117 protein-coding genes (1 of these 117 only partly in view) are annotated in these 110,592 nt (G+C 68.7%); 17 read left to right on the forward strand and 100 right to left on the reverse strand.

Annotated elements, in window-relative coordinates; translation table 11 throughout:
- Positions 1-349, forward strand: the 3' portion of a protein-coding gene (locus ACZ6ZD_RS03620; protein ID WP_465667999.1) for a hypothetical protein. The gene continues 14 nt to the left of window position 1, outside the view; only the last 349 of its 363 coding nucleotides appear in the window; the start codon falls outside the window, past its left edge; the stop codon is at positions 347-349.
- On the opposite strand, the gene ACZ6ZD_RS03625 is transcribed toward ACZ6ZD_RS03620, so the two are convergent.
- The 3 genes from ACZ6ZD_RS03625 to groES form a co-directional block, all read right to left on the reverse strand.
- A complete protein-coding gene (locus tag ACZ6ZD_RS03625; RefSeq protein ID WP_465668001.1) occupies positions 317-778 on the reverse strand; it encodes a GNAT family N-acetyltransferase in 462 nt (153 codons plus the stop codon). The genes ACZ6ZD_RS03620 and ACZ6ZD_RS03625 overlap by 33 nt on opposite strands.
- Before the next feature lie 71 nt (positions 779-849).
- Positions 850-2,469, reverse strand: coding sequence for a chaperonin GroEL (groL, locus tag ACZ6ZD_RS03630; protein WP_465668003.1), 1,620 nt, complete (start codon positions 2,467-2,469; stop codon positions 850-852).
- Positions 2,470-2,588: 119 nt separating this feature from the next.
- The gene (groES, locus tag ACZ6ZD_RS03635) at positions 2,589-2,885 is read right to left on the reverse strand and encodes a co-chaperone GroES (RefSeq protein ID WP_130384566.1); all 297 of its coding nucleotides are present in this window, start codon (positions 2,883-2,885) and stop codon (positions 2,589-2,591) included.
- Between the two features lie 241 nt (positions 2,886-3,126).
- On the opposite strand from groES, the gene ACZ6ZD_RS03640 reads away from it, so the two are divergent.
- The 3 genes from ACZ6ZD_RS03640 to ACZ6ZD_RS03650 all read left to right on the forward strand — a co-directional run bounded on the left by ACZ6ZD_RS03640 (position 3,127) and on the right by ACZ6ZD_RS03650 (position 5,446).
- On the forward strand, positions 3,127-3,597 hold the full coding sequence (locus ACZ6ZD_RS03640; protein ID WP_465668006.1) for a peptidoglycan-binding domain-containing protein: 471 nt from the start codon (positions 3,127-3,129) through the stop codon (positions 3,595-3,597).
- Between the two features lie 100 nt (positions 3,598-3,697).
- Positions 3,698-4,288, forward strand: coding sequence for a peptidoglycan-binding domain-containing protein (locus ACZ6ZD_RS03645; RefSeq protein WP_465668008.1), 591 nt, complete (start codon positions 3,698-3,700; stop codon positions 4,286-4,288).
- Between the two features lie 9 nt (positions 4,289-4,297).
- The gene (locus ACZ6ZD_RS03650) at positions 4,298-5,446 is read left to right on the forward strand and encodes a class I SAM-dependent methyltransferase (protein WP_465668010.1); all 1,149 of its coding nucleotides are present in this window, start codon (positions 4,298-4,300) and stop codon (positions 5,444-5,446) included.
- A 232-nt stretch (positions 5,447-5,678) separates the two neighbouring features.
- On the opposite strand, the gene ACZ6ZD_RS03655 is transcribed toward ACZ6ZD_RS03650, so the two are convergent.
- Genes ACZ6ZD_RS03655 through ACZ6ZD_RS03700 form a run of 10 tightly spaced genes read right to left on the reverse strand, consistent with a single transcriptional unit; the run spans position 5,679 to position 14,151 of the window.
- Positions 5,679-6,389 (reverse strand): alpha/beta hydrolase, encoded by a 711-nt coding sequence (locus ACZ6ZD_RS03655; RefSeq protein ID WP_465668012.1) that lies wholly within the window; start codon positions 6,387-6,389, stop codon positions 5,679-5,681.
- 11 nt (positions 6,390-6,400) lie between these two features.
- Positions 6,401-6,841 (reverse strand): GNAT family N-acetyltransferase, encoded by a 441-nt coding sequence (locus ACZ6ZD_RS03660; protein ID WP_465668014.1) that lies wholly within the window; start codon positions 6,839-6,841, stop codon positions 6,401-6,403.
- Positions 6,838-7,893 (reverse strand): tRNA (adenosine(37)-N6)-threonylcarbamoyltransferase complex transferase subunit TsaD, encoded by a 1,056-nt coding sequence (tsaD, locus tag ACZ6ZD_RS03665; RefSeq protein WP_465668016.1) that lies wholly within the window; start codon positions 7,891-7,893, stop codon positions 6,838-6,840. Before tsaD ends, ACZ6ZD_RS03660 begins: the two co-directional genes overlap by 4 nt.
- A complete protein-coding gene (locus tag ACZ6ZD_RS03670; RefSeq protein ID WP_465668018.1) occupies positions 7,890-8,333 on the reverse strand; it encodes a GNAT family N-acetyltransferase in 444 nt (147 codons plus the stop codon). The genes tsaD and ACZ6ZD_RS03670 overlap by 4 nt, the downstream gene beginning before the upstream one ends.
- Positions 8,330-8,992: a tRNA (adenosine(37)-N6)-threonylcarbamoyltransferase complex dimerization subunit type 1 TsaB gene (gene tsaB, locus ACZ6ZD_RS03675; protein WP_465668020.1), complete on the reverse strand. Its 663-nt coding sequence runs from the start codon at positions 8,990-8,992 to the stop codon at positions 8,330-8,332. The genes ACZ6ZD_RS03670 and tsaB overlap by 4 nt, the downstream gene beginning before the upstream one ends.
- A 1-nt stretch (position 8,993) precedes the next feature.
- Positions 8,994-9,920: a tRNA (adenosine(37)-N6)-threonylcarbamoyltransferase complex ATPase subunit type 1 TsaE gene (gene tsaE / locus ACZ6ZD_RS03680; RefSeq protein ID WP_465668022.1), complete on the reverse strand. Its 927-nt coding sequence runs from the start codon at positions 9,918-9,920 to the stop codon at positions 8,994-8,996.
- 7 nt (positions 9,921-9,927) lie between these two features.
- Positions 9,928-11,046 carry an alpha/beta fold hydrolase gene (locus ACZ6ZD_RS03685; RefSeq protein ID WP_465668024.1) on the reverse strand — a complete coding sequence of 373 codons (1,119 nt, stop codon included), beginning with the start codon at positions 11,044-11,046 and terminating at the stop codon, positions 9,928-9,930.
- A 3-nt stretch (positions 11,047-11,049) separates the two neighbouring features.
- Positions 11,050-12,240: an alanine racemase gene (gene alr, locus ACZ6ZD_RS03690; RefSeq protein ID WP_465668026.1), complete on the reverse strand. Its 1,191-nt coding sequence runs from the start codon at positions 12,238-12,240 to the stop codon at positions 11,050-11,052.
- Positions 12,241-12,255: 15 nt separating this feature from the next.
- Entirely contained in the window at positions 12,256-12,897 is a 642-nt protein-coding gene (locus ACZ6ZD_RS03695) for an HAD family hydrolase (protein WP_465668028.1), read from the reverse strand.
- Between the two features lie 39 nt (positions 12,898-12,936).
- Positions 12,937-14,151 carry a GH12 family glycosyl hydrolase domain-containing protein gene (locus tag ACZ6ZD_RS03700; protein WP_465668030.1) on the reverse strand — a complete coding sequence of 405 codons (1,215 nt, stop codon included), beginning with the start codon at positions 14,149-14,151 and terminating at the stop codon, positions 12,937-12,939.
- Positions 14,152-14,428: 277 nt separating this feature from the next.
- Here ACZ6ZD_RS03700 and ACZ6ZD_RS03705 point away from each other — a divergent pair, with 277 nt between their 5' ends.
- Entirely contained in the window at positions 14,429-15,211 is a 783-nt protein-coding gene (locus tag ACZ6ZD_RS03705; RefSeq protein WP_465668032.1) for an META domain-containing protein, read from the forward strand.
- On the opposite strand, the gene ACZ6ZD_RS03710 is transcribed toward ACZ6ZD_RS03705, so the two are convergent.
- From ACZ6ZD_RS03710 to ACZ6ZD_RS03720, 3 genes are all read right to left on the reverse strand, one after another.
- Positions 15,201-16,601 carry an NAD(P)H-hydrate dehydratase gene (locus ACZ6ZD_RS03710; RefSeq protein ID WP_465668034.1) on the reverse strand — a complete coding sequence of 467 codons (1,401 nt, stop codon included), beginning with the start codon at positions 16,599-16,601 and terminating at the stop codon, positions 15,201-15,203. The genes ACZ6ZD_RS03705 and ACZ6ZD_RS03710 overlap by 11 nt on opposite strands.
- Position 16,602: 1 nt before the next feature.
- Entirely contained in the window at positions 16,603-16,953 is a 351-nt protein-coding gene (locus ACZ6ZD_RS03715; protein WP_465668036.1) for a holo-ACP synthase, read from the reverse strand.
- Positions 16,954-17,429: 476 nt separating this feature from the next.
- Positions 17,430-18,434: a LacI family DNA-binding transcriptional regulator gene (locus ACZ6ZD_RS03720; RefSeq protein ID WP_465668038.1), complete on the reverse strand. Its 1,005-nt coding sequence runs from the start codon at positions 18,432-18,434 to the stop codon at positions 17,430-17,432.
- 116 nt (positions 18,435-18,550) lie between these two features.
- On the opposite strand from ACZ6ZD_RS03720, the gene coaA reads away from it, so the two are divergent.
- Positions 18,551-19,504, forward strand: coding sequence for a type I pantothenate kinase (gene coaA, locus ACZ6ZD_RS03725; protein WP_465668040.1), 954 nt, complete (start codon positions 18,551-18,553; stop codon positions 19,502-19,504).
- Here coaA and ACZ6ZD_RS03730 read toward each other — a convergent pair.
- Genes ACZ6ZD_RS03730 through ACZ6ZD_RS03740 form a run of 3 tightly spaced genes read right to left on the reverse strand, consistent with a single transcriptional unit; the run spans position 19,485 to position 22,854 of the window.
- The gene (locus ACZ6ZD_RS03730) at positions 19,485-20,147 is read right to left on the reverse strand and encodes an SGNH/GDSL hydrolase family protein (protein WP_465668042.1); all 663 of its coding nucleotides are present in this window, start codon (positions 20,145-20,147) and stop codon (positions 19,485-19,487) included. The genes coaA and ACZ6ZD_RS03730 overlap by 20 nt on opposite strands.
- Positions 20,144-21,334, reverse strand: a complete 1,191-nt coding sequence (locus ACZ6ZD_RS03735; protein ID WP_465672608.1) for an MFS transporter — start codon at positions 21,332-21,334, stop codon at positions 20,144-20,146. The genes ACZ6ZD_RS03730 and ACZ6ZD_RS03735 overlap by 4 nt, the downstream gene beginning before the upstream one ends.
- Positions 21,335-21,339: 5 nt before the next feature.
- Entirely contained in the window at positions 21,340-22,854 is a 1,515-nt protein-coding gene (locus ACZ6ZD_RS03740; protein WP_465668044.1) for a class I adenylate-forming enzyme family protein, read from the reverse strand.
- A 293-nt stretch (positions 22,855-23,147) separates the two neighbouring features.
- Between ACZ6ZD_RS03740 and ACZ6ZD_RS03745 the strand changes: the two genes are divergently transcribed.
- From ACZ6ZD_RS03745 to ACZ6ZD_RS03760, 4 genes are read left to right on the forward strand one after another with little or no spacing between them, the layout of a single operon-like run.
- Positions 23,148-24,434: an SGNH/GDSL hydrolase family protein gene (locus tag ACZ6ZD_RS03745; RefSeq protein WP_465668046.1), complete on the forward strand. Its 1,287-nt coding sequence runs from the start codon at positions 23,148-23,150 to the stop codon at positions 24,432-24,434.
- Positions 24,435-24,437: 3 nt separating this feature from the next.
- Positions 24,438-25,364, forward strand: coding sequence for an alpha/beta hydrolase (locus ACZ6ZD_RS03750; RefSeq protein WP_465668048.1), 927 nt, complete (start codon positions 24,438-24,440; stop codon positions 25,362-25,364).
- Positions 25,357-26,415: an alpha-hydroxy acid oxidase gene (locus ACZ6ZD_RS03755; protein WP_465668050.1), complete on the forward strand. Its 1,059-nt coding sequence runs from the start codon at positions 25,357-25,359 to the stop codon at positions 26,413-26,415. The genes ACZ6ZD_RS03750 and ACZ6ZD_RS03755 overlap by 8 nt, the downstream gene beginning before the upstream one ends.
- Positions 26,415-27,674, forward strand: a complete 1,260-nt coding sequence (locus ACZ6ZD_RS03760; protein WP_465668052.1) for an aminotransferase-like domain-containing protein — start codon at positions 26,415-26,417, stop codon at positions 27,672-27,674. The genes ACZ6ZD_RS03755 and ACZ6ZD_RS03760 overlap by 1 nt, the downstream gene beginning before the upstream one ends.
- Here the strand turns inward: ACZ6ZD_RS03760 and ACZ6ZD_RS03765 are convergent.
- The 11 genes from ACZ6ZD_RS03765 to ACZ6ZD_RS03815 all read right to left on the reverse strand — a co-directional run bounded on the left by ACZ6ZD_RS03765 (position 27,640) and on the right by ACZ6ZD_RS03815 (position 38,504).
- Positions 27,640-28,968, reverse strand: coding sequence for a hypothetical protein (locus ACZ6ZD_RS03765; RefSeq protein WP_465668054.1), 1,329 nt, complete (start codon positions 28,966-28,968; stop codon positions 27,640-27,642). The genes ACZ6ZD_RS03760 and ACZ6ZD_RS03765 overlap by 35 nt on opposite strands.
- The gene (locus ACZ6ZD_RS03770) at positions 28,965-30,881 is read right to left on the reverse strand and encodes an alpha-ketoacid dehydrogenase subunit alpha/beta (protein ID WP_465668056.1); all 1,917 of its coding nucleotides are present in this window, start codon (positions 30,879-30,881) and stop codon (positions 28,965-28,967) included. The genes ACZ6ZD_RS03765 and ACZ6ZD_RS03770 overlap by 4 nt, the downstream gene beginning before the upstream one ends.
- A 6-nt stretch (positions 30,882-30,887) precedes the next feature.
- On the reverse strand, positions 30,888-31,688 hold the full coding sequence (locus tag ACZ6ZD_RS03775) for a DUF3050 domain-containing protein (protein ID WP_465668058.1): 801 nt from the start codon (positions 31,686-31,688) through the stop codon (positions 30,888-30,890).
- Positions 31,689-31,703: 15 nt separating this feature from the next.
- Complete coding sequence (locus ACZ6ZD_RS03780) at positions 31,704-32,591, reverse strand: phytanoyl-CoA dioxygenase family protein (protein WP_465668060.1); 888 nt, start codon at positions 32,589-32,591, stop codon at positions 31,704-31,706.
- A gap of 79 nt (positions 32,592-32,670) precedes the next feature.
- Complete coding sequence (gene hppD / locus ACZ6ZD_RS03785) at positions 32,671-33,738, reverse strand: 4-hydroxyphenylpyruvate dioxygenase (RefSeq protein ID WP_465668062.1); 1,068 nt, start codon at positions 33,736-33,738, stop codon at positions 32,671-32,673.
- Positions 33,738-34,991 (reverse strand): beta-ketoacyl-[acyl-carrier-protein] synthase family protein, encoded by a 1,254-nt coding sequence (locus ACZ6ZD_RS03790; protein ID WP_465668064.1) that lies wholly within the window; start codon positions 34,989-34,991, stop codon positions 33,738-33,740. The genes hppD and ACZ6ZD_RS03790 overlap by 1 nt, the downstream gene beginning before the upstream one ends.
- Positions 34,988-36,574 (reverse strand): class I adenylate-forming enzyme family protein, encoded by a 1,587-nt coding sequence (locus tag ACZ6ZD_RS03795; protein ID WP_465668066.1) that lies wholly within the window; start codon positions 36,572-36,574, stop codon positions 34,988-34,990. The genes ACZ6ZD_RS03790 and ACZ6ZD_RS03795 overlap by 4 nt, the downstream gene beginning before the upstream one ends.
- Complete coding sequence (locus ACZ6ZD_RS03800) at positions 36,571-37,032, reverse strand: beta-ketoacyl synthase chain length factor (RefSeq protein WP_465668068.1); 462 nt, start codon at positions 37,030-37,032, stop codon at positions 36,571-36,573. Before ACZ6ZD_RS03800 ends, ACZ6ZD_RS03795 begins: the two co-directional genes overlap by 4 nt.
- The gene (locus tag ACZ6ZD_RS03805) at positions 37,029-38,030 is read right to left on the reverse strand and encodes a beta-ketoacyl-[acyl-carrier-protein] synthase family protein (protein ID WP_465668070.1); all 1,002 of its coding nucleotides are present in this window, start codon (positions 38,028-38,030) and stop codon (positions 37,029-37,031) included. The genes ACZ6ZD_RS03800 and ACZ6ZD_RS03805 overlap by 4 nt, the downstream gene beginning before the upstream one ends.
- Entirely contained in the window at positions 38,023-38,250 is a 228-nt protein-coding gene (locus ACZ6ZD_RS03810; RefSeq protein WP_465668072.1) for an acyl carrier protein, read from the reverse strand. The genes ACZ6ZD_RS03805 and ACZ6ZD_RS03810 overlap by 8 nt, the downstream gene beginning before the upstream one ends.
- On the reverse strand, positions 38,250-38,504 hold the full coding sequence (locus ACZ6ZD_RS03815; protein WP_465668074.1) for an acyl carrier protein: 255 nt from the start codon (positions 38,502-38,504) through the stop codon (positions 38,250-38,252). The genes ACZ6ZD_RS03810 and ACZ6ZD_RS03815 overlap by 1 nt, the downstream gene beginning before the upstream one ends.
- 17 nt (positions 38,505-38,521) lie before the next feature.
- Between ACZ6ZD_RS03815 and ACZ6ZD_RS03820 the strand changes: the two genes are divergently transcribed.
- Positions 38,522-39,121, forward strand: coding sequence for a 4'-phosphopantetheinyl transferase family protein (locus ACZ6ZD_RS03820; RefSeq protein WP_465668076.1), 600 nt, complete (start codon positions 38,522-38,524; stop codon positions 39,119-39,121).
- On the opposite strand, the gene ACZ6ZD_RS03825 is transcribed toward ACZ6ZD_RS03820, so the two are convergent.
- The 8 genes from ACZ6ZD_RS03825 to ACZ6ZD_RS03860 form a co-directional block, all read right to left on the reverse strand.
- Positions 39,052-40,452, reverse strand: coding sequence for a class I adenylate-forming enzyme family protein (locus tag ACZ6ZD_RS03825; protein ID WP_465668078.1), 1,401 nt, complete (start codon positions 40,450-40,452; stop codon positions 39,052-39,054). The two genes, ACZ6ZD_RS03820 and ACZ6ZD_RS03825, sit on opposite strands and share 70 nt — an antisense overlap.
- A gap of 959 nt (positions 40,453-41,411) precedes the next feature.
- Positions 41,412-42,305 carry an N-acetylmuramic acid 6-phosphate etherase gene (gene murQ, locus ACZ6ZD_RS03830; protein ID WP_465668080.1) on the reverse strand — a complete coding sequence of 298 codons (894 nt, stop codon included), beginning with the start codon at positions 42,303-42,305 and terminating at the stop codon, positions 41,412-41,414.
- Between the two features lie 91 nt (positions 42,306-42,396).
- Positions 42,397-43,284, reverse strand: coding sequence for a MurR/RpiR family transcriptional regulator (locus ACZ6ZD_RS03835; protein ID WP_465668082.1), 888 nt, complete (start codon positions 43,282-43,284; stop codon positions 42,397-42,399).
- A 36-nt stretch (positions 43,285-43,320) separates the two neighbouring features.
- Positions 43,321-45,006, reverse strand: coding sequence for a serine hydrolase domain-containing protein (locus ACZ6ZD_RS03840; protein WP_465668084.1), 1,686 nt, complete (start codon positions 45,004-45,006; stop codon positions 43,321-43,323).
- 35 nt (positions 45,007-45,041) lie between these two features.
- Positions 45,042-46,331: an exo-beta-N-acetylmuramidase NamZ family protein gene (locus ACZ6ZD_RS03845; protein WP_465668086.1), complete on the reverse strand. Its 1,290-nt coding sequence runs from the start codon at positions 46,329-46,331 to the stop codon at positions 45,042-45,044.
- Positions 46,332-46,333: 2 nt separating this feature from the next.
- The gene (locus ACZ6ZD_RS03850; RefSeq protein ID WP_465668088.1) at positions 46,334-48,124 is read right to left on the reverse strand and encodes a glycoside hydrolase family 3 protein; all 1,791 of its coding nucleotides are present in this window, start codon (positions 48,122-48,124) and stop codon (positions 46,334-46,336) included.
- A gap of 143 nt (positions 48,125-48,267) precedes the next feature.
- A complete protein-coding gene (locus ACZ6ZD_RS03855) occupies positions 48,268-49,425 on the reverse strand; it encodes a low temperature requirement protein A (RefSeq protein ID WP_465668090.1) in 1,158 nt (385 codons plus the stop codon).
- Entirely contained in the window at positions 49,422-50,492 is a 1,071-nt protein-coding gene (locus ACZ6ZD_RS03860) for a Gfo/Idh/MocA family protein (RefSeq protein ID WP_465668092.1), read from the reverse strand. The genes ACZ6ZD_RS03855 and ACZ6ZD_RS03860 overlap by 4 nt, the downstream gene beginning before the upstream one ends.
- Positions 50,493-50,592: 100 nt before the next feature.
- On the opposite strand from ACZ6ZD_RS03860, the gene ACZ6ZD_RS03865 reads away from it, so the two are divergent.
- Positions 50,593-51,510 carry a LacI family DNA-binding transcriptional regulator gene (locus tag ACZ6ZD_RS03865; RefSeq protein ID WP_465672610.1) on the forward strand — a complete coding sequence of 306 codons (918 nt, stop codon included), beginning with the start codon at positions 50,593-50,595 and terminating at the stop codon, positions 51,508-51,510.
- 14 nt (positions 51,511-51,524) lie between these two features.
- Here ACZ6ZD_RS03865 and ACZ6ZD_RS03870 read toward each other — a convergent pair whose 3' ends face one another.
- On the reverse strand, positions 51,525-52,352 hold the full coding sequence (locus ACZ6ZD_RS03870) for a LysR substrate-binding domain-containing protein (protein ID WP_465668094.1): 828 nt from the start codon (positions 52,350-52,352) through the stop codon (positions 51,525-51,527).
- 74 nt (positions 52,353-52,426) lie between these two features.
- Between ACZ6ZD_RS03870 and ACZ6ZD_RS03875 the strand changes: the two genes are divergently transcribed.
- Positions 52,427-53,881: a ketol-acid reductoisomerase gene (locus tag ACZ6ZD_RS03875; protein WP_465668096.1), complete on the forward strand. Its 1,455-nt coding sequence runs from the start codon at positions 52,427-52,429 to the stop codon at positions 53,879-53,881.
- Between the two features lie 44 nt (positions 53,882-53,925).
- Here the strand turns inward: ACZ6ZD_RS03875 and glmM are convergent, their stop codons facing one another.
- Genes glmM through rplM form a run of 3 tightly spaced genes read right to left on the reverse strand, consistent with a single transcriptional unit; the run spans position 53,926 to position 56,280 of the window.
- Positions 53,926-55,272, reverse strand: coding sequence for a phosphoglucosamine mutase (glmM, locus tag ACZ6ZD_RS03880; protein ID WP_465668098.1), 1,347 nt, complete (start codon positions 55,270-55,272; stop codon positions 53,926-53,928).
- Positions 55,273-55,279: 7 nt separating this feature from the next.
- Positions 55,280-55,801, reverse strand: a complete 522-nt coding sequence (rpsI, locus tag ACZ6ZD_RS03885; RefSeq protein ID WP_420371468.1) for a 30S ribosomal protein S9 — start codon at positions 55,799-55,801, stop codon at positions 55,280-55,282.
- Between the two features lie 35 nt (positions 55,802-55,836).
- Positions 55,837-56,280 (reverse strand): 50S ribosomal protein L13, encoded by a 444-nt coding sequence (gene rplM, locus ACZ6ZD_RS03890; RefSeq protein ID WP_171674825.1) that lies wholly within the window; start codon positions 56,278-56,280, stop codon positions 55,837-55,839.
- A 275-nt stretch (positions 56,281-56,555) separates the two neighbouring features.
- Here rplM and ACZ6ZD_RS03895 point away from each other — a divergent pair, with 275 nt between their 5' ends.
- The 3 genes from ACZ6ZD_RS03895 (at position 56,556) to ACZ6ZD_RS03905 (ending at position 59,551) form a co-directional block, all read left to right on the forward strand.
- Complete coding sequence (locus ACZ6ZD_RS03895; protein ID WP_337796712.1) at positions 56,556-57,842, forward strand: citrate synthase; 1,287 nt, start codon at positions 56,556-56,558, stop codon at positions 57,840-57,842.
- A 204-nt stretch (positions 57,843-58,046) separates the two neighbouring features.
- Positions 58,047-58,595 carry a TetR/AcrR family transcriptional regulator gene (locus ACZ6ZD_RS03900; RefSeq protein ID WP_465668101.1) on the forward strand — a complete coding sequence of 183 codons (549 nt, stop codon included), beginning with the start codon at positions 58,047-58,049 and terminating at the stop codon, positions 58,593-58,595.
- Complete coding sequence (locus ACZ6ZD_RS03905) at positions 58,592-59,551, forward strand: glycoside hydrolase family 18 protein (RefSeq protein WP_465668103.1); 960 nt, start codon at positions 58,592-58,594, stop codon at positions 59,549-59,551. The genes ACZ6ZD_RS03900 and ACZ6ZD_RS03905 overlap by 4 nt, the downstream gene beginning before the upstream one ends.
- On the opposite strand, the gene ACZ6ZD_RS03910 is transcribed toward ACZ6ZD_RS03905, so the two are convergent.
- From ACZ6ZD_RS03910 to infA, 13 genes are all read right to left on the reverse strand, one after another.
- A complete protein-coding gene (locus ACZ6ZD_RS03910) occupies positions 59,548-61,293 on the reverse strand; it encodes a hypothetical protein (RefSeq protein ID WP_465668105.1) in 1,746 nt (581 codons plus the stop codon). The genes ACZ6ZD_RS03905 and ACZ6ZD_RS03910 overlap by 4 nt on opposite strands.
- Positions 61,294-61,332: 39 nt before the next feature.
- Positions 61,333-63,015: an ABC-F family ATP-binding cassette domain-containing protein gene (locus ACZ6ZD_RS03915; protein WP_465668107.1), complete on the reverse strand. Its 1,683-nt coding sequence runs from the start codon at positions 63,013-63,015 to the stop codon at positions 61,333-61,335.
- 48 nt (positions 63,016-63,063) lie between these two features.
- Positions 63,064-63,813 (reverse strand): hypothetical protein, encoded by a 750-nt coding sequence (locus ACZ6ZD_RS03920; protein ID WP_465668109.1) that lies wholly within the window; start codon positions 63,811-63,813, stop codon positions 63,064-63,066.
- Complete coding sequence (locus ACZ6ZD_RS03925; protein ID WP_465668111.1) at positions 63,806-64,327, reverse strand: SigE family RNA polymerase sigma factor; 522 nt, start codon at positions 64,325-64,327, stop codon at positions 63,806-63,808. Before ACZ6ZD_RS03925 ends, ACZ6ZD_RS03920 begins: the two co-directional genes overlap by 8 nt.
- A gap of 16 nt (positions 64,328-64,343) precedes the next feature.
- Positions 64,344-64,955: a class I SAM-dependent methyltransferase gene (locus ACZ6ZD_RS03930; RefSeq protein WP_465668112.1), complete on the reverse strand. Its 612-nt coding sequence runs from the start codon at positions 64,953-64,955 to the stop codon at positions 64,344-64,346.
- Positions 64,948-65,760, reverse strand: coding sequence for a tRNA pseudouridine(38-40) synthase TruA (gene truA, locus ACZ6ZD_RS03935; protein WP_465668114.1), 813 nt, complete (start codon positions 65,758-65,760; stop codon positions 64,948-64,950). Before truA ends, ACZ6ZD_RS03930 begins: the two co-directional genes overlap by 8 nt.
- Before the next feature lie 65 nt (positions 65,761-65,825).
- Positions 65,826-66,494, reverse strand: a complete 669-nt coding sequence (gene rplQ / locus ACZ6ZD_RS03940) for a 50S ribosomal protein L17, sunset domain variant (protein ID WP_465668116.1) — start codon at positions 66,492-66,494, stop codon at positions 65,826-65,828.
- Positions 66,495-66,537: 43 nt separating this feature from the next.
- On the reverse strand, positions 66,538-67,563 hold the full coding sequence (locus tag ACZ6ZD_RS03945) for a DNA-directed RNA polymerase subunit alpha (RefSeq protein ID WP_171674836.1): 1,026 nt from the start codon (positions 67,561-67,563) through the stop codon (positions 66,538-66,540).
- 103 nt (positions 67,564-67,666) lie between these two features.
- On the reverse strand, positions 67,667-68,275 hold the full coding sequence (gene rpsD, locus ACZ6ZD_RS03950) for a 30S ribosomal protein S4 (RefSeq protein ID WP_171674837.1): 609 nt from the start codon (positions 68,273-68,275) through the stop codon (positions 67,667-67,669).
- A gap of 22 nt (positions 68,276-68,297) precedes the next feature.
- Positions 68,298-68,705, reverse strand: coding sequence for a 30S ribosomal protein S11 (gene rpsK / locus ACZ6ZD_RS03955; RefSeq protein ID WP_012923659.1), 408 nt, complete (start codon positions 68,703-68,705; stop codon positions 68,298-68,300).
- Positions 68,706-68,743: 38 nt separating this feature from the next.
- Positions 68,744-69,115, reverse strand: coding sequence for a 30S ribosomal protein S13 (gene rpsM, locus ACZ6ZD_RS03960; RefSeq protein WP_012923660.1), 372 nt, complete (start codon positions 69,113-69,115; stop codon positions 68,744-68,746).
- Between the two features lie 181 nt (positions 69,116-69,296).
- The gene (rpmJ, locus tag ACZ6ZD_RS03965; RefSeq protein ID WP_008361054.1) at positions 69,297-69,410 is read right to left on the reverse strand and encodes a 50S ribosomal protein L36; all 114 of its coding nucleotides are present in this window, start codon (positions 69,408-69,410) and stop codon (positions 69,297-69,299) included.
- A 35-nt stretch (positions 69,411-69,445) separates the two neighbouring features.
- Complete coding sequence (gene infA / locus ACZ6ZD_RS03970; RefSeq protein ID WP_012923661.1) at positions 69,446-69,667, reverse strand: translation initiation factor IF-1; 222 nt, start codon at positions 69,665-69,667, stop codon at positions 69,446-69,448.
- A 177-nt stretch (positions 69,668-69,844) separates the two neighbouring features.
- Here infA and ACZ6ZD_RS03975 point away from each other — a divergent pair, with 177 nt between their 5' ends.
- Entirely contained in the window at positions 69,845-70,702 is an 858-nt protein-coding gene (locus tag ACZ6ZD_RS03975) for an NAD(P)-dependent oxidoreductase (protein WP_465668119.1), read from the forward strand.
- On the opposite strand, the gene ACZ6ZD_RS03980 is transcribed toward ACZ6ZD_RS03975, so the two are convergent.
- The 45 genes from ACZ6ZD_RS03980 to ACZ6ZD_RS04200 form a co-directional block, all read right to left on the reverse strand.
- Positions 70,686-71,456 carry a hypothetical protein gene (locus ACZ6ZD_RS03980; protein WP_465668121.1) on the reverse strand — a complete coding sequence of 257 codons (771 nt, stop codon included), beginning with the start codon at positions 71,454-71,456 and terminating at the stop codon, positions 70,686-70,688. The two genes, ACZ6ZD_RS03975 and ACZ6ZD_RS03980, sit on opposite strands and share 17 nt — an antisense overlap.
- Positions 71,453-71,905, reverse strand: a complete 453-nt coding sequence (locus tag ACZ6ZD_RS03985) for a DUF1707 SHOCT-like domain-containing protein (protein WP_465668122.1) — start codon at positions 71,903-71,905, stop codon at positions 71,453-71,455. The genes ACZ6ZD_RS03980 and ACZ6ZD_RS03985 overlap by 4 nt, the downstream gene beginning before the upstream one ends.
- Positions 71,906-71,972: 67 nt before the next feature.
- Positions 71,973-72,794 (reverse strand): type I methionyl aminopeptidase, encoded by an 822-nt coding sequence (gene map / locus ACZ6ZD_RS03990; RefSeq protein WP_465668123.1) that lies wholly within the window; start codon positions 72,792-72,794, stop codon positions 71,973-71,975.
- Between the two features lie 8 nt (positions 72,795-72,802).
- The gene (locus ACZ6ZD_RS03995) at positions 72,803-73,375 is read right to left on the reverse strand and encodes an adenylate kinase (RefSeq protein ID WP_465668124.1); all 573 of its coding nucleotides are present in this window, start codon (positions 73,373-73,375) and stop codon (positions 72,803-72,805) included.
- The gene (gene secY, locus ACZ6ZD_RS04000; protein WP_465668125.1) at positions 73,375-74,676 is read right to left on the reverse strand and encodes a preprotein translocase subunit SecY; all 1,302 of its coding nucleotides are present in this window, start codon (positions 74,674-74,676) and stop codon (positions 73,375-73,377) included. The genes ACZ6ZD_RS03995 and secY overlap by 1 nt, the downstream gene beginning before the upstream one ends.
- A 135-nt stretch (positions 74,677-74,811) precedes the next feature.
- On the reverse strand, positions 74,812-75,252 hold the full coding sequence (gene rplO / locus ACZ6ZD_RS04005; RefSeq protein ID WP_465668126.1) for a 50S ribosomal protein L15: 441 nt from the start codon (positions 75,250-75,252) through the stop codon (positions 74,812-74,814).
- A 1-nt stretch (position 75,253) separates the two neighbouring features.
- On the reverse strand, positions 75,254-75,436 hold the full coding sequence (gene rpmD, locus ACZ6ZD_RS04010) for a 50S ribosomal protein L30 (RefSeq protein ID WP_171674844.1): 183 nt from the start codon (positions 75,434-75,436) through the stop codon (positions 75,254-75,256).
- Positions 75,436-76,035 (reverse strand): 30S ribosomal protein S5, encoded by a 600-nt coding sequence (gene rpsE, locus ACZ6ZD_RS04015; RefSeq protein WP_132147632.1) that lies wholly within the window; start codon positions 76,033-76,035, stop codon positions 75,436-75,438. Before rpsE ends, rpmD begins: the two co-directional genes overlap by 1 nt.
- 34 nt (positions 76,036-76,069) lie before the next feature.
- Positions 76,070-76,453 (reverse strand): 50S ribosomal protein L18, encoded by a 384-nt coding sequence (gene rplR / locus ACZ6ZD_RS04020; RefSeq protein ID WP_465668128.1) that lies wholly within the window; start codon positions 76,451-76,453, stop codon positions 76,070-76,072.
- A gap of 2 nt (positions 76,454-76,455) precedes the next feature.
- Positions 76,456-76,998 (reverse strand): 50S ribosomal protein L6, encoded by a 543-nt coding sequence (gene rplF / locus ACZ6ZD_RS04025; RefSeq protein ID WP_465668131.1) that lies wholly within the window; start codon positions 76,996-76,998, stop codon positions 76,456-76,458.
- Between the two features lie 27 nt (positions 76,999-77,025).
- A complete protein-coding gene (gene rpsH, locus ACZ6ZD_RS04030) occupies positions 77,026-77,433 on the reverse strand; it encodes a 30S ribosomal protein S8 (protein ID WP_131360997.1) in 408 nt (135 codons plus the stop codon).
- 91 nt (positions 77,434-77,524) lie between these two features.
- Positions 77,525-77,710 (reverse strand): type Z 30S ribosomal protein S14, encoded by a 186-nt coding sequence (locus tag ACZ6ZD_RS04035; protein ID WP_171674847.1) that lies wholly within the window; start codon positions 77,708-77,710, stop codon positions 77,525-77,527.
- A 1-nt stretch (position 77,711) separates the two neighbouring features.
- A complete protein-coding gene (rplE, locus tag ACZ6ZD_RS04040) occupies positions 77,712-78,284 on the reverse strand; it encodes a 50S ribosomal protein L5 (protein ID WP_171674848.1) in 573 nt (190 codons plus the stop codon).
- On the reverse strand, positions 78,284-78,673 hold the full coding sequence (rplX, locus tag ACZ6ZD_RS04045) for a 50S ribosomal protein L24 (RefSeq protein ID WP_465668134.1): 390 nt from the start codon (positions 78,671-78,673) through the stop codon (positions 78,284-78,286). Before rplX ends, rplE begins: the two co-directional genes overlap by 1 nt.
- A gap of 1 nt (position 78,674) precedes the next feature.
- Positions 78,675-79,043, reverse strand: a complete 369-nt coding sequence (rplN, locus tag ACZ6ZD_RS04050; RefSeq protein WP_012923677.1) for a 50S ribosomal protein L14 — start codon at positions 79,041-79,043, stop codon at positions 78,675-78,677.
- 95 nt (positions 79,044-79,138) lie between these two features.
- On the reverse strand, positions 79,139-79,432 hold the full coding sequence (gene rpsQ / locus ACZ6ZD_RS04055) for a 30S ribosomal protein S17 (RefSeq protein WP_171674850.1): 294 nt from the start codon (positions 79,430-79,432) through the stop codon (positions 79,139-79,141).
- Positions 79,429-79,713: a 50S ribosomal protein L29 gene (rpmC, locus tag ACZ6ZD_RS04060; RefSeq protein ID WP_465668137.1), complete on the reverse strand. Its 285-nt coding sequence runs from the start codon at positions 79,711-79,713 to the stop codon at positions 79,429-79,431. Before rpmC ends, rpsQ begins: the two co-directional genes overlap by 4 nt.
- Positions 79,713-80,132 (reverse strand): 50S ribosomal protein L16, encoded by a 420-nt coding sequence (gene rplP, locus ACZ6ZD_RS04065; protein WP_171674852.1) that lies wholly within the window; start codon positions 80,130-80,132, stop codon positions 79,713-79,715. The genes rpmC and rplP overlap by 1 nt, the downstream gene beginning before the upstream one ends.
- A 3-nt stretch (positions 80,133-80,135) precedes the next feature.
- Complete coding sequence (gene rpsC, locus ACZ6ZD_RS04070) at positions 80,136-80,978, reverse strand: 30S ribosomal protein S3 (protein ID WP_465668139.1); 843 nt, start codon at positions 80,976-80,978, stop codon at positions 80,136-80,138.
- A gap of 1 nt (position 80,979) precedes the next feature.
- Complete coding sequence (gene rplV, locus ACZ6ZD_RS04075) at positions 80,980-81,600, reverse strand: 50S ribosomal protein L22 (protein ID WP_465668141.1); 621 nt, start codon at positions 81,598-81,600, stop codon at positions 80,980-80,982.
- A gap of 52 nt (positions 81,601-81,652) precedes the next feature.
- Complete coding sequence (rpsS, locus tag ACZ6ZD_RS04080) at positions 81,653-81,934, reverse strand: 30S ribosomal protein S19 (protein ID WP_171674855.1); 282 nt, start codon at positions 81,932-81,934, stop codon at positions 81,653-81,655.
- Positions 81,935-81,949: 15 nt separating this feature from the next.
- On the reverse strand, positions 81,950-82,783 hold the full coding sequence (rplB, locus tag ACZ6ZD_RS04085; protein ID WP_465668143.1) for a 50S ribosomal protein L2: 834 nt from the start codon (positions 82,781-82,783) through the stop codon (positions 81,950-81,952).
- Positions 82,783-83,088, reverse strand: a complete 306-nt coding sequence (gene rplW / locus ACZ6ZD_RS04090; protein WP_171674857.1) for a 50S ribosomal protein L23 — start codon at positions 83,086-83,088, stop codon at positions 82,783-82,785. The genes rplB and rplW overlap by 1 nt, the downstream gene beginning before the upstream one ends.
- The gene (rplD, locus tag ACZ6ZD_RS04095; protein ID WP_465668145.1) at positions 83,085-83,780 is read right to left on the reverse strand and encodes a 50S ribosomal protein L4; all 696 of its coding nucleotides are present in this window, start codon (positions 83,778-83,780) and stop codon (positions 83,085-83,087) included. The genes rplW and rplD overlap by 4 nt, the downstream gene beginning before the upstream one ends.
- Complete coding sequence (gene rplC, locus ACZ6ZD_RS04100) at positions 83,777-84,430, reverse strand: 50S ribosomal protein L3 (protein ID WP_171674859.1); 654 nt, start codon at positions 84,428-84,430, stop codon at positions 83,777-83,779. Before rplC ends, rplD begins: the two co-directional genes overlap by 4 nt.
- A gap of 16 nt (positions 84,431-84,446) precedes the next feature.
- Complete coding sequence (gene rpsJ / locus ACZ6ZD_RS04105; protein WP_012923688.1) at positions 84,447-84,755, reverse strand: 30S ribosomal protein S10; 309 nt, start codon at positions 84,753-84,755, stop codon at positions 84,447-84,449.
- Between the two features lie 356 nt (positions 84,756-85,111).
- The gene (tuf, locus tag ACZ6ZD_RS04110) at positions 85,112-86,305 is read right to left on the reverse strand and encodes an elongation factor Tu (RefSeq protein ID WP_465668148.1); all 1,194 of its coding nucleotides are present in this window, start codon (positions 86,303-86,305) and stop codon (positions 85,112-85,114) included.
- Between the two features lie 72 nt (positions 86,306-86,377).
- Positions 86,378-88,438 carry an elongation factor G gene (gene fusA, locus ACZ6ZD_RS04115; RefSeq protein WP_465672612.1) on the reverse strand — a complete coding sequence of 687 codons (2,061 nt, stop codon included), beginning with the start codon at positions 88,436-88,438 and terminating at the stop codon, positions 86,378-86,380.
- A 124-nt stretch (positions 88,439-88,562) separates the two neighbouring features.
- Positions 88,563-89,033: a 30S ribosomal protein S7 gene (gene rpsG, locus ACZ6ZD_RS04120; RefSeq protein ID WP_344144583.1), complete on the reverse strand. Its 471-nt coding sequence runs from the start codon at positions 89,031-89,033 to the stop codon at positions 88,563-88,565.
- Entirely contained in the window at positions 89,033-89,407 is a 375-nt protein-coding gene (gene rpsL, locus ACZ6ZD_RS04125; protein WP_012923692.1) for a 30S ribosomal protein S12, read from the reverse strand. The genes rpsG and rpsL overlap by 1 nt, the downstream gene beginning before the upstream one ends.
- 281 nt (positions 89,408-89,688) lie before the next feature.
- A complete protein-coding gene (locus tag ACZ6ZD_RS04130) occupies positions 89,689-90,441 on the reverse strand; it encodes a maleylpyruvate isomerase N-terminal domain-containing protein (protein WP_465668150.1) in 753 nt (250 codons plus the stop codon).
- 4 nt (positions 90,442-90,445) lie between these two features.
- On the reverse strand, positions 90,446-91,774 hold the full coding sequence (locus ACZ6ZD_RS04135; RefSeq protein WP_465668152.1) for a nuclear transport factor 2 family protein: 1,329 nt from the start codon (positions 91,772-91,774) through the stop codon (positions 90,446-90,448).
- A 159-nt stretch (positions 91,775-91,933) separates the two neighbouring features.
- Positions 91,934-95,794 carry a DNA-directed RNA polymerase subunit beta' gene (locus tag ACZ6ZD_RS04140; RefSeq protein ID WP_465668154.1) on the reverse strand — a complete coding sequence of 1,287 codons (3,861 nt, stop codon included), beginning with the start codon at positions 95,792-95,794 and terminating at the stop codon, positions 91,934-91,936.
- Positions 95,795-95,861: 67 nt separating this feature from the next.
- Complete coding sequence (rpoB, locus tag ACZ6ZD_RS04145) at positions 95,862-99,347, reverse strand: DNA-directed RNA polymerase subunit beta (RefSeq protein ID WP_465668156.1); 3,486 nt, start codon at positions 99,345-99,347, stop codon at positions 95,862-95,864.
- 257 nt (positions 99,348-99,604) lie between these two features.
- Entirely contained in the window at positions 99,605-100,279 is a 675-nt protein-coding gene (locus ACZ6ZD_RS04150) for a hypothetical protein (RefSeq protein WP_465668158.1), read from the reverse strand.
- Positions 100,279-100,779, reverse strand: a complete 501-nt coding sequence (locus tag ACZ6ZD_RS04155; protein ID WP_465668160.1) for a hypothetical protein — start codon at positions 100,777-100,779, stop codon at positions 100,279-100,281. Before ACZ6ZD_RS04155 ends, ACZ6ZD_RS04150 begins: the two co-directional genes overlap by 1 nt.
- A complete protein-coding gene (locus ACZ6ZD_RS04160; RefSeq protein ID WP_465668161.1) occupies positions 100,776-102,068 on the reverse strand; it encodes an MCE family protein in 1,293 nt (430 codons plus the stop codon). The genes ACZ6ZD_RS04155 and ACZ6ZD_RS04160 overlap by 4 nt, the downstream gene beginning before the upstream one ends.
- Positions 102,065-103,285 carry an MCE family protein gene (locus tag ACZ6ZD_RS04165; protein WP_465668163.1) on the reverse strand — a complete coding sequence of 407 codons (1,221 nt, stop codon included), beginning with the start codon at positions 103,283-103,285 and terminating at the stop codon, positions 102,065-102,067. Before ACZ6ZD_RS04165 ends, ACZ6ZD_RS04160 begins: the two co-directional genes overlap by 4 nt.
- Positions 103,282-104,472 carry an MCE family protein gene (locus ACZ6ZD_RS04170; RefSeq protein ID WP_465668165.1) on the reverse strand — a complete coding sequence of 397 codons (1,191 nt, stop codon included), beginning with the start codon at positions 104,470-104,472 and terminating at the stop codon, positions 103,282-103,284. Before ACZ6ZD_RS04170 ends, ACZ6ZD_RS04165 begins: the two co-directional genes overlap by 4 nt.
- The gene (locus ACZ6ZD_RS04175) at positions 104,472-105,479 is read right to left on the reverse strand and encodes an MCE family protein (RefSeq protein ID WP_465668167.1); all 1,008 of its coding nucleotides are present in this window, start codon (positions 105,477-105,479) and stop codon (positions 104,472-104,474) included. Before ACZ6ZD_RS04175 ends, ACZ6ZD_RS04170 begins: the two co-directional genes overlap by 1 nt.
- Positions 105,476-106,510 carry an MCE family protein gene (locus ACZ6ZD_RS04180; RefSeq protein ID WP_465668168.1) on the reverse strand — a complete coding sequence of 345 codons (1,035 nt, stop codon included), beginning with the start codon at positions 106,508-106,510 and terminating at the stop codon, positions 105,476-105,478. The genes ACZ6ZD_RS04175 and ACZ6ZD_RS04180 overlap by 4 nt, the downstream gene beginning before the upstream one ends.
- On the reverse strand, positions 106,507-107,838 hold the full coding sequence (locus tag ACZ6ZD_RS04185) for an MCE family protein (protein WP_465668170.1): 1,332 nt from the start codon (positions 107,836-107,838) through the stop codon (positions 106,507-106,509). Before ACZ6ZD_RS04185 ends, ACZ6ZD_RS04180 begins: the two co-directional genes overlap by 4 nt.
- On the reverse strand, positions 107,835-108,665 hold the full coding sequence (locus ACZ6ZD_RS04190; protein WP_171674873.1) for an MlaE family ABC transporter permease: 831 nt from the start codon (positions 108,663-108,665) through the stop codon (positions 107,835-107,837). The genes ACZ6ZD_RS04185 and ACZ6ZD_RS04190 overlap by 4 nt, the downstream gene beginning before the upstream one ends.
- A gap of 1 nt (position 108,666) precedes the next feature.
- On the reverse strand, positions 108,667-109,440 hold the full coding sequence (locus tag ACZ6ZD_RS04195; protein WP_465668173.1) for an MlaE family ABC transporter permease: 774 nt from the start codon (positions 109,438-109,440) through the stop codon (positions 108,667-108,669).
- A complete protein-coding gene (locus ACZ6ZD_RS04200; protein ID WP_171674875.1) occupies positions 109,437-110,384 on the reverse strand; it encodes an ATP-binding cassette domain-containing protein in 948 nt (315 codons plus the stop codon). Before ACZ6ZD_RS04200 ends, ACZ6ZD_RS04195 begins: the two co-directional genes overlap by 4 nt.
- Between the last annotated feature and the right edge of the window lie 208 nt (positions 110,385-110,592).

The following is a 110,592-nucleotide window of genomic DNA, read 5'->3' on the forward strand; positions in this document are numbered from 1 at the left end:
CAGCACCCCCGTCAGCGCCGTCCCGACGCCCGTTCGCGGCCCGTCCCGCGGCATCGTGATCGCCGCCTGGATCTTCCCGGTGATGGTCGCCACCGGCTGGGCGTTCCTCGGCGGCATCCCGGTCCTGATCGTGCTGATCAAGGCGATCCGGCAGCGCGCGGTCCGGCTGTGGGCCGCGCTGCTGACGACCGCGTACGCCGTCCCGGTCGCCGTCTGGCAGCTCGGGCCGAGCGACGCGCCCAGCCTGACCAAGTTCATGAGCCCGCTGCTGACCTACAGCCTGGTCGCAGCCGGCCTCATCGTCGCGATCGCCGTCTCAGTCCAGCGGCGGCGGCGTGAAGTGAAGTAGGTGACTGGCCTCGGCGCCACCCCAGTCGATCGGCGTCCGGCCCGCTTCCTGCCAGCCGGCGCGGCGATAGAGCGCGACCGCCGCCGAGCCCGGCTTGTCCACTACTTCCAGCACGAGCTTTCGCCCCAGCGCGGCGGCCGTCGTCACACAGTGCTCGAGCAGCGCCCGCCCAACACCCGCCCGGGTAGCCTTCGGGTCCACGAACAGGCGCTCGACCGAAGCGCCCGCCGAGCCATCGGCCGTCAGGACGACGTGGCCCACAACTCGGCCGTCGAGATCGGCCACCCAGGCGCCGAGCCGATCCGCCGGTGTCAGCCAGGCGCGCGGATCCGCCGGCCAGTTCACCGGGTAAGCGGCGACGTCGTGAACCTCGCGCAGCAACGGCACACAGACGTCCAGGTCCGCGTCGGACCGCTCCCGAATCTCCACGAGCGCTACCAAAGCACAACCGCCCCGGCACACGAGGTGCCGGGGCGGTGCGAACTGCTTACGACCTGAGGTCAGTGACCGTGGCCGTGACCGTGACCGGCCGCGGCGGGCTCCTCGTCCTCGGGCTTGTCGACGACCAGGGTCTCGGTCGTCAGCAGCAGGGCGGCGATGGAGCCGGCGTTGGCGAGCGCGGAACGCGTCACCTTGACCGGGTCCAGGACGCCCTGGCCGAGCAGGTCGCCGTACTCGCCGGTGGCGGCGTTGAAGCCGCTGCCGACCTCGAGCTCCGCGACCTTGGAGGTGACGACGTAGCCCTCGTAGCCGCCGTTCTCGGCGATCCAGCGCAGCGGCTCGACGACGGACTTGCGGACGATCCGGACGCCGGCGAGCTCGTCACCGGTGAGGTCGAGACCGTTGTCCAGCACCGTGGCGGCGTGCACCAGGGCGGAACCGCCGCCGGCGACGATGCCCTCTTCGATCGCGGCACGCGTCGCGGAGACGGCGTCCTCGATCCGGTGCTTCTTCTCCTTGAGCTCGACCTCGGTGGCCGCGCCGACCTTGATCACGCAGACGCCGCCGGCGAGTTTCGCCAGCCGCTCCTGCAGCTTCTCGCGGTCCCAGTCGGAGTCGGTGCGCTCGATCTCGGCCTTGATCTGGTTGACCCGGCCCTCGATGTCGTCGGCCTTGCCGGCGCCCTCGACAACGGTGGTGTTGTCCTTGGTGACGACGATCCGGCGCGACGTACCGAGCACCTCGAGGCCGACCTGGTCGAGCTTCAGCCCGACCTCCGGCGCGATGACCTGGGCGCCGGTCAGGGCGGCGAGGTCCTCGAGCATGGCCTTGCGGCGGTCACCGAAGCCCGGCGCCTTGACGGCGACGGAGGTGAAGTTGCCGCGGATCTTGTTCACCACGAGGGTGGACAGCGCCTCGGCCTCGACGTCCTCGGCGATGATCAGCAGCGTCTTGCCGGACTGCACGACCTTCTCCAGCAGCGGCAGCAGGTCCGCGATCGCGGAGATCTTGCCCTGGTGGATGAGGATGTACGGGTCCTCCAGCACCGCTTCGCCGGCCTCGGCGTCGGTGATGAAGTACGGCGAGATGTAGCCCTTGTCGAACTGCATGCCCTCGGTGAACTCGAGCTCGGTCCCGAAGGTGTTCGACTCCTCGACGGTGATCACACCGTCCTTGCCGACCTTGTCGAACGCGTCCGCGATCAGGGCGCCGATCTCGGCGTCCCGGGCGGAGATGGTGGCGACGTGGGCCATGTCGCCCTTGTCGTCCACCGGCCGGGCGGTCTCGACGAGCCGCGCGGAGACGGCCTCGACAGCCGCCTCGATCCCGCGCTTGAGGCCCATCGGGTTGACCCCGGCGGCGACGGCCCGCAGGCCCTCGTGCACCAGCGCCTGCGCCAGCACCGTCGCGGTGGTGGTGCCGTCACCGGCGATGTCGTTGGTCTTGGTGGCGACCTCCTTGGCGAGCTGCGCGCCAAGGTTCTCGAACGGGTCGTCCAGCTCGACCTCACGCGCGACGGTGACACCGTCGTTGGTGATGGTCGGGGCGCCCCACTTCTTGTCCAGGACGACGTAGCGGCCCTTCGGCCCCAGCGTCACCTTCACCGTGTTCGCGAGCTTGTCGACGCCGCGCTCCAGCGCGCGCCGCGCGTTCTCGTCGAACTCGAGGATCTTCGGCATGAAGAAAACCAGTCCTTTTCTGAATATCCGGGGTACGGCGGGTCCCGCTGTCCTGACCCACTCCGCCCCGGTGCCATCAGGCAGCCGGGGCGGTGTCAGTCAGGAACAGCGGGCGGTCGTCACTTGCTGACGACTGCGAGGATGTCGCGGGCGCCCAGGATCAGGTAGTCCTGGCCGTCGTACTTGACCTCGGTGCCGCCGTACTTGGAGTAGATGACCTTGTCGCCGACGGCGACGTCCAGCGGGACGCGGTTGCCGTTGTCGTCGATCCGGCCGGGGCCGACGGCGAGGATCTCGCCCTCCTGCGGCTTCTCCTTGGCGGTGTCCGGGATCACCAGGCCGGACTTCGTGGTCTGCTCGGCTTCGAGCGGCGCGACGAGGACGCGGTCCTCGAGCGGCTTGATCGTGACCGACACTTGCTGACCTCCACGGTCGATTCGCTTGTCTGTTCAAGGTGGTCGCGCTCCCCTGCCGTCGCGGGGGTCAGGAGGCCGGACCGTTTGGCACACTCGAGGCGAGAGTGCCAACACCGAATCTAGGCCGCGATTAGCACTCGGTCAACTCGAGTGCCAAATCCCCAACCAATCCCGGGCCGTGGGTGTCCAACCGCACACAGGATCCGATCGAACGGATCCCGTCCACTCTGGGGAGAACAGCATGATCCGTCGTCTGCCGGCCGTCGCGCTCGCCGCGGTCGCCCTTGTCGCCACCCCGCTCGTCGCCGCCTCCTCGGCGTCCGCCGCGCCGCTCAGCCAGTGCGACGCCGCGACGTTCAAGAACGTCGGCGGCGGCTGGGAGGTGTTCGTCCCGAGCGTCTGGGAGTCCACCAGCACGACCTGCAACCTCAAGTACGGCGATCTGCCGCACCGCGACCCGAACACGCCGTTCGGCGACCCGACCCGGGCGATCCAGGCGCTGCAGAGCAACCTGAACTACTGCTACGGCGCGAAGCTGGCCAAGGACGGCCGCTACGGCGCGCAGACGCAGGACGCCGTCAAGGCGGCCCAGAAGAAGCTCAAGCTGACCGCGGACGGCATCTACGGCCCGTCGACCCGATCGACGATGAAGTGGCGGATGTACAACCCGACCACGAAGACATGGAGCCAGGCTTGCTACGACAAGCTCTGAGCTGTAAGCACCCGAGTACGGATCGTGGTCCCGCGCTGGCCTATTGCAGGCCGGCGTGGGACCGTTTTGTTCGACCGGTTCGTCCGTCCGAGGAGTGCCCATGGCTTTCAGCCTGCCGAAGCTGCCGAAGTTCTCCGGCCGCACGATCGCGGTTCTGGCCGCAGCCGGCGCTCTGACGGTCGGTGCGGTCGCAGCCGGCGCCACCAAGGACGAAGCGGCACCCCAGAAGCCCGCCAGCGGCGGCGAGGCGGCTCCGCCGGTCGCTGACCCGCTGACCACCTCTGCCGAGGCCGCTGCAGCCGCTGAGGCCAAACTGGGGCAGTGCCGCGACGCCCGGCTCGTCCCGGTCAACAAGACCTGGGGCATCCCGTTGCCGTCCGTTCTGGGTAGCACGAGCACCAACTGCAACCTCAAGTACGGCGACAACCCGCACCGCGGCTCGGACCGCTCCGGCAAACCGGACACCGCCATCCAGGTCCTGCAGCGCAACCTGAACTCCTGCTACGGCAGCAGACTCACCGTCGACGGCATCTACGGCAAGAACACCCGCGCGGTGGTCAAGATGGTCCAGCGCAAGCACAAGATCATCGCCGACGGCATCTACGGACCCAAGACCCGCTCCGCGATCAACTGGCGCCTCTACTCGTCGTCCACCCGCACGTGGAGCAAGACCTGTTCCAGCCCGCTCTAAAGTGTGCGGGTGACTGTTGCGGCGCTTCTGGACGATGTCGGTGCCGAGGTGCTGGCGGCGGCCTGTGCTGAGTACGCCGTGGGTCGGGAGCTGCAGGTCGTCGAGAAGCTGCGGAAGCGGTACGACGGCGCTCTGGTGAGTGCTGCGGTGACGCAGGCGGCTCTGCGCGTCAGGGCGGTGGCCAAGTTCGGTGCGGACGCGGAGCGGATGTTCTTCACGCCGGACGGCTACGAGCAGGCGACTCGGACGACGGTCGGCGTCCACCGGGCCGCTCGGATCGCTGCGGCCCTCCCAGGGGCCAGCGTGGTCGACCTGGGATGTGGAATCGGTGGCGACCTGATCAGCGCCGCCCGCGCCGGGCTGCGCGTCACCGGCATCGAGCGGGACGCCGAAACCGCAGCCGCGGCTCGCGCCAACCTGGCCGCGTTGGGGCTGCCCGGTGAGGTGATCGTCGGCGACGCTGAGTCGACCGAGCTGACGACGTACGACGTGGTGTTCGCGGACCCGGCGCGGCGGGCGGACGGACGGCGCGTATTCGACCACAACGCCTACTCACCGCCGTGGAGCTTCGTGACCGCGCTTCTGGAGCGCACTGCGTGCGTGAAGGTCGCACCGGGCATTCCGCACGACGCAGTGCCCGAGGACGTCGAGGCCGAGTGGATCAGCGACGCCGGAGAGGTCAAGGAGGCAGCGCTCTGGTCTGGCGCCTTGTACGCCGGTGTCGCGCGTCGGGCGACCCTGCTACCTGGCGGCGCGACTGTGACGACCGCACCGGAGGCTGTGGTCGGCCCGGTGGGCAAATACCTCTACGAACCGGACGGCGCGGTCATTCGGGCCGGTCTGGTGACGGCAGTGGCCGCTGCGGTCGACGGGCGGCTGCTGGATCCGCGGATCGCGTACGTCACTTCTGATGCTCTTGAGCCAACTGCGCTCGCCTCGGCGTACGAGGTGGTCGAGGAGCTGCCGTACAAGGAGAAGTCGCTGCGGGCCTGGGTCCGGACGAACGGGATCGGGACGCTGGAGATCAAGAAGCGCGGCGTCGACCTCGACCCCGCCGTCCTGCGCAAGAAGCTCGCGCCGAAGGGGACCGCTACCGCCACGCTGCTGATCACCCGGATCGGCCGGGACGCGGTCGCGTACTCCTGCCGGCGAATTTAGGACTTGCGTTCGAACTGTATTCGAACATATGATCGATCTGCGAGCGGGTCTCCGGGAGACTGGCCGGCGGGCGAGGTGCTGCGTCCAGCTGATGCCCTCCCCCGGAGGCCCGCCACTAACCTTTCGTTCCACAACACGAGCCGTTCACCTCACTCGGCCACGCTGATCCCAGAACCGGTCCGCCGCTGACCGTTTACCTGGGGCACCAGCGGCCAACTCGCCCCAGGTCTCTTCACCCCCGAATCCGCCCCCGTACCGGCATCCGCAACCGCGCCCAAGCAATCTGCGCCACCGCACCCAGCAGGTGCCCAGCCGGCGCCCGCACCGGCCAGACCCGATCCTTCTCTTCGCCGACCGCTCCGGTGAGTGCTTCCTGGGCGAAGGTGGTGACGATGGCGTTCCAGTCGTCGGCGCGCTGGAGCATCGCGTGGGTCTCGCCGTCCAGCAGGTGCACGGTGACCGGCGTCCCCGCCGCCCGCAACCGGTTCGCGTACGCGACCGTCCCCTTCGGCGAGGTCACCCGATCATCGTTGCCATGAGCAAACGTCACCGGCGGCCGCAGCGCGCTCAGCGGCTCGTCGACCGGTAACCACGGCGCCAGCCCCAGCACCCCGACCACCCGCGGATGCTCGCCCGCCGCAACCACCGCGCGCCCACCCATCGAATGCCCCACCAGCAGCACCCGCTCGTACCGCGCCGGCAACGCCGCCAGCACCGCGCGAAGGTCCACCGCGGCGTCCCCGGCTTCGTTCCAGCCGCGGTGGCGGTAGCGGAGCAGGCCGATGGCGGCGGTGGGGGTGGTGGATTTGAGGGCGGCAGCGAAGGGCCACGTGCGGAGGATGGGCGGGCGCCAGCGGCCGGGGGTTTTGGTGGAGTGTTCGTAGCCGCCGTGCGCCAGCAGGATGAGGTCGGTGGCGCCGGGCGGGTTGTGGAGGAGGTCCACGCCGGGGCGGCTCACCGGTAGAGGTCGGTGGGTTTGTGGCGCAGGGCCATGACGTTGCCGGGGTCGACCTCGGTGAAGCCGTGGCGGCGGTAGAGCTCGTGGGCGTCGTTGGTGGCCAGCATCATGGCGCGCAGCCCCTGCAGCTCGGGGTGCTCCAGGAGTGACGCGACGACGAACTTGCCGAGGCCGTGACCCTGGTGCGACGGGAGGACGAAGACGTCGGCGATCCAGGCGAACGTCGTCCGGTCGGTGACGGCGCGGGCGAAGGCGACCAGGGCGCCGTCCGCGGCGTAGACGCCGACGTTCAGCGAGCCCGCCAATGCCTGCGCGACCAGCTCCCGCGGGATGCCGGTCGCCCAGTACGACGTACTCAGGAAGTCGTGGACGACGTCGACGTCGATCCGCGCGAGGTCGTCGTCCGCCTCGAAACCGCCCGGGTGCGCCCACTTCACTTGTTCAGCACCTCCGTGATCGGCATCGAGGAGTCGGCCGGCAGACCGAGCGGGGACGGCGCCTTCCCGGCGCGAACCAGCTCGGAGCCCAGCGCCGCGACCATCGCGCCGTTGTCGGTACACAACCCCGGCCGCGGCACCCGAACCGCGATCCCGGCCGCGGTGCAGCGCTCCTCGGCCATCTGCCGCAGCCGCGAGTTCGCCGCGACGCCGCCGCCGATCAGCAGATGCTCGAACCCGCGGTCCTTGCAGGCGTCGATCGCCTTCCGGGTCAGCACATCGCAGACCGCCTCCTGGAAGGCCGCGGCGACATGGTTGATCGGCACGTCCTCGCCGTCCCGCCGCTTCGCCTCGACCCAGCGCGCGACCGCCGTCTTCAACCCGGAGAAGGAGAAGTCGAACCGGTGCCGCTCGAGATCGCGCTGCGAGGTCAGCCCGCGCGGGAACCGCACGTACGCCCGGTCGCCGCCGTCCCGCGCGGCCTTGTCGACGTACGGACCGCCGGGGAACGGCAGCCCGAGCACGCGCGCGACCTTGTCGAACGCCTCCCCCGCCGCGTCGTCGATCGTGCTGCCCATCGGCGTGACGCCCTCGGTGATGTCCTCGACCGCGAGCAGCGACGAGTGCCCACCGGAGACGAGCATCGCGACGCAACCCTTCGGCAGGTCGCCGTGCTCCAGGGTGTCGACCGCGACATGCGCGGCCAGGTGGTTCACGCCGTACAGCGGCTTGTCGAGCGACAGCGCCAGGCCCTTCGCCGCGGCGACGCCGACCAGCAGCGCACCGGCCAGACCGGGCCCGCTGGTGACCGCGACGGCGTCCACGTCGGTCGGCTTGATCCCGGCCGTCTCGCAGGCGCGCCGGATGGTCGGCACCATCGCCTCGAGATGCGCCCGGCTGGCCACCTCCGGGACGACGCCGCCGAACCGCGCATGCTCCTCGACACTGGACGCGATCGCGTCGGCGAGCAGCGTCTGCCCGCGCACGATGCCGACCCCGGTCTCGTCACACGACGTCTCGATCCCGAGGATCAGAGGCTCTTCCTTGCTCACGCTGTCTCCCGCCACCGCATGATCACCGCATCTTCGCCGCCGGCGTAGTACCCACGCCGCCGGCTGATCTGTCCGAATCCGTACCCGCCGTACAGCGCGATCGCCGACTCGTTGCCCGCGGCAACCTCCAGCAGGACCGTCCGCCCGGCGCACCGCTCCAGCGCTGCCGTCATCAACTGCCGCCCGATCCCGGTCCGCCGGTCCGCCGGGCGGACCGCGATCCGCAGCAACTCGACCACGTCGACCTCGACCGGCGGCACCAGCAGCACCACATACCCGACGACGTCACCTTCGTCCGCCACGAGGATCACCCGGTCCGCCCGCGCGAACTCCGACGACCAGCTGACGGTACTCCAGGCCTCCGGCCCGAAGCACACCTCATCGAGCTCGCTCACCGCGTCGAGGTCCGCGGCGACCGCAGGCCGGATCGCAGGCCTCACAGCACGCTCTTGGGCCCGGCCGACATGGTGACGTCCGGACGCCGCAGGTACAGCGGGGTCGGCGGCACGACCTCGAGCGTGCCGGTCGCAACCCCAAACGCCAGCACTTCGGCCGACGGGTACTCGACCACGCCTTCGGCCGGTACGCCGAGCGTCTCGCCGTACAGCACCGCGCCCCGCCCGATCACCGGCAACCCGGACAGCACATGCGCGACGTCGGCCGGCTTGTCGACGGCGGGACCCTCCAGCCGACGGCGGCTGCCGTCTGGGGCCGGGCCGTCGTACAGGGCCCAGTAGACCTCCTTGCGCCGCGCGTCCGTCGCGACGGCGACCGGCAGCGCCAACGCGGACTGGCGGGCGAGAATGTCGAGGCTGCAGACGCCGGCGACCTCGATCCCGAGGACGTCGGCCATCGTGCGCGCGGTGACCAGGCCGACGCGGAGGCCGGTGAACGGGCCGGGGCCGACGCCGACGGCGATCCGGGTCAGGTCGCGGGCTGTGCAGCCCGCGGTCTCGAGGGCGGCGGCGATCGCGGGCGCGAGCAGCTCGCCGTGCCGCAGCGCGTCGACCGTGGTCGAGGAGGCGGCGATCGCGCCGCTGACCGGGTCGGCGACCGCGACGGTCACGGCGGCGCTCGACGTGTCGAAAGCAAGCAACATGTCAGTTCTTCTCCAGTACGGACACGCGAACGCCGGACGCCGCCCAGCGCGGACCCACCGGGGTGATCCGCAGCTGCCGGGTCTCATCGGTGTCGTCGGCACCCCGGGTCACCACGACGTCGAGCCGGTCCGGCGCGAGTGCCTCGGCCAGGCCGTGACCCCATTCGACCACGGTGACCGCGTCGTCCAGGCTCGCGTCCAGATCGAGGTCGTCCAGCTCGGCGAACCCGCCGAGCCGGTAGGCGTCCACGTGGACCAGCGCGGGCCCGCCGACCAGTGACGGGTGCACCCGGGAGATCACGAACGTCGGCGAGGTGATGTCGCCGCGCACCTTCAGCCCGGCGCCCAGCCCCTGCGTGAATGTCGTCTTCCCGGCGCCGAGATCACCCGACAACACCAAGACGTCGCCCGCCCGCAGCTGCCCGGCGAGCTCCTCCGCGATTGCCCGCATCTCCTCGGCTGTCGGAACCGTCCGCTCGATCGGCATCGCCTTGGCGTAGATCAGGTTGTGGTCCTGCTGCTCGACGACGGAGTACCCGCGCCGCCGCCAGAACTCGACCGTGTCGGGCAGCTCGACCCGCGCCACCAGCCGGACCCGCGCCAGCCCGCGCCGGACGGCGACCTCCTCGGCGCAGCCGACCATCGCGGACGCGACCCCGCGGGCCTGGTGCCGGGGGTCGACCGAGACGCGGCGCAGGTTCAGCACCTCACCCTCGACCTCGAACAGGACGGCGCCGGCCGGGACGCCGTCGATCAGCACCAGCAGCCCGCCGTGCTTCTCGAGCGCCGCGCCGACGGTGGCCGCGTTCTCGGACAGGGCCGTCGACGGCGGGTCCAGCACCCGGCGGGCGGCAAACGCATGATGGATCACCGCGACGATGTCGTCCACGTGCTCGGACGTCGCGTCGACGACGTGCAAATCGGTCATTCCACCCTCAAGAGTTTCCCAGCAATGAGACTTCTGCTCGCTCGATCATGCCAAGGAGCGCCGCGGTGAACTCACGGTGGTGCTCGATCAGGCCCAGATGGCCGCAGTTGCGCACCTCGACGAGCTCGGCCCCGGGCACCCGGCGGACGATCTCCTCCGCGTGCGCGAACGGCGTCAGCGCGTCCTTGTCACCACCGACAACGACGCACTCGACCTTCTGCAACGGCTCCAGCGACTCGTACTTGTCGTGCAGCGCGAAGATCGGGTAGAAATCCGCGATCACCGAGATCGGCGTCGCCGCGATCATCTCGTTGACGAACTCGGTGAACGCCGGCGGCACCTCGGAGCCGAACGAGTACTTCCGGGTCAGCAGGTAGCTGATGTCGGTGCCGGCCTTCCGGCTGCGCTCGACGACGTCCGGGACGCGCGCCAGCGCCGAGACCGTCGGCGTCGCGAGCTGCCGCAGCCACCGGCCCGGCAGCCCGGGCAGGATGATCGGCACCTCGTCCAGCCGGCCGGCGCTCGTCGAGCACAGCCCGACGCCGATCACCCGGTCGCCGAAGATCTCCGGATGCTGATCGGCCAGCGCCATGATCGACATACCGCCCATCGAGTGCCCGATCAGGATCACCGGGCCGGTCGGCGCGAACCGCTCGAGGATGCCGCCGAGGTCGCGACCGAGCTGGTCGATGCTGATGTTCTCCTTCGGCGACCGCCCGGACCGGCCGTGCGAGCGCTGGTCGTAGAAGACCATCGTCCCGATCCCGGCCAGGTCGCGGCGCTCGAAGTGCCAGGCGTCCATGTTCAGCCCGTAGCCGTGCGCGAAGATCACCGTCAGATCCTCCGGCGGCAACGGCAACTTGCGCGCGAAGCGTTTCTTCGGCGGCGCCGGACGACGGGACCGCTTCAGCTCGTCGACCTCGACGTACAGCTCGACGCCGTCGTCCGCGGTGAAGACATGCGGCGTCCCGCGCAGGGAACCGAACGGCTCGGCCTCCAGCTGCGCGCGCTGCCCCGACCGCCGGCCGATCACCGTCCGCTCGACGGCCACCCCGGCCGCCGCACCGGCCGCCAGCACTCCGACCGCGGCGCCGATCAGGCCTGCGGTCCGCCCTGCCTTGGACATCGTCTACCTCTCGCCAGGGCCGGTCATCGGGGCGGTGTCGACGTAGCGCCGGGGGATGCGCGGCCCGAGCCGCGTGACGATCTCGTAGTTGATCGTGCGGGCGGCGTCCGCCCAGTCGTCGACGCTCGGCTCACCGGCCGCGCCGGGGCCGAACAGGACGACCTCGTCCCCCGGGGCGACGTCGTCGTCCTCGAGGTTGACGACGCACTGGTCCATACAGATGCGACCGACGATGCTGCGCCGCGCGTCGTGGAACTGCACGGGCGCGCCGTTCGACGCGTGCCGCGGCAGGCCGTCGCCGTACCCGAGCGGGATCAGGCCGAGGTTCGACGGGCGCGGCGCCGTCCAGGTCAGGCCGTAGGAGACGCCGACGCCGGCCGGCACCCGCTTCACCATCGCGAGCCGCGCCTTCAGCGTCATCGCGGGCCGCAGCCCCAGCTCGGACGCCGGTTTCGCATGCCCGAACGGCGACAACCCGTACGTCGCGACCCCGGGCCGGACCAGGTTGAAATGCGTCTCCGGCAGCGCGAGCGTCGCGCCCGAGTTGGCCAGGTGCTTGAACTCGGCCTCGACGCCGAACGACTCGGCCACGTCGATCGCCTGCACGAACGTCGCCAGCTGCGACTCGTTGACCTCACTCTTCGGCTCGTCCGAATTCGCGAGATGCGACCAGATGCCCTTGATCTCGATCCGTCCGGCCGCCTGCTCGCGCAGCGCGGCCCGGATCAGCGCCGGCCACTCCTCCGGGACGGCGCCGCCGCGGCTCATCCCGGTGTCGATCTTGAGGTGCACCCGGGCCGGCCGGTCGACCACCCCGGCGGCCAGCTCGTCGATCTCCCACGGCGCGCCCGCGGACAGGTCGATCCCCTCGGCGATCGCCTCGGCCAGCGGCTCACCGGGTGTGGTCAGCCAGCAGAAGATCGGGCCGGTGTCACCGGCGTCCCGCAGATCCAGCGCTTCTTCGAGGACGGCGGCGCCGATCCAGTCGGCGCCGGCGGCGCGGGCGGCCTGGGCGACCGGGACGATGCCGTGCCCGTACCCGTCGGCCTTGACCACGGTCATCAGCTGCGCACCCTCGGCATGACCACGCAGCGTGGCCACGTTGTGCCGGATCGCAGCCAGGTCGACGATCGCCTCGGCGCGCGTCGGACGCTCGCGAGGCGACCTGCCGTCTGGTGACCGGAGAGTAGCCATAGCCCTACCAGTGTCTCAGGCCGCGAAGAGCAATCCCGGGAGGGATGACATCTTGTGGAAAACTTCACGCGCGGCGGTGAGCTTGGCCGGGTCCGTCATCCCGGCGTAGCCGAAGACCGTCATCCCGGCCGCGTTGGCCGCCGCGACGCCGAGCGGGCTGTCCTCGACGACGACGCAATCCGCCGGAACCACGCCCTGGGCGGCGGCCGCGTGCAGGAACAGATCGGGCGCGGGTTTACCGTGCGCGACGTCCTCGGCGCTGAAGATCCGGCCCGCGAACCGGTCCAGGAAACCGACCGCGGTGAGCGCCGTCCGGATCCGCTGATGCGTGCCGGAGGAGGCGAGACAGTACGGCGTCCCGGTGGCGTCGAGCTGGTCGAGGACGTCCTCGACGCCCTCGATCGCCCGCAGGTGCGCGAACCCGTCGAAGAGCCGCTGGTGGTACCGGTCCTCGAGATCGGCGGGCAGCGGGCGGCCGAGTTGCGCTTCGGCGTTCTCGCGCATCGATTTCATGCTGCCGCCCATGAAATCGCGGACTGCCTCGTCGAACGTGTACGGCAGACCGGCCTCGGTGAGCAGCTCGGCCAGGATCGTGTTGGCCAGCCGCTCGGAGTCCACCAGTACGCCGTCGTTGTCGAAGATCACCAGACCGGTCACGCAGGAGACCCTACGCAACCGGCCTGATGTCTCCCGTGCTCAGCTCTCCTGGATCGAGAAATCGTTGAAGTAGAACCGCTGCTTGGTGTTGTTGGTCGACACGACCTCGACACCGAAGTCGACCTGCCAGGTCGTGGAGTTCGCCGGGATCCACTTGCGGGCCTCGAGGTCCTTGAAGAACGCCTGCAGCGGCATCGTGCCGGAGGCCTGCGTGTTCACGGACTTGTAGGTGAAGATGCCGCCCTGCGAGTTCACGCCGCCGGTCTTCCACACCTCGTACTGCTGACCGCCGATCGTCGTCGTCCCGACCTTGGAGCCGGCCGGGGTCTGGCCGTGGTTCTGCGTCCAGATCATCAGCTCGTTCTCGAAGCCGTTGTTGATCCAGACGTCGAACGCGATGTTGTAGATACAGCCGGAGCAGCTCGGCCCGCTGCCCGCGAACTTGGCCGACTGGATCTTCGCCAGCGGGAAGTCGTCGTAGTCCTTGTGCACGTTGGGATACGCCTGGACGCCGTTGTCACCGGGCTTGGACTGGGTGACGTCCTCGTACCAGCTGTTGTAGTTGCAGACGGCCATCGTGTACGTGCCGTTGTGGTTGTTCCACATGTTGTTGTGCACGTAGTACTGGCCGTACGTCCGGCCCTCGCCCGCGTTACCGGTCGCAGTGGTCGTCCAGGTCGGCTTGGTGCACGTCTGGCCGGGGTTGCTGGTCGGCGGCGTGCTCGTGGGCGTCACTGTCGGCGGTTTGGTCGGTGTCGGCGTCGTCCGGGTCGGAGTCGGCTTCGGCGTGGGTTTCGGCGTCGGCTTCGGGGACGCCGTCGCGGTGGGAGTCGGAGTGGTCGGCTGCGCGGGCACGGCGACGAAGTCGTAGTGCGCGGTGTAGCGCAGCTTGGTGCCGCTCCGGTAACTCTGGCCGTCGCGGCGCAGCGCGCGCAGGCGGTAGCTCTTGTCGGTGGTTCGGGCCGGGTCGATCGACAGCTGGGCCGGTCCGGACGCGATCGCGGTGATCGCGACCGGCTTCTTGCCGAAGCCGTGCAGGACCGTGCAGCCGGAGCTCGCGTCGAGCACACAGCTCTCGACGCGCCCGGCACTCGGGAGATCGGTGACCGTGCTGACCGCGGTACCGGTGGTGGACGCCGCGACGGGGTTCTCCTTGGCCGCCTGAACGACGATCGGCACGGCCACCAGGCCGCCGAGTGCAAGGAAGACCGCCGGGACGACGAGTCGGCGCCGGGCAGTTCGGAAGGGGGGCATGCGAAAAGATCCTTCGTCTGTTTCGACGAGCCGCCCGCTGTGTTGCCCCAGTGCTACCGCGACCGGCCGCGTCACCTTGATTCGGTTGGATCCCCAGTGGGACCGGCAGGCGCCGGCCGTGGTGTGCACGTTCGCGACCGTGTACGGGCGCTGACGTTATCGAACCGTGATCTGTTCCGCCACCCCCGGGGCGGCCCTTTCCGCGTCTTTACGCTGCCTTCACGGTATCGACCCACTGCAACGAACGCGTCACCCGTCGCGTCCCTAAGGTGTGAAGATGCGGATGATCGCCCTCGCCGGAGCCGGACTGCTGCTCGCCCTGACCGCCTGCGGGAACGACGCGCCCGCCGGGGGCGGCGGGTCGCTGACCGGCAAGACCTACCTGTCCACGGCCATCACCGAGGACGGCAAACCCAAGCAGCTCGCGCAGAACACCAAGGTGCGCCTGCAGTTCACCGACGACGGCCGCCTGATCGCGGACGCCGGGTGCAACTCGATGCAGGGCCGGGTGTCGACCGATGACGGGCGGATCACGCTCGAGGACGGCGGGATGGCCTCGACGGACATGGGCTGCCCCGGCCGCCAGGACCAGGACGGCTGGCTGACCCGCATCCTGTCCGACAAGCCGAAATGGTCGCTGAACGCCAACACGCTCACCGTCAGCACCGCGAGTACGACGATCTCCCTCACCGACCGTGAGGTCGCCGAGCCGGACCTGGCCCTCGAGGGCACCAAGTGGACGCTCGACTCGATCATCGAGGGCGACATCGCATCCCATCAAGTCGGCGCCGACAAGGCCTGGATCACGCTGAACGGCGACCGCGTCACCGGCTCGACCGGCTGCAACGAACTGCAGGGCAAGGCCGCCCGCACCGACAGCACCCTCACCTTCGGTGAGCTCTCCACGACCCGGATCGCCTGTGCGGGCGACGCCGGTAAGACGGAGGCCGCCCTGCTGAAGGCGCTGAAGGGTGAGGTCAGCTACGAGATCGAGTCGAACCGCCTCAGCCTGACGACTGCGGGCGGCAAGGGCGGAGTCACCTTCACCGCTACTCGCTGAGGAGCTGGCGAGTCACCTCGGGCAGGGCCGCGGCGACCTTCATCGCGGTCACTGGTCCGTCCGTCGCGGCCAGCTGGCCTGCGGCGGCGTGTAGGTAGGCCGCGACCGCTGCGGCCTCGAACTCGGGGACGCCGCCGGCCAGCAGCGATCCGAGCAGACCCGCGAGGACATCACCGGACCCGGCGGTTGCCAGCCACGGCGTGGCGATGGGGTTCACATACGCGCTGCCGTCCGGTGCGGCGACCACAGTCGTCGCACCTTTCAGCAGTACGACGAGCTGACGGTCTTCCGCGACCAGACGGGCGTAGTGCAGCCGCCGTGCCTCGATCTCGTCCCGCGGGACGCCGATCAGCTGGCTGAGCTCACCTGCGTGCGGAGTGATCACCACGTAGCCGGCGCGGTCGTGGTCGAGTGCTGCGATGCCACCGGCGTCCACTACGACCGGAAGCTCCTGCTGCTGGGTGATGCGGTCGAACAGCTCGCGGTCGAGCGTTTCGGCGCTGAGGCCCGAGCCGACGGCCCATGCCTGCACGCGGCCCTCACCGACGACCACCTCCGGGTGTTTGGCCAGGACGGCCTGGGCGACGGCGTCCGGGCCGACGTACCGGAGCATGCCCAGCGGGCCGGCCAGCGCGCCGGTGGTGGCGATGACGGCGGCGCCGGGGTACTGCGTCGAGCCGGCGATCAGGCCGAGAACGCCGCGGGAGTACTTGTCCGAGTGGGCATCCGGAAGCGGGTAGAGGGCGCGGACGTCGGCGGCCTGCAGCGACTGGACGGGCGCTTCGGGGAGGTCGAGGCCGATATCGACCAGATGGACCGGACCGCACGCTGTGGCGGCCGGATCGACCAGGTGGCAGATCTTGTGCGTTCCGAAGGTGACAGTGAGTGCCGCGTGCACATGTGGCTCTGGCGTCTCGCCGCTGTCCACATCGACCCCGGAGGGGATGTCGACGGCAACGATCGGTACGCCGTACTCGGCGGCCAGTGTGACGGCGTCCAACGCGTCCGGTCGCAGACCGGGCCGACCGCCGATGCCGACGATTCCGTCGACCACGACGTCCGCAGCGGGGATGTCGTCGGTTGAGCCGATCCGACCGCCCGCAGCTCGCAGTGCGGTCAATCCACCCTGGTGGGCTTTGTCGGAGAGCAGGACGGCGATCACCTGCGCACCACGCCGAGCCAGCCGCGCACCGGCGTACAAGGCGTCGCCGCCGTTGTCACCCGAGCCGATCAGCAACACGACCCGGGCGCCGTACGTCCGCCCCAGGAAGTTGCTCAGCGCAACTGCCAGCCCGGTCGCCGCACGCTCCATCAGCATGCCCTCCGGCAGCCGGGCCATCAGCGCCGCCTCCGCCGTCCGAACCTGCTCCACGGTGTGCGCGCGCCGCATCTCAGCCCTCCAGAATCACCACGGCGGAGGCAATCCCCGCATCATGACTCAACGACAGATGCAGACTCTGTACCCCGAGCCGAGCCGCCTGCGCGGCCACCGTCCCCCGAATCTCCAGCCAGGGCCGCCCGGTCTCGTCCGTCTGCACCTCAGCATCATGCCAATGCATCCCCGCCGGCGCCCCCAACGCCTTCGCCAACGCCTCCTTCGCCGCAAACCGAGCCGCCAGCGAAGCCGGCTTCCGCACCGCCTCCACCGCCGTGAACACCCGATCCCGCAACCCCGGCGTCCGCTCCAGCGTCTTCATGAACCGCTCCACGTCGACCACATCAATCCCCACGCCGACGATCATGTTCGTCACTTTAGCCCCGCCGCACCCGTTCCCCGGCACCCCACCCGGCCCAAGTCACCCAGGCGGCGCCACAGCTCAGCCTGGCGCAAGCACCCACGGCGCCGAGCAGCAACCCACCAGCCGACCAGCACCCGGCCAACGGCCAGCAGCCGCCAGCTACCGGCGACCTCACAGCCGGTAGCTGGCATTCGCCGACCACCGGCCAACCGCCACCAGCAGCTCCTCGGCCCAGACGCCCTCCATCTCGGCGCCCCGGCTACTCGAGCCAGGCGGAGCCGTGGCGCCGCTCGGCGGACGCGAAGGGCGCGCGGCGAGCGGGCCGCCGGCCGCACAAGCGGCTGCCGGGCAAGCGGCTGCCGGGCAAGCACCGCGGAACACGCGCCGCCGGGTTCGCCGGCCCGCGGGAACCACATCTCGGCGCCGTGGCTACTTGAGCCAGGCGGAGGGGTGGCGCCGCTCGGCGGACGCGAGGGGGTTTAGCCCTCGTACTTGGCGGTGGATTGGCGGAGGCGCATTTCTACGGCGAGGTCGAGGCGGAGGGCGGTGGGGGTGCGGCCGCGGGAGAGGTCGAGGACGAGGCGGGTGGCCAGGTCGGCCATTTGGCGGAGGGGTTGGTGGACGGTGGTGAGGGTGGGGCCTACCCATTGGGCGACGGGGAGGTCGTCGTAGCCGACTACGGAGAGGTGGCGGGGGATTTCGAGGGACAGGTCGCGGGCGGCTTGGTAGACGCCGAGGGCGGTCATGTCGGAGGCGGCGAAGATGGCGGTGGGCGGGTTGGGGAGGCGGAGGAGGGCGAGGGCTTCGCGGTGGCCGCCGGTGACGCTGAAGTCGCCGGTGCGGATGAGGGTGGGGTCGACGTCCAGGCCGCTGGAGCGGAGGGCGTCGGTGTAGCCGTCGACGCGCTGGCGGGAGCAGAGGACGTCGTCCGGGCCGCCGATGACGGCGATCCGGGTGTGGCCGAGGGCGGTCAGGTGCTGGGTCGCGAGCCGGCCGCCGTTCCAGTTCGCGGAGCCGATGGCCGGTACGTCGGGAGCGACGTCCCCGACCGGGTCGACGACGACGAACGGGATCCGCCGCGCCTCGAGCTGCGCGCGCTGGTCGGCGTCCAGGTCGGAGAAGACCAGGATCGCGCCGAGCGGACGCCGGTTCAGCACGGACTCGATCCACTCCTGCCGCGGCCGCCACGCGCCGCCGCACTCCGACAGCACCACCTCGACGCCCTCGGCCCGCGCGACCTCCTCGACGCCGCGGATCAGCTCGATCGCCCACTCGCCGCCGAGCTGGCTGAAGACCAGATCGATCATCGGGGACGCCGGCGTCCCGCTCACCCGCCGCCGGTAGCCGTACTCGCGGATCAGCCGCTCGACCCGGGCCCGGGTCTCCTCGGCGACATCGGCCCGCCCGTTCAGCACCTTGGAGACCGTCGGCACCGACACCCCGGCCTGTTCCGCGATCTCCGCGATCGTCACCCGCTGCGCCACGGCCCTACTGTATCGGCCGATCGACCGAAAGTTTCGGACCCGCCGATGCCTGGTTGAGACGAAGCCCACGCCCTCGCGGTGTGGTGCGGTCCCCGCCGGTGGGAAGAATGGGGGCCATGCTGCAGCCGCCGCGGGAGGTGACTCCCTACACCGAGCTGGACCGGGCCGCTTGGGCGAAGCTCGCGGAGTCCACCGTCTCGCCGCTGACGGCCGAGGAGATCGAGCGCCTGCGCGGCCTCGGCGACGAGATCGACCTGGACGAGGTCCGCGAGGTCTACCTCCCGCTGTCCCGGATCCTGTCGCTCTACGTCCGGCACGCCCGCGCCCTGCACGAGGACACCGAGAGCTTCCTCGGCAAACCCGCCGCCACCCGGACGCCGTTCGTGATCGGCATCGGCGGCTCGGTTGCCGTCGGCAAGTCGACCACCGCCCGGTTGCTGCGCGAGCTGCTGGCCCGCTGGCCCGAGCACCCGCGGGTCGCCCTCGTCACCACCGACGGTTTCCTCTGGCCGAACGCCGAGCTCGAACGCCGCGGCCTGATGCTCCGCAAGGGCTTCCCGGAGTCCTACGACCGCAAGTCGCTGCTCCGCTTCGTCGTCGAGGTGAAGTCCGGGATGGACGCCGTCGAGGCGCCGGTCTACTCACACCTGCACTACGACCGGATGCCGGATGTCCGCACCACGGTCGAGCAGCCCGACATCCTGCTCCTCGAGGGCCTCAACGTCCTCCAGCCCGCCCCACGGCACGCCGACGGCAAGAGCGGCCTGGCGGTCAGCGACTTCTTCGACTTCTCCGTGTACGTCGACGCGGCCGCCGCCGACATCCGCTCCTGGTACGTGCACCGCTTCCTCAAACTCTGGGAGACGGCGTTCCGCAACCCCGAGTCGTACTTCGTCCGGTACGGCGAGCTCAGCCGCGAGGAGGCCGTGAAGAAGGCCGAATCGCTCTGGGACGGGATCAACGGTCCGAACCTGCGCGAGAACATCCTCCCCACCCGCTCGCGCGCCACGCTCGTCCTGCGCAAGGGCCAGGACCACGCCGTCCGCTGGGTCAGGCTGCGGAAGCTCTGAGCCAGCGCCCCAGCACGCGCAGGGTTTCCGCGGTGGCGACGGCGTCGCTGCGGGCGTTGCCGTGCCGGCCGTCGGAGCTGTAGAGCCCGGGATCGGTCGACAGCGGATGGTCGGTGAGGTTCACATGGACCGTCCCGAGTTTGGCGGCCAGCGCCGCCGTCCGCTCCGACAGCGTGCGCATCCGCGCCCGCAACCCCGGGCGTAACCACTCGACGACGGCCGGGCTGTACGACACGTCGAACATCCCCAGCGTCATGACGAGCGCACCGGCGTCCTGCAGCGCGGTGATCATCGTGGTCAGCTCCCGATCGACCCGATCGGCGTCGTACGTCGCGGGGAACGCGTCGTTGCCGCCGCCGACGACCAGCGCGAGATCAGGGCCGAAGGCAACGGCCGGCTCCAGCTGGGTGGCGAGGATCTCCCGTGTCCGCAGCCCGCTGACGCCGAGGTTCAGGTAGGCGATCGGCCCGAGCTCATGGGCGATCCGGGCCGCCCACTGCAGATCGCTGTACCCCGGGACCGGCTCGCACAGCCCTTCGGCCACGCTGTCCCCGAGGACGACGAAGCGCCGCCACGGATGCCCGGCGAGCAGCTCCTCACTCTCGCCGTACGCCAGGCAGTACGGATCGGTCGCCTCGTTCATACGGCCTCCAGCACCCGGCCCGGCCCGCGCCGGACCAACGGATACGCGCTCACCACCAGACAGACCAGCCCCGAGCCGAGCACCGCGGGGATCAGGCCGAACCCGCTCACCAGCTCCCCAGCCAACAGCGCGCCCAACGGCAACCCGGCGAAGGACGTCGCGGCCACCAGCCCGATCACGCGGGCCTGCAGCTCCTTCGGCACATGCTCGTAGAGCACCGCGCCGAAGACCGGGTTGATCGCCGCGATCCCGATCCCGGACAGGAACGTCACCGCGGCCACCAGCACCAGATTGTCGCTGAGCCCGAGCACCAGCAGCCGTGGGCTGCCGCCGATGAAGGCGCCCAGCGCGAAGGTCAGGTACCGCGGCAGCTTCGTCGCCCAGACCGCGAACGCGATACTGCCGAGCAACGCCCCGCCGGCGAACGCGCCCAGCGTCAGCCCGAGCCCGGCCGGCGATCCCAGCTCGTCCTTGACCCAGACCGGGATGAACACCGCCGTACTCGCGCTCGCGAATATGTTCACCAGGAACGTGGTGAGCAACATCGTTGCCAGCAAGGCATCCCGCCGTACGTAGGAGAAGCCGATCGCCAGCGCCTTGAAGTACTTGTCGGTCCGCGGCGCGGACGCGGCCTCCGGCGGACGGACGAACCCGGCAACCAGCAATCCGCAGACCACGAACGTCACGGCATCGATCCAGAGCACCGCGGCCGCGTCCGTCCAGTAGATCAACAGGCCGCCCAGCGGTGCCCCGAGCAACGTCGCGCCCCGCGAGAACGATTCGTGCAACGACGTCACCCGGATCAGCTGCACCCCGGCCGCCTCCGCCATCGGCCGCACCAGCAGCTCTTTGGCCCGATCGGCAGCGCCGCGCAGACCACCGGCCACCGCGACGAGCACCAGCAGGACGGCGAACCCGGTCTCCGCGAGCCCAGCGACCGCGGCCACGGCGACGGCGCTGCTCAGGTTCGCGAGAATCGCCGTCCGCCGCGGGGTCAACCGATCGATCAGCGGCCCGGCCATGATGCTCACGACGATGTACGGCACCAGCTCGACCGCCGCGACCAGCCCCATCCGCGACGCGCTCCCGGTGCTGACCAGCACCAGCCAGGGGATCGCGATCATCGTGATCCGGCTGCCGACCGCCGACAGCACATCCGCGATGAACAGGACGACCAGCCCGCGCATCGCGGTCACGATCGCAGCTCCGCATAAAGCTTGCGCAGGGCAACCTTGTCCACCTTGGCGATCCGGGTCAGCGGCAGCTCGGCGACGAAATCGATCGTCGTCGGCTGCCAGATCCGGCTGAGGATGCCGGTCACATGGTCCTGCAGCTCGGCCACGGTGACCGCCGATCGCGCCACCACGAAGGCATGCACGGCCTCCCCCAGCACCGGGTGCGGGACGCCGATCACCGCCGCCGTCCGGACCGCCGGGTGACTGGCCAGGGCGTCCTCGATCGGGCGGCAGAAGATCGCCCAGCTCCGCCGGGCGGTGACGATCATGTCGTGCACCCGATCGACGAGGAACAAGTAGCCGTCGGCATCGACATGACCGAGGTCACGGGTCCGCAACCAGCCGTCCACCAAGGTCTCCGCGGTCAGTTCGGGCTGCCCGAGGTACCCGGCGAAAGTCAGCTTGCTCCGCACCCACACCTCGCCGTCCTGACCGGGCCCGAGGACGTTGCCGTCGTCGTCGCGGATCTGCAGCTCGACGTCGCCGTACGGCCTGCCCGCCGACGCGAGCCGCTCGGGATGGGCCGGATCCTCGGTCAGGCCGGGCTGCGCGGTGACCACCACGGCCTCGCTCAGTCCGTAGACGATCCGCAATGCCGACCCGAATCGCGCGATCCCCTGCCGCAGCCGCGTCGGCGTCGCCGGCCCCGCGCCGATGTTGAGCATGAACAGACTGCTGCAGTCGAACTCCGCGCCACCAGGATGATCGAGGACTTCGTACAGCATCGGCGGCGTCACGAACGTCGAGGTGATCCGCTCGGCCGACACCGTCCGGTAGAACTCCTCCGGCGACCAGGTATCGGTCAGGAACAGCACCCCGCCGGTGAACAGATTGAAGTAGCTGGTGATCTGCCCGCTGGCCAGCCACAGCGGTGCGCCGGAGTAGTGCCGCAGCAGCGGAAACCCGTTCCGCACAAAGGCATCGGCCAGCTCGAGGATCTGCCGGTAGAACGACTGCGTGTGATGTACCAGCTTCGGATCGCCCGTCGTCCCACTGGTCTGCAACACCGAATCCGGCTCCGGCGCCGACGGGTCGATCACGTACGCCGCTCGCTCGCCCGCCACCAGCTCCGCGACGGTGAACACCGGCATCGGCGCCAAGGACGCCGCCAGCTCCGCGCCGAGCTCCGCGGATTCGTCGTACACGAAGGCCTCGGCATCCGCGAGGACGGCGAACCGGTCGATCTCGCGCCGGGAGGTCACCGGCGCACACCACAGCACCCGGCACCCATGCAGGTGCAGCGCGAGCTGCAGCGCCGGGCCGTCGAAGCAGTTCGCGGCCATCACCAGCACCCGAGCGCCGGGCCGGACGCCGTTGTCGCGCAGCGCGGCCGCGATCCGGAGGACGTCGGCGGCCAGCTCGGCATAGGTCGCCCGGCGCTCGCCGCGGACCAGCGCGAGCCGCTCGGAGAATTGCGCGAACAACGACAGGACGCGGTGCACATAAATGTCACCGGTACATTCAGGCGGCATTTCGGAAACTTTCCCCTCGGCAGCGGCCACCCCCAGCCGTGCGGCGACTCTACTGGACTCCGAACCGGCTGACCAGGGGCCGATTCCGCCTACTGGGCACGGTTTCGTCGCTCTCCGGAGCCACCCGATCACCGCCGTCCCCGCGCGAAGGTATACCCCTGCGAACCGGGCTGCCGAACGACCGGCTAACCCACCGCGGAATCAATTCGGAACGCGCGTTTGCCGACGCATTGACCGGATTCTTCGGCGCGTATTACGTTCCGTCCGATTCCATTCCGCCGGGAGGTCCGTCCATGCACGTTCCGAAGCACTGGCGCGCGGTCGCGCTGACCGCCGCACTCACCCTGACCGGCTCCACCGTCGCCGGTGCGAGCTACGGAGGAGGAGGGCACCGCGACGACGCGTGGGTGGGCAGCTGGGCGACCGCGGTGACCCACGGCAACGCCACCGGGTCGACCAACCTCGGCCTCACCGACCAGAGCGTCCGGCTGATCGTCCGCCCGACCGTCGGCGGGAACAAGATCCGGATCCGGCTGTCGAACATCTACGGCGAGAAGACGGTCAAGGTCGGCGCGGCGACCGTTGCCAAACCCAACAAGGCGACGCCCGAGCAGTCCGACATCGACCCGAGAACCCTGCGCACGCTGACGTTCAACGGTAACGGCAGCGCCTCGATGATCAAGGGCAGCGAGCTGCTCAGCGACCCGATCAACCTGAAGCTGGGCACCCTCGACGACCTCGTCGTGAGCCTCTACTTCCCGGAGAACACCGGCCCGACGACGTTCCACGGCTCGTCGCTGCAGGAGAACTTCGTCGGCCCGGCGAACCTGGTCACCCAGCCCGGCGGCGCGGCGTACACGCTGACCCGGCGCTGCTGCTGGTTCTTCCTGTCCGGCGTCGACGTGCAGACCGACAAGTCCGCGGGCTCGATCGTCGTCCTCGGCGACTCGATCACCGACGGCACCGCGAGCACCTTCAACGCCAACAACCGCTGGCCGGACCAGCTCGCCGAGCGCCTCGCCGCCGACGCCGGCCGCAAGCCGTTCCCGAGTGTGCTGAACGCCGGTCTGGCCGGCAGCCGGCTCAATCACGAAGGCACCGAGCCGTCGGACAACGGCGCGATGCCCGGGTTCGGCGAGATCGGCCCGAACTCGCTGGCCCGCCTGAACGAGGACGTCTTCGCGCAGACCGGCGTCCGCACGGTCATCACCGAGCTGGGCATCAACGACATCTGGATGTCGGACGACTCCGCGACCGAGATCATCGACTCCCTGCGGCAGATCAACGTCCAGGCCAAGCAGCGCGGGCTGCGCAGCCTGGTCAGCACGATCACGCCGTTCGAGGGGATCGGCGGCACCGACAGCTGGACGCCGGCCAAGGAGGCGACCCGGCAGGCGGTGAACAGCTACCTGCGGTCGAGCCGTGAGTTCGACGGCGTCCTGGACTTCGACAAGGTGCTGCGCGACCCGGCCGCGCCGAGCAAGCTGAACGCGCTCTACGACTCAGGTGACCACATCCACCCGAACGATGCCGGCTACCAGGCGATGGCGGCGTCCGTACCGCTGAAGCTGGTGCGGTAGCCGATGCCGCTTGACCCCCAGGTGGAGGCGATGCGCGCCGATCGGGCGGCGCGCAACGTTCCCCAGCTCTACGCCCAGACGCTGGCCGAGGCCCGCGCGGCGGATCTGGCATCCATCCAGGCCGCCGGCGGCCAGGCCGAGCCCGTCCATCACGTCGAGGACTTCAGCACGGACGCCGGGTTGCCGTTACGGCTCTACCGGCCCGACCTGAACGGACCGCTGCCGACGCTGATCTACTTCTTCGGCGGCGGCTGGACGCTCGGCAGTATCGACACCGCCGACGGCATCACACGGCGGCTGGCGAACGCCGTGCCGTGCCAGGTCATCACGGTCGGCTACCGGCTCGCGCCGGAGCATCCGTTCCCGGCCGCGGTGCACGACTGTCACGACGCGACGCAATGGATCGCCGCGAACGCCGACAAGCTGCAGGTCGACCCGGCGCGGATCGTGGTCGCCGGTGACAGCGCGGGCGGCAACCTCGCGGCCGCGACGACATTGCTCGCCCGCGATCACGGCCCGGCGCTGGCCGGGCAGCTGCTGGTCTACCCGAATACGAAGTACGGCGCGGACACGCAGTCCATGCGCAGCGGCGACGACCCGTACCTGTTCAACCGGACGTCGGTCGGCTGGTACTGGGGTCACTACCTGACCGATGTACGGGATGGCCTGGACCCGCTCGCGTCGCCGCTGCTCGCCGAGTCGCACGCAGGATTGCCGCCTGCGTTGGTGATCACGGCTGAGTACGACCCGCTGCGTGACGAAGGCGAGTTCTACGCGGAGAAGTTGCACGCGGCCGGCGTACCGACCGTACTGAGCCGGTACGACGGCATGGTGCACGGGTTCTTCGCGATGCCCGGCATCCTGGACGGCGGTCAGCAGGCAACAGCCGAAGCGGCCGCGTGGCTGAACCGAATCTTCGCCCATGCCTGACACCCTCGCCGACTACGAACAAGCGGCCGCGGCGGTTCTTCCCGCCGCGGTCCACGACTTCGTTGCCGGCGGCAGCGACGCAGAGCTGACCTTGCGCCGCAATCGGGCCGCGCTGGACGCCATCACCGTCACACCGCGCGTCCTCGCGGCAGTCGATCAGCCGACCACCGCGACCAAGTTGCTCGGGACGCCGTGCGCCCTGCCGATGGCCGTCGCGCCGATGGCGTACCAGAAGCTCTTACATCCCGAAGGTGAGCTGCTGCTCGCGGAGGCGGCCGCAGCGGCCGGGGTTCCCTACATCATCAGCACGTTGAGCAGCACGCCGCTGGAGAAGATTGCTGCCACAGCGCCGAGCTGGTTCCAGTTGTACTGGCTACGGGATCGCGACCTGGTGGCCGCGCTGATCGACCGCGCGGCCGAGGCCGGTTGCCAGGCATTGATGGTGACGGTCGACGTCCCGGTCATGGGCCGGCGGCTCCGCGACGTCCGTAACGGCTTCGCGCTGCCGCCCGAGGTGGTCGCCGCCAATCTTGTCGACAAATACACAGAGGCACATTCGACCCTCGGAACCGGATCGGCGATCGCCGCGCACACGGCGCGCGCCTTCGACCCCACGTTCTCCTGGCGCGACCTGGAGTGGATCCGCCGCCGGACCGACCTTCCCCTGGTTCTCAAGGGCATCCTGGACCCGCGGGACGCGCTCACCGCGCTCGACGCCGGCGCCGACGGGCTCGTGGTCTCGAACCACGGCGGCCGGCAGTTCGACGGCGCACCGGCCTCGATCGACGCGCTCAGCTCCGTTATCGATGCTGTTGGCAACGAATCGACCGTACTGCTCGACAGCGGGATCCGCAGCGGCGCCGATATCGTCAAGGCGCTCGCCAAAGGCGCCCACGGCGTCCTGGTCGGGCGCCCGTTGCTGTGGGCGCTCGCCCTCGGCGTACCGGACGACGCGCTCACAACACTCGGCCGCGAACTGCGGGACGCGATGCTGCTGGCCGGCTGCGCGGATCTGGCCGCGGTCGCCGACCTGATCACCGGGAGCGCTTGATGCCCGACCTCGACGTCAGCACGCTGCACGGCTCGCTGACCGACCGCGCGCTGAACTCGATGAACTTCCTGAACGAGATCTCGCACCGCTACCCGGAGGCGATCTCACTCGCCGCCGGTCGGCCGACCGAGGAGTTCTTCGACCTGGACGACGTCCCGCGGTACCTCGCGGTGTTCGCGACCCATCTACGCGATCAGGGCCTCGACGAAGCCGCCGTCCAGCGCACGATCCTGCAGTACGGCCGGACGAAGGGCATCATCCACGAGCTGATCGCCCGGCACCTGGCGGTCGACGAGAACATCCACGTCGACCCCGAGGCGATCGTCGTCACGGCCGGCTGCCAGGAGGCGATGCTCCTGACCCTGCGCGCGTTCCGGGCCGACGACAGCGACGTCCTGCTCGCGACCGCTCCGACATACGTCGGTATCACCGGCGCCGCCCGTCTCGTCGACCTCCCGGTACTCCCGGTCCCGGACGGCGACCTCGACGAGTTGCTGAGCGCGATCAAGCGCGCCCGGGCCGACGGACGCCGGCCGCGCGCGTTCTACGTGATGCCCGACTTCGCCAATCCGTCCGGCCTCAGCATGGACCTGGACACCCGGCGCCGACTGCTCGAGATCGCCGTCCAGGAAGATCTTGTGCTGCTGGAGGACAATCCGTACGGACTTTTCCCCGCGGACGGCGCCGATCGGCTGCCGACGCTCAAGGCGCTCGACGCCGACCGCCGGGTCATCTACCTCGGCTCCTTCGCCAAGACCGGTCTCCCTGGCGCTCGCGTCGGCTACGTGGTGGCCGACCAGACCACGGCGGACGGCGTCCTCGCCGACGAACTCGCCAAGCTCAAGAGCATGGTCACCGTCAACACCTCCCCGATCGCCCAGGCGGTCATCGGCGGCAAGCTGCTCGCCAACGACTTCAGCCTCGCCGCCGCCAACCACCGCGAACGAGCGATCTACAGCGCCAATCTGCGGACGATCACCGATCACCTCGCGGCGCATCACGGCGGGCTCACTTGGACGACGCCGACCGGCGGCTTCTTCGTCGTCGTCACGGTCCCGTTCCCGGTCGACGACGAGTTGCTCGCGCGATCGGCCCAGGACTACGGCGTCCTGTGGACACCCATGTCGCACTTCTACAACACGCCGGTCAACGCGCTGCGGCTGTCCTGCAGCTCGGTGAGCGCGACCCAGTTGCAGGCCGCGCTCAACCGGCTGACGGCGTTCCTCACCGATCAGTTGTCAGCAGCAACCCACTCGTGAGCGCTCCCTGCCCGACGTTGACCACCGGGCCCGCGCCCGGGACCGCGAAGCGCAGATAGGCGCCGGCCGGGACGCCGCCGAACAGGTACGGCGCGATGCAGAACGGGACGTCGGCCTCGGTACTAGCACCCGTCTCCACGTCGACGAACTGCATAGTGATGTTGTCGACGGCAACGTACTGCTGCAGGATGTAGCCGCCTTCGGCGAGGGCCTGATCGAAAGCGGTCGTCCAGGCATCGGCATTGACGTCCGGACCGACGACGACACCGACACCGCCGTAGGAACCGGCCGGTTTCAGCACGAGTTCCTGCTGGTTGCCCAAGGCCCAGGTGCGTTGGTCGGCGGTGAGGATGACCGTACGCGGGACGTGCTTGCGGATGATCTCGGCGTCCGCTGCATCCAGCTCGGCAACGTCGTCCCAGAGCCAGGCGAAGATCGACTTACTCGCCAGCAGCCAGCTGGCGGTGTGGGTGAAGATGCGCACGGACGACGTCCGCACGGCCGTGGCCAGGGCGTCCAAACCCGCGCTGGGCTTGGTGCCTTGCGGGACGAACATCCGCAGGACGGCGTCGATCGGACCGTCGTCGACGCACAGCCGGCCGGCGTCGTCCAGAGTCAGCCACTCGACCGGATAGACGCGCATGTCAAGCCCCAGTTGACGACCGCGCTCGGTGAATCCTTCGAGCAGCTTGATCATCGCGAGCCCGTCCTGCGACCCCGGGTAGCTGCCTCCGGTCGTGAAGACCATCGCCACCCGGTCTTCGGCGGTGAGACCGAGATCGGAGCGCACGGCCTCGTAGCGGGCGTCCACCGCGGACGGCGTACTCGTCAGCCCGGCCAACGCGGGCTCGTCGGCGTACGCGGCCAGGAAACGCTGCGCGATCCCGTCGGAATCGTGCGCGCCGCCGAGGGCGCTGTCGATATTCGCCTCGACCATGAACGGCGTCCCGTTCGCGAGCAGGATGTCCGCCCGGACGCCGCCGATCAGGTCGTCGGTCAACGGCAGCTCCTCGTCGAGCAGATCGATGTAGCCGATCGGCATCCCGAGCGCGGCCCGCAGCTCACCCGCGGTCGACGCCCGCCGCCGGACCGCGGCGAGGATCAGCCGGGTCACCGCGGCCGAGATCCGCGTCAACTCGTCGTACGCCGCGGTCGTCATGATCGGCGGCCGGAGCGGGCGCCAGACCTTGTTGTGGGTCGCGACGCCTTGGTACACCTGCCGCCAGGACGCCGTCCCGCGGGCGAGCAGCGCCGTACGGGTTGCCTCGGGCAACTGGTGCCACAGGTCGGTCATCGATCCTCCAGGACGGCGTGAATTGCGGCGACGAGCTGCTCCCGACCGGGCTGGACGGCCCGGTCGAGGGCCAGGGCGAACGGCAGGACGGCGCCGTCCGGGCGGGTGACACGACGTGGTGGCGCGGCCAGGTCACAGCGCTCGGCGACGACCGCGAGGACTTCGGCGGCGAAGCCGCTGGTCCGGTTCGAGTCGTCGATGACGACCAGCCGGCCGGTCCGGCCGACCGACTCGACCACGCCGTCCACATCGAGCGGGTAGACCGTCCGGGGATCGAAGACCTCGGCCGAGATGCCCCGGCCCGCCAGCTCGTCGGCGACGGCCAGCGCGTCGTGCACCAAATGACCGAGGGCAACGACGGTGACATCGGTCCCGCTGCGGGCGATTCGGCCTTCGCCGAGCGGGATCGGCGCCAACGTGCTGAAGTCGACGTCCTCGCGCACACCGAGTGCGCTGGACGGCGCGAAGACCACCACCGGGTCGTCGTCCCGGATCGCTGTGACCAGAAGGCCATAGGCGTCGGCCGGCGTCGACGGGACGACGGTCTTCACCCCGACGTGCGCGAACAGCGAGTACGGATGGTCCGAATGCTGCCCGGCCCAGCCGGTCCGCGAGCCGGAGCCCGGGACGACGTACGTCACCGGGACCGTGCACTGGCCACCGGTCATCAGCGAGAACTTGTGCGCCTGGTTGGCGATCTGCTCGAAGACCAGGAACAGCAGCGACGGGATCTGGAACTCGATCACCGGCCGCATCCCGGCCAGCGCCGCGCCGGTCGCGAAGTTCGTGAACGCCTGCTCGGACAGCGGGGTGTCGAGGACCCGATCGGGGCCGAAGCGATCGAACAGGCCGGCGGTCACGTTCGACGCGGCGGCCCGGATGTCCTCGCCGAGCAGGAAGACGGCCCGGTCGCGCTCCAGCTCGTCGCCGAGCGCGCGGTTGAGGGCCTTCAGGTACGAGAGTTTCGGCATCACGCACCCCCGGCGTACAGGTAGGCGAGCGCGGGGGGGGGGGGGGGGGTGGTGTTGTCCCCCCCCCCCCCCCCCCCCCCCCCCCGCGTCCAGGAGGGACTCGACCTCGGCATCGACGGCCGCGCGATCCGCGGCCGGCAGCCGAGCGCCCTGGATCTCCACCGGACACCGCGAACGCCCAGTCGAGATCTCTTCGGTCGAGCGATAGCTGAGCCGGGCCCGGTGCTCGAAGGTGTGGTGCGCGTCGAACCGATAGGTGACGCACTCGAGGAACGTCGGTCCGCGCCCGGCCCGGGCCCGCGCGACCGCCGTACTGGTTGCCTCCAGCACCTTCTCCGGGTCCTGCCCGTCCACGGTGAAGGCCGGCATCCCGAACGCGCGCGCCCGGGCGGTGATACTGCCGGCGATCGCCGACGCGACCGGCATCGTAGTCGCGTAGCCGTTGTTCTCACAGACGAACACCACCGGCACCTGCCAGAGCGCGGCCAGGTTGAACGCCTCCAGCAACATCCCCTCGTTCATCGCGCCGTCGCCGAAGAACGTCGCGGCGACGGTGTCCCGGCCCTGGCTGCGGGCCGCCCAGGCCGCGCCGGTCGCGATCGAACCGGCGGCGCCGACGATCGCGTTCGCACCGAGGATGCCGAGTGCGAAGTCGGCCGCGTGCATGGAGCCGCCGCGGCCCTTGTTCAAGCCGGTCTCGCGGCCCATCAGCTCGGCGAGCAGCCGGGCCGGGTCCACACCGCGGGCCAGCACGTGGCCGTGCCCGCGGTGCGTGCTGGTCAGGACGTCATCCGGGCCGAGCGCCGCGCAGACGCCGGCCGCGATCCCCTCCTGGCCGATGTAGGGGTGGATCCCCCCGACGATCTCCCCGGACCGCACGAACTCGATCGCGCGCTCCTCGAAGCGGCGGATCAACCGGACAGTCCGGTAGAGATCGGTCATCGGCGATCAGGCCTTGATGGCCGCGAGGATCGCGTCCCAGAGCCGGGCCCGGGCGGCCAGCGCGCTGTTGATGGTGTCCGCGCAGGCCTCCCACTTCGCCTGGTCGTCACCGCACAGGTCGGCGACCATCTGCATCGCCATCGGGGTGTGGAACTCGCCGTCCACCTCGATGTGCCGCTCCAGGTAGTCGACGAACGTGTTCAGCTTGTTGGAGCGCTCGTTCACCGCGACGACCTGGGTGAACATGTCCGGGATCAGGTCCTCGCGGCCGAAGGCGAAGGCCGCCGCCTGGCAGTGCACCGGCGCGTTCTCGATGATCCCCCAGGTGGTGCCGGCGAAGTCGATCGATGCCTGCGGGACGCCGGCCCCGACCAGCGACTCGACCACCGGGCGGCCCTCGCGGAGCAGGTCGATCAGCCGGTCGATGGCGCCGGTGTCCGCACCGGCCTCGTGCATACCGTCGACGTACAGCTCGAAGTGGCTGATGAAGGCCGGCTTGCCGTCCTCGCCGCCCAGCTCGTCACTCTCCTCGACCATCACGATGTCGTTGATCAACCGACGGCTGCTGCGGTGCTCGGTCGGGATCCAGGGCACGGTCACGCAGGTCAGCTCACGCTGCAGGGACTTCAGCAGGGACATGAAGTCCCAGACCGCGAAGACGTGGTGCTCCATGAAGGTGACGAGCGCCTCGTGCGTGTCCAGGTTGGCGTACAGCGGGTGCTGGACGACCTTCTCGCGGGCCTCGGTGACGGCCTTCTCGAGCTGCTCGATCCCGGGGTGCGTCTGACCCCAGTCGTAACGGGACATGTGGATGTTCCTCTCTCAGCGATCGGCCCAGAGCGTCGGGCAGTAGTCGGGGTCGGCGTAGTCCGGCCGCCCGTCGGGGGTCCGCCGGACCAGGACGTCGTGGTTGTACGCCGCCAGGGTGCCGTCGGACAGCGGGAACTCGCGGTAGCGGTTGTCCCCGTCCTGCAGGTGCAGCGAGACCGCCCGGCGGGGCCGGTCGCTGACGTTCGCACCGCTGCCGTGATAGGTGCGGCAGTGGTGGAAGTTCATGTGGCCGCGCGGGATCGTGATCGGCAGCTTGGTCACCTCGGCGCCGTTGTACGCCGCGTTCTCGGCCAGCATCTGGTCGAGCTGCGAGCGGTCCCGGTCGGCGAAGTGCCGGACGACGGTGTCGTCGGCGCCGATCTCGCGCCAGCGGTGGCTGCCGTCGACCATCGTGATCGTGCCCATCTCGGGCGGGCAGTCGTGGAACGGGATGAACGCGGTGAGCATCTTGTCCGACGACGACGAGGACCAGTAGTGCTTGTCGAAGTGCCAGGGCACGATATTCGACGGCTCACCGGAGATCGGCGGCTTGAGGATCAGCGTGGACTGGAAGATCCGGATCTCGTCGGCCTGCGCCAGCCGCGCGGCGACCGCGCCGATGATCGGCTTGCGGAGGATCTTGGCCAGCCCGTCGTGCTCGTGGTGCACGTAGTCGTTGTGCCGCTGGACGTCGCCCTTGGACGGGTCCCAGTAGGCGAGTTTGGGCGGCCGTGCCGGGAGCGTCCGGTCGCGTTCGCCGGCGTAGTACCGCTCGCTGGCGTTCACCAGCTCGTCGACCTCGTCGTCGGTGAGCAGCTTCTTGGACAGGTACCAGCCGTGCTCGTTGTAGAAGGCAACGTCTTCGTCCGACGGAAGGAGCTCGATCTCCTCCTCCGACAACTTGAACTCACCCAGCCACGTCCTCGCTTCGCTCCGGGCGCGTCTGGGCGCGGCAGTGCTTTTGATGAGTTCACTTCGTTCACTCATGGGCGAGCTCCCGCTCCTTGGCCTCGTACAGGGCCTTGATGTTGCCGCTGCCGAATGTCATCGCGCCGCGGCGCTCGATGATCTCCAGGAACAGCGTGCGGCGGATGTGCATGGACTCGGTGAAGATCTGCAGCAGCTGGCCCCAGTGGTCGCGATCGACCAGGATGCCGAGGTCCTGCAGGTCCTCGATCGGCGTCTCGATCTCGCCGACCCGGTCGCTCAGCGCGTCGTAGTACGCGGCCGGCGTCCCGAGGAAGTTCACGCCGCGATCGGCCAGCGTGCCGACCGCCTCGACGATGTTGCTGGTCCGCAAGGCGATGTGCTGGACGCCGGCGCCGGCGTGCCAGGTGAGGAAGTCGTCGATCTGGCCCGGACGGCGGCTCGGGTCCGGCTCGATCAGCGTGAACGTGACGTGTTTGGACGGGCTCTGGACGACCTTCGAGTCCATCCCCTGGCCGGCCACCTCGATGTACTCCTCGAAGATCCGCGGGAAGCCGAAGACGTCCTCGTAGAACTTCGCGGTCGGCTCCAGCTCACCCGACGGCACGCAGATCGCCAGGTGATCGATCTCGCTGAACAGCTTCTCGTCCGGACCGTTCGCCGGCTCCGTGATCACGAACGCGCCCGGCAGGAACTCCCGGCGCGGCCCGTGCCGCTCGACCAGCCGGTGGACGACGTCCCCGAATCCGGCCACCTCGGCGACCACGACCGTGGTCTCGGCCTCGTCGGTGTACGTGACCGGCTCCGCGATCGACCGCGCGCCGCGCGACAACAGCTCGGTGTAGGCGACCGCCGTGTTGTCGACCTCCAGCCCGACCACGGCGACGCCGTCCCCGTGCCGCTGCACGTACTGCGCGGCCGGGTGCTCGGCGTCCAGGCCCGAGGTGAGCACGATCTGGACGGCGTCCTCGCGCAGCAGTAGTGAGCGCTGCCCGGCCAGGCCGGACTCCGGGCCGCCGTGACCGTGCACCTGCAGCCCGAAGGCGTGGGCCAGATAGAACGCAGCCTGTTTCGCATCGCCCACGTACAGCTCGACGTGGTCGATCCCGTAGATCTCCATCACCAGTCCTTCCCCTCACTCTTTCCCTGTGTGCTCGGCGGACCGAACAGCAAGCTGACGTTCTGACCGCCGAATCCGAACGAGTTCGAGAGCGCGTACTCGAGGCGGACCTGGCGTGGCTCCTTGCGGACGTGGTCCAGCGGGCAGGCGGGATCCGGGTCGTCCAGGTGGTACGTCGGCGGCACCAGCCCGGAGGCGATCGCCATCGCCGCCGCGGCGGCCTCGACGACACCGGAGGTGCCGAGCATGTGACCGGTCAGCGCTTTCGTGGAGCTGACCGCCGGGCGGTGCTCGCCGAAGGCGCGCCCGATCGCGACGGACTCCGCCACGTCGCCGAGTTTCGTGCTGGTGCCGTGGGCGTTGACGTAACCGACCTGCTCGGGCCGGATGCTTTTCATGGCCAACTGCATGCACTTCGCGGCGCCGTCGCCGTCCGGTCGCGGCGCGGTCGGGTGATGCGCGTCCGAGTTCACGCCGTACCCCGCGACATCGGCGTACGCCTTGGCGCCTCGCGCGGCCGCATGCGCCGTGCTCTCCAGCACCAGCAGCGCCGCGCCCTCACTCAGCACGAACCCGTTCCGTCGCAGGTCGAACGGCCGGCTCGCCTCGCGCGGATCGTCCCACCCGCGCGCCAGCGCCCGCGCATTGGCGAACGTCTCCGCGAACGTCGGGAACAACGGCGCCTCACTCGCCCCGCACAGCACCACATCCAGCTCACCGCTCCGGATCAGCCGGACGCCGTCCGCGATCGCCTGCGCCCCCGACGCACACGCCGTCCCGACCGCCGACGTGTACCCGCGCATCCCGTACCGGATCGCGATCCGCGCCGCCGGCATGTTCGGCAGGATCCCCGTCAGCAAATAGGGGCTAACAGCAACCTTCCCGCGCTCGGCCCGCTCCAGCACCTGCCGCTCGAGCGTCGCCATCCCCCCAACCCCGCCGACCACAACCCCGATCCGCTCCGGCGCAACGTTCTCCCCCACCACCAACCCGGCGTCCCGCAACGCCTCCTCCGCCACCAACTGCGCCAGCACCACCGTCCGGTCCATCACCTTCCCGTCCGGCCCACCAGCGATCGTCCCGGCATCAAACGCCGGCAAAATCCCCGCAACCTCCACCGACCCAGCCACCGCATGCCCCTCCGGCGGCCGCACAATCCCCGACCGCCCATGCAACAAAGAAGTGAACACCTCGTCCACCCCCCGCCCCACCGGCGTCAACAACCCCATCCCCGAAACACTCACCCCGTTCATGCGAGGGCCTCTCGGAGGGCTACTTTGCGGACTTTGCCGGTGACGGTGACGGGGACTTGGTCGGCGGAGACGGAGGTGATGGTGCGGATGATGGCGGCGACGTCGGGGGCGACCGCGGCTTTGACGGCTTCGGCGCGGTCGACGGCGGGGGCTTCGGGGGTGAGTTCGAGGAGGACGTCGGCGACGTACGCGCCGTCGTGCTCGACGATGACGACCGTGCAGTCGGCGACGTCCGGGAGGGCCGCGAGGATGCGCTCCTCGGACATCGAGGTGAACAGCTGCGGCCCGTCGAAGCCGGCCACGGCGTCCGGAATGCGATCGAGGTGGAAGTAGTGACCGGTCTCGTCGCGATAGACGAGGTCTCCGGTAACGAACCAACCGTTCAGTCGGAAACGGTAGGTGTTGATCGAGTCGTTCCAGTAGCCCGGCGAGACCGACGGCGAGCGGAACCCGAGGATGCCCACCTGCCCGACCGGCAGCTCGACGCCGTCCGCGCTCAGCACGGTCGCCTCCGCGAACTCGTACGGCTTCCCGATACACCGCCCGTACTGCGAGCTGTCCGCCGTATGCGTGATGTGGAACCCGTTGTGCCCCATCTCGCTCGACCCGAGCCCGTCGATGAAATGCGATCCCGGCACCAGCACGCGCCCCTCCCGCGTCACCGTCTCCCGGGTGCCCACAGCGACCAGCTTCCGGATGTGCGGCTCGTGCGCGCAGTCTCCGGTGTTGAACCACATCCGGACCGAGCCGACGTCCCGCGCGCCCAGGTCCGCCCGCGCCAGCCCGGCCCACGTCACCGCGAACCCGTACACCGCATGCGGCTTCCAGCGCTCGATCTGGCGCAGTACGCCGTCCGCGTCCTGGCTGGACAGCAGCAGCATCTCGGCGCGGTTCCCGAGCACCTGGTTGACCATCAGGATCGTGGCCGTGTGCGGGATCGGTAGCGCGTTCAGAATCCGATCCGTCCCCTGCGCCTGCGGCATCGTCAGCAGGTGCTTCAGTGCGGCGTACAGCGTCGTGTGCGTGTGCAGAACCGCCTTCGGTACGCCGGTCGTCCCGCTGGTGTGCGTGATCACGACTGGGTCGTCCCGGTGGTGCCGGTAGTGCGCCGGCGCCTGCGCCGGATCGCCCGTCCCCAGCTCGCGCGGCTCGGCCAGGACCTCCCCCGCCAGCAGCGGCTTGTGCGCCGCATCAGCCAGGACGGCGGTTGCGCGCAACCGGCGGATGTACTCGTCGGCGATCGCCGGCCCCATCTTCCCGTTCATCAGCGCGGGGATCGCACCGATCCGGGTCAGCGCGAGGAAGCTCAGTACGACGTCCTGTGCCTCGGTAGCCCACACAGCGACGACGTTCCGGCGTCCGATGCCGTGCGCGTGCAACCACGCCGTCCGCGCCTGGACCCGCTCGTCCAACTCACCCAGCGTCAGCGGGTGCTCCGCCGGGTAGCCGTCGACCGCGGTGTCGAACGTCAGCCCCGGACCGGCGAGGTCGGCGCCCTGGGCGATCACCGTGGCCAGCACGTTGCCGGTCCCGATCGCCGGGTCGGCCGCCAGCCGGGCCCGCCATCCACGTTCTGTCTTCATAGCTCGTCTCCCGCAGTCACGATTCGCGCGAACGCCTGGTCCGCCTCCACCTGCACGATCAGCACCTGATCGGCGTCCCCGTCACCGATCAGCAAGGCGGCTTCGTCCGTCCCGCCGTCCGTCACACACACCACCGGCCCGCACAGGTTCCAGCTGGCGGCGATCCAGCCCGCGATGCTGTTCGGGACCGACTGGAAGAACCACAGCGGCCCGACTCGCTTGCCAGCAGCAACCAGCTCCTCGACCTGCGCCGCACTCTCCTGGTCACCTGCGGTCTCCAGCACGAGCCCGGTCACGCCCGCCGACTCCGGCGTCCGCTCCAGACACCGCCCGGCCGCAGCCGCTGCCAACGGGTTGAACGCCGAGCCGATGAACCCCGGTACGCCGGGCGGCGCACCATCACCCGGCTCGGGCCAGCGCCCCTCAGCCAGCACGGTCAAGTCATGGACCTCGATCACGCCGTCACCACCAATGCCGTATTGGCGCCGCCGAACGCCGAGTTCAGCGAAACGGCAACCGGCGACTGCAGGGGCCGCGGAGCGTCCAGAATCAGATCCACCGCACAGCGCGGGTCAGTCGCCAGGAAACCCGCGTTGACCGGCAGCTTCCCGTCCAGCAACGCCTGCACGGTCACGACGAACTCCACGACGCCAGAGGCCTCCAACGCATGCCCGTGCAAACCCTTGGTGGAGCTGACCGGCGGGCTGGCGGTAAAGACCGCGTTGATCGCTGCCGCCTCGGCCTGGTCGCTGAAGACCGTGCCGGTCGCGTTCGCGTTCACATACCCCACGGCCTCCGGAGCCACCTCAGCACGGCCTAGCGCACGCTGTAGCGCTGCTGCGAGCCCGCGGCCGTCCGGTGCGGGCTGGCAGGGGTGATGCGCGTCGCCCGCGCGACCCCATCCGGCCAGCTGCGCCAGACCGTCGCCTGCTTGCAGTACGACGGCCGCAACGCCGTCTCCAAGCAGCGTGCCCTGCCGCTGTGCGCTGAACGGCCGTACGACGTTGTCGAACGTCAGAGCGCGGCCAGCGTCGAACAGGGCGAACTGATACGGCTCGACCAAGTACGCACCGGCGACGACGATCCGCTCTGCCCGCCCGCTGCTGATCAGGGCGGCTGCGTCGGCCATCGCCGTACTGCCGGAGACACAGGCGCTGGTGTAGACGCGTGCGGCCCCGAAGTCGCAGACCGGCGGTGCGTGCATCGCCAGCAACAGCGTCGTCGTACTGCGATCCACACCGGCCTGAGCGCACGCCGTAGCGATCGCCAGGTCCAGCTCCTCTTCGAGCGTCCCGGTCTCAGCGGCCAGAGCGGCGTACCGGACTCGCCTTGCGCTGGTGTCGAACCGGCGTACCTCGGCAAACGCAGGCAGGCCGGTCAGCTGCGCCTCAGGACCACGTCCGAGGGCAGTCAGCACAGAGAGGCCGGTCACGGCGACCGGTCGGCGTTCAGGCATGAGCGGACAGCACCTCACCCAGCACGGCGACAGCCGCGTCGATCGTGGTCATCTGACCGAGCTGCTCGTCCGGCAGCTCCACGCCGTACCGCTGCTCGACCTGATGGACCAGCCAGGCCAGCTCCATCGAGTCGAGCCGCTCGGCGCCGGGCGGCCGCTGACCGAGGCCGGCCAGCCAGTCGATGACCTCAGCCCTCCCGGGCGGGGGAAGGATGCTCATCAGACCTGCTGTGCGACCCGGCCGGCCACCTCGGCCGTGAACTCGCCGACCGTCATCAGCGCCAGCTGCTCGGACTCGTCGTCACTGAACCGGACGCCGTACTTGTCCTCGACGCGAACCGACAGGTCGGCCAGCGCGAGCGACTCCAGGTCCACGCCGGCCGGGCCGAGCGTGGTCGCGTCGTCGATCCCCTCGGTGTCGTAGTTCATGTCCTGCAGCTGCGCGATGACGAAAGCGCGAACCTCGTCCTTCATCGGGTTACCTTCTTTCGGTGGATGATCGGGTGGATGTCTGGACGGCGCCGGCCGGTGACGACTCGCGTGCCACCGCCCACGCCTTGCTGCTCGTGCTGGCCGGGACGCTCGTCCGCGACCCGATGCTGCGGCACGACCCGAGCGGCCGGCCCGACATCGCCGGGCTGGCCGTGAGCATCAGCCACAGCCGTTCGCTCGTCGCTGTCGCCGCAGGCCGAACCGGCTCGGTCGGAGTCGACCTCGAGGACATCTATCCGCGTGAGGTGAGCGGACTGGCCCGTCGATGGTTCGACCCCGCCGAGCTGGACTGGATGGCCGCCCAGCCCGACGGACTGCTCGCCTTCCTGCGGTTGTGGACCGCGAAGGAGGCCGTCGGCAAGGCGGTCGGTCTGGGGCTGCGCAACTCCGGTCTGCGCCGGCTGATGCCGCTGGCCGACGGTCCGGTCGAGTCGGCGCCCGGGTTGTACGTCGTCCGGCCGCCGCTGCTGGACGACGCCGTACTGGCCGTAGCGGTCAGTACGGCGGCGCAGGTCGTGGTGACCGAGCATCAGGGCACCGCCTTGCGCAGGACGGTCAAGTCGCGGACGAGCTTCCCAGTGGTTGTCCGCGGCAACTGATCGAGCAGGTGCAGAGTCCGCGGCCGTTTGTACGACGCCAGCCGTTGAGACAGCTCGGCCTCGAGCCGGGCCGCCTCGCGTCGTTCCTTCAGCTGCAGGTACGCCGTGATCGCACCGTCGTACACCACCACCGCGGCCTCGACCCCGCGCAACGTGCCGAGCGTGTACTCGACCTCGGTCAGATCGACCTTCAGCCCGCCCACGGACACCTGTGAGTCCAGACGGCCCTTGATGCTGACCAGTCCGGTCTCCGGATCGACCACACCGGCGTCCCGGGTCCGCAGCCAGCCATCGGACCAGCGCGCCGGATCGACCAGCCCGAGATACGGCGACTCGGCCCGCGCGATCTGCAGCTCGCCGTCGACCACGCGGACGTCGATCCCCGGGGCGGGCCGGATCGCCGGCCGATGCGCGCCGTACAGGTCGGTGCCGATGACGCCGACCTCCGTCATCCCGTACATGTTCCCGAGCGGGACGACGTACTTCTCCTCGAACAGCTGCGAAACGGCCGCCGGCACCAGCTCGCCGCCGGTCGTCATCCGCTTGAACTGCGGGAGTTTCGGTGACTCCTGGACGGACGCGAGCAGCCCGATGTGGAACGGCACGCCGAGCACCGTCGCCGGGGTCGGCTCGGCGGCGATCGCCTGGACGATCGCGTCACCGGTCAACCGCGCCGGCGGGACAAGCTCGACGCCCGCGTGCAACCCGTACAGCAATCCGCCGACGAGACCGAGCACATGCACCATCGACGGCAGCAGCACCACCCGCTCACCACTGACCGGAACCCCATCGATCTTCGTGTACCGCAACACCTCGTCGACCAGGTCCTGCGCCGTCCGGCCGATCACCTTCGACGGCCCGGTCGACCCCGAACTGAGCTGGACGACGGCATGCGACGTCCCGGCCGGATGCCCCGAATAGCTGGCCACGTCGGCCTCGACGTCCACGAACGTCCGCAACCCGGCGACCACCGGCCGCTGCGGCGAAACCACCACCTGCGGCACCAGCCGCTCGATCGCCCGCCGTACCTCGTAATCGGTCAGCCGATGATCCAGCAAGATCGCCTGCGCACCCGAGCGCCAGACCGCCAGCAAATGCGTCACGAATGCCACCGAAGGCGGTAAACGCAAAGCCGCCGCACCACCCGCCCGCAAACCGGACCGGGCCAATTCCACTTGCCGTTCCCGCACCATCCGGCGCAGTTTCCCGAGCTCCACAACTTCCGGCAGCCGCAACACCACCCGACCCGCCGCCCCACTCAGCAACACCTCGTCGACCCATTCACCCCCCGCGGCGGCTCCGGGCACGACAAAAGACCCATCCATGGCCATCCGAACTCCAAAGTCGTTACACACAAAGGATTCGAAGGCCAGCACCCCCACCAAGGCCTGGCGATGACTGGACGATACGACACCATCACACAACCGCGCTACGAACCAGAAGTAATGTTCCGATCACACCTCGCAAACCCCCCGAACCCCCTCCCCCACACCCATCAAAACAAACCCCCAAAAATCACCCACCAGGTTAGTAATTCACCCCTCCCCCCACCCAACGAAGGGTTCCCCGCACCCACCCACCAAATACCAAAAACCCCGATCAAAGATTTTTCCCACCCACCACCCCACCAACAATCCACCCCCCGCCACCCACAAGAACCCGGCCACCCCGCACCTCCTCCCCGCCAGCCAGCTTGCCGCGCCGTTCCCATTCCCGGAACGAGTAAGTCGGCCCACCTCAGCTGACCGATCCGCCAACCACCATCACCCGACCAACAGCCCGCGCCGAAAAGCGCCAACAAGCAGTCGCCGCCCCCAGGCGGCGCCCTTCCACGGGCCCACCCCGAGCGGCCACCTCCGCCGAACCACCATCACCCGAAGGAGAGCTTGCGGCCGCACCGAAGGCGCCAACAGGCAGTCGCCGCCGCAGGCCGCGTCCATCCGCCGGCACAACCTCGAACGATTTGCTCCGCCACACCACAGTCGGCGTTACGAGAGCCCGCGGCAGCGCCGGAGGCGCCGACAGGCAGTCGCCGCCGCAGGCGGTGTCCTTCTACGGGCCCACCTCGGGCGGGTATTTCCGCCGAACCAGCATCGCCCGAAGGAGAGCTTGCGGCTGCGCCGGAGGCGCCAATAGGCAGTCGCGGCCGTAGGCGGTGTCCGTTCGCGAGCCCACCTCAGGCAGGTTTCCTCCGCCGCGCCACAGCCCGCGGCTGCGCCGGAGGCGCCAATAGGCAGTCGCCGTGGGCGGCGTTCTTTGGGGTGGTTGCTGCCGGGGGCTCGGGGGTGGGTTAGGCGTGGGTTTTTAGGGTGGTTAGGGCGGTGGCTACTTGGCCGTTGGCGGCTTCCAGGGCGGCTCGGGCTTGGGGGATGGGGGCGCCGGTGAGGAGGTGGACGAGGGCGGGTTTGAGTTCGCCTTCGGCTTCGGCGAGGGCGGATTCGCAGGCGTCGGGGGCGGCGCCGGTGGCTTCGGCGAGGATGCGGAGCATGCGGCCGCGGAGTTTCTGGTTGGTGGCGACGAGGTCGACCATGAGGTTGGACCAGGTGCGGCCGAGTTTGATCATCAGCGTGGTGGAGAAGGCGTTGAGGATCATTTTCTGGGCGGTGCCCGCCTTGAGGCGGGTGGAGCCGGCGATGACCTCGGGGCCGGTGTCGGCGGCGATGACGATGTCGGCGAGGGGGGCCAGCGGGGCATCCGGGTTCGAGGTGACCAGGACGGTGGCGGCTCCGGCGGCGCGGGCGGCTTTGAGGGCGCCGGCGACGTACGGCGTACTGCCGGAGGCGGCGAGGCCGATGGCGATGTCGCGGCTGGTGACCGGGGCGGCATCGTCGGCGCCGCCTTGTTCGGAGTCCTCGACGTTCTCGACGGCGCGTAGCAGCGCCTCCATGCCGCCGGCGTGGTGGGCGACCACCAGGCCGTCGGGGACGTGGAACGTCGGGAGCAGCTCGGCGGCGTCGAGGACCGCGAGGCGGCCCGACGTCCCGGCGCCGAAGTAGTGCACGCGGCCGCCGCGCCGGACCGCGTCGACGGCGCGGTCGACGGCTTCGGCGAGTTGCGGGACGACCGCACCGACGGCGCCCGCGACCGAGGCGTCCTCGGCGTTGACCATCCGCAGGATCTCGGTCGTGCTCACCGCGTCGATGGCGAGCGTGCGGGGATTGCGCTGCTCCGTCGGTGTGGTCACAGCGTCGATGTTAGTTTTCTACTGAATGATTTTCAATTCTGTTCACCGTTGACAGAAACGATTGACGTCAAACCGTGAACTCCGGCCGGACTCAGTCCGAACCCTTCAGCCGGTGCCCGCGGACCGCGGTCGCGGTCTCCTCCAGCGCCTTGCGCGCATCCGGCAGCACCTGCTGCGCGACGCCGATGAACAGGCAGTCGATGACCGTGAGCTGCGCGATCCGGGACGCCATCGCCCCCGACCGGTACGTCGTCTCCCGCGCGGCCGTGGTCAGCACGAGATCCGCCGTCCGGGCGAGCGGGGACCGCGGGAAGTTGGTCACGGCGACCGTGGTGGCGCCGTGTTTCGCGGCCTCCTCGAGCGCCTCGACGACCTCGACCGTGACGCCGGTGTGCGAGATACCGATCGCGACGTCGCCGGCGCCGAGCAGCGCGGCGGACGGCAGCGCCATGTGGACGTCGGACCACGCGAACGAGACCCGGCGGATCCGGTGCAGCTTCTGCTGCAGGTCGAGCGCGACGAACGCGCTCGCGCCGAAGCCGTACAGGTCGACGCGCGGCGCGTTCACGACCGCGGTCACCACCTTGGCCAGCGCGTCCACGTCGATCTGCTGCGCGGTCTCGCGGACGGCGCGCTCGTCGGCGAACGCGACCTTGCCGACGACGTCGCTCAGCGAGTCACCGGGCTCGATGTCGCCGCCGACCTCGGGCCGGACGCTCTCCTGCGCCGACTGGGCCGCCAGCTGCAGGCGGAGCTGCGGATAGCCGGGAACGCCGATCTGCTTGCAGAACCGGATGACCGTGGTCTCCGAGGTGGAGGCCACCTCGGCCAGTTCGGAGATCGTCATCGCAGCCACTCCGCCCGGGTCCGCGAGGACCGCGTTCGCCACCCGCTGCTCGGCCGGCGCCAGCGCGGGCATCACCGCGCGGACCCGGACCAGCAGCGGCCCCGTGGGTTCTGGAGAGGTTGTTGAATTCATGACAGCCACGGTACGGCGACTATGTCCCAGATGGGATCACCGACGCGAAAGTCTCCAACCTGTTGCGGTAAATGACTCCGGCGTCCGTTCGCCGTCGAGAAGAACATCACGCCCGGCCGTGATCTTCACACCGTCGACGTACACGCCGCGGCCCTGATACAGCGGGTCGGTCGTGTATCGCCAGCGCAGTGAACGCTCGCCGCCGGCCAACTCTGCCGTCACCTGATGCCAGTGCCGATCGCCGGATCCGCTGATCGTCCCGTCGGTGTCGATCACCGAACCGCGGTCCCGGACCGTGAACGGCACCTTCGCCCAGTTCTGCCCGTCGACAGAGGTCTCCAGGTAGAGGAGGTCGCTGTCCTCGGTGTCGACGAACAGGTCGAAGGCGAGTTTCGCCCCCGCGGCCGGGACGGCGACCGAGGTCGCGAGCGTGGTCGTCGCGGCGTCCGTCGTCCCGGAGAACCAGGCGTCCTTACCGTGCCGCGGACCGACGCCGAGGGCCAGCGCGAGGCCTTGGGCGACCGCGCGCCGGGACGGGTTGTTGGAGCCCCAGTTCCGGCTCGGGTGCACGCGGTTGGTGAGCAGGATCGCGAACGAGCGGGAGTCGAAGTCGATCACCAGCGACGTCCCGGTGTACCCGGTGTGCCCCGCCGTCCGCGGCCCGGACAGACCGGCCATGTACCAGCGCTGGTTCAGCTCGAAGCCGAGGCCGTGGTCGTTCCCCGGGTAGGCCTGGTTGAAGTTGGTGACCATCGCGGTCACCGAGGCCTCCTTGAGGATCCGGGCGCCCCGGTAGCTGCCGCCGTTCAGGAAGGTCTGCGCGAGGACGGCGAGGTCGTCGGCCGTGCTGAAGACGCCGGCGTGCCCGGCGACGCCGTCCAGCGACCAGGCGTTCTCGTCGTGGACCGAGCCCCAGACCATCCCGCGCGGCGGGCTCGCCTGGTACTCCGTCGCGGCGATCCGCGGTTTCTTCTTCGGGTCCGGGTTGTAGCCGGTATCGCGCATCTGCAGCGGTTTGGCGATGCCGTCGGCAACCAGTTTGTCGAGCGGCTTCCCGCTGACGCGGTGCGCGACCTCGCCGAGCGAGATCAGGTTCAGGTCGCTGTAGAGGTACGTCGCACCCGCGGGACCGCTCGGTTTCGCGGTCAGCGCCATCTGCAGCCGGGACGCCGGATCCGGCCGGCCGCTCCACAACGGCAGCCAGGCCGGGAGCCCGGTCGTGTGCGTCAGCGCCTGCCGCACCGTGATCGCCTGTTTCCCGTTCTCGGCGAACTCCGGCACGTAGGTCGCGATCGGCTCGTCCAGCCCGACCTTGCCCTTCTCGACCAGCTGCATCACCACGATCGACGTGAACAGCTTCGAGACCGAGGCCAGGTCGAAGATCGTGTCGGTCCGCATCGGGAGCTGCTGCTCCGCGGGCAGCTCCGTCCCGTTGCCGTCGGCGTACTTCACCGCGAGGCCGGTCGCCTCCCGGGTGACGACCTTGCCGTCGTGGCCGAGCAGCGTGACGGCGCCGGCGTACAGCGGTTTGGTCGTCCCGGCCGGGCGCGTCCAGGCTTCGACCTGGGCGAGCGCCGCGTCGATCGGCGCGGGATCGAGCCCGGCCCGCTCCGGCGCGGAAGGCCGGAGCAGGGTGCTCTTCGGCGCATAACCGTCGTAGGGCCGGTCGAACCGGCCGGCTTTGTTGCTATGGGCAACCGCAGGGGTAGTCATCGTCAGCATCACCGCAGAGGCTATCGTGAGCGTGAGGGCGCGCTTCATCGGCGCGGGCCCTTGTAGAGCAGGTATTTTGCCCGCCGCGCGGTCCACGCGTCGGTCTCCGACCGCCAGGCTGCCACGATCTCCTCGGCGGTCGCATCCGCCAAAAGCATGGTCCGGAACCGGTCCGACCCGGTCAGCAGGTCGATCCAGCGACCGGGCGGGTTCTCGGCCCGCCAGGCGAAGCCCGGGTAGAGCTTGCGCGCCTCGACGATCATGTGGGTCGCGGCGACGATCGCCTCGGCCTTGCGCGGGTCGGTGACCTGCACCTGGACGCCGCCGCACAGCACGTTCGCGTTCTTGCTGATGAACGGCGTGAAGTAGGCCTCCCGGAAGGCGATCCCCGGGATGTTCTTGGCCTGCAGCGCCTGCGCCCACTTGTAGTCGACGTACGGCGCGCCGATCAGCTCGAACGGCCGCGTCGTGCCGCGCCCCTCGGACATGTTGGTCGCCTCGAACAGACACGTCCCCGGGTACAACAGAGCGGTTTCCGGGGTCGGCATGTTCGGGCTCGGCATCACCCAGCTCAGACCGGTGTCGTCGTACAGCTGGTCGCGTGTCCAGCCACGGGTCTGGATGACCTGCAGCTCCTTGAGCCGCGCGCCGTTCAGATCGACCGGCAGGTACTCGGCGTTGAACAGCCGGGCCAGCTCGCCGACCGTCATCCCGTGCTGCTGGATGATCTCCCGCTTGCCGACGCCGGAGGTGTAGCCGGGTTTGAGCATCGGGCCGCGCGCGTAGCCGCCGACCGGGTTCGGCCGGTCGAGGACGACGAAGCGGGCGCCCGTCCGCGCGGCGGCCAGCATCGCCTCGTACATCGTCCAGATGTAGGTGTAGAACCGGGCGCCGACGTCCTGGATGTCGAAGACGACGGTCTCGACGCCGGACTTCGTGTAGAGGCTGACCAGCTTGTCCGCGTTCGCGCCGTAGGCGTCGTAGACCATGATCCCGGTCCGCGGGTCGACGTGGTCGCCCTCGGAGCCGCCGGCCTGCGCCGAGCCGCGGAAGCCGTGCTCGGGCCCGAAGACCGCGACCACGTTGACCTTCCCGGAGGCGTGCATGACGTCGACGACGTGGTTGAGATCGGACAGGATGCCGGTCGGGTTGCTGATCACGCCGACCTTCTGCCCGGCCAGCGCCCGCCACTTGTCCCCGGCGAGCACCTCGGCCCCGGTCAGCACCTTGCGGCTGCCGCCCCCGCCCCCGCCGTGCGCGGCGGCGGCCGATACGTCGAGCAGCGGCGCGGCGGCGATCACGCCGGCACCCGCGAGCAGACTGCGTCGTTTCATCGTCACCAGCTCATTCCGTGGCCGAAGGAGTACAGCGGTTTCTGCGGTTCGCCGGCGACCGGGATGTCGACGGGCAGCTTGCCGACCGGTTTGATCTCGCCGTACAGCGTCTTCGCGAGCGACTCCATCGAGACCGCCGCGTACCCGTAGGTGGCCAGGTACGTCGGCGCGGCGTCGAAGTACGCGATGTCGTACGGATCGCGCACCGCGACCACGATCACCGTCTTACCGGTGGCGAGCAGATCGTTGACCAGCTTGCGCTGTTTGGCCTGTTTGTCGGTGATCTTCGTGTCCCAGGCCTTCTGGGTCAGGACGACGGTGACGTCGTTCGCGGCCGCCTTCGCCACCGAGTCGGCGATCGCGGCGTCCGTCGGCGCGGCGCCGGTCTGGGCGACGGTCACCGCCGCACCGCGTTTGGTCAGGCTGTTGGCCAGGTTCTGCGTGGTGCCGACACCCCAGCCGGTGACCAGGATCTTCCGCGGGGTTTTGCTCAGCGGCAGCGTCCTGGCGTTGTCCTTGACCAGGGTGATGCTCTTGTCGACGATCTTCTGCGCGGTGGCCAGGCTGGCGGCCGGGCCGATCTGAGCCGCCTTCGCGACGTCGACATACGGCTGGAAGAGCACGCCGTTCTTCAGCTTGAGCAGCAGGATCCGCAGCAGGCTCTCGTTGATCCGGTGCTCGCTGATCCGGCCGGAGCGGACGGCGTTCAGCACGGCGTCGTACTGCAGCTGCGGCGCCGGCGGCAGCAGCAGCTGGTCGACCCCGGCCTCGACCGCGCGGACGGCGGCCTCGGCGTCGCCGTACTGCTGGCGGACGGCGGCCATCTCCAGCCCGTCGGTCACGATCACGCCCTGGAACCCGAGCTGTTTGCGCAGGACGCCGGTCAGGATCGGCTTGCTCAGCGTCGCCGGGTCACCGGACGGGTCGAGCGCCGGGACGACGATGTGCGCGGTCATGATCGAGTCGATCCCGGCCTTGATCGCCGCCTTGAACGGCGGCGCGTCGATCCGGTTCCACTCCTCGAGGGTGTGGTTGATCGTCGGCAGGTGGTTGTGGCTGTCGTCGACGGTGTCGCCGTGCCCCGGGAAGTGCTTGGCGGTCGCGGTGATCCCGGCGTCCCGCTGGAAGCCCTGGACCTGCGCGGCGGTCATGTCCGAGACCAGCTTCGGGTCGCTGGAGTAGGAGCGGGTGCCGATCACCGGGTTGAGCGCATTGACGTTCACGTCGGCGACGGGCGAGTAGTCCTGCCGGATGCCGAGCGCCTTGAGCTCACGGCCGGTGATGGCGGCCGCCGTCCGGGCGTCGGTCGTGCTGCGGGCGGCGCCGAGGGCCATGTTGCCGCCGAACTGCGTGGCCGGCGGGCCGATCCGGGTGACGACGCCCTGCTCCTGGTCGGTGGCGATCAGCAGCGGGACCCGCAGCCCGGTGCCGACGGCGGCACGCTGGAGCTGGTTGGACAGCGTCGCGACCTGGGTCGGGTTCTGCACGTTGCCGCGGCCGTCGAAGTAGATCCAGCCGCCGGGCTTGAACTTCGCGACCACCTCGGCCTGCGTGGCGACGCCGTACAGCGTGGTGTTGCGGGCATCCGGCTGGTGGGCGTCGGGGCCGTAGGCGAACAGCACGAACAGCTGCCCGACCTTCTCCTCCAGAGACATCCCGGCGATGGTGCGCTCGGCCTGGGCGCGCGCGGTCGTCGACGGCTCCGGCGGTTTCGCGGTCGCTGTCGTCGTGACCCCCGAGACCGCGGTGAGCAGGGCGAGCCCCGCGAGGCTGAGTCGGCGTAAGGCGGGCATGGCGGACCCCCAACAGTAAGTGAATTACAGGCGCGGCCCCCGCAGGCGAAAGTTAACCACAACCACGCCACACTGGGTCAAGAGCAAGCTACGCACCGGCACCGACAATTTTTGCCGCGCCCACCACCACCGCCCGGCGCCGGTCAGGCGGTTTTCGGCGGCCGCGCCACCAGCGTCGCCACCACGCCCACCATCACGACCGTCGTGACGATGAACGGCACCGGGATGATCGGGTCCAGCAGCACCAGCAACGCGCCCACCGGGACGACGGTGTTCACCACCCGATCGGCGTTCGAGCGCAGGGCGATCCACCAGATCCCGAGCACGAACACCGCGATCGGCACGCTCACGGTGAACGACGCGGCGACCTCGCTCAGCTTGCTGTGATGGGTCAGGACGTCGATCTCCACCTCGATCCCGGCCGACAGCGCGCCGGCCGCGGCGAACACGAAGAAGTGCACGTAGCCGTAGCGCAGCGAGTTCGAGAACGAGCTGATCGCCGTGTGGTGCGGCGGCCAGAAGTAGATCCACCACAGCGCCGCGGTCACGATCAGCGTCAGCACCGACAGCGCGATCAGCGGCGCCAGCTCCTCGTGCTCCTGCACGGCCTCGATGATCGCGTTCGCCGAGGCCAGCAGGCTCTCGCCGAGCAGGATCAGCGTGAACAGCCCGTACCGCTCGGTGATGTGGTGCGGATGCCACGGCGTCGACCGGCCCCGCCGCTCGGCGAAGACCGGCACCGCGAGCTCGACGAGCACGAACAGCACGTAGGCGACGGTGGCGATCGACGCCGGCAGGAACAGCAGGACGATCCACAGCACCTGGGCGAACGCGATCCCGCCGGCGTACGCACGCGTCACGGCCCGGCACTCCGGCACCGCGCGGGACGCCCGCAGCCACTGCGCGATCATGGCCACCCGCATCACGACGTACCCGCAGACCGAGATCCGGAAGTCGTGGTCGGTGAAGACCCGCTCGACCCCCGCGGCCAGCACCAGGACGCCGCCCATCTGCAGGATGGTCAGCACCCGGTAGAGCCAGTCGTCGGTGGCGAACGACGTGGCGAACCAGGTGAAGTTCATCCACGCCCACCAGATGGCGAAGAACACCATGCCGAACGACACCAGACCGTCGACGACGTGGTTCTCGGTGAGGGCGTGGTGCAGCTGGGCCGCGGCGATGCTGACCGCGACCACGAACACCAGGTCGAAGAACAGCTCGAGAGTGGAGGCCACGCGACCGGGCTCGTGCGGGTCCCGCGCCCGCATCGGGATCAGGTGCAGGCGAGTGCTCGTCGTCATAGTCCGACAGTTTTCAGTACGTCCTCCCACGACTCCAGCGCGGCACGCACAGCGGGGTCCGTAGCTGATTCGACGGCTTCGGCGTGCGCAGCGGTCAGTACGTCGGCCACCAGCACCGGTGCGCCCTCCCGAGCCGACCGGACGGCGGCCTCGACCATGGCCAGGCTGATCACGTTGGAGTGCACCTCGCCCTGCGGCGTACCGCCGTCCTGGACCGCGTTGACGAACTCCACCAGCGAGCCGGCGATCTCCTCCGGTTCATCGGTCAGAACAGCCGGAACGGCGCCTGACTCGCTCTCCGCGGTCGGTGCGCTCTCGCCGTCCCAGATCGCCGTACCGCCTCTGGTGCTGGCTCGCCACTGGCCGTTCCACGGGGTCTCCAGGCCCGGTGCGACCCAGCTGCCGGTGAAAGTGAACCGACTGTCGTCGCTGAACCGGAAGATGGCGGTTGCGGACGCGTTGCCGTCGAACCAGCTCCACTGCGGGTTGTAGGACTCGCAGTACACCGACACCGGCTCTGAGCCCAGCACCTTGCGGGCGAAGTCGAACTGGTGGATCGCCATGTCCACCAGCAGCGGCTCAGCCATCCGGGCCCGGAAACCGTCCAGCCGCGGCGCCTTGAAGAACTCGCACGACAGGGTGCCGATCGGGCCCAGCTCGGCGATCTGGCGCTGGAACGCGTTCACCGCCCGGAAATAGCGACGCGACTGCGACACCATCAGCAGCTTGCCGCTGACCTCCGCTGCGGCTGCCATCTGCAGCCCCTCCCGGACTGTCTCGGCCAACGGCTTCTCGGACAGTACCGGACGCCCGTGGCGCAGCGCGGTCGCACTGACGGTCGGATGCGCGGTTGGGACGGTCACGTCGAGTACGGCGTCCGCGTTGTCGATCAGCTCGTCGATCGAGGCGCTGACCGGGACATCGCCGTACCCGTGCTCGTCGGCGGCGCTCCGCGCCAGCTCGGTGTTCAGGTCGACGAGGCCGACCAGTGTGACGTCAGGATTGGCTGCGATTGTGCGAAGCCACGCGCGGCCCATACCGCCGGCTCCGACCTGGAGGATACGCATACCCCAACCCTAGGCGGATCGCGCGATCCGGCAACGGATCCGTACCGAGCTGCGGAACCGGACGACCTGAGGTGCGGGCTATCTTCGTCGGGTGGCGACCATGCGCGAGGTGGCGGATCGGGCGGGGGTGTCGATCGCGACCGTTTCGTTCGTGCTGAACGGCACGAAGCCGGTGTCACCTGCTACGCGAGCGCGGATCGAGGCGGCGATGGCCGAGCTCGGGTACCGGCGCAATGTGGTCGCCCGGGCGCTGGCCAGGCGGCGTACCAACATCCTCGCAATGGCGTACCCCGCACTGGACCATCGGATCGGCTCAGCCGCCGAGTTCTTCACCAGCGCTGCCGACGCAGCTCGGACGCTGGACTACCACCTGGTGCTCTGGCCCGTCGGCAGCGACGGCACTGACCTCCGTGAGCTGGTCGGCCAAGGGCTCGCGGACGGCGTCGTCCTGACCGAGGTACAGCTGGACGACGCCCGCGTCGCCATCCTGCAGGAGACCGGTACGCCGTTCACCCTGATCGGCCGCACCGCCAAACCAGAGGGCCTCTCGTACGTCGACATCGACTTCGACGCCACAGTCGAAACCGCGCTCCAGCACCTACAAGACCAGGGCCACCGAGACATCGCTCTGATCAGCGGTGACCCCCGCTACGACGACTACGGCCCCTACGTCCGCACCGAAGCCGCCTACCGCCGCCTCGCCAAAGACCCGCTCGTACTACCCAGCGCCAACACCCCTTCAAGCGGCAAAGCCGCAGCCAACCGCCTCCCCGACCACGTCACCGCCGTACTAGTCCTCAACGAGTACGCCGCACTAGGCGCAGCCGGCAGCCGCACCGTCCTCCCCCTACTAATGACTCCAACAACCGCAGCACTCTCGACAGCCCCCCTCACCTACCTACGCACCCCCGCCCCCGAGCTAGGCCGCCTAGCCACCCAAGCCCTCATCCAACAACTACAAGGCGCCCCCACCCCAACCCCCCACCTCCTCCCCGCCACCCTCCAGGAGCGTCCATGAGGAGCCGGCGAGGTTCAGTGGGTTGGTGCGGTCCATAGGGCTGTGACGAGTGGGCGGTGGAGGTCGGTGCGGCGGATGCAGAGGCCGATTGGGAGTTGGTCGAGTGGTGGGCCTTCGACTAGTCGGCCGGAGAAGGTGGAGGTGTCCAGGACTAGGCGCGGGACGATGCCGATTCCGTAGCCGAGGTCGACCAGGGCTAGGAGGGCCTCGTGGCCGTCGGGCTCGGCGGCGATCACCGGGCGTACTCCGGTACGCCGAAACCAGCGGAAGGCGGCCTCTCGGACGAGACCGCGGGCCGGGACGACGTACGGGCCGTCTGCTGGGAGGCCAGGTGCACTGACGGACAGGACGTCGGTGGTGACGATGGTCCGGCTGATCAGTGTCTCGGGTAGGCGTTTCGGGATGCCTGCGACTGCGGCGTCCACTTCGCCCTCGTCCAACCGGGCCAGGGCCATCGCTGCGTCGCCAGTACGGATGTCGAGCCGAATCTGCGGGTGGGCGGCACGCAGCGGGGCCAGCAGGTCGGGTAGTAGCGCCTCGCAGGCGGTCACAGTGGCGAAGATGCGCAGCTCACCGGTCAGGTCCGGCGGTACGTCGGTCCCGGCACGGTAGTCACTCCATAGGCCCAACACCTGCTCGGCGTACGTCGAGAAGCGCCGTCCGTCCGCTGTCAGGACCACCCCGCGCGGCCCGCGGTCGAAGAGGCGGCTCCCGGTGCGGACCTCCAGACGCTGGATGGTGCGGGTCAGGGTTGCGGCGCTGACGTGGCACTCCAGGCTGGTGCGGCCGTAGTTGAGCGTCCGGGCCAGATGCAGGAACAGTTCGAGCTCTCGCTGGTCCACGTTTCACCTCCTGCAACGCCGCGATGCAGATCTTGCGCTTGCTGCAAGGCTAACTCCGGCCTTCACTGAATGACATGACCACCTTCACCTCCTCGGTCTTCCGGACCGAGACCATGACGGTGCCCGGGGGTACCGAGACGATCCTCCGCGGCGGCCGTGACCTGTTCCCGCTGCTCCCCGCGGCCCTGCACGGCATCCGCACGATCGGCGTCCTCGGTTGGGGCCCGCAGGGCCGCGCCCAGGCGCTCAACCTGCGCGATTCGCTGGCCGGCACCGGTATCAAGGTCGCCGTCGGCCTCCGGCCGGGCTCGACCTCAGCGGACGACGCCCGCGCGAACGGGTTCACCGAGGACGACGAGACGCTCGGCGAGCTGCTCACCGTCGCGGCCGAGGCGGATCTGGTGATCCTGCTGATCGCCGACGCGGCGCTCGCCGCCCAGCACGAGACGATCTTCCAGGCGCTCAAACCCGGCGCGACCATCGGCCTGTCACACGGCTTCCTGCTCGGCCACCTGCGCGCGATCGGCAGCGACTTCCCGGCCGGACACCCAGTGATCGCGGTCTGCCCGAAGGGTATGGGCGACTCGGTCCGCCGGCTGTACGAACAGGGCGCGACCGTCAACGGCGCCGGGATCAACGCCAGTATCGCCGTCCATGCCGACCCCGACGGGCAAGCCACCGATCGCGCGCTGGCCTGGTCGGTCGCGCTCGGGTCGCCGTACACGTTCGCGACCACGCTGTCCGCGGAGTACCACTCGGACATCGTCGGCGAGCGGGCGATCCTGCTCGGCGCGGTGCACGGGCTGGTCGAGGCGCTCTACCGGTACTTCCGGCTCCAGGGCGCCGACCCGGTCACGGCGTACGAACGCTCGACCGAGGCGGTCACCGGGCCGATCGCACGGACGATCTCAGCCGCCGGGCTGCCCGCCGTCCGGGCCGCCGTCACCGACCAGGACCTGTTCGACCGCGCCTACAGCGCGACCTACCAGCCGGCCCGCGACCTGGTCGCCGAGATCTACGACGAAGTTGCCGACGGCACCGAACTCCGCTCCGTCATCCTCGCCGAGCGCCGCCTCGCGACTCGCCCCATGACCGCGATCGCGGGCAGTGAGATGTGGACGCACGGCGCCGCGGCCCACGCCCGTCGGACCGAGAACCCGGCCATCGATCCGGTGACCGCGGGTCTCTTCGTCGCGACCATGACGGCTCAGGTGGACGAGTTCGCCGCCCGCGGCCACGCCTGGTCCGAGATCGTGAACGAGTCGATCATCGAGGCCGTCGACTCGCTGCTGCCGTACATGCATGCCCGCGACGTCGCCTACATGGTCGACAACTGCTCGCGCACCGCCCGCCTCGGCACCCGCCGCTGGGGCCCGCGCTTCCAGGCGGCGTACGAACAGCTCGCCCTCCCCGCGCTCACCGCCCCCGCCGACCCGAAGGCCATCGAGGCCTTCCTGCGGAACCCCGTCCACGAGGCGCTGACCGTCGCCGCGGAGCTGCGCCCCTCGGTCGACATCTCCGTCTCATGACAAAGGGCCCGGGGTATCGAACCCCGGGCCCTTCACCAGCTACTTCAGAGCTTCAGCGAAGCCGCGACCACATCGGCGAGCGAGTGGGCGATCTCGTCGGCCGTGTCCGAGGACTCGGCCTCGACCATGACGCGGACGAGCGGCTCCGTCCCCGAGGGGCGGAGCAGGACGCGGCCGGTGTCACCGAGCCGCTTGGTCGCGTCCGCGACGGCGGCCTGGACGGCGGTATCGGTGCCGGCGCGGCCCTTGTCGACGTTCTTCACGTTGACCAGGACCTGCGGCAGGCGGGTCATCACGCTGGCCAGATCGGCCAGGGTCTTCCCCGTCTGGGCGATCCGGGCCAGCAGCATGACCGCGGTCAGCGTGCCGTCGCCGGTGGTGGCGTGGTCGGACAGGATGACGTGACCGGACTGCTCACCGCCGAGCTTGTGCCCGCCGGCCTTCATCGCCTCGAGCACGTACCGGTCGCCGACCTTGGTCTGCTCGACCGCGATCCGCTCCCGGACCATCGCCTGGACGAAGCCCAGGTTGCTCATCACGGTCGCGACGACGGTGTCGTTGGACAACCGGCCGCTGTCACGCATCGCGAGCGCCAGGACCGCGAGGATCTGGTCGCCGTCGACGAGCTCGCCGTTGGCGTCGACCGCCAGGCAGCGGTCGGCGTCGCCGTCCAGGGCGATGCCCAGGTCGGCGCGGTGCCCGATCACCTCGCGCTGCAGCCCCTCCAGGTGGGTGGAGCCGCAGTTCAGGTTGATGTTCAGGCCGTCCGGCGCGGCGGCGTACGTGATCACCTCGGCGCCGAGCCGGCGCAGCGCCTCCGGAGCCGTCCCGGAGGCGGCGCCGTTGGCGCAGTCGATGACGACCTTGACGCCGTCGAAGCGGTTCGGCGCCGAGCGGACCAGGTGCGAGACGTAGGTCTCGAACCCCTGCCCGTCGTCGAGAACGCGGCCGACGGCCGCGCCGGTCGGGCGCTGCCACTCCTCGTTCATCCGGACCTCGATGGCGTCCTCGATCTTGTCGTCGAGTTTGATCCCGCCGCGGGCCAGGAACTTGATGCCGTTGTCGGGCATCGCGTTGTGGCTGGCGGACAGCATCACGCCGAGATCGGCGCCGGTCGAACCGGTCAGATAGGCGACGGCCGGGGTCGGCAGGACGCCGAGCCGGAACACGTCGACGCCGGCACTGGCCAGACCGGCCACCACCGCCGCTTCCAGGAACTCTCCACTGGCGCGTGGATCCCGCCCCACAACGGCGCGTGGCCGGTGCCCTTCGAAGGCACCGGCCTCGCCGAGTACGTGAGCTGCCGCGACCGAGAGGTCGAGCGCCAGCTCCGCGGTCAGGTCCACGTTTGCCAGGCCACGGACTCCGTCCGTGCCGAACAAACGCCCCATCAGGTGATCAGCGCTTGCTGTACTGAGGAGCCTTGCGGGCCTTCTTGAGACCGGCCTTCTTACGCTCCTTGATCCGCGCGTCGCGGGTGAGCAGACCGGCCTTCTTCAGACCGGGCCGGTTCGCCTCCTCGTCGGCGGCGTTCAGGCACCGGGCGACACCCAGCTGCAGCGCACCGGCCTGGCCGGTGATCCCGCCGCCGTTGATCCGGGCGATCACGTCGTAGGAGCCCTCGAGGCCCGCGACGACGAACGGCTCGTTCACGTGCTGCTGGTGCACCTTGTTCGGGAAGTAGACGTCCAGCGGCTTGCCGTTGACGGTCCACTGGCCCGTGCCGGGCACGAGGCGGACGCGAGCGACGGCCTCCTTACGGCGACCGGTGGCGCCGGCCGGGTTGATGACCGCGACCCGACCCGTCTCGGCGCGCTGCTCCGGAGTCGGGTTCGTCTCGGAGGTGTAGGCAACCGGGCCGTCGGTCTCGATGGGGACCTCGGGGTCGAACTCTTCGGTCTCGGTGGTGATGTCGCTCACGCTGAAAATCCTCGTTTACCTGGCTCGTCGATCGCTTACTGGGCGATCTGGGTGATCTCGAACGGCTTCGGCTGCTGGGCCGAGTGCGGGTGCTCCGGACCGGCGTAGACCTTCAGCTTGGTGAGCAGCTTCCGGCTCAGGCGGTTCTTCGGCAGCATGCCCCAGACAGCCTTCTCGACGGCCTTGCGAGGATCCTTGTCGAGGATCTCGCCGATCGGCGTGGCCGTCAGACCACCCGGGTGACCCGAGTGGCGGTACGCCAGCTTGTCGGTCCGCTTGGAACCCGACAGGGCGACCTTGGACGCGTTGATGACGACGACGAAGTCGCCGCCGTCCACGTGCGGCGCGAACGTCGGCTTGTGCTTGCCGCGCAGCAGGGTTGCGATCTGGACGGCGAGCCGACCGAGAGTGACGTCGGTGGCGTCGATCACGTGCCACTCGCGGGTGACGTCAGCAGGCTTCGGGCTGTACGTGCGCACGGGCGTTGACCTTCGTTTCTCAGAGGTTGACAAAACAAGTACGTCGGCGAGCGGTCCACCGACGGGCAAGGACCTGGAACGCACAACAGCAGCCCAGAATACCGGCGTACTCCGCCCGGGGTCAAAGCGAGCCCGAACGCGATGGGGACCCCGGCTTGGATGGAGCTGAGGACGGCACTAGTTTAGCGGTGAAGATACGCAGTCCGAATCGCGTCCCGCCGGCTGACATAACCCTCACTCACCAGGCGATGACGCCAGCTTCCGAAGAGGGCACCGTGACCGAACAGTCGCTCACCGTCCGGGACAACCGGACCGGCAAGGACTACGACCTTGCCATCACCGATGGCACCATCCGTGCCGCAGATCTCAAGCAGATCAGCGCAACCGACGGAGACGGTGGCCTCGCCACCTACGACCCCGGCTTCGTCAACACCGCCTCGACCCGCTCGTCGGTGACCTTCATCGACGGCGACAAGGGCATCCTGGAGTACCGCGGGTACCCGATCGAGCAGCTGGCCGAGCAGTCCAACTACCTCGAGGTCGCGTACCTGCTGGTGAACGGCGCGCTGCCGAACAAGGCCGAGTACGAGGCCTGGGTGCACGACGTGACATATCACACCTTCGTGCACGAGAACCTGAAGACCTTCATGCAGGGCTTCCGCTACGACGCGCACCCGATGGGCATGCTGCTGGCCTCGGTCGGCGCGCTGTCGACCTTCTACCCGGAGTCGCGGGAGATCTTCAACGAGGAGTCCCGGGCGCTGCAGATCCGGCGGCTGATCGCCAAGATGCCGACGCTCGGCGCCTTCTCCTTCCGGCACGCCCAGGGCAAGCCGTACGTCTACCCGGACAACGAGCTCAGCTACGCGGCGAACTTCCTCTCGATGCTGTTCAAGATGAGCGAGCCCAAGTACGCCGCCGACGACCGGCTGGTGCGCGCGCTGGAGATCCTGTTCATCCTGCACGCCGACCACGAGCAGAACGCCTCCACCAACGCGGTCCGCGCGATCGGCTCCACCCAGGTCGACCCGTACTCCGCGGTCACCGGTGGCATCGCGGCCCTCTACGGCCCGCTGCACGGCGGCGCCAACGAGGCCGTGCTGAAGATGCTGCGCCGGATCGGCACCGTCGACAACGTCCCGTCGTTCATCGAGGGCGTCAAGAACGGCGAAGAGCGGCTGATGGGCTTCGGCCACCGCGTCTACAAGAACTACGACCCGCGGGCCAAGATCATCAAGAAGGCCGCCGACGACGTCTTCGAGGTGACGGGGATCAACCCGCTGCTGAAGATCGCCGTCGAGCTGGAGAAGATCGCGCTCGAGGACGAGTACTTCGTCTCCCGCAAGCTCTACCCGAACGTGGACTTCTACTCCGGCCTCATCTACGAGGCCCTGCAGTTCCCGCCGGAGATGTTCACCGTGCTGTTCGCGATCCCGCGGACGTCGGGCTGGCTGGCCCAGTGGCTGGAGTCGCTCGGCGACACCGACCAGAAGATCGCCCGCCCGAAGCAGATCTACACCGGCGCCCGCGGCGTCCAGTACGTCCCGATGGGCGACCGCTAAGCACTGAATGGGAACGGCCCCGGTCCGGCGACTTCGCCAGGGACCGGGGCCGTTTCTGCGCTTCTGCACCCTCTGACGCAGCCCCTCCGGCTCCTGGTTCCCGCGCAAAGATGCGGAGAGTTGACTTCGGTTACAACCAAATGGGGTCGTCGGTACGTCTCTAATGCGAGGGCACGGGGTTTGGCGCGAGGAGAGGGGTCTGGGGTGCGAGCTGACGCGCGGGACAACCGGTTGCGGATCTTGACGGCGGCGGACGAGGTGTTCGGGCAGTCGCCGCAGGCGTCCACGGACGCGGTGGCGAAACTGGCCGGAGTGGGGATTGCGACGGTGTTCCGGCATTTCCCGACCAAGACGGAGCTACTGGAGGCAGTACTCACGCAGCGGCTGGAGCGGCTGCGCGACCAGGCTCTGACGCTGGCGTCCGGCGACAACGCGGGACGGGCGTTCTTCGCGTTCTTCAGCCGGGTCGTCGCGGAGTCCGCGGTGAAGCTGGCCATTGGCGAGGCTCTGACCGCGGCCGGCGGAGCCGCCGGTGAGGACGCTCGTAAGGCAGCCGCTGGGCTGCGCGAGGCGTTCGGCTCCCTGCTGGCCGAGGCGCAGCGCGTCGGAGCGGTACGCCGGGACGCGGGCCTGCCCGAGGTCTACGCGCTGCTCATCGGCGCCTCCCGCGGCGCCACCGCCCGCAACCTCGACCCCGAGGTGCGGGACCGGATGCTGTCACTCGTGTACGACGGTCTCCGCCCGGCTTCGTGAGGCGGCGGCTGTTCCGAGTACTACTGGTCTTTCTGGTCCTGCTGGCACCTCTGGGCGCGTTCGCGGTCTCGCTGCGCGTCCAGTACGCCGGCGACCCGACAGCTCGGAGTCGCACCAACGACGCCATCTGGCTGGGCCATGCCTGGGTCGACGGTCGCAAGACCCAGGCAGACGTCACCGCACTGGCCGAGCAGCTCAAGACAACCGGCATCCGGGACCTCTACGTCCACACCGGCCCGCTTGAGCACGACGGCACCTTGTCGCTACCGGATGTCTCGCCTAGAGCGCGCTGGTTCACCACTGCGATGCGTACGGCGGCGCCCGGCGTCCGCGTGCAGTCCTGGCTCGGCGACATCGTCCAGCCGGGTAAGAACCCCGGAATGAACCTGGACGACGCCGCCGTCCGCAAACAGGTCGTTGCCTCGGCGAAAGCCGTTCTGGCACAGGGGTTTCAGGGCATCCACTACGACTTCGAACCGGTGCGTTCGGGCTCCAAGGGCTTTCTGAGCATGCTGGACGAGACGAAGGCGCTTGGCGTGCCGCTGTCGGTGGCCGCGCATCAGATCGACCCGCTGTGGCACCTGCACCGGATACCGCTCGACAAGTGGTGGTCGCAGGCCTACTTCGCCGAGGTCGCACGCCGCGTCAACCAGATCGCTGTGATGTCTTACGACACCGCCATGCCACTGGAGTCCCTGTACGGCGGCTACGTCGCCAAGCAGACCAAACTCGCCCTAGAGGTCACTCCACCCGAGACAGACCTCCTGATGGGTCTCCCGGCGTACTGGGAGCGCAACCCAACCCACTGGGGTCACGCCGAGACCGTCCAGGCCGCAGTCCGCGGCGCCCGCCTCGGCCTGGGCGACCACCCGCGCCAGAACTTCGGCCTGGCCATCTACGTCGACTTCACCGCCACCCCAGCCGACTGGGCCGCCTACCGCGACGGCTGGGTCTAGCTGAACCGGACCACCGCCAGGATCAGCCCACCGACCACTACGAATCCGATCTCCAGCCACAACGCCGGCGCCGGCCGCCGCCGTGATTTGGCACCGGCCGCGACTGCCCGCAGCCGGAGCGCCTCGAACACTGTGCTGACCCGCTCCACCTGGTCGGTCGCCACCCCCTTGAGCACGTGCCAGTCGTCGTCGGTCTCGATCGTCAGCCGGTCCTCCTCGATGCCGAGCCCCTTGACCGAGTGCCAGGACAAGAGCTCCTCGAACCAGCCGTTGCGGACCCACAGGTGGGTCGCGGTGACAGTCACGCGGAAGAACACCGGAACAGCCGCGAGGTGGATCAGCTCGGTGCCGAAGAGGACGATGCCGATCGCCACGAACCAGTCGTCCCACGTGGCGAAGACCGCGACTGCGACCGGCAGACCGGTCAGGAGCGCCACCAGCGCCGGCCGGGACCACCAGTAGCGAGGCTCCATTGGCGCTTCCCACGGCAGCACCGGCAGGTCGGCGGCCGGCGCGATCTGCGGCTCGGGCGGCAAGTCCTGTACCTGCGAAGGGCCCTGGATCTGGTCGGCGGTCTCACGCCGCCACGGTTGCCGCCGGGGCGTGCGGAACGGTCCCGTGGCCCGGAACACGAGCTCACCGATCAGGATCGTCGGCCAGGCCCGCTCGGCCAGATCGCCGACCAGCAACGCCTCACCGCGGTACCGCTGCAGCTTCGCCGAAGCCTCCCGCCGGTACCGCTCCGGCACCACCTGCTCCTCGTCACCGAGGGCATCGAAGGCGTCGAGCAGCTCCAGGTCGACGTCCTCGTCGTCCGCCTCAAGGCGCACGAACCCCAGCAGGACGTCGCCGTCCGCGGAGTACACCGCGAACGCCTCCGAGCTGTCCGGCTCGATCCAGACCGGCAGGCCCTGCGCCATCCACGCCCGGCGCGGCCGCGCGCGGCGGCGGCGTCTGTCCTGCAGCAGGAGCAGGGCGGCTACAACCCACGCGGCGCCGGCGATCGTCATCCAGTGGGTGTAGTCAGCGGGCTCCGCGACCGGTCTGATCCATTCGCGATCAGCAGGGTCGGTGAAGACCGGGATCTGCGCACCGGTGTCGTAGTCGTCGTACATGGTGATGGTGTGGGTCCGGCCGTCCGGCAGCTCGAGGATGACGTCGTCCTCTTCGCCCTGCGCCTTCACTACTGCTGTCTGCTCGACAGCACGGCCCAGGTGGACGGCTTCGCGTTCGTCCTGCCAGCGCAGCAGCAGCATCAGAGCGACGCCGACAACGACCAGTGCGCATCCGACGAGCAGCCGGCCGGTCACACCGACCGAAGCCGCGGCTGGGACCTGCACCGGACGACGCTGTGCCCGCGCGGCCAGCTCTCGTTGCTTCCGAGCTGCGAGCAGCATCCAGCAGAGCATCACCGCACAGGCGGCGCCGTAGATCGTCCAGGCGACCTTCGCCTCGGCAAGGTCATCGAATTCGAGCTCGAAGACGACGAACAGGACGCCGGCCGCCAAGGCCACCACCGGCTGCCACCACAACAGCGCCACCGACGCCAGGCAGACGACAAACACCGCCGCGAACAGCCGGTCCGGACCGCAGTACGACGGGTCCGCGACCGAGCACCGGACGTCAGCGGCAGCGTCTATCGACACCACGATCGCCGCGAACCAGCCGACCGGTAGCACCCAGCGGTAGATCCAGCTGGGTACGACGGTGGCCGCCCAGCGAGCCGCGAGCTCGGCTGTCATCGAAGTCCCCCTCCGGTCCGGTAGGGAGAACTTTAAGTGTCAGCGAGCTCGCTGCACGCGGCCTTCGTCCCAGACCGGTTCGGCGGACTCGTAGACGGTGCCGTCGGCGCCGAAGACCAGATGCCGGTCGAAGCCGCGGGCGAACCAGCGGTCGTGGGTGACTGCCAGAACTGTGCCGTCGAAGGAGTCCAGCCCCTCTTCCAGGGCCTCGGCGGACTCGACGTCCAGGTTGTCGGTCGGCTCGTCGAGCAGCAGCAGCGTCGCACCGGACAGCTCCAGCAGCAGGATCTGGAAGCGGGCCTGCTGACCACCGGAGAGGCTGTCGAAGGACTGCTCCGCCGCATGGGCCAGCTCGTACCGGTCCAGCTTCCGGGAGGCCAGCTCACGCCCCATCCCATCGCGGTGGTCGTCACCGCGATGCAGGATCTCCAGCAGCGTCTTGCCGACCAGCTCCGGGTGCTCGTGCGTCTGGGCGAACCAGCCCGGCCGAACGCGCGCACCAAGCTTCACGACCCCACTGTGCGCGACCGGCGCGATCGGAACCTCTCCGATCGGCTGGTGCTCCACATCCGGATCAGTACCGCCGTTCGCGAGCAGCCGGAGGAAGTGCGACTTGCCGGACCCGTTGGAGCCCAGGACGGCGACGCGTTCGCCGTACCAGACCTCCAGGTCGAACGGCTTCATCAGCCCGGTCAGCTCGAGCCCGGTGGCCACCACGGCCCGCTTGCCGGTACGGCCGCCGGTCAGCCGCATGCTGACCTTCTGCTCGCGCGGCAGCTCCTGCGGCGGACCGATCTCCTCGAACTTGCGCAGCCGGGTCTGTGCCGCTTTGTAGCGCGAGGCGAGGCCGTCGTTGTACGCCGCTTTGACCTTGTACATCTGCACCAGAGCCTTGAGCTTCGCGTGCTCCTCGTCCCACCGCCGGCGCAACTCCTCGAACCGCTCGAAGCGGTCCCGCCGGGCCTCGTGGTACGTCCGGAAACCGCCGCCATGCGTCCACGCGGTATTACCCGCGGCGCCCAGCTCCACGGTGATGATCCGGGTAGCGGTGTTGGCCAGCAGCTCCCGGTCGTGGCTGATGTAGAGGACCGTTTTGTCCGTCGTCCGCAGCTGCTCCTCGAGCCAGCGCTTCGCCGGGACGTCGAGGTAGTTGTCCGGCTCGTCGAGCATCAGAACCTCGTCCGGGCCGCGCAGCAACGCCTCCAGGACGAGGCGTTTCTGCTCACCGCCGGACAACGTCTTCACCTCGCGCCAGCGGCAGCCGTCGTACGGGACGCCGAGCGCAGCCATCGTGCAGACGTCCCACAGCACCTCTGAGTCGTACCCGCCGACCTCACCCCAGTCCGCGATCGCCTGCGCGTACTTGAGCTGGGTCTTCTCGTCGTCGGCCTCCATCATCGCCAGCTCGGCCTGCTCCAGCGCTGCGGCGGCCTGCCGGATCGCCTCCGGCGCGACACCGAGCAGCAGGTCGCGAACGGTGGTCTCGTCCCGCACCGAGCCGACGAACTGCCGCATCACGCCCAGCCCGCCGGACCGCGAGATGCTCCCGCTGTGCGCCTTGAGGTCCCCGGAGATGATCTTGGTCAGTGTGGTCTTCCCCGACCCGTTCGCCCCGACCAGCGCCACCTTCGCGCCGTCCCCGACCCGGAACGTCACGTCGTCCAGCAGCACCCGACCGTCCGGCAACTCAAAGCCGATGCCGGCAACATCCACGTGACCCATTCCCCTAGTCTGACCGGCCGACCCGGCGACAGGCGAACGGATATCGCGTTACCAGCCCTTCAGCGCGTTCAGGTAGGTGCTACCGCTCGGACGGACGCTCCCGGTCATGAACAGCTTCAACGGTTCCGCGAACAGCCCGTACGTCCGGCTGCCGGTGAAGAACCCGGGTGTCGTACAGCCCGTGTACTCAACCCAGATCTCCCGGATCCCGGAGGCGGTGCTGAAACGCAGCGCAATCGCCTCAGTGGGCCGGGCGGCCTCCGGAGCGCACTTGAAGACCGGCAGCTCCGGATTCCGCTCCGGCAGCACCTTGATCGCGTCGACCACCTGCTGTGCGACCTTGGCGTCGAAGTGCTGATCGCCCAGCACATTGCCGGACGGCACCTGGTAGCGGCAGGCCTGGAGCCCGGTCACCGGCGTGCTGACGTCGAGCCCAGCCGGGACAGCGCCTGCCTCTTCGACGCTCGCGATCGGATGCGCTGCCGGGCAGGCAGTGTCGGCCTCGGTGGACGGCGCAATGCCCTGCGTCCGGTTGTCCTTGGCCGCAGTCGGCACCTCCGCGCTCCCAGCAGAGTTGGACGGCGTCCCACCGGAGCCGAGCACGCTCCACACGCCGCCGACCGCCACCACGACCAGGACGGACGCCGCAGCGCCGTTCAGCGCGCGCCGGCGTCGGCGTACTCGTTTGCGGGCTACTGCCGCCATACCGGCGCCGCGCAGCTCGCTGGTCGAGCTGCGGTCCTGGAACGCCGATGCGAACTTGGGGCCGAGCTCCTGCTCAGGGTCGTGCTCAGGCATCCTCGGCTCCTTCCTTGCTCAGCGTGGTCTTCAAAGCGGCCAGTGCGCGATGCACATGCGACCGGGCGGTCGCCTCCGCGCAGTGCAGCAGTACGCCGATCTCGGCGTACGAAAGCTCTTCGTAGAACCGCAGTACGACGGCTGCGCGCTGTTTGTCCGGCAGCGTCGCGCAGAGCGCCCAGACAGCCTCCGACTCGGCTCTGTCGGCGGCGCCGTCCGGAGCGGCCGACGCCGTCCGCACAGGGTCCTCGACCGGCGCCTCACGGCGACGGAACCGCCGCCACCAGGAGATGTGCGCGTTCACCACCATCCGCTTCACGTAGGCCTCTGGGTCATCAGCTCTGCTGACCCGGGCCCAGCGGGCACAGGCAGTCGTCAGAGCGTCCTGGACGGCGTCCTCGGCCAGCGACTTGTCCCCGGTGAGGACATAGGCGAACCGCAGCAGCGCGTCGCCCTTCTGGCCGACCCACTGCTCGAACTCGATCGCGTCCGATCGCGCCTCTGCTGCCGCCAAGGCTGCCTCCATACCCTCAGGACGGCGCCGGACCCGCGTTCGTTGCACGCAGTACCCGGAACCCCTTGGCACTGCCGACGCGCTCGCAGGGGTAGCCCTGCTCGGTCATCCAGCGCTGCAGCGAGTCGCCACCGAGGTTCTTGCCGACGACGAACCATGCCACGCCATCCGGTGCAAGGCGAGCCAACCAGCGCAACAGCATCTTGTGCAGCTCCGGCTTGCCGATGTGGATGGCCGGGTTCGACCAGATCTGGTCGAACCGCACGTCCGCCGGGACGTCGTCCGGCAGCGCCGTCCGGACGCGCTTCGCGACGCCGGCCCGTTCGGCGTTCTCAGCGGTCAGCTCCAGCGCTCTGGCGTTCACATCGACCGCCCAGACCAGGGCGTCCGACTCCACCGCCAGCGCGCAGGCGATCGGCCCGTAGCCCGTCCCCAGGTCCAGGAACGTGCCGGTACCGGACGGCGGCTGCGTCTCCCGCAGCAGCACCGCCGTACCGATGTCCAAGCGGTCCCGGGAGAACACACCGGACGCCGTGGTGAAGGTGTACTCCCGTCCCCAGATCCGGCCCTCGACGGTACGCCGTACGTCGGCGGAACCGGGCTCCGCCGAGAAGTAGTGGTCAGCCACGCTGGTGTACCTCTCCTCTGACCTGTCGAGCCTCCGAAGCCCGCGCGGCCAGCTCGCCGTCCGCCGGGTAACGCACTTCCTCCAGTGTGAGCCCGTGGGCGGGCACTACCGCCACCGCCGAGTCCCGCACCTTTCCGGCCAGCACACCGGCCGGCCAGTCCACCTCACGCCGCCCATCCCCCACTGGGAGCATCGACCCGACCAGCGCCCGCACCATCGAGTGACAGAAGGCATCCGCGATCACCGTGCCCTCCAGCAGGCCCGGAGCCGTCCGCTGCCAGGAGAAGTCCAGCAGCGCCCGTACTGTGCTGGCGCCCTCGCGCTTCTTGCAGAACGCCGCGAAGTCGTGCTCCCCCAACAGCTGAGCCGCCGCCGCATTCATCCGCTCCACATCCAGCGGCCGCGGCACCCGCAGCACGTGGCCCCGCGTCAGCGGGTCCCACGCAGCCTGCTCATCACACAGCCGGTAGACGTAGCGGCGAGCCATCGCCGAGAACCTGGCGTCAAAACCCGCTGGAGCCGCCGCCACGGCCGTAACGACCACATCCGCAGGCAGGACGCCGTTCAGCCCCCGCAGAAGCCTGTGCGGCTCCATAGGCCCGTCGAGGTCGACATGTGTCACCTGGCCACGAGCGTGGACGCCGGTGTCCGTCCGGCCGGCACACACCACCGAGACTGGCTCCGGAAGGCGCAGTATGACGCGCAGTGCGTCCTCCAGAGCACCCTGGACGGTGCGGAGATCGTTCTGCCGGGCCCAGCCGTGAAAAGCCGTCCCGTCGTATCTCAGGTCAATCCGCCAACGCACACGGCAATCTAACGCAACAGCGCCCCCTCGCCGTGAAGCGAGGGGGCGCTGCGGTGGAACGAGACTTACTTGTCGTCCTCGGTCTCGCCGGCCTTCGCGAAGCCCGCGGCAACCGCGTCCTCTTCGGTCTTGAACCAGACCTCGGCGACCGTCTGGTCGTACCACGGCGAGTCGGTGCCGTGGAACTTCATCGAGTTCTCGTTGCCCTTGATCGTGTAGCCCTCGGGCGCCGAGCCGTCGGCCAGCGGGGCGGCCGAGTTCTCGAACTTACCGGCCTCGACGTCCTGGACCTTCGGCGCGTCGGCGACCTTCTCCTCGGCCTTCGGGGCGGCCGTCTTCTTGGCGGCAGCCTTCTTGGCCGGCTTCTTCGAGTCGCTCAGCGCCTCGACCAGCTCGATCCGCGCCATCGGGGCGTTGTCGCCCTTGCGCGGGCCCAGCTTGGTGATCCGGGTGTAACCACCCGGACGGTCGGCGTACCGCTCGCCGATCTCGGTGAACAGCACGTGCACGACGGTCTTGTTCTTGATCCGCTTCATCACCTGACGGCGCGAGTTCAGGTCACCGCGCTTGGCCTTGGTGATGAACGACTCGGCCAGCGGCTGCAGGCGCTTGGCCTTGGCCGCGGTGGTGGTGATGGCGCCGTGCTCGAACAGCGACGTCGCGAGGTTGCTGAGAATCAGCTTCTCGTGCGCCGGGCTGCCGCCCAGCCGGGCACCCTTGGTGGGGGTAGGCATCTCTTACTCCAGAAGGATTTCAGGCCTTTTGGCCCGGGTGGGTTCAGTACTGCTCGGTCTCGGCGAAGCTCTCGTCGTCGTCCTCGGACTCCGTGCCGTAGGCCTCGGTGGCCGCCCGCAGGTCGAAGCCGGGGGGCGAGTCCTTCAGCGACAGGCCCATCTCGGCCAGCTTCAGCTTGACCTCGTCGATCGACTTGGAGCCGAAGTTCCGGATGTCCAGCAGGTCCTGCTCGCTGCGCGAGATCAGCTCACCCACGGTGTGGATGCCCTCACGCTTGAGGCAGTTGTACGAGCGGACGGTCAGCTGCAGGTCCTCGACCGGCAGGGCCAGGTCGGCCGCCATCTGCTCGTCGACCGGCGACGGGCCGATGTCGATCCCCTCGGCCTCGACGTTCAGCTCGCGGGCCAGGCCGAACAGCTCGACCAGCGTCTTACCGGCCGACGCGACGGCGTCGCGGGGCAGCATCGACGGCTTGGTCTCGACGTCGACCACCAGGCGGTCGAAGTCGGTGCGCTGCTCGACACGGGTCGCCTCGACCTTGTAGGTGACCTTGAGGACCGGGGAGTAGATCGAGTCGACCGGCATCCGGCCGATCTCGGCGTCCGCGGACTTGTTCTGGATCGCGGAGACGTAGCCACGGCCACGCTCGACGACCAGCTCCATCTCGAGCCGGCCCTTCTCGTTCAGGGTGGCGATCTTCAGGTCCGGGTTGTGCACCTCGACACCGGCCGGCGGCGCGATGTCCGCGGCGGTGACGTCACCGGGGCCCTGCTTGCGCAGGTACATGGTGACCGGCTCGTCGTGCTCGGAGGAGACGACCAGGTCCTTGAGGTTCAGGATCAGCTGGGTGGCGTCTTCCTTGACCCCGGCCACGGTCGAGAACTCGTGCAGGACGCCGTCGACCTTGATGCTGGTCACCGCCGCGCCCGGGATGGACGACAGCAGCGTGCGGCGGATGGAGTTGCCGAGGGTGTAGCCGAAGCCGGGCTCCAGCGGCTCGATCACGAACCGCGAGCGGTGCTCGTCGACGACCTCTTCGGTCAGGGTGGGGCGCTGTGCAATAAGCAACTTCGTGTTCCTTCGCTGTTCGCGACGACCACTATTTGAGGTCGCGAGAGGTGAAGAACCACCGAACCGGCCGGCGGCTCAGGAGCCACCGGCCGGTACCGGATCAGTTCTTCGAGTAGAGCTCGACGATCAGGTGCTCGGCGACCTGGGTGTCGATCTGCTGCCGGGTCGGCAGCTGGTGGACGAGGATGCGCAGCCGCTCGGGCAGCACCTCGAGCCAGGCCGGGACGACGCGCTCGGCGTGCGTCTCCCGGGCGATGATGAACGGCGTCGTCTCGACCGACTTGGCCTTGACATCGATGATGTCGTGGGCGGCCACCCGGTACGACGGGATGTTCACCTTGATGCCGTTCACGGTGAAGTGACCGTGGACGACGAGCTGACGGGCCTGCCGGCGGGTCCGGGCCAGGCCGGAGCGGTAGACCACGTTGTCGAGGCGCGACTCGAGGATGATCAGCAGGTTGTCACCGGTCTTGCCGGAGCGCCGCGAGGCCTCCTCGTAGTACCGGCGGAACTGCTTCTCGAGGACGCCGTAGGAGAAGCGGGCCTTCTGCTTCTCGCGGAGCTGGAGCAGGTACTCGCTCTCCTTCGGGCGGCCGCGGCCGTGCATACCCGGGGGGTACGGACGACGCTCGAACGCCTTGTCGCCACCGACGAGGTCGACCCCGAGACGGCGCGACTTCTTGGTCATAGGTCCGGTGTAACGGGCCATGGTTGCTACCTACCTCTCTGGATCAGACCCGGCGCCGCTTGGGGGGGCGGCAGCCGTTGTGGGCGGTCGGGGTGACGTCCTGGATCGTGCCGACCTCGAGGCCGACGGCGCCCAGGGAGCGGATCGCGGTCTCCCGGCCGGAGCCGGGGCCCTTCACGAACACGTCGATCTTGCGCATGCCGTGCTCCATCGCGCGGCGCCCGGCGGCCTCGGCGGCCATCTGCGCGGCGAACGGGGTGGACTTGCGCGAGCCCTTGAAGCCGACGGTGCCCGCGGAGGCCCACGAGATGACCGCGCCGGTCGGGTCGGTGATCGTCACGATCGTGTTGTTGAACGTGCTCTTGATGTGCGCGTGGCCGGCGGCCACGTTCTTCTTCTCCTTGCGGCGCACCTTCTTCGCGCCGGCCGCGGTGCGGCTCTTGGGAGGCATAGGTCAGATACTCCTGGAAAGGTCGACGGTCATCCGGGTCACTTCTTCTTCTTGCCGGCGATCGCCTTACGACGACCCTTGCGGCTGCGGGCGTTGGTCCGCGTGCGCTGACCACGTACCGGCAGACCGCTGCGGTGGCGGCGACCCTGGTACGACCCGATCTCGATCTTGCGGCGGATGTCCGCGGTCACCTCGCGACGGAGGTCACCTTCGATCTTGTAGTTGCCTTCGATCCAGTCCCGGAGCTTCACCAGCTCCTCGTCGCCCAGCTCGTGGACGCGCTTGTCACCGGAGATGCCGGTGGCTTCGAGCGTCTTCAGGGCGCGAGTGCGACCTACACCGAAGATGTAGGTGAGTGCGACCTCGATGCGCTTGTCGCGCGGCAGGTCGACTCCTACGAGGCGTGCCATGTGGCGGTGTTCCTTTCGTCGGCAGAGGTGTGGTGGCGCGCCGCGTCCTTGCCCGCCTCGGTGAGATGTTCACCGGCAAGGCCCCGGCCTCTGTTCCGGGGGCAGCGCCCAGCGTGGAACCAGTGCTGGGCGAGCGTGCGCGCTGTGGTGCGAAAGTGCCGTGCTGCTCGAAAAGGCTTTGTCAGCCCTGCCGCTGCTTGTGCCGCGGGTTCTCGCAGATCACCATGACCCGGCCGTGACGGCGGATCACCTTGCACTTGTCGCAGATCTTCTTGACGCTCGGATTGACCTTCATCGAGCTTCTTTCTTCGACAGGTGTTGGTGGTGGTGTTACTTGTACCGATAGACGATGCGGCCTCTGGTGAGGTCGTACGGCGACAGCTCCACGACGACCCGGTCCTCGGGGAGAATCCGGATGTAGTGCTGCCTCATCTTGCCGCTGATGTGCGCGAGCACCTTGTGCCCGTTGGACAGTTCAACACGGAACATCGCGTTCGGCAGGGCCTCGACGATGGTGCCCTCGAGTTCGATGACTCCCTCTTTTTTGGGCATGTCCTCGCACTTCTGTAGACGTGACTGACTATGGCTCAAAGAGCCAACACCCGAGTCTACGCCACTACCACACCGAAAACCCAATCGGGTGGCACCCGGGCCACTTACACCGGTGTAAGTACCCAAGAAACTAGTGCGTACTTGTCCGTCGCGGCCCCCACGCCGAGGCTGTCAGGTATGAGTCAACCAGTCACTCTCCTCGGTCTGGGAGCGATGGGAACCGCCCTCGCCCAGGCCTTTCTGACCGCCGGCCACCCGACCACCGTCTGGAACCGCACCCCCGGCCGCGCGCCCGAACTCGACGCCGTCCGCGCCCCGACCGTGGCCGACGCCGTCGCGGCGTCCGACCTGATCGTGGTCTGTCTGCTCGTCGACAGCACCGTCCGCAGCACTCTGGCCGACGTCGACCTCACCGGCAAGGTGGTCGTCAACCTCACCAACGGCACTCCCGACCAGGCTCGCGCGCTGTCCGAAGAGCTCACGGCCCGCGGCGCGACGTACCTGGACGGCGGGATCATGGCCGTCCCGGCGATGATCGGCGATCCCGCGGCGTTCATCTTCTACAGCGGCCCGGAGGACGCGTTCGAGCAGCACCGGGCGACTTTGTCGGCGATGGCGCGACCGGCGTACGTCGGCGCCGACCCGGGCCTGGCCGCGTTGTACGACATCGCCTTGCTGAGCGCGATGTACGGCATGTTCGGCGGGGCCGAGCACGCGCTCGCCCTGATCACCAGCGCGCGGATCCCGGCCGCCGCGTTCACCACCGAGTTCCTGCTCCCCTGGCTGACCGCCACGCTGGGCAGCGTGCCCGAGATCGCCGACGCTCTCGACAACGGAGCGCCGCCCGGCGCGGCCGGCTCCAACCTCGCGATGCAGTCGGCGGCCTACGACAACTTGATCGACAGCGCGCTCGCGCAAGGTGTCGACCCGATGTTGCTCCGGCCGATGGGCGAGCTGCTGCGGCGCGCGGTCGCCGAAGGTCACGGCGACGAGGACTCCGCCGCGACCGTCCGATTGCTCAGGACTGCTTCGTAGCGGCCCATTGCTCGCCTTCGCGCCAGAGCTGCTCCGGCATCAGGTCGAGCAGGTCGCAGGCGGTCTCCAGCTGGGCGAGCGCCGTCCGGGCGTCGCGGTAGGCCGGGAAGATCGCGACGAAGCGGCGGCCTTCACAGCTGAAGCCGAACGGCGGGACGGCAGCAAGAGCCTCGACAGCGCGGGGATGCAGGACGGCTCCGGCGTGGTCCTCGCGGCCGTTGAAGAGGTCGTAGCGAACCGGCAGGCCGTCGACGGCGAGGCTGAGCGGGAGCAGCCCGGCGGCGGCGATCGGGCCCAGGCCGGCGGGCAGGATCTGCAGCGGCGGGAGCGGACGGTCGACCTGGAGATCGAGGAAGTCGAAGCCCAGATCACGCCGCCGGACCCGATGCCGGAAGCGGCCCGCGACGAACTCGCGGCCGCGGTGCCGGCCAGTGGTGACGTCGTCCACCTCGGCCTTCGGATCCAGGTCGAACGGCGGGAACGGCCAGCGGGCGAGCAGCTCCGGGTCGGCGACGCTCGTCCGCCAGCCCAGCTCGCGCGCGGCCGCCACCCACTCCTTGCGCAGCCGCCCGTCGGCCAGTCGCATCGCGAGCGTGAAACCCAGTAACACCAGGAACCAGCCGACCATCATCCAGCCGACCCAGCGTGGTTCGAGCAGCAGCCCCGCGATCACCAGCGGTACGGCGACCGCGAACCAGATCACGTAGACCAGGGCGGACCCTTGGCGCAGCTGCCACGTGAGCGCCGGCTTCAACGGCGCTTTCCGAGGTTGCCCAGAGCGATGAACGCCCACGGGATCAGCAACCAGACCGGCCAGAAATGCGGCCAGTGACCGCCGCTGCCGAGACCGACCACGAACCAGATCACCACGTTCATCGCGACGACCGCCGTGAAGCCGCCGCCCAGCGCCAGCAGGCCTTTCGACCGCTGCTGGACCTCCTTGGACCGCTTCGGGAACTCACCCGGCGCCGGCGCGGGCTTCTGGTCCTGGACCACGGCCGGCGTCTGGTACGTCTTCACCGGCGGGAGATCGCGGACCAGCGGCTCCAGCTCGCCGTACGTCTTCACGGTGTACAGCTGGTCGAGCCGCGAGGTGAACTCGGGCTGATCGAGCCGGCCGTCAGCGAACGCGTCCCGCAGCCGGCCGGCGATCTTGTCCCGGTCGGCTTCGGTGAACCGCTGGTTCGGCTGGTACTGAGGCATGGTCCCAGTGTGCCTCAGCGCCGGTCTGCGCGCGTCCCCCGATGGACGGACGGCGCACGTCCGCCGATCAGTCGGCCAGCGGGCCGAACTTCACGCCGAGCTCGGCCAGCTTGGCCTCGCCGCCGTCCAGCGCGGTCAGCACCCACGGCCCTTGCGGAGTGAGAGTGAACGTGTGCTCGGTGTGTGCGGCCGCGCGGCCGTCGTCGGTGACGACCGTCCAGTCGTCGTCCAGCGTGTGGTTGTCCTGTTTGCCGAGAGTGATCATCGGCTCGACCGCCAGCGCCAGCCCCTCGACCAGCTTGGGGCCGCGGCCCGGGCGGCCGAAGTTCGGTACGTTCGGCGGCTGGTGCATCGCGGAGCCGATCCCGTGACCGACGAAGTCCTCGACGATCCCGTACGACGACGTCGCGCGGACGTGCGCCTCGACCGCGGCCGAGATGTCGGTCAACCGGCCACCGAGTTTCGCGGCGGCGAACCCACGCCACATCGACTCTTCGCAGATCCGGGCCAGCTCGAGCAGCTCGGCGTCCGCCGCCCCGACCGGGACGGAGATCGCGGCGTCGCCGTGCCAGCCGTCGACGATCGCGCCGCAGTCGATCGAGATCAGATCCCCCTCGACCAGCACCCGGTCCCCCGGGATGCCGTGCACGATCTCGTCGTTCACCGAGGCGCAGATCGAGCCGGTGAAGCCGTGGTAGCCCTTGAACGACGGCGTCGCGCCGGCGGACCGGATGTGGTCCTCGGCGATCGCGTCGAGTTCGCCGGTACTGATCCCGGCGCGGACCTCACCGCGAAGCAGCTCCAGCGTGCGGCCGACCACCAGGCCGGCCGCTCGCATGGCGAGGATCTGCTCGCGGGTCTTGATCTCGATCCCGCGGTCCCTGAACATCGTGGAACTCAGTCCCCCAGCGTTTTCAGCGCCGCGATCACGCGCTCGCTGACCTCGTCGATCTCGCCGACCCCGTCCACCTCGACGAGCAGGCCGCGCTGTTCGTACACCCGCAGCAGCGGCTTGGTCTCGGCGGTGTAGACGTCCTGCCGGTGCCGGATGACCTCTTCGGAGTCGTCCGACCGGCCGTCGGTCTGGGCCCGCTTGAGCATCCGGCCGACCAGGACGTCGGTGTCGGCGGTCAGTGCCACCACGGCGTCCAGCTTGTGGCCGTGCTCGGCCAGGATGTCGTCCAGGGTGCTCACCTGGGCGAGGGTGCGGGGGTACCCGTCGAGCAGGAACCCGTCCCCGGCGTCGGCGTCCGACAACCGGTCCCGCACCATCGCGTTGGTGACCTCGTCGGGGACGTAGTCCCCGGCATCCATGTAGCGCTTCGCTTCGAGCCCGAGCGGCGTCTCGTCCTTCACGTTCGCTCGGAAGATGTCGCCGGTGGACACGGCCGGGATATTCAGGCGTTCCGCAAGCACCTTTGCCTGCGTGCCCTTGCCCGCCCCGGGCGGACCCATCAGCAACATTCTCATCAGCGTAGGAACCCTTCGTAGTTACGTTGCTGCAGCTGGGACTCGATCTGCTTCACCGTGTCCAGGCCGACGCCGACCATGATCAGGATCGACGTACCACCGAAGGGGAAGTTCTGGTTGGCATTGACGAGGACCAGAGCGATGAGCGGGATCAGCGACAGCAGGGCCAGATAGATGGCGCCCGGCAGCGTGATGCGGTTCAGCACGTAGCCCAGGTATTCCTCGGTCGGACGGCCGGCCCGGATACCCGGGATGAAGCCGCCGTACTTCTTCATGTTGTCCGCGACTTCCTTCGGGTTGAAGGTGATCGAGACGTAGAAGTAGGTGAAGAACAGGATCAGGGCGACGTAGGTAGCCATGTAGATCGGGTGGTCGCCCTTGACCAGGTGGTTCTGGATCCAGATCGCCCACTTCTCTTCCATCTGGAACTGAGAGATGAGGACCGGGAGGTAGAGCAGGCTGGAGGCGAAGATGACCGGGATGACACCGGCCTGGTTCACCTTCAGCGGGATGTACGTCGAGGTGCCGCCGAACATCTTCCGGCCGACCATGCGCTTGGCGTACTGGACCGGGATCCGGCGCTGCGCCTGCTCGATGAAGATGACGCCGGCCATGATGACCAGGCCGATGCCGATCACCACGAAGAAGATGCCGAAGCCCTTCTCCTTGCGGATGCTCCACAGCGCGGTCGGGAAGGTGGCGACGATCTGGGTGAAGATCAGGATCGACATACCGTTACCGACGCCACGGTCGGTGATCAGCTCGCCCAGCCACATGATCACACCGGTACCGGCGGTCATGGTGAGCACGATGATGGAGACGGTGAACCAGTCGTCCTTGTAGAGCAGCGCCTCGTTGCAGCCCGGGAACAGCCGGCCCGGCGTACGCGCCAGCGCGACGAACGCGGTCGACTGCAGGATCGCCAGCCCGACGGTCAGGAACCGGGTGTACTGGGTGATCTTCGCCTGGCCCGCCTGGCCCTCCTTCTTCAGCGACTCCAGCCGCGGGATCACCACGGTGAGCAGCTGCAGAATGATGCTGGCGGTGATGTACGGCATGATGCCCAGGGCGAAGATCGCCAGCTGGAGCAGCGCGCCGCCGGAGAACAGGTTGATCAGGTTGTACAGGTTGGCGTTGGCGCCGGCCTGCGAGACCTTGATACACGAGTTCAGCGACACCACGTTGACGCCGGGGGCGGGAACGACCGAGCCGATCCGGAAGATCACAATGATGAACAACACGAAGAAGATCTTCCGGCGCAGGTCCGGAGTCTTGAACGCGTTGGCAAAGGCGCCTAACACCCTGTCCTCCCACATTTTTCCGCTACCCCGGGCAGGGCAGGGCCTAGCAAAAGCCTCCGGGCAAGAGACAGACCAGGGCTCGTCCGACCGGTGCAGGGTATCAAGCACCGGGCGTTACGAGCCCTGGACCGCATGTCACACCTCGGTGGTGGTCCCTCCGGCCGCCTGGATCTTCTCCACGGCGGACTTCGAGAACTTGTGCACCGAAACCTGCAGTGCCACGGTCAGTTCGCCGTCACCCAGCACCTTGACCGGCTGACCACGACGGACCGCGCCCTTGGCGACGAGTTCGGCCACGCCGATCTCGCCACCTTCGGGGAACAACTGTCCGAGCTTGTCCAGGTTAACGACCTGGAACTCCACTCGGTTCCTGCTCTTGAAGCCCTTGAGCTTCGGCAGCCGCATGTGCTGCGGCATCTGGCCACCCTCGAAGTACTCGGGGATGTTGTTCCGCGCCTTGCTGCCCTTGGTACCGCGGCCGGCGGTCTTACCCTTGCTGCCCTCACCACGACCCACGCGGGTCTTGGCGGTCTTGGCGCCGGGCGCCGGGCGCAGGTGATGAACCTTCAGCGCCATGTCAGTCGACCTCCTCGACGGTGATGAGGTGGCGAACCGTGCGCACCATACCCCGCACCTCGGGACGATCTTCCTGGATGGCCGTGTCGCCGATCCGCTTGACGCCCAGAGTGCGCAGGGTGTCGCGCTGGTTCTGCTTGCCACCGATGCCGGAACGGATCTGGGTCACCTTCAGGCGTGCCATCAGGAAGCCACCTCCGCCCGCGCCTTCAGCAGCGCCGCCGGGGCGACGTGCTCGACCGGCAGGCCACGGCGCGCGGCCACGGCCTCCGGGGTCTCCAGGCTGCGCAGCGCCTCAACGGTGGCGTGCACCACGTTGATCGCGTTGGCCGAGCCCAGCGACTTGCTCAGGACGTCGTGGATCCCCGCGCACTCCAGGACGGCGCGCGCCGAACCACCCGCGATGACCCCGGTACCGGGAGCGGCCGGGCGCAGCAGCACCACGCCGGCGGCCTTCTCACCCTGGACCGGGTGCGGGATGGTGCCCTGGATCCGCGGCACCTTGAAGAACGCCTTCTTGGCCTCCTCGACGCCCTTGGCGATCGCCGCGGGCACCTCCTTGGCCTTGCCGTAACCCACACCGACGGTGCCTTCACCGTCGCCGACGACCACGAGGGCGGTGAAGCTGAAGCGACGACCGCCCTTCACGACCTTGGCGACCCGGTTGATGGCAACCACGCGCTCGATGTAGGCGGTCTTGTCAGCTGCCTGACCGCGACCACCGTCGCGACCCCGGCGCTCACCACCGGCGCCGCCACCGCGACGCTGCTGGCCTCCGCTCATTTCGAACTACCTTCTTCCTTGTACGTCGCCATGATCAGAACCCGAGCCCGCCCTCACGAGCGGCGTCGGCCAGAGCCGCGATCCGTCCGTGGTACTTGTTCCCGGCCCGGTCGAAGACGACCGAGTCGATCCCGGCGGCCTTGGCGCGGTCGGCGAGCAGGCCGCCGACGGTCTTGGCCTTGTCGGTCTTGTTGTCCGACGCGCCGCGCAGGTCGGCCTCCATGGTGGAAGCCGAGACCAGCGTTACGCCGGCCACGTCGTCGATGACCTGAGCGAACAGGTGCTTCGAGGACTTGGAGACCACCAGGCGCGGCCGCTCGGCCGTGCCGTTGATCTTCTTCCGGACGCGAATCTGGCGACGCAGACGCGAAGCCGTCTTCTTGGCGGAGTGCTTGTTGTGCCGCAGTCCGATCGCCATGGTTACTTACCAGCCTTTCCGACCTTGCGGCGCACCTGCTCGCCCGCGTACCGCACACCCTTGCCCTTGTACGGCTCGGGCTTGCGCAGCTTGCGGATGTTGGCAGCGACCTCGCCGACCGACTGCTTGTCGATGCCGAGCACCGAGAACCGCGTCGGGGCCTCCACGTTGAACGTGATGCCCTCGGGCGCGTTCACCGTGATGGTGTGGCTGTAACCGAGCGAGAACTCCAGCTCGGTCGGGCCCTTGGCGATGACGCGGTAACCGACGCCGACGATCTCGAGCTTCTTCTCGTAGCCGTCCGTCACGCCGGTCACCAGGTTGGCGATCAGGGTGCGGGACAGACCGTGCAGTTCCTTGCTCTTGCGCTGGTCGTCCGGACGCGAGACGGCGATGGTGCCGTCCTCGTCGCGGGCGACAACGATGGGCTCAGCGACGACGTGCGACAGCTGACCCTTCGGCCCCTTCACGGTGACCGTCTGGCCGTCGATCGTGACGTCGACGCCGGACGGGACCGTGACCGGGAGCTTACCGATGCGAGACATGTGAGTGGTCCTCCTTCCGGTTCTTCGTCACCAGACGTAGGCGAGGACTTCCCCGCCAACGCCCTTGTTCTTGGCCTGACGGTCGGTCAGCAGGCCCTGGGACGTCGAGATGATCGCGACACCCAGGCCACCGAGGACCTTCGGCAGGTTGGTCGACTTCGCGTAGACCCGCAGGCCCGGCTTGCTGATCCGTCGCACGCCGGCGATGGAACGCTCGCGGCTCGGACCGAACTTGAGGTCGACGATCAGGGTCTTACCGACGGCGCCCTCCTTGGGCTCCTCCACCTTGTAGGAGGAGATGTACCCCTCCTGCTGGAGGATGTCGGCGATGCCCTGCTTGATCTTGCTGTACGGCATCGAGGTCGACTCGTGGTACGCCTGGTTGGCGTTGCGCAGACGCGTCAGCATGTCTGCGATCGGGTCGGTCATCGTCATGGCCTGGGGCCTCTTTCCCGCCGTGGTTTCGCCGCTCGGCGACCTACGGTGACTAGATGGTGAATGGAGAGATGATCAGGGGTGGAGACGGTCACCAGCTGGACTTGGTCACGCCGGGCAGCTCGCCCCGGTGCGCCATTTCCCGCAGGCAGATCCGGCACAGGCCGAACTTGCGGAAGACCGCCTTCGGCCGGCCGCAGCGCTGGCAGCGCGTGTAGGCGCGTACCGCGAACTTCGGCTTCCGGGCCTGCTTGACCTTGAGTGCTGTCTTCGCCACGTCAGTTCTCCTTGAACGGGAAGCCGAGCGCCCGCAGCAGGGCCCGGCCCTCGTCGTCGTTCTTCGCGGTGGTCACCACGGTGATGTCCATACCCCGGACACGGTCGATCTTGTCCTGGTTGATCTCGTGGAACATCACCTGCTCGGTCAGGCCGAAGGTGTAGTTCCCGGTGCCGTCGAACTGCTTGGCCGACAGACCGCGGAAGTCGCGGATCCGGGGCAGCGCGAGCGACAGCAGCCGGTCGAGGAACTCCCACATCCGGTCGCCGCGCAGCGTCACGTGGGCGCCGATCGGCATCCCCTCGCGCAGCTTGAACTGCGCGATGGACTTGCGGGCCTTGGTGACCTGCGGCTTCTGGCCGGTGATCGCGGCCAAGTCCTTGACCGCGCCGTCGATCAGCTTGGAGTCCCGGGCCGCCTCGCCGACGCCCATGTTCACCACGATCTTGACCAGACCGGGGATCTGCATCACGTTGGCGTAGCTGAACTCCTCGTTCAGCTTGCCGAGGATCTCCTCGCGGTACTTGGTCTTGAGCCGGGGCTGAACCTTCGGCTCCGTTACTGCGGTGGTCATCAGATCTCCTCGCCGGTACGCCGCGCGATCCGGACGCTCCGGAAACCGGTGTACGTCGTGCCGTCGGGGCGCCGCTTCTGCACCTCGACGCGGTTGTAACCGACGCGGGTGGTCACCTTCTGCTTCTTGCCGTCCTTGTCGACCTCGACCAGAAGCATCACGTTGGAGACGTGGATCGGGGCTTCCTGGGTGACGATGCCACCCGTGGTGCCGCCGCGCTGGGCCTGCTGCACCTTGGTGTGCTTCTTGACCCGGTTCACGCCCTCGACGATGACCTTCTCGTCGTTCGGGAAGACCTGAATGATCTTGCCCTCGAGGCCCTTGGACTTACCGGCGATCACGCGGACCTGATCGCCCTTCTTCACGTGCAGTTTGCGCTGGGCAGCCATCTCAGAGCACCTCCGGTGCGAGCGAGATGATCTTCATGAAGCGCTTCTCGCGCAGCTCCCGGCCGACCGGCCCGAAGATACGGGTACCCCGGGGCTCGCCGTCGGCCTTGAGGATCACCGCGGCGTTCTCGTCGAAGCGGATGTAGGAGCCGTCCGGACGCCGGCGCTCCTTCACGGTCCGCACGACGACCGCCTTGACGACGTCACCCTTCTTCACACCGCCACCCGGGATCGCGTCCTTGACGGTGGCGACGATCGTGTCACCGACACCGGCGTAGCGCCGACCGGAGCCACCGAGAACGCGGATGCACAAGATCTCCTTGGCACCCGTGTTGTCGGCGACCTTCAGTCGCGACTCCTGCTGGATCATCTGTTGATCTCCTGGTTGTCTCGCTGGTTCTCAGCTGGGCCGAGCCTTGCGGAACGAATAATTTCGATTGGTTGCCGGCTGTGAGACCGGAACGCTTACTTGGCCTTCTCGAGGATCTCGACGACGCGCCAGCGCTTGGTCGCCGACAGCGGCCGGGTCTCCATCAGGAGGACGCGGTCGCCGATCCCGGCGGCGTTCTGCTCGTCGTGCGCCTTGAGCTTGCTCGTGCGCCGGATGACCTTGCCGTAGAGCTTGTGCTTGACCCGGTCCTCGACCTCGACGGTGACGGTCTTGTCCATCTTGTCGCTCAGCACCAGGCCCTCACGGGTCTTGCGGCTGGCGCGCTCGGGGGTCGTGCTCACGGTCTCGTCCTTCACGTTCTCGGTCATGCCTTCGCCTCGGCCTTCTCGCTGTCGTCCGCGGTCTCGACGACCTCGGCGGCAACCGGGGCCTCGACCTCTTCGGTGATGCCGAGCGCGCGCTCGGTCAGCACCGTGTAGATGCGGGCGATGTCCTTCCGGACGGCGCGCAGCCGGCCGTGCGACTCCAGCTGTCCGGTGGCAGCCTGGAACCGGAGGTTGAACAGCTCCTCCTTGGCTTCACCGAGCTTGCTCAGCAGCTCGTCCCGGCCGAGGTTACGCAGCTCGGCTGCGGTCACGGTGGTAGCCATCAGTTCTCACCTGCCTCTCGGGTGATGAAGCGGCACTTCATCGGCAACTTGTGAATCGCGCGGCGCATGGCCTCGCGAGCGATCTCCTCCGGCACGCCGGAGAGCTCGAACATCACGCGACCGGACTTCACGTTCGCGATCCACCACTCCGGCGAACCCTTACCGGAACCCATCCGGGTCTCGGCCGGCTTCTTGGTCAGCGGGCGGTCCGGGTAGATGTTGATCCAGACCTTTCCGCCACGCTTGATGTGCCGGGTCATCGCGATACGCGCGGACTCGATCTGCCGGTTGGTGACGTAGTGGCTCTCGATCGCCTGGATCCCGAACTCACCGAACGCCAGCGTGGTACCGCCCTTGGCAGCGCCGGAGCGCTTCGGGTGGTGCTGCTTGCGGTGCTTGACCTTGCGGGGGATGAGCATGGTTCAGCTCTCCGTTCCGGTCGTCTCGGCGGGCTTGTCGGCAGCCGGCGCAGCCGCCTCGGCGGCCGGAGCCGACGAGCGGTTGTCGTTACGGCGGTCGTCACGACGGCCACCGCGGTCGCCGCGCTCGCCGCCACGACCGCCACGGTCGTCACGACGGGCCGGACGACGCTGCTGCGTCGCGGCGCGGGCCGCGGCCTGCGCCTCGCGCTCGGCGCGGGAGCCGGACACGTCACCCTTGTAGATCCAGACCTTCACGCCGATCCGGCCGAAGGTCGTCCGGGCCTCGTAGAAGCCGTAGTCGATGTCAGCGCGCAGCGTGTGCAGCGGGACGCGGCCTTCGCGGTAGAACTCCGACCGCGACATTTCCGCGCCGCCGAGCCGGCCGGAGCACTGGATCCGGATGCCCAGGGCGCCGCCACGCATGGTGGTCTGCATCGCCTTGCGCATCGCGCGGCGGAACGCCACGCGGCCGGACAGCTGCTCGGCCACACCCTGTGCGACCAGCTGAGCGTCGACCTCGGAGTTCTTCACCTCGAGGATGTTCAGCTGCACCTGCTTACCGGTGAGCTCCTCCAGGCTGCCCCGGATCCGGTCCGCCTCGGCGCCGCGGCGGCCGATGACGATGCCCGGACGGGCGGTGTGGATGTCGACCCGAACCCGGTCACGGGTGCGCTCGATCTCCACGCGGGAGATACCGGCGCGCTCCATGCCCTTGCTCAGCAGCTTGCGGATCTTGACGTCCTCGCCGACGTAGTCCTTGTACAGCTTGTCGGCGTACCAACGGCTCTTGTGATCGGTGCTGATGCCGAGACGGAACCCGTGCGGGTTTACCTTCTGTCCCACGTCAGGACTCCTTCTTCTCAGCGGTGGCCTTCTTGGCAGCCGTCTTCTTGGCGGTTGCCTTCTTGGCCGGCTTCTCGGCCGCCTCGGTCTTGTCGACCTTGTCGGCCGTAGCCTTCTTGGTGGCCTTCTTGGCCGGGGCCTTCTTGGCCGGCGCCTCGGTCTTCTCGACCTTGTCGGCCGCCTTCTTGACGGTCTTCTTGGCCGAGGCCTTGGCGACGGGCTCGTCGGTGACCCGCGGCTCGACCACAACGGTGATGTGGCTGGTCCGCTTGTCGATCCGGGTCGCGCGGCCCTGGGCGCGAGGGCGGTGACGCTTCAGCGTCGGCCCCTCGTCGATCAGGACCTTGGACACGACCAGGTCGGCCCGGCTCAGGTGCTCGGTGCCCTCGGCGTTCGCCGCGGCGCTGTCGACGACCTTGTACACGGTCGCGGCAGCGGCCTGCGGGGCGAACTTCAGAGTGGCGAGTGCGTCGTCGACACCCAGACCGCGCACCAGGTCGCCCACACGGCGGGCCTTCATCGGTGTCACGCGGACGAAGCGCGCGACCGCGAAGGCCCCGGGCGCCTCGCCCAGCAGGCTCTCGCGACGGGCACTGACGGCCCTACGCTCTTGAACGCTCATGATGTTCGAATCTCTCCGTAGGTTGCTTTCGCGTCGTCAACTGACCAGGAGGTCAGCGACGCCGTGACTTCCGGTCGTCCTTCTCGTGACCCTTGAACGTGCGCGTCGGGGCGAACTCGCCGAGCTTGTGCCCGACCATCGCGTCCGTCACGAACACCGGCACGTGCTTGCGGCCGTCGTGCACCGCGAGCGTGTGGCCGATCATGTCCGGCACGATCATCGATCGGCGGGACCAGGTCTTGATGACATTCTTGGTGCCCTTTTCGTTCTGCACCTCCACCTTCTTGGCCAGGTGGTGGTCGACGAACGGGCCCTTCTTCAAGCTGCGTGGCATTCTGGCCGGCTCCTATCAGCGCTTCTTGCCGGCCTTGCGGCGCCGGACGATCATGCGGTCGCTTTCCTTGCGGGTACGGGTACGGCCCTCGGGCTTGCCCCACGGGGACACCGGGTGGCGACCACCCGAGGTCTTACCCTCACCACCACCGTGCGGGTGGTCGACCGGGTTCATCGCGACACCGCGGACGGTCGGGCGCTTGCCCTTCCAGCGCATCCGGCCGGCCTTGCCCCAGTTGATGTTCGACTGCTCGCCGTTGCCGACCTCACCGAGGGTGGCGCGGCAGCGCACGTCGACCATCCGGACCTCGCCGGACGGCATCCGCAGCGTGGCGAACCGGCCTTCCTTGGCGACCAGCTGAATGCTGGTACCGGCGGAGCGGCCCATCTTGGCGCCACCGCCCGGGCGCAGCTCGACCGCGTGGATCGTCGAACCGACCGGGATGTTGCGCAGCGGCAGGTTGTTACCGATCTTGATGTCGGCCGCGGGGCCGTTCTCGACGATCGTGCCCTGCTTCAGGTTGGTCGGGGCGAGGATGTAGCGCTTCTCGCCGTCGACGTAGTGCAGCAGCGCGATCCGCGCGGTGCGGTTCGGGTCGTACTCGATGTGCGCGACCTTGGCCGGCACGCCGTCCTTGTCGTACCGCTTGAAGTCGATCAGGCGGTACGCCCGCTTGTGACCGCCGCCCTGGTGCCGAGTGGTGATCTTGCCGCTGTTGTTGCGGCCACCCTTCTTCGGCAGCGGGCGGAGCAGCGACTTCTCGGGGGTCGAACGGGTGAGCTCGACGAAGTCGGCCACGCTCGAGCCGCGACGGCCCGGCGTTGTCGGCTTGTATTTGCGGATACCCATTACGACTGGCCTCCGAAGATATCGATGCGGTCGTCACCCTTGAGGGTCACGATCGCCCGCTTGGTGTCCGGGCGCTTGCCCCAGCCCGAACGGGTGCGGCGACGCTTGCCCTTGCGGTTCAGCGTGTTGACGTCGTTGACCTTGACCTTGAACACCTTCTCGACCGCGAGCTTGATCTCGGTCTTGTTGGCGTCCGGGGCGACCTCGAACGTGTACTTCTGCTCATCCAGCAGGCCGTAGCTCTTCTCGCTCACGACCGGCCGCAGCAGCACGTCCCGCGGGTCCTTGTTGACTCCGTGGCTCATGCTTCTACCTCCTCAGCGGCTTCGGTCGACGTTGCGACAGCCTTGACGGACTTACCCTTGGGCGCGCCGGCGACGAACGAGTCGAGCGCGCTCTTGGTGAAGACGACCGCGTCGCTGCAGAGCACGTCGTACGCGTTCAGCTGGTCGGCGGCGATCAGGTGCACGTGCTGCACGTTGCGCAGGCTCAGCCAGGTGAGGTCGTCGGCGCGGTCGACCACGACCAGCGCCTTACCCGGGTCGGTGACCTGGCTCAGCGTCTTCAGCGCCGCCTTGGTGGAGGGCTTGTCGCCGTCCACGAAGCTCTCGACGACGAACACGCGGCCGTCCCGGGCCCGGTCCGACAGCGATCCGCGCAGGGCGGCCGCGATCATCTTCTTCGGGGTGCGCTGGCTGTAGTCACGCGGCGTGGGGCCGTGGACGACGCCACCACCGGTGAACTGCGGCGCGCGGGTCGAACCCTGACGGGCGCGACCGGTGCCCTTCTGGCGGTACGGCTTGGCGCCACCGCCGGATACCTCGCCCCGGGACTTGACCTTGTGCGTGCCCTGCCGGGCGGCGGCCAGCTGGGCCACCACGACCTGGTGGATCAGCGGGATGTTGGTCTGGACGTCGAACAGCTCGGCCGGAAGCTCGGCGGAACCCTTCTTACTGACCTTGTCGCCCTTGACGACGACGACGTCGACGGTGCTCACTTGGCCCCCTTCGCGGCGTTACGGATCAGCACGAGGCCGCCCTTGGGGCCGGGAACGGCGCCCTTGAGCAGGATCAGGCCGCGCTCGGCGTCGATCGCGTGCACGGTGATGTTCTGCGTGGTGACCTGCTCGTGGCCCATCCGGCCCGCCATCTTCAGGCCCTTGAAGACCCGGCCCGGGGTGGCGCAGCCGCCGATGGAACCCGGCGAGCGGTGCTTCTTGTGGACACCGTGGGTGGCGCGCAGACCGTGGAAGCCGTGCCGCTTCATGACACCGGCGAAACCCTTGCCCTTGCTGGTGGCGGACACGTCGACCCGCTCACCGGCCTCGAAGGCCTCGGCCTTGATCTCCTGGCCCAGGGTGTACTCGCTGGCGTCGGCGGTGCGCAGCTCCAGCAGGTGACGCCGCGGCGTCACGCCGGCCTTGTCGAAATGACCGCGCATGGGCTTGGTCACCTTGCGCGGGTCGATGTCGCCGTAGGCGATCTGGACACCGTCGTAGCCGCTGTCGGCCGAGGTCCGGACGCCGGTGACGACACACGGGCCGGCCTGGATCACGGTGACGGGGACGACTCGGTTGTTCTCGTCCCAGGTCTGGGTCATGCCGAGCTTGGTGCCCAGCAGACCGCGCGTGTTCTTCTGCTTGCTCATTGGCTGTTCGCGTCCCTCAGAGCTTGATCTCGATGTCGACGCCCGCCGGCAGGTCGAGCCGCATCAGCGAGTCGACGGTCTTCGGCGTGGGGTCGATGATGTCGATGAGCCGCTTGTGGGTGCGCATCTCGAAGTGCTCGCGGCTGTCCTTGTACTTGTGCGGCGAGCGGATGACGCAGAACACGTTCTTTTCCGTCGGCAACGGCACCGGGCCAGCAACCTTCGCACCAGTACGCGTCACCGTGTCGACAATCTTGCGCGCCGAGCTGTCGATGACCTCGTGGTCGTAGGCCTTCAGCCGGATGCGGATCTTTTGTCCCGCCATCGCTTCGCTTCGTCCTTCTCTATCGTCTTCGCTTCGTTGCTCCGACCCCCGCGGTCGGGTGTGTCGCGTACGCGGAACGCGCGTGACTCACCGCTTCTTCGACCTGGGTGGAGATCGGGGCTCGGTCTCGGACCGAGCCTCGGCATGGTCTCCGGTCCGGCGCACCAGCCAACTGAGAACAGTTGGGGCGCACCCCGGCAACCTCGCCTGAGCAACCTGAATATTGTGCCAGAGATCGACGCCGAAACGCCAATCGGGTGGCTTCGGGCCCGATCCCCCGCCCACCTGAGCGGGGATCGGGCACAAAGCAGAGGCCCGCGGGGCTCAAACTACGAGCCCACGCGGACCTCGTGAGATCACTTGATGATCTTGGTGACCCGGCCGGCGCCGACGGTGCGGCCACCTTCACGGATCGCGAACTTCAGGTTCTCTTCCATGGCGATCGGCTGGATCAGCTCGACGTTCATGTCGGTGTTGTCGCCCGGCATGACCATCTCGGTGCCCTCGGGGAGGGTGACGACGCCGGTCACGTCCGTGGTGCGGAAGTAGAACTGCGGGCGGTAGTTCTGGAAGAACGGCGTGTGCCGGCCGCCCTCTTCCTTCGAGAGGATGTAGACCGAAGCCTCGAAGGAGGTGTGCGGGGTCGTGGTGCCCGGCTTGATGACGACCATGCCGCGCTCGACGTCCTCGCGCTTGGTGCCACGAAGCAGCAGACCGACGTTCTCGCCCGCCTGGCCCTCGTCGAGGAGCTTGCGGAACATCTCGATACCGGTGACGGTGGTCGTCTGCTTGGTCTCGCGGATGCCGACGATGTCGACGGTCTCGTTGACCTTGACGATGCCGCGCTCGATCCGGCCGGTGATGACGGTGCCACGACCGGTGATCGTGAAGACGTCCTCAACGGGCATCAGGAACGGCTTGTCGACCTCGCGCTCCGGCTGCGGGATGTAGTCGTCGACGGCGGTCATCAGCTCGATGATCGACTCGCCCCACTTGGCGTCGCCCTGCAGCGCCGGGTGAGCGGCGACGCGGACGATCGGCGCGTTGTCGCCGTCGAACTCCTGCTCCGAGAGCAGCTCGCGAACCTCGAGCTCGACGAGCTCCAGGATCTCCTCGTCGTCGACCATGTCGCACTTGTTCAGCGCGACGACCATCGCCGGCACGCCGACCTGACGGGCGAGCAGCACGTGCTCACGCGTCTGCGGCATCGGGCCGTCGGTGGCGGCGACGACCAGGATCGCGCCGTCCATCTGGGCCGCGCCGGTGATCATGTTCTTGATGTAGTCGGCGTGACCCGGGCAGTCGACGTGAGCGTAGTGACGCGCCTCGGTCTGGTACTCGACGTGCGCGATCGAGATGGTGATACCGCGCTGGCGCTCTTCCGGCGCCTTGTCGATCTGATCGAAGGCCGAGGCCTCGTTCAGGTCCGGGTACTTGTCGTGCAGCACCTTGGTGATCGCCGCGGTAAGAGTGGTCTTACCGTGGTCGATGTGACCGATGGTGCCGATGTTGACGTGCGGCTTAGTCCGCTCGAACTTCGCCTTAGCCACTGGGGCCCTCCTGGAAAATGTTGACTTACGCCGTACGCCGACGCGCTGTGGGTTGGTTGGACCGGAGCGAGATTACTCGCCGCGGGCCTTCTTGATGATCTCTTCCGCCACGTTCTTCGGAACCTCGGCGTAGGAATCGAACTGCATCGAGTACGACGCGCGGCCCTGCGTCTTGGAACGCAGGTCACCCACATACCCGAACATCTCGGACAGCGGCACCGTGGCCTTGATGGCCCGGCTGCCGCCGGGGCCCTCGTTCATCGACTGGATCTGGCCGCGCCGCGAGTTGAGGTCACCGATCACTTCACCCATGTAGTCCTCGGGGGTGATCACCTCGACCGCGAACATCGGCTCCAGGATGACCGGATTCGCCCGGCGGGCGGCATCCTTGAAGGCCATCGAACCGGCGATCTTGAACGCCAGCTCCGAGGAGTCGACGTCGTGGTAGGCGCCGTCGGTCAGCGTGACCTTGACGTCCACCATCGGGTAGCCGGCCAGGACGCCGAACTCCATGGCTTCCTGAGCGCCCTCGTCCACCGACGGGATGTACTCCCGGGGGATGCGGCCACCGGTGACGGCGTTGACGAACTCGTAACCGCCCTCGCCACCGGCCTCGGCCGAAGTCGGCTCGATGTTGATGATCACACGCGCGAACTGACCCGAACCACCGGTCTGCTTCTTGTGCGTGTAGTCGACCTTCTCGACCTTCTTCTTGATGGTCTCGCGGTAGGCCACCTGCGGCTTGCCGACGTTGGCCTCGACGCGGAACTCGCGCTTCATCCGGTCGACCAGCACCTCGAGGTGCAGCTCGCCCATCCCGGCGATGATCGTCTGGCCGGTGTCCTCGTCGGTGCGGACCTGGAAGGTCGGGTCCTCCTCGGCGAGCCGCTGGATCGCGACGCCCAGCTTCTCCTGGTCGCCCTTCGACTTGGGCTCGATGGCGACCGAGATGACCGGAGCCGGGAACTGCATCGACTCGAGCACGACCGGCCTGGCCGGGTCGGCCAGCGTCTCACCGGTGGTGGTGTCCTTGAGACCCATCACCGCGACGATGTGACCGGCGCCGATCGACGCGATCTCCTCGCGCTTGTTCGCGTGCATCCGGTAGATCTTGCCGATCCGCTCCTTGCGCCCCTTGGTGGGGTTCAGGACCTGCGTGCCGGTCTCGAGCTTGCCGGAGTACACCCGGATGAAGGTGAGCTTGCCCAGGTGCGGGTCGGCGGCGATCTTGAACGCCAGCGCCGAGAACGGCTCGTCGTCGGCCGGCTTGCGCAGCACGACCTGCTCGCTGTCCTTGACGTCGTGGCCCTCGATGGCCGGGACGTCGAGCGGGCTGGGCAGGAACGCGTTGATCGCGTCGAGCAGCGGCTGGACGCCCTTGTTCTTGAACGCGGTACCGGTCAGCACCGGGGTCAGCTTGGAGGCGATCGTGGCGCGGCGGATACCGGCCATGACCTGCTCCTGGGTGGGCTCGGTGCCCTCCAGGTACAGCTCCATGATCTCGTCGTCGGCCTCGGCCAGCGTCTCGATCAGCTTGTCGCGCCACTCGGCGGCGATCTCGGTGTGGGTGGCCGGGATCTCCTCGACGGTGTAGTCCTCACCCATCGTGGTCTCGCCGCGCCAGGTCAGCGCGCGCATCCCGATCAGGTCGACGACGCCGATGAAGTCGGACTCCGCGCCGATCGGCAGCTGCAGGACCAGCGGGGTCGCGGCCAGCCGGTCGACGATCATGTCGACGCAGCGCATGAACTCCGCGCCGGTCCGGTCCAGCTTGTTGACGAAGCAGATCCGCGGTACGCCGTACCGGTCGGCCTGACGCCACACGGTCTCGGACTGCGGCTCCACACCGGCGACGCCGTCGAACACCGCGACCGCGCCGTCGAGGACGCGCAGCGAGCGCTCGACCTCGACCGTGAAGTCCACGTGTCCGGGGGTGTCGATGATGTTGATGGTGTGGTCTTTCCAGGTGCAGGTCGTCGCGGCGGACGTGATCGTGATGCCGCGCTCCTGCTCCTGCTCCATCCAGTCCATCGTGGCGGCGCCGTCGTGAACCTCACCGATCTTGTACGTGATACCGGTGTAGAAGAGGATCCGCTCGGTCGTCGTCGTCTTGCCGGCGTCGATGTGCGCCATGATCCCGATGTTGCGGACCTTGGCCAGGTCGGTGGTGATTTGTACGGCCACCTCGGTGGTCTACCTCTCGATTCTGTGCTGCGTCAAAAGTGTGCGTGTGCGGGGGCCCGGAGCGGGCCCCGGATCACCAGCGGTAGTGGGCGAAGGCCTTGTTGGCTTCGGCCATCTTGTGCGTGTCCTCGCGGCGCTTGACCGAGGCGCCCAGACCGTTCGACGCGTCCAGGATCTCGTTCATCAGGCGCTCCGACATCGTCTTCTCGCGGCGCGCGCGGGAGTACGTCGTCAGCCAGCGCAGGGCCAGCGTGTTCGAGCGGCCCGGCTTGACCTCGATCGGCACCTGGTAGGTGGCGCCACCGACCCGGCGGCTCTTCACCTCGATGCTCGGCTTGACGTTGTCGAGCGCGCGCTTCAGCGTGATGACCGGGTCGGTGCCGGTCTTCGTCCGGGTGCCCTCGAGGGCGGTGTAGACGATGCTCTGCGCGATCTGCTTCTTGCCGTCGACCAGGATCTTCGAGATCAACTGGGTGACGAGCGGCGAACTGTAGACCGGGTCGATGATGACCGGGCGCTTCGGGGCGGGGCCCTTGCGCGGCATTAGCTCTTCTCCTTCTTCGCGCCGTAGCGGCTGCGAGCCTGCTTCCGGTTCTTCACACCCTGGGTGTCGAGCGAACCGCGGATGATCTTGTACCGGACACCGGGCAGGTCCTTCACACGACCGCCGCGCACGAGCACGATCGAGTGCTCCTGCAGGTTGTGGCCGACACCGGGGATGTACGCGGTGACCTCGATGCCGCTGGTCAGGCGGACACGCGCAACCTTACGAAGAGCGGAGTTCGGCTTCTTCGGCGTGGTGGTGTAGACGCGCGTGCACACACCGCGACGCTGAGGGGAACCCTTCAGGGCGGGCGTCTTGTTCTTGGACACCTTGTCCTGGCGGCCCTTGCGGACCAGCTGCTGAATGGTGGGCACCGCGTAGGTCTCTTTCTGTCGTCCGGCTTTCTGCTCATGCTGTAGTGCCTGACCCCCGCGGTCGGGTGTGTCGCGTGCGCACAGGAACACCGGGGCCGTAATCTTTCAGACTGTCGGCAGATGTCCCGTGCCACGCGCGCAGACCCGGAAAGCACGAGGGGCACGCATGACGGCCCAGGATGACCCGGGCACGATCGTTAAGACTAGCGGCTGCCCCAGGCACGGTCAAAATGAGCTCCCGCGGACTCCCGAGGCGAAGCCGCTTCACCAGTCTACAGGGCCTACGCAGTGGCCTGCGCACCAAGGAAAGCAGCCGCCGCGCGCAAGTCACCCCGAACGGTCAGCACCTCGGCCGGGAGGCGTTTCCACAGACACAGATCGAGCGCCACGGCCGGCCCCTCCAGCACCGCCGCGCCGGTCGCGACGCCGTACCGAATCTGGGGCGGAAGCCCTTGCCCAGAAGGCGTCAGCGTCCACTCGTGGCCGGTATCGGTGGACCGGACGCCGATCTCCTCCGTGACAGCCGGTGCGGCGCCCCGGGCGAGCATGCGGGGCAGGAAGACCTCGAAGACCTCGGCGACGCCGTCTGCGAAGACCTCGGCAGGTAGGGCCGCCAGACCAGTTGGCACCGAACCGGCGGCGGCCGCGGCGGCCTGGCCGGCGTCCACGAGGTGGATGACCGTCTCATGGAGGCGGCGTCGCGACCAGAACCCCGCCCGCTGCTCGCCCGGGGCGAAGTTCCAGCAGGGCTCGGCCGGATCGACGGCCCGGAGTGCGGCGGCCAGGGCGGCGGTCGTTCCGGCATACCAGTCGCCCCAGGAGATCGCCGCCCGCAGCACCCCCTCCGGCCGCCGCTGCTCGACGCCGCTGAGCACGATCGACGCGGCCCACCGCTGACCGGCGCCGATGTGTAGCGCGAGGTCCGCGAGCGTCCAGCCGGGGCAGGCCGGCACCGGCGCCGCCGGATCGATGTCGTCGAAGGCGATCGCCAGTAGGGCGGCCGCCTTCTCGAACTCGGTCAGGTGATCCAGCATCCGCCTAGGAACGGAATTCGACGTTGGTGATCAGGCCTTCGGAGACGCGGTAGAGCGCGATCCGGGCGATCGGCTCACCGGTGTCGTGGGCCAGCTGGTGCTCGACGACCCACTCGCCCTGCATGAGCTTCTGGACCACCTCGGTCTTGCAGCGGCCGGCGTCGAACAGCGGCTGGTAGAACTCGCGCAGGAAGCGCCGGCCGCGCATCTCGGTGCCGTCGGCAAAGGAGATCTGCGCGGTCGGCGAGTACATCGCCAGGAAGGCCTCCAGGTCGTGCGCGGCGTACGCCGAGTGCTCGCGGCCGATCACCCGCGCGGCCGGGGTGTCGACGATGAACGACGTCGCGACGGCGGCCGGCGCCGTGACGGGCTCGGGGACGACGACCGGCTGCGGCGCCTGCCGCACGGTTGCCTTCTCCGCCACCAGGACGGGCTCTGCGGCGACTTCGGCCGGCACTGCGGACTCCGGGGCCGCGGCTGCCGGCCGGGCCTTCGTGGCTGCCGCGGCGGCCGGTTCGCTCGGCGCGGTCTTCGGCTTCGCCGGCGCCCGGCGGGTGGTGGTCTTGATCTGCGGCGGCGGGGGGACGAGCAGGTCGCCCTGGGCGCCCGGTTCTTCGCCGAGGTGGGCGATCGCCCAGTCGAGGGCCTTGGTGACGGCGGCGCGTGATTCTTCGGTGTGGTCGAGCATGTCGAACCCGTGGTGCCCTTTCGGTACGTCGATGATGTCCAGCGCGGTGCCGCCCGCGGAGACGAACTCCGCGACCGGGCCGGCGAGCTCAGCGCTCTCGAGCCCGGCTCTCGTCAGCAGCACCGGCAGGTCCTTGTGTTTGCCGATGACCTCGGCAGCGTTGACCAGATCGTCGACACCGGGCGGGGTGGCGAGCAGCGGATAGGTGAGGGCGACGCCGCGCAGCCAGTCGGGGCGGCTGTCCAGCCACTCCCCCGCCAGCAGGCCGGCGCCCGAGAAGAACCAGAGCACGACCCGATCCGGGTCGACGCGCGGATCCGAACGCAGTACGCCGATCGCTGCCTCCACCTCATCGGCGGCCGTGGACAACTCGTCCAGGCCGCGGATCAGGCTGTGATCGACGACGGCGGCCACCGCTCCACGGCGAGCGGCGGCGGTCGCATATCCCTTGTAGACCGGCCATTCCCGAGGCGTCGCCTCGAGATCGGGCGGTGCCGGACCACCGTGCACAAACAGAATCGCGCCCGTCCGGGCGCTGCCGACGGGCCGGTAGAAGTCGAGCTCTCCGAGCCGGTCGACCCGGACCTCAGGCCCGTCCAGGACGCCGAGGACGAAGGGGCGCAGATAGCCCGGAAGATCCGTCATGCACCAATCTTGGACCATGCCCCGGACACTTTCGTCCGCCACCCCGGGTGTCGCGCTGATCACGATCCGAAACGCCCGATTTCCCTTACGGACAAAGCGTTTGAAACGCCGCAGCGGCGGCACCCCCGAAGGGATACCGCCGCTGCGGAGTGACTCGAATCAGTTCTGGTACGAACCGAGGTCGAAGTCGTCGAGCGGGACCGACTGCCCGGCGGACGGGCCGAAGTCGTAGTCGTACGACTCGTAGCCGACCATCGAGTACATCGCGGCCTTCGCCTCCTCGGTGGGCTCCACCCGGATGTTGCGGTAACGGTCCATGCCGGTACCCGCCGGGATCAGCTTTCCGATGATGACGTTCTCCTTCAGACCGACCAGGGAGTCGGACTTGCCGTGGATCGCGGCCTCGGTCAGGACCCGGGTCGTCTCCTGGAAGGAGGCGGCCGACAGCCAGGACTCGGTGGCCAGCGAGGCCTTGGTGATGCCCATCAGCACCGGACGGCCGGACGCCGGCGTCCCGCCCTCGGCGACCACGCGGCGGTTCTCACCCTCGAAGAGGATGCGGTCCGCGAGCTCACCCGGGAGCAGGTTGGCGTCACCCGACTCGATCACCGTGACCCGGCGCAGCATCTGCCGGACGATGATCTCGATGTGCTTGTCGTGGATGGCCACACCCTGCGACCGGTACACCTCCTGGACCTCGTCCACCAGGTGCTCCTGCGCCTTGCGGACACCCAGGATCCGCAGCACTTCCTGCGGGTCCGGCGTGCCCTGCATCAGCTGCTGGCCGACCTCGACGTGCTGACCCTCCTCGATCAGCAGGCGACCGCGCTTCGACACCGGGTAGGCGACCTCCTCGGAACCGTCGTCCGGGGTGAGCACCAGCTTCCGGGTCTTGTCGGTGTCCTCGATCGAGATCCGGCCGGCGGCCTCCGAGATCGGCGCCTTGCCCTTGGGCTGACGCGCCTCGAACAGCTCGACGACACGCGGCAGACCGTGCGTGATGTCGTCACCCGCCACACCACCGGTGTGGAAGGTACGCATCGTCAGCTGCGTCCCCGGCTCACCGATGGACTGCGCCGCGATGATACCGACGGCCTCACCGATGTCGACCGGCTTACCGGTCGCCAGCGAACGGCCGTAGCACTTCGCGCAGGTACCGGTCTTGGCGTCACAGGTCAGCACGGAGCGGACCTTGACCTCCTTGACCCCGGCCTCGATCAGCTTCGCGATCGAGACGTCGCCCAGGTCGCTGCCCGCGGTCAGGACGACGGTGCCGTCGGCGCCGCTGACGTCGGTGGCCAGCGTCCGTGCGTACGCGTTGGTCTCGACGTTCTCGGTGTGGACGACCTTGCCGTCCGGGCCGTCCTCACCGATCTGCTTGGGCAGACCGCGCTCGGTGCCGCAGTCCTCCTCGCGGATGATGACGTCCTGCGAGACGTCGACCAGACGACGGGTCAGGTACCCCGAGTCGGCCGTCCGCAGCGCGGTGTCGGCCAGACCCTTCCGGGCGCCGTGCGTCGCGATGAAGTACTCGACGACGCTCAGGCCCTCACGGAAGTTCGCCTTGATCGGACGGGCGATGATCTCGCCCTTCGGGTTGGCCACCAGACCACGCATACCGGCGATCTGCCGGATCTGCATCATGTTGCCTCGGGCGCCCGAGTGCACCATCATCCAGATCGGGTTGGCCTTGGCGAAGTTCTCCTCCATGGCCTTGCCGACCTCGGCGTTGGCGCCGGTCCAGATCTCGATCAGCTCCTGCCGCCGCTCGGACGAGGTGATCAGACCCCGCTCGAACTGCTTCTGGACCTTCTCGGCCTGCGACTCGTAACGCGCCATGATCTCCGGCTTGGACGGCGGCGTCGAGAAGTCGTTGATGGACACGGTGACACCGGACCGGGTGGCCCAGCGGAAACCGAGGTCCTTCAGCGCGTCGAGGGCGTTGGCGACCTCGACCTTCGTGTACCGCTCGGCCAGGTCGTTGACGATCCCGCCCAGCTGCTTCTTGCCGACCTCGAGGTTGACGAACGGGTAGTCCGCCGGCAGCGTCTCGTTGAACAGCGCGCGGCCCAGCGTGGTCTCCAGGGAGAACCCGCCGCCCGGCAGCTCGACGGCGCCGTCGGTGACGCCCGCGCCGGTCAGCCGCAGCGTGATCTTCGCCTGCAGCGACAGCTCGTTGCGGTCGAAGGCCATGATTGCCTCGGCGACCGAGCCGAACGCGCGCCCCTCGCCCTTGACGCCTTCCTTGAGCATCGTCAGGAAGTAGATGCCGATGATCATGTCCTGCGTCGGCATCGTGACCGGACGGCCGTCGGCCGGCTTCAGGATGTTGTTCGTCGACAGCATCAGGATCCGCGCCTCGGCCTGGGCCTCGGCCGACAGCGGCAGGTGCACCGCCATCTGGTCACCGTCGAAGTCGGCGTTGAACGCCGAGCAGACGAGCGGGTGGATCTGGATCGCCTTGCCCTCGATCAGCTGCGGCTCGAACGCCTGGATACCCAGCCGGTGCAGGGTGGGCGCGCGGTTCAGCAGCACGGGGTGCTCGGTGATGACCTCTTCCAGCACGTCCCAGACCTGGGCGCGCTGACGCTCGACCATCCGCTTGGCGGACTTGATGTTCTGCGCGTGGTTGAGGTCGACCAGCCGCTTCATCACGAACGGCTTGAACAGCTCCAGCGCCATCGCCTTCGGCAGACCGCACTGGTGCAGCTTCAGCTGCGGGCCGACCACGATGACGGAGCGGCCCGAGTAGTCGACGCGCTTGCCGAGCAGGTTCTGACGGAAACGACCCTGCTTGCCCTTGAGCATGTCGGACAGCGACTTCAGCGGCCGGTTGCCCGGGCCGGTGACCGGACGGCCGCGGCGGCCGTTGTCGAACAGCGCGTCGACGGCCTCCTGCAGCATCCGCTTCTCGTTGTTGACGATGATCTCGGGCGCACCGAGGTCGAGCAGCCGCTTGAGGCGGTTGTTCCGGTTGATCACCCGGCGGTACAGGTCGTTCAGGTCGGACGTGGCGAACCGGCCGCCGTCGAGCTGGACCATCGGCCGCAGGTCCGGCGGGATGACCGGGACGCAGTCCAGGACCATACCCATCGGGCTGTTGTTGGTGGCCAGGAACGCGGTGACGACCTTGAGCCGCTTCAGGGCGCGGGTCTTGCGCTGGCCCTTACCGGTCTTGATCGTCTCGCGCAGGTTGTCGGCCTCGGCCTTCAGGTCGAAGGTCTCGAGCCGGCGCTGGATCGCGGCCGCGCCCATCGCCCCGGCGAAGTACTTGCCGAAGCGCTCCTTCATGGCGCGGTAGAGGATCTCGTCACCCTCGAGGTCCTGGACCTTCAGGTTCTTGAACCTGGTCCAGACCTCGTCGAGGCGGTCGATCTCGCGCTGCGCACGGTCGCGCAGCTGCTTGACCTCACGCTCGGCGCCTTCCTTGACCTTGCGCCGGACGTCGGCCTTCGCGCCCTCGGCCTCGAGCTGCGCGAGGTCCTCCTCGAGCTTCTTCATCCGGGTCTCGATGTCGTTGTCGCGCCGGTTCTCGAGCTGCTTGCGCTCGACGTCCGTCCGGCCCTCCAACGACGCGAGGTCGCGGTGCCGCGCCTCGTCGTCGACGTCGGTGATCATGTACGCCGCGAAGTAGATGACCTTCTCGAGGTCCTTCGGGGCGAGGTCGAGCAGGTAGCCGAGCCGCGACGGGACACCCTTGAAGTACCAGATGTGGGTGACCGGAGCGGCCAGCTCGATGTGGCCCATCCGCTCGCGGCGCACCTTGGAGCGGGTGACCTCGACGCCACACCGCTCGCAGATGATGCCCTTGAAGCGAACGCGCTTGTACTTACCGCAGTAGCACTCCCAGTCCCGGGTGGGACCGAAGATCTTCTCGCAGAACAGACCGTCCCGCTCGGGCTTGAGCGTCCGGTAGTTGATCGTCTCCGGCTTCTTGACCTCGCCGTGCGACCACTGGCGGATCTCATCCGCGGTCGCCAGGCCGATCCGAAGCTCGTCGAAGAAGTTCACGTCGAGCACGATGTGTTATCTCCCGTAAAAAGTTGGTCTGAGAAAAGTTGGCTGATGATCAGGAGCGGCAACCCGCTCAGACCTCTTCGACGCTGTTCGGCTCCCGCCGGGACAGGTCGATACCCAGTTCCTCCGCAGCGCGGAAGACGTCCTCTTCGCTGTCGCGCATCTCGACCCGGCTTCCGTCGGACGAGAGGACCTCGACATTCAGACACAGAGACTGCATTTCCTTGACCAGAACCTTGAAGGACTCCGGGATACCCGGCTCCGGGATGTTCTCGCCCTTGACGATCGCTTCGTAGACCTTCACGCGACCGACCACATCGTCCGACTTGATCGTCAGCAGCTCCTGCAGCGCGAAGGCGGCGCCGTAGGCCTCGAGGGCCCACACCTCCATCTCGCCGAACCGCTGACCACCGAACTGCGCCTTACCACCCAGCGGCTGCTGCGTGATCATCGAGTACGGACCGGTCGAGCGGGCGTGGATCTTGTCGTCCACCAGGTGGTGCAGCTTCAGCATGTACATGTAGCCGACGCCGACCGGCTCCGGGAACGGCTCACCCGAGCGGCCGTCGAACAGCCGGGCCTTACCGGTGCCGTCGACCATCCGGTCGCCGTCGCGGTTCGGCAGCGTCGAGCTGAGCAGGCCGGTGACCTCCTCCTCGCGGGCGCCGTCGAAGACCGGGGTGGCGACGTTCGTCATCGCCGGCGCGGACCCCGCGCCGATCTTGATCAGCCGCTGCGCCCACTCCTCCTGGCTGTCCGGGTCGACCTCCCAGCCGCGGCTGGCGACCCAGCCGAGGTGGGTCTCGAGCACCTGACCGACGTTCATCCGGCCGGGCACGCCCAGCGGGTTCAGGATGATGTCGACCTGGGTGCCGTCGGCCATGAACGGCATGTCCTCGACCGGCAGGATCTTCGAGATGACGCCCTTGTTGCCGTGGCGTCCGGCGAGCTTGTCGCCGACGGAGATCTTGCGCTTCTGGGCCACGTAGACGCGGACCAGCTGGTTGACGCCCGGCGGCAGCTCGTCGCCGTTGTCGCGGTCGAAGACGCGGACGCCGATGACGGTGCCGTTCTCGCCGTGCGGAACCTTCAGCGAGGTGTCGCGGACCTCACGGGCCTTCTCACCGAAGATCGCGCGCAGCAGCCGCTCCTCCGGGGTCAGCTCGGTCTCGCCCTTCGGCGTCACCTTGCCGACCAGGATGTCACCGGTGGTGACCTCGGCGCCGATCCGGATGATGCCGCGCTCGTCCAGGTCCGCGAGCATCTCGTCGGAGACGTTCGGGATGTCCCGGGTGATCTCCTCCGGGCCCAGCTTGGTGTCGCGAGCGTCGACCTCGTGCTCCTCGATGTGGATCGAGGTCAGCAGGTCCTGCTGGACGACGCGCTGGGACAAGATGATCGCGTCTTCGTAGTTGTGACCCTCCCACGGCATGAACGCGACGAGCAGGTTCCGGCCGAGGGCCATCTCCCCTTCGTCGGTGCACGGGCCGTCGGCCAGCGGCGAGCCGACCTCGACCCGCTGCCCGGCGTCCACCAGCGGGCGCTGGTTGATGCAGGTGCCCTGGTTCGAGCGGCGGAACTTCGCCAGCCGGTAGGTCTGGTACGTGCCGTCGTCGGCGGCGATCTCGATCAGATCGGCCGAGACCTCCTTGACCACGCCGGCCTTGTCGGAGACGACCACGTCACCCGCGTCGACCGCACCGCGGAACTCCATCCCGGTGCCGACCAGCGGCGCGTCCGAGGTGATCAGCGGCACCGCCTGGCGCTGCATGTTGGAGCCCATCAGCGCGCGGTTGGCGTCGTCGTGCTCGAGGAACGGGATCAGGGCCGTCGCGACCGACACCATCTGGCGCGGGGAGACGTCCATGTAGTCCACGTCCGCGACGAGCGCGAGCTCGACCTCACCGTGCCGGCGACGGACCAGCACGCGGTCCTCGGCGAGCCGGTTGTCGTCGGTCAGCGCGGCGTTGGCCTGCGCGATGACGAACCGGTCCTCCTCGTCGGCGGTCAGGTAGTCGACCTGGTCGGTGACGAGGCCCTCGACGACCTTGCGGTACGGGGTCTCGACGAAACCGAACGGGTTCACCCGGCCGTACGACGCGAGCGAGCCGATCAGACCGATGTTCGGGCCTTCCGGGGTCTCGATCGGGCACATCCGGCCGTAGTGGGACGGGTGCACGTCGCGGACCTCGAAGCCGGCCCGCTCACGGCTCAGACCACCGGGGCCGAGCGCGTTCAGGCGCCGCTTGTGGGTCAGACCGGCGACCGGGTTGGTCTGGTCCATGAACTGCGACAGCTGCGACGTCCCGAAGAACTCCTTCAGGGCCGCGACCACCGGACGGATGTTGATCAGGGTCTGCGGCGTGATCGCCTCGACGTCCTGGGTCGTCATCCGCTCCCGGACCACGCGCTCCATCCGGGCCAGGCCGGTGCGCAGCTGGTTCTGGATCAGCTCGCCCACCGTCCGCAGCCGGCGGTTGCCGAAGTGGTCGATGTCGTCCTCTTCGACGACGATCTCGCCGATCGGGGCCGGCAGCTCGGTCTTGCCCTCGTGCAGCGCGACCAGGTACTTGATCGTGGCGACGATGTCGTCGATCGTCAGCACCGCGGTGTCGTGCGCCTCGTCGCGGCCGAGCTTCTTGTTGATCTTGTAGCGGCCGACCTTGGCCAGGTCGTAGCGCTTGCCGTTGAAGTAGTAGTTCTCCAGCAGCGCCTGCGCGGCCTCGCGCGTCGGCGGTTCACCCGGACGCAGCTTGCGGTAGATGTCCAGCAGCGCGTCGTCCTGCCCGGAGGTGTGGTCCTTCTCCAGGGTGAGGCGGATCGACTCGTAGTCGCCGAACTCCTCGAGGATCTGCGCGTCCGTCCAGCCCAGGGCCTTCAGCAGGACGGTGACGTTCTGCTTGCGCTTCCGGTCGAGGCGAACGCCGACCATGTCGCGCTTGTCGACCTCGAACTCCAGCCACGCGCCGCGCGACGGGATCACCTTGGCGGTGAAGATGTCCTTGTCCGACGTCTTGTCCGGCGTGCGCTCGAAGTACACGCCGGGCGAGCGGACGAGCTGCGACACGACGACGCGCTCGGTGCCGTTGATGACGAAGGTGCCCTTGCGCGTCATCAGCGGGAAGTCGCCCATGAAGACGGTCTGGCTCTTGATCTCGCCGGTCTCGTTGTTCATGAACTCGGCCGTGACGAACAACGGCGCGGAGTACGTGACGTCGCGCTCCTTGCACTCGTCGACCGTGTTCTTCGGGGGCTCGAAGCGGTGGTCGCGGAACGACAGCGACATGGTGCCGCTGAAGTCCTCGATCGGGGAGATCTCCTCGAAGATCTCTTCCAGGCCGCTCGGGCCGGACAGGTCGGTCCGCCCTTCGGCCTCGGCGGCGGCCACCCGGGCCTGCCACGTTTCGTTGCCGACCAGCCAGTCGAAACTGTCCACCTGCAGCGCAAGCAGATCCGGAACCTCGAGAGGCTCGGAGATCTTTGCGAAAGAGATGCGGCGGGGAGAGCCGGAAACTTCGGAGATGCTGTCGGACTGGGGGTTGCGCGAGGCGACCAAGGGGCGTCCTTCCACGGGCTCGCAAACATCGGTGCTGGGTGCGCACGCCAAGCCACCCCAGTCAAGTCGAGACATGAGCCGAGGTGGGAGAAAGGCAGCGCAAAGCAATAGGCTACCCGATACGGGCAAACCTGTCCAATGGGGTCCGATAGTTTGCCTTCGGACCCCCCTCTCCGTCAAGGACCGACCCGGTGTCTCCAGTGGGTAGATCACCCACGAGACTGCCGGCGCCCTCCTGGTGTGGAGTCACAAAGAGACTACAGTCCGGCGATCTCCTGGACCAGCCATCGGCCGTCTTTTCGGACCATCGTGAAGCGGGTCCGGTTCAGATCCACCCGGGGTTTACCCTGCGTGACGGTACTGGTGGTGGTCTGGTTGACGAAGATGATCAGCGTCACCCGGTCCGCGTCGCCGTCGCGGACGCCGACCTCGCGCACCTCAGCCTTGACCGTCGCCTTGGTCTTCGCGGCCAGCTCGCCGGCCACCTTGGCCGTCTCGTCGAACTTCCCGGCGAACTCCGGGGTCATCGTCGCCCGTGCGTCCGCGAAACTCTTGTCGAGCGTCCGGTAGTCGTAGCCGAGCGCGGTCTCGGCCGCCTTCCGCCCGGCCGCCGCGGCCTCACCGCGAGCGTCCTCGGCCTGCTTGCCCTGCCAGGCCTGCACCCCGAGCACCGCCGCGACGGTCAGCACGAGCACGATCAGGACGCCGAGCAGCGCGAACAGCACCCCGCCGATCGGGCGCTTTTCATCACTGTCAGTGACTGTCTTAGCCGTTTCCGGCACGGCCGGGACGTCGTCCTGGACCTCTGAGGTGACTGGGGTCACATCCTGGACTCGCGTCTCGACCGGCTCGTCGACGGCCTCGGCCGGTACGTCGACCGGGCTCCGCCGTTGCCCGGCGATCCGCGGCCGGTTGCGGGGACGGTCCGGCATCAGCCCACCACCTGCAGGTCGGCGGTCAGCCAGCGGTCCTGCTCGCGGACCATGTCCAGCTTGATCCGGTAGCGCCGCTCGACGCCCGCGGTCGAGGCCGTGTTGGTGACGAGTGCGTTCACGATCACCAGGACCTCGGCGGAGTCCTTGTCACCGGACACCAGCCCGGCCTCCTTCACGTCGCCCTTCGAGGTCGCCTTGTTGGCCACGACATCGGTCTTCACCGCGCCGGCCCCGGCCTGGAACTCCTGTTTGAACTGCCCGGTCGAACTGTCGACCACGCGCTGCGCGTCGGCGTCCCAGGTCTGGAAGTTGTACGTCGTGAAGTCCAGCGCGAGCTGCCGGGCGGACTTCAGCGCGCCCTCCCGGTTGCTCTTGTCCTGGGTCTGCTTCTGCAGCGCGACCACCGACAGCGTCGCACCCGCAAGCGCGATCACCAGCAGCACACTGAGCGCCCAGGCCACGATCAGCCGGCCGAGCCGAGGGGTCTTCGCAATCACTTACCGGTCACCGGTCCGAGGATGAGTGCCTTCCAGGAGTCACTGCCGAGCAGCTCCTGCTGTCCGCCGGTCGAGCCGAGGATCATCTCGGGCATCCCACCGGCGCCGCCCGCGGCCCCGGTCACCGGGTCGTAGCCGACGCCGTACCCGGTGCGGTTGCGATCCGAGCGGGACGACGGGGTGGGCTTGTTCTGCGCGCCGCGGACGTTGACCCCGGACGACGGCGACGCCGTACAGCCCGCCTTGTTGTTCGCGGCCTGTTTCGAGGTGTCCTGCGGGACGCGCCAGTCGGTCCCCTTGTAGCCGGCCCGGCAGGCCGGCGGCGTGAACCCGAGCACGAGCCCGAAGTGCGCGTCGTAGTGCCCTGTCCCCGGGTCCTTGGCGGGGACGACGTAGCCGCCCATCGAGACGGCCGGGTAGACCACGAGCAGCTGCTCGAGGGCATCCAGCCGGACGGCGGTCAGTTGGTTCACCGTCAGCAGGTTACCGAGCAGGACGGCGATGTCCGCGCGGTTCTCCTGAATCAGGCCGGTCAGCTGGGTCGACGCGGCCGATCCCTGGTCGACGACCTTGCGCAGGTTCGCGTCCGAGCTAACCAGGGTGTCGGACAGCAGCGCGAGGTTCTTCGCCCAGGTCTTGATCGCGTCGCCGCTGGCCACCTGGGTCGCCAGCACGGTGTCGCCGTCGTTGATCAGCTTGATCGTCTGCAGGATGTTGGCATCCGCGTCGTCGATCAGCCGGCCGGAGCTGTCGATGATCCGCTGCAGGTCGGTCCCCCGGCCCTTGAGCGCCTGGCCGAGCTCCTTGACCGTCGTCCGCAGGCTGTCCTGGTTGACGGAGTTGACCAGCTCGTCGAGGTTCAGCAGCAGCTCGGTGGTGTCGATCGGGATCGCGGTGTTCTCCCGGTCGATCCGGGAGTGGTCCTTCAGGTACGGGCCGCCGTCGCGGCGCGGCTGCAGGTCGACGTACTGCTCGCCGATCGCGGACCGGTTCGCGACCACGGCGAGCAGGTCGTTCGGCACCTTGGTCTTGTTCTCGATCTCGAGGTCGACCAGGACGCCGTCCGGCAGCAGCTTCAGCTCACCGACCCGGCCGACCGGCTGGCCGCGGTACGTCACCTCGGCGCCTTCGAAGATCCCGCCGGACTCCGCGAAACTCGCGCTGACCGTGTACTCGTCGTCGAACAACAGCTTGTCGCTCTGCGCGTACCGCGCGCCGACGAACGCGATCCCGACGACGGTGATCAGCAGGAACACCATCAGCTGGATCCGGACCCCTCTGGTGATCACTTCACCACCCCCGGCATCAAGGCCCTGGCGAGCTCGGGATCGAAACCGGCCCGGTTGAGTTTCGGGCCGCAGACCGGCAGCAGCAGGACGGTGACACAGGTCGTCGTCGGCGCGGCCGGCTTGGTCGGCTTGGTCCCGGGCTTGGTCTTGGTCGGGTTGTGCAGCGGGATGCTCAGCCCGAGCGTCGGCAACGCGGTCGGGCCGAGGGTCGGCAGGTCGAGGCCGAGCAGACCCTTGAGCGCCTTCTGGGTGTTCACGTCCAGGGTGATGCCCAGGTTCGTGTAGTCGCCGCCGACGGCCTTCGCGGCCTCGTCCGGGAACGGGTAGGTGAAGAGCAGCTCGAGCGACTTCGGCAGGTTCTCCCCCGCCTCGGCCAGCTTGGTCAGGATCGGGTACAGCGACTGCAGGTTGGCGACCAGGTCCTTCTGCGCGGAGGTGATCACGCGGGTCGCCGTACTGCCCAGGGTCGAGAGCGCCTGCAGCGTCTTGACCAGCGCGGCCCGCTGCTTGTCGAGCGTCGCGATGGACTTCGGCAGCGAGTCGATCGCGGTCGCCAGCGTCGCCTTCTGCGCGTTCAGCTTCTTGGCCAGCGCGTCGACGGCGGTGATCGCGGTGACGATCTTCTGCTTGTTCTGGTCGAGCGTCCCGACGAACGTGTTCAGCTGGTCCAGCACGCTCTTGATCGCCGGCTCGTTGCCGGTGAGGGCCTTGTTCAGCTCCTGGGTGATGATCTGGAGCTGGGCGACGCCGCCGCCGTTCAGCAGCAGCGACAGCGCGGACAGGACCTCTTCGACCTCGACGTTACTGGTCGTCCGGGACAGCGGGATGACCTCGCCGTTCTCGAGTTTGCCGCGTGGCTCCTCGGCGCCGGCGGGCGGCGCGAGCGAGACGAACTTCTCGCCGAGCAGGCTGGTCTGGCGAATCGTGGCCCGCTCGTTGTCGGGCAGCTCGAGGCTCTTCGGCAGCCGGATCCGCACCTTGGCGGTGTACCCCTCCAGCCAGACCTTCTCGACCGTCCCGACGGTGACGTCGTCCACCTTGACGGTCGACTTGGGCACCAGGTCCAGTACGTCGGCGAACTCGACCGTGACCGTGTACGACGGCCCCTTGATCTTGGCGCCGCCGGGCAGCGGCAGCGAGTAGACGCTGAAGTCGCACCCGGTCAGCAGCATCGTCAGCGCCAGCGCGCCGGCGACGAATCCCGTCCGTCGTCTCATCGGACCAGCCCCCCGAGAGTCGGATCGACCGGGTCCGGGCTGGCCGGCTTCTCGGCGGGCGCCGGGGCCCACGGCGTCCCGGCTGGGCCGCCGCTGGCCGGGGCGCCGCCGGTCAGCTGGCTGAGCAGCGGAAGCTTCGGCAGCGCGTCCAGCACCGGCTTGAGCAGCGAACAGGTCGAGAGCGGCTGGTTCACCTGCAGGAGCAGCGAGCAGATGAACGACGACGGGTCGTCGAACTGGGCCAGGTTGATCCGCTGGTCGAGCGTGCCGTACTGCGGGTTGTAGACGCGGGCCAGGTTGCCCAGGCCGAGCGGCGCGGTGTCGATGATCTCGGCCAGCGCGGCCTTCTCCTTGACCAGGATCTGCGAGATCTCGGTCGCGCCGGAGATCGTCGTCCGGACCAGGGCGCGGTTGTCCTTGACGAAGGTCGCCACCTCGCCGAGCGCGGTCGCCAGCAGTGAGAGCGCGGCGGCCAGGTCCTTCCGCTCGCCGGCCAGCGTCGTCGACGTCGCCGCGAAGTTCGTGTTGAACTCCTTGACCAGCGCGTCGTTGGCCGCGAGCGCCGACACGAACGTCTGCAGCTGCCGGACCGTCGCGAACAGGCTGTCCGAGTTCCCCGAGAGGGTGCCGGTCAGCTTGGCGACGTCGGTGATCGTCCGGTTCAGCTTGGCGCCCTGGCCGTTCAGGTTCTTCGCGGAGACGTCGAGCAGCCGGGACAGCGCGCCCTGGTCGTTCGCGCCCTTCGGACCGAGCGCGACGGACAGGTCGTTCAGGCTCTGGTAGATCTGGTCGAGCTCCAGCGGCACCGCCGTCCGCTCCAGCGGGATCTGCGCGCCGTCGGCGAGCACCTCGCCCTTGGAGTACGCCGGGGTCAGCTGGACGTACCGGTCGGCGACGATCGAGGGCGCGGCGATGACGGCCTTGGCGGTCGCCGGCACCTTGTGCTTGGCCTCCCACCAGAACTTCACCCGCACCGACCGCCCGGCCGGCGTGACGCTCTCCACCTCGCCGACCTTGATACCGAGGATGCGGACGTCGGAGCCCGGGTAGACCGACACCGCCCGCGGGAAGTACGCCGTCGCCGACACCCGCTCCGGGTTCGGCCAGAGCGAGATCACGCTGACCGCGAGGATCACCACGACGACGCCGATCGCGACCAGCCGCGAGAACGAGGACATCTTGGTCATCAGCGGCCTCCGAGGATCGGCGGCAGGCCGAGATCGATCGGGGGCAGCGGGACCTCGGGGACGGGCACCAGGTTCTGCACGTAGGTGTCGAACCAGGGGCCGGTGCCGAGGGTGTTGGTGAAGACGCGGACGAACGGCGCGAGGCCCTTGATACTGGCGTCCAGGTCGTTCTGGTTCTTCAGCAGGGTGGCCAGGACGGCGTTCACCTTCTGCAGGGTCGGGGCCAGGTCCTTCCGGTTCTCCCGGACCAGCGCGGTGATCTGCGCGGACAGCTTCTGCGTCGAGACCAGCAGCTGGTGGATCAGCGCCCGCCGCGCCTGCACCGCCTGGAAGACGGTGTTGCCGTCCTTCATCAGCTTGATCAGCTGCTGGTTGCGGTCGGCAAGCACCTTGGTGACCGTGTTCGAGTGCTGCAGCAGCAGCTTCAGCTGCTCGTCGCGCTTGGCCACGCTCCGGGACAGCCGGGACAGGCCGGTCAGCGACGCGTTCACCTCGTCCGGCGTGTTCTTGAAGGTCGTCGACAGCGTGTCCAGGGCCTTGGCCAGCTGGGCGGTGTCGATCCGCTCGGTGGTGTTCGCGAGATCGGAGAACGCGTCCACGACGTCGTACGCCGAAACCGTCCGCGCGAGCGGGATCTCGGCCCCCGCCTTCAGCGAGCCGCTGCCGGCCGGGTTCAGCTTGAGGTACTTCTGGCCGAGCAGCGTCTTGATCTTCATCTCGGCGCCGGTCTGGTCACCCAGTTTCACGCCCTTGTCGACGACGAAGTCGACCCGCACGTGCGTCCCCTCCAGCTCGACGCCGCGGACCTGCCCGACGCGGACGCCGGCCACCCGGATCTCGTCGTTCGCCTTCAGCCCGCCGGCCTCGGAGAACTGCGCGGAGTACTTCGTCCCGCCGCCGATCAGCGGCAGGTCCTGCGCCTTGAACGCGGCCAGCATGACCAGCCCGATCACCGTCAGGCCGATGACGCCGATCGTCACCTGGTTCTGCTCGCGGAAGGGCTTCATTTCTTACACCTGGCCGAGTTGTTGTCGTAGGCCACCGGGATACGGGTCCCGATCGGGAGCGTCACGTTGCCGTTGAAGTTGCACAGGTAGAAGTTGAACCAGGAACCGTAGGACGCCGTCCCGGTCATCGTGTTCAGCTTCTCCGGCATGTTCTGCAGGGTCTTCACCCAGATGCCCTGGGTGTCGTCGAGGGTGGTCGCGACCGTGCGCAGCCGGTCCAGGTCGGCCTTGATCGGGACCCGGGTCTGCTGCAGCAGGCCGGCGGTCTTGTTGTTCAGCGTGTTGATCGAGCCGAGCGAGCTGAGGATCGGGTTGATGTCCTGGCTCAGGCCGGTGATGAACTGCTGCAGGTTGACCAGGAGCTGGGAGAAGTTCTGCTGGCGCTGCGAGACGATCTGCAGTGTGCCGGTCAGGTTGCTGATCAGGTCGCCGATCACCTGATCGGCGTCGGCCAGCGTGGTGGTCAGCGACGCGGTCTTGGCCAGCAGCGACTCGATCGTGCCGCCCTCGCCCTGCAGCACCTTGATCACCTCGAACGCGAACTGGTTCACGTCGGCCGGGGTGAGCGCGGTGAACAGCGGCTTGAACCCGTTGAACAGCACCGACAGATCCAGCGCGGGCGCCGTGCGCTCCTGGGGGATCAGCCCGTTCGACTTCAGCCGCTCGCCGCCGCCGACGCCGTCCGTCAGCGCGACGTAGCGGTTACCGACCAGGTTGCGGTAGCGCAGCGTCGCGTGCGTCGAGTTGTCGACGACCTGGTCGGCGTCGATGCTGAACGTCACCATCGCCAGCTTGTCCTGGTGGAGGGCGATCTTGTCGACCTGCCCGACCTTGACCCCGGCGATCCGGATGTCGTCGCCCTTGTTCAGCCCGACGGCGTCGGTGAACACGGCCCGGTACTTCGTGGTCGCGTTGAAGCTGATGTTGCCGATCGTCACCGCCAGCAGCGCGGTCGCGATCGTCGTCACCACGACGAAGATCGACAACCGGACGATGTCCAGCGAGGTCTTCTTGTCGAGGAGTTTGGTCATTTGAGGTTCACCTGCCCGCCCCGCAGCAGCGGGCCGACCAGCAGGGTGGTCAGATCCGGGACGTCGCTCGCCGGGAGGCCCATCGCCGGGGCCACCACCGAGTCGACGATCTTCTGCTCGGCCGGCGTCCCGACGCCCTGGGTGTCCATCGCGAACCCGGGAATCGCCCGGTTCAGCGTCAGGTTCACCGGGAACCGCTGGTCCTTGTTGTGCGCGCCCTTCACGCCGTCCTCACCGGTGATGTAGGGGGCCGGGTTCTCCTGGGTGTACGGTCCCGGCTTCTCCCCCGGGTGCGAGTAGTTCTTGCCGACGCAGGTCGGGCCGCGGCGGTCGGAGTACTCGGGCAGCTCGTCGGGCTCGTACGGCGTCGGCTGGTTGGTGATCAGCTCGAGGTTGATGTTCAGCCGGCCGTCGCGGAACGTGTCGTTCAGGATCGGGGCGGTGTCCGTCATCACCTTGAGGAAACACGGCACCTCGGGTGAGTACCGCTCCAGCAGGTCGAGCACCGGGCGGCTCACCTCGCCGAGCCGGATCACCCGGTCCTCGTTCTGCTTGAGGAAGTTGTTACCGGTCGAGGAGACGCCCTGGACGTCGGTGAAGAACTGCCGCAGCTGCTGCTCCTTCTCGACCACCGTGTTCCCGGTGATGGTCAGGTTGCGCAGGGCGCGGACCAGGTCGGGCGTCGCGTCGCCGTACAGCTGGGAGACCTGGGTCAGCTTGGTCAGCGCGTCCATCAGCTTGGGGACGTTCGGGTTCAGCTTCTTCAGGTACGAGTCGAGCTGGGTCAGCGTGCCGGCGATCTCGGCGCCGCGGCCCTCGAGCGCGGTGGCCAGCGTGTTCAGCGTGGCGTTCAGATCGGCGGGGTCGACGGCCTGCAACAGCGGGAGGGCGTCGTTCAGCACCTTCTCGATCTCGATCCCGACGGCGGTCTTGTCCCGGGCGATCACGTCACCGGCCCGGATCTGCCGGCCTTCGGCGCCGGCCGGCGGGACGAGCGCGACGTACTTCTCGCCGAACAGCGTCTTGGGCAGGATCCGCGCGCTGACCGCACTCGAGATCTCCTGGACCTGATCCGGTTTCAGCGCCAGCTCGACCGTCGCCTCTTCGCCGTCGGTGGAGACGCCGGTGACCTCGCCGACGATGATGCCGCGCAGTTTCACATCGGCGTGCTCGTTGAGCTGGAGGCCGATATGACTGGTCTTCAGCTCGATGTCGACGGTGTCGGTGAAGACCTTCGCGTAGAACGCGTAGGTCAGCCAGAGCAGGAAACACAGCATGCCGATGAAGATGACGCCGTACGCCTTGTGCGGAAGTTTGTTGATCATCATCCGGCCAGCCTCACCGTGGTCGTGGTGCCCCAGATCGCCATCGAGAGCAGCAGGTCGACCACGTTGATCACGACGATCGACGTCCGGACGGCGCGGCCGACCGCGACGCCGACGCCCGCGGGGCCGCCGCTGGCGTGGTAGCCGTGGTAGCAGTGCACGAGGATGACCAGGACCGCGAACACCAGCACCTTGCCGAACGACCACAACACGTCGCCCGGTGGTAAGAACAGATGGAAATAATGGTCGTACGTGCCTGTGCTCTGACCGTAGAACTTGGTCACGGTCAGCCGGGTGGCGAAGTACGACGAGAGCAGGCCGACGACGTACAGCGGGATCACCGCGATCAGCCCGGCGATGATCCGGGTGGTGACCAGGAACGGCAGCGACGGGATCGCCATCACCTCGAGGGCGTCGATCTCCTCGCTGATCCGCATCGCGCCGAGCTGCGCGGTGAAACCGCAGCCGACGGTCGCGGCCAGCGCGATGCCGGCGATCAGCGGGCCGATCTCGCGGGTGTTGATGTACGCCGACACGAAGCCGGCGAAGGCCGATGTACCGATCTGGTTCAGCGCGGAGTAGCCCTGCAGGCCGACCTCCGTCCCGGTGAAGAAGGCCAGGAACGTGATCACGCCGACCGTGCCGCCGATCACCGCGAGCGCGCCGGTGCCGAGCGTCACCTCGGCCAGCAGCCGCAGGATCTCCTTGCGGTAGCGGGTGATGGACTTCCCCGACCAGGCCAGCGCCTTGACGTAGAAGGCGAGCTGCTCGCCGAGCCGGTCCAGCGAGTTGAGCGGCTTCTTGACCAGGGTGTCCATCAGGGCCGACATGTCAGGCCCCCTTCGGCGGGACGAGCTGGAAGTAGATCGCGGTCATCGAGAAGTTCGCGACGAACAGCAGCATGAACGTGATCACGACCGACTGGTTCACCGCGTCGCCGACGCCCTTCGGGCCGCCGCCCGCGTTCATCCCCTTGTACGACGCGACGACAGCCGCGATGAACCCGAAGACGAGCGCCTTCGCCTGCCCCTGCCACAGGTCGGGCAGGTGCGCGAGCGCGGTGAAACTGGCTATGTAGCTGCCTGGGGTGCCGTCCTGGAGGACGACGTTGAAGACGTAACCGCCCATCACACCGACCACGCTGACGAAACCGTTCAGGAAGAAGGCGACCAGCATCGTCGCCAGCACCCGCGGCACCACCAGCCGGTGGATCGGGTCGATCCCGAGCACCATCATCGCGTCCAGCTCTTCGCGGATCTTGCGCGCGCCGAGGTCGGCGCAGATCGCCGAGCCGCCGGCGCCCGCGATCAGCAGCGCGGTCGCGATCGGCGACGCCTCCCGGACGACGGCCAGCACCGCGGCCGAGCCGGTGAAGGCCTGTGCGCCGAACTGCTTGATCAGGCCGCCGACCTGCAACGCGATCACGGCCCCGAACGGGATCGCGACCAGCGCGGTCGGGATGATCGTCACACTCGCCACGAACCACGCCTGCTGGAGGAACTCCTTCAGCTGGAACGGACGGCGGACCGACGCCCGCATCGTGTCGAGCGTGAAGGCGAACAGTGAGCCGGCGTGCTTCAGCGGGGCGGTGGCCGAAAAAGTCACGTAGCGCCCACCACGTCGGATGCGAACGAGCCGGGCGGCGGGGTCACCCCGTGCTCCCGGCACCATTCGCCGGGCGGGCGCTGGGTCGGCCGCAGGACGCCGGAGCTCGGCAACTGCTGGATCGGGATCGGCGGCAGCGGCGGCAGCTCCTGGTCGGCCTCGCGAGCGAGCTCGTCGGCGTCCTTCTCCTCGGACATGCCGATCGGGCCGACGCGCTGCGCGTTCAGGAACTGGCGGACCACCGGCTCCTCACTGGACAGCAGCATCTCCCGCGGGCCGAACATCGCCAGATGCCGGTGGTAGAGCAGGCCGATGTTGTCCGGGACGGTACGCGCGGTGTTGATGTCGTGGGTGACGATCAGGCAGGTCGCCTGGGTCATCTCGTTCAGGTCGATGATCAGCTGGTTCAGGAACGCCGTCCGGACCGGGTCGAGACCGGAATCCGGCTCGTCGAACAGCAGGATCTCGGGCTCCAGCACCAGCGCCCGGGCCAGGCCGGCGCGTTTCCGCATCCCGCCGGAGATCTCGCCGGGGAGCTTGCGCTCCGCGCCGACCAGACCGACCATCTCCATCTTCTCCATCACGATGGAGCGGACCTCGGATTCGGATTTCTTGGTGTGCTCGCGGAGCGGGAACGCGACGTTGTCGTACAGGTTCATCGAGCCGAACATCGCGCCGTCCTGGAACAGGACGCCGAACAGCTTGCGGATCTCGTAGAGGTCGCGCTCGCTACAGGTCGCGATATCGGTGCCCTCGATGTGCACATGGCCCTTGTCGGGTTTCAGCAGACCGATCAGTGTCTTGAGGAATACGGACTTACCGGTTCCGGAGGGGCCCAGCATCACGCAGATCTCACCGGCCGGCAGGGTCAGGGACACATCGCCCCAGATCAGCTGGCTACCAAAGGATTTGGTGAGACCTTCGACGCGGACTTCTACGCCCACCGGTCCTCCTCACGGGATCTACGTACATGCCCCGAAACCGACGAGTACTTCGATTCCAACGAGGGAGCAGTGGCCTAGGTTACGCACGAGTACGGTTTTGCGTAACCCCTCAAAGTCAAGCGATTGCGATCGTAGCCATGGCGAAAGCGAGAAGGGCGGCCCCCGTCACGGGGACCGCCCTTCTCTACACATTCGTTACGCGCCTTGA

This window comes from Kribbella sp. NPDC104218, from assembly GCF_055584105.1.

Bases quoted from the DNA above. Each gene is read 5' to 3' on its own strand.
- ACZ6ZD_RS03825 (WP_465668078.1), bottom strand. From the start codon at position 40,452: ATGGCCATGGATGGGTCTTTTGTCGTGCCCGGAGCCGCCGCGGGGGGT.
- ACZ6ZD_RS03765 (WP_465668054.1), bottom strand. From the start codon at position 28,968: ATGACCGACCTGTGGCACCAGTTGCCCGAGGCAACCCGTACGGCGCTG.
- rpsK (WP_012923659.1), bottom strand. From the start codon at position 68,705: ATGCCTCCCAAGAGCCGCACCGCGGCCGGCGCGAAGAAGGTGCGCCGC.
- tsaE (WP_465668022.1), bottom strand. From the start codon at position 9,920: ATGACCGATTTGCACGTCGTCGACGCGACGTCCGAGCACGTGGACGAC.
- rplE (WP_171674848.1), bottom strand. From the start codon at position 78,284: ATGACCACCGCAGTAACGGAGCCGAAGGTTCAGCCCCGGCTCAAGACC.
- rpsE (WP_132147632.1), bottom strand. From the start codon at position 76,035: ATGAGCGGAGGCCAGCAGCGTCGCGGTGGCGGCGCCGGTGGTGAGCGC.
- rpsD (WP_171674837.1), bottom strand. From the start codon at position 68,275: ATGGCCCGTTACACCGGACCTATGACCAAGAAGTCGCGCCGTCTCGGG.
- ACZ6ZD_RS03995 (WP_465668124.1), bottom strand. From the start codon at position 73,375: ATGAGAATGTTGCTGATGGGTCCGCCCGGGGCGGGCAAGGGCACGCAG.
- rplB (WP_465668143.1), bottom strand. From the start codon at position 82,783: ATGGGTATCCGCAAATACAAGCCGACAACGCCGGGCCGTCGCGGCTCG.
- ACZ6ZD_RS03855 (WP_465668090.1), bottom strand. From the start codon at position 49,425: ATGACGACGAGCACTCGCCTGCACCTGATCCCGATGCGGGCGCGGGAC.
- rpsQ (WP_171674850.1), bottom strand. From the start codon at position 79,432: ATGACCGAGAACGTGAAGGACGAGACCGTGAGCACGACCCCCGAGCGC.
- ACZ6ZD_RS03865 (WP_465672610.1), top strand. From the start codon at position 50,593: ATGCGCGAGGTGGCGGATCGGGCGGGGGTGTCGATCGCGACCGTTTCG.
- ACZ6ZD_RS04180 (WP_465668168.1), bottom strand. From the start codon at position 106,510: ATGACCAAACTCCTCGACAAGAAGACCTCGCTGGACATCGTCCGGTTG.
- ACZ6ZD_RS03985 (WP_465668122.1), bottom strand. From the start codon at position 71,905: ATGCCTCAGTACCAGCCGAACCAGCGGTTCACCGAAGCCGACCGGGAC.
- ACZ6ZD_RS03730 (WP_465668042.1), bottom strand. From the start codon at position 20,147: ATGAACGAGGCGACCGATCCGTACTGCCTGGCGTACGGCGAGAGTGAG.
- ACZ6ZD_RS03645 (WP_465668008.1), top strand. From the start codon at position 3,698: ATGGCTTTCAGCCTGCCGAAGCTGCCGAAGTTCTCCGGCCGCACGATC.
- ACZ6ZD_RS03750 (WP_465668048.1), top strand. From the start codon at position 24,438: ATGCCGCTTGACCCCCAGGTGGAGGCGATGCGCGCCGATCGGGCGGCG.
- ACZ6ZD_RS03760 (WP_465668052.1), top strand. From the start codon at position 26,415: ATGCCCGACCTCGACGTCAGCACGCTGCACGGCTCGCTGACCGACCGC.
- rpmD (WP_171674844.1), bottom strand. From the start codon at position 75,436: ATGGCACGCCTGAAGGTGACCCAGATCCGTTCCGGCATCGGTGGCAAG.
- ACZ6ZD_RS03860 (WP_465668092.1), bottom strand. From the start codon at position 50,492: ATGCGTATCCTCCAGGTCGGAGCCGGCGGTATGGGCCGCGCGTGGCTT.
- rpsJ (WP_012923688.1), bottom strand. From the start codon at position 84,755: ATGGCGGGACAAAAGATCCGCATCCGGCTGAAGGCCTACGACCACGAG.
- rplQ (WP_465668116.1), bottom strand. From the start codon at position 66,494: ATGCCTACCCCCACCAAGGGTGCCCGGCTGGGCGGCAGCCCGGCGCAC.
- infA (WP_012923661.1), bottom strand. From the start codon at position 69,667: ATGCCCAAAAAAGAGGGAGTCATCGAACTCGAGGGCACCATCGTCGAG.
- ACZ6ZD_RS04130 (WP_465668150.1), bottom strand. From the start codon at position 90,441: ATGCTGGATCACCTGACCGAGTTCGAGAAGGCGGCCGCCCTACTGGCG.
- rplP (WP_171674852.1), bottom strand. From the start codon at position 80,132: ATGCTCATCCCCCGCAAGGTCAAGCACCGCAAGCAGCACCACCCGAAG.
- rplW (WP_171674857.1), bottom strand. From the start codon at position 83,088: ATGAGCCACGGAGTCAACAAGGACCCGCGGGACGTGCTGCTGCGGCCG.
- ACZ6ZD_RS03770 (WP_465668056.1), bottom strand. From the start codon at position 30,881: ATGACCGATCTCTACCGGACTGTCCGGTTGATCCGCCGCTTCGAGGAG.
- rplO (WP_465668126.1), bottom strand. From the start codon at position 75,252: ATGGCGCTGAAGGTTCATCACCTGCGCCCGGCGCCCGGCGCCAAGACC.
- fusA (WP_465672612.1), bottom strand. From the start codon at position 88,438: ATGGCGCACATCGACGCCGGCAAGACGACGACGACCGAGCGGATCCTC.
- glmM (WP_465668098.1), bottom strand. From the start codon at position 55,272: ATGGGGCGTTTGTTCGGCACGGACGGAGTCCGTGGCCTGGCAAACGTG.
- ACZ6ZD_RS03910 (WP_465668105.1), bottom strand. From the start codon at position 61,293: ATGACAGCCGAGCTCGCGGCTCGCTGGGCGGCCACCGTCGTACCCAGC.
- ACZ6ZD_RS04190 (WP_171674873.1), bottom strand. From the start codon at position 108,665: ATGTCGGCCCTGATGGACACCCTGGTCAAGAAGCCGCTCAACTCGCTG.
- ACZ6ZD_RS03640 (WP_465668006.1), top strand. From the start codon at position 3,127: ATGATCCGTCGTCTGCCGGCCGTCGCGCTCGCCGCGGTCGCCCTTGTC.
- ACZ6ZD_RS04175 (WP_465668167.1), bottom strand. From the start codon at position 105,479: ATGAAGCCCTTCCGCGAGCAGAACCAGGTGACGATCGGCGTCATCGGC.
- rpsS (WP_171674855.1), bottom strand. From the start codon at position 81,934: ATGCCACGCAGCTTGAAGAAGGGCCCGTTCGTCGACCACCACCTGGCC.
- rplN (WP_012923677.1), bottom strand. From the start codon at position 79,043: ATGATCCAGCAGGAGTCGCGACTGAAGGTCGCCGACAACACGGGTGCC.
- rplC (WP_171674859.1), bottom strand. From the start codon at position 84,430: ATGAGCAAGCAGAAGAACACGCGCGGTCTGCTGGGCACCAAGCTCGGC.
- ACZ6ZD_RS03875 (WP_465668096.1), top strand. From the start codon at position 52,427: ATGACCACCTTCACCTCCTCGGTCTTCCGGACCGAGACCATGACGGTG.
- ACZ6ZD_RS03700 (WP_465668030.1), bottom strand. From the start codon at position 14,151: ATGCCCCCCTTCCGAACTGCCCGGCGCCGACTCGTCGTCCCGGCGGTC.
- ACZ6ZD_RS04135 (WP_465668152.1), bottom strand. From the start codon at position 91,774: ATGACGGATCTTCCGGGCTATCTGCGCCCCTTCGTCCTCGGCGTCCTG.
- rplF (WP_465668131.1), bottom strand. From the start codon at position 76,998: ATGTCTCGCATCGGTAAGCTCCCGGTCACGGTCCCGTCCGGCGTCGAC.
- rpmC (WP_465668137.1), bottom strand. From the start codon at position 79,713: ATGGCTACCACCGTGACCGCAGCCGAGCTGCGTAACCTCGGCCGGGAC.
- rpmJ (WP_008361054.1), bottom strand. From the start codon at position 69,410: ATGAAGGTCAATCCGAGCGTCAAGAAGATCTGCGACAAGTGCAAGGTG.
- ACZ6ZD_RS03835 (WP_465668082.1), bottom strand. From the start codon at position 43,284: ATGAATTCAACAACCTCTCCAGAACCCACGGGGCCGCTGCTGGTCCGG.
- ACZ6ZD_RS03815 (WP_465668074.1), bottom strand. From the start codon at position 38,504: ATGAAGGACGAGGTTCGCGCTTTCGTCATCGCGCAGCTGCAGGACATG.
- alr (WP_465668026.1), bottom strand. From the start codon at position 12,240: ATGGCTACTCTCCGGTCACCAGACGGCAGGTCGCCTCGCGAGCGTCCG.
- rplV (WP_465668141.1), bottom strand. From the start codon at position 81,600: ATGAGCGTTCAAGAGCGTAGGGCCGTCAGTGCCCGTCGCGAGAGCCTG.
- ACZ6ZD_RS03710 (WP_465668034.1), bottom strand. From the start codon at position 16,601: ATGCGGCGCGCGCACACCGTGGAGCAGGTTCGGACGGCGGAGGCGGCG.
- hppD (WP_465668062.1), bottom strand. From the start codon at position 33,738: ATGGAGATCTACGGGATCGACCACGTCGAGCTGTACGTGGGCGATGCG.
- ACZ6ZD_RS03845 (WP_465668086.1), bottom strand. From the start codon at position 46,331: ATGAAACGACGCAGTCTGCTCGCGGGTGCCGGCGTGATCGCCGCCGCG.
- ACZ6ZD_RS03715 (WP_465668036.1), bottom strand. From the start codon at position 16,953: ATGATCGTCGGCGTGGGGATTGATGTGGTCGACGTGGAGCGGTTCATG.
- ACZ6ZD_RS03975 (WP_465668119.1), top strand. From the start codon at position 69,845: ATGAGTCAACCAGTCACTCTCCTCGGTCTGGGAGCGATGGGAACCGCC.
- groL (WP_465668003.1), bottom strand. From the start codon at position 2,469: ATGCCGAAGATCCTCGAGTTCGACGAGAACGCGCGGCGCGCGCTGGAG.
- ACZ6ZD_RS04185 (WP_465668170.1), bottom strand. From the start codon at position 107,838: ATGATGATCAACAAACTTCCGCACAAGGCGTACGGCGTCATCTTCATC.
- tsaB (WP_465668020.1), bottom strand. From the start codon at position 8,992: ATGTTGCTTGCTTTCGACACGTCGAGCGCCGCCGTGACCGTCGCGGTC.
- ACZ6ZD_RS03775 (WP_465668058.1), bottom strand. From the start codon at position 31,688: ATGTCCCGTTACGACTGGGGTCAGACGCACCCCGGGATCGAGCAGCTC.
- ACZ6ZD_RS03735 (WP_465672608.1), bottom strand. From the start codon at position 21,334: ATGCGCGGGCTGGTCGTCCTGTTCATCGCGGATGTGCTGTCGGCGGTC.
- ACZ6ZD_RS04150 (WP_465668158.1), bottom strand. From the start codon at position 100,279: ATGCCGGACCGTCCCCGCAACCGGCCGCGGATCGCCGGGCAACGGCGG.
- ACZ6ZD_RS03805 (WP_465668070.1), bottom strand. From the start codon at position 38,030: ATGCCTGAACGCCGACCGGTCGCCGTGACCGGCCTCTCTGTGCTGACT.
- ACZ6ZD_RS04170 (WP_465668165.1), bottom strand. From the start codon at position 104,472: ATGACCAAGATGTCCTCGTTCTCGCGGCTGGTCGCGATCGGCGTCGTC.
- ACZ6ZD_RS03740 (WP_465668044.1), bottom strand. From the start codon at position 22,854: ATGCCGCCTGAATGTACCGGTGACATTTATGTGCACCGCGTCCTGTCG.
- ACZ6ZD_RS03685 (WP_465668024.1), bottom strand. From the start codon at position 11,046: ATGTCCAAGGCAGGGCGGACCGCAGGCCTGATCGGCGCCGCGGTCGGA.
- ACZ6ZD_RS03795 (WP_465668066.1), bottom strand. From the start codon at position 36,574: ATGAAGACAGAACGTGGATGGCGGGCCCGGCTGGCGGCCGACCCGGCG.
- rpsG (WP_344144583.1), bottom strand. From the start codon at position 89,033: ATGCCGCGCAAGGGCCCCGCCCCGAAGCGCCCGGTCATCATCGACCCG.
- rplX (WP_465668134.1), bottom strand. From the start codon at position 78,673: ATGGCTGCCCAGCGCAAACTGCACGTGAAGAAGGGCGATCAGGTCCGC.
- ACZ6ZD_RS03915 (WP_465668107.1), bottom strand. From the start codon at position 63,015: ATGGGTCACGTGGATGTTGCCGGCATCGGCTTTGAGTTGCCGGACGGT.
- ACZ6ZD_RS03840 (WP_465668084.1), bottom strand. From the start codon at position 45,006: ATGCTGACGATGACTACCCCTGCGGTTGCCCATAGCAACAAAGCCGGC.
- rpsM (WP_012923660.1), bottom strand. From the start codon at position 69,115: ATGGCACGCCTCGTAGGAGTCGACCTGCCGCGCGACAAGCGCATCGAG.
- ACZ6ZD_RS03810 (WP_465668072.1), bottom strand. From the start codon at position 38,250: ATGAGCATCCTTCCCCCGCCCGGGAGGGCTGAGGTCATCGACTGGCTG.
- rpsH (WP_131360997.1), bottom strand. From the start codon at position 77,433: ATGACGATGACCGACCCGATCGCAGACATGCTGACGCGTCTGCGCAAC.
- rplR (WP_465668128.1), bottom strand. From the start codon at position 76,453: ATGGCGATCGGACTGCGGCACAACAAGCACTCCGCCAAGAAGACGGCT.
- ACZ6ZD_RS03755 (WP_465668050.1), top strand. From the start codon at position 25,357: ATGCCTGACACCCTCGCCGACTACGAACAAGCGGCCGCGGCGGTTCTT.
- ACZ6ZD_RS04165 (WP_465668163.1), bottom strand. From the start codon at position 103,285: ATGAGACGACGGACGGGATTCGTCGCCGGCGCGCTGGCGCTGACGATG.
- ACZ6ZD_RS03850 (WP_465668088.1), bottom strand. From the start codon at position 48,124: ATGCCCGCCTTACGCCGACTCAGCCTCGCGGGGCTCGCCCTGCTCACC.
- ACZ6ZD_RS03920 (WP_465668109.1), bottom strand. From the start codon at position 63,813: ATGCCTGAGCACGACCCTGAGCAGGAGCTCGGCCCCAAGTTCGCATCG.
- coaA (WP_465668040.1), top strand. From the start codon at position 18,551: ATGCTGCAGCCGCCGCGGGAGGTGACTCCCTACACCGAGCTGGACCGG.
- ACZ6ZD_RS03790 (WP_465668064.1), bottom strand. From the start codon at position 34,991: ATGAACGGGGTGAGTGTTTCGGGGATGGGGTTGTTGACGCCGGTGGGG.
- map (WP_465668123.1), bottom strand. From the start codon at position 72,794: ATGTTCAGGGACCGCGGGATCGAGATCAAGACCCGCGAGCAGATCCTC.
- ACZ6ZD_RS03745 (WP_465668046.1), top strand. From the start codon at position 23,148: ATGCACGTTCCGAAGCACTGGCGCGCGGTCGCGCTGACCGCCGCACTC.
- ACZ6ZD_RS03705 (WP_465668032.1), top strand. From the start codon at position 14,429: ATGCGGATGATCGCCCTCGCCGGAGCCGGACTGCTGCTCGCCCTGACC.